At 70.0% G+C, this 112,712-nt stretch carries 102 protein-coding genes and 1 other annotated feature (1 of these 103 running past the window's edge); of the genes, 60 read left to right on the plus strand and 42 right to left on the minus strand.

What is annotated here, in order from left to right:
- Window positions 1-1,253 precede the first annotated feature (1,253 nt).
- A protein-coding gene (locus VPH43_RS23620; protein ID WP_328580230.1) for an IS3 family transposase occupies window positions 1,254-2,479 on the plus strand; the annotation gives its coding sequence in 2 pieces (ribosomal slippage) (window positions 1,254-1,542 and window positions 1,542-2,479; 1,227 coding nt in all).
- Window positions 1,532-1,648, plus strand: a sequence feature (AL1L pseudoknot). Its footprint overlaps the gene before it by 117 nt.
- A gap of 136 nt (window positions 2,480-2,615) precedes the next feature.
- Here the strand turns inward: VPH43_RS23620 and VPH43_RS23625 are convergent.
- Entirely contained in the window at window positions 2,616-2,894 is a 279-nt protein-coding gene (locus tag VPH43_RS23625) for a WYL domain-containing protein (protein WP_328580231.1), read from the minus strand.
- A 336-nt stretch (window positions 2,895-3,230) separates the two neighbouring features.
- On the opposite strand from VPH43_RS23625, the gene VPH43_RS23630 reads away from it, so the two are divergent.
- Window positions 3,231-3,635 (plus strand): VOC family protein, encoded by a 405-nt coding sequence (locus VPH43_RS23630; protein ID WP_328580232.1) that lies wholly within the window; start codon window positions 3,231-3,233, stop codon window positions 3,633-3,635.
- Window positions 3,636-3,705: 70 nt separating this feature from the next.
- Here VPH43_RS23630 and VPH43_RS23635 read toward each other — a convergent pair whose 3' ends face one another.
- From VPH43_RS23635 to sctQ, 3 genes are all read right to left on the minus strand, one after another.
- On the minus strand, window positions 3,706-4,965 hold the full coding sequence (locus VPH43_RS23635) for a D-amino acid dehydrogenase (RefSeq protein ID WP_328580233.1): 1,260 nt from the start codon (window positions 4,963-4,965) through the stop codon (window positions 3,706-3,708).
- Window positions 4,966-5,049: 84 nt separating this feature from the next.
- Window positions 5,050-5,709, minus strand: a complete 660-nt coding sequence (gene sctR, locus VPH43_RS23640) for a type III secretion system export apparatus subunit SctR (RefSeq protein WP_328580234.1) — start codon at window positions 5,707-5,709, stop codon at window positions 5,050-5,052.
- 21 nt (window positions 5,710-5,730) lie between these two features.
- Complete coding sequence (sctQ, locus tag VPH43_RS23645) at window positions 5,731-6,780, minus strand: type III secretion system cytoplasmic ring protein SctQ (protein ID WP_328580235.1); 1,050 nt, start codon at window positions 6,778-6,780, stop codon at window positions 5,731-5,733.
- Window positions 6,781-6,992: 212 nt separating this feature from the next.
- Between sctQ and VPH43_RS23650 the strand changes: the two genes are divergently transcribed.
- From VPH43_RS23650 to VPH43_RS23720, 15 genes are all read left to right on the plus strand, one after another.
- Window positions 6,993-8,912 carry an FHIPEP family type III secretion protein gene (locus tag VPH43_RS23650; protein WP_442909336.1) on the plus strand — a complete coding sequence of 640 codons (1,920 nt, stop codon included), beginning with the start codon at window positions 6,993-6,995 and terminating at the stop codon, window positions 8,910-8,912.
- Window positions 8,912-9,178 (plus strand): type III secretion system export apparatus subunit SctS, encoded by a 267-nt coding sequence (gene sctS / locus VPH43_RS23655; protein ID WP_328580237.1) that lies wholly within the window; start codon window positions 8,912-8,914, stop codon window positions 9,176-9,178. Before VPH43_RS23650 ends, sctS begins: the two co-directional genes overlap by 1 nt.
- Window positions 9,175-10,899 (plus strand): type III secretion system outer membrane ring subunit SctC, encoded by a 1,725-nt coding sequence (sctC, locus tag VPH43_RS23660; RefSeq protein WP_328580238.1) that lies wholly within the window; start codon window positions 9,175-9,177, stop codon window positions 10,897-10,899. The genes sctS and sctC overlap by 4 nt, the downstream gene beginning before the upstream one ends.
- Window positions 10,900-10,901: 2 nt before the next feature.
- A complete protein-coding gene (locus tag VPH43_RS23665; protein WP_328580239.1) occupies window positions 10,902-12,011 on the plus strand; it encodes an FHA domain-containing protein in 1,110 nt (369 codons plus the stop codon).
- 134 nt (window positions 12,012-12,145) lie between these two features.
- Window positions 12,146-12,352 carry a hypothetical protein gene (locus VPH43_RS23670; RefSeq protein ID WP_328580240.1) on the plus strand — a complete coding sequence of 69 codons (207 nt, stop codon included), beginning with the start codon at window positions 12,146-12,148 and terminating at the stop codon, window positions 12,350-12,352.
- Window positions 12,353-12,436: 84 nt separating this feature from the next.
- Window positions 12,437-12,853, plus strand: a complete 417-nt coding sequence (locus VPH43_RS23675; RefSeq protein WP_328580241.1) for a hypothetical protein — start codon at window positions 12,437-12,439, stop codon at window positions 12,851-12,853.
- Window positions 12,854-12,863: 10 nt separating this feature from the next.
- Window positions 12,864-13,649, plus strand: a complete 786-nt coding sequence (gene sctJ, locus VPH43_RS23680; RefSeq protein ID WP_328580242.1) for a type III secretion system inner membrane ring lipoprotein SctJ — start codon at window positions 12,864-12,866, stop codon at window positions 13,647-13,649.
- Between the two features lie 13 nt (window positions 13,650-13,662).
- The gene (locus VPH43_RS23685; RefSeq protein WP_328580243.1) at window positions 13,663-14,310 is read left to right on the plus strand and encodes a SctK family type III secretion system sorting platform protein; all 648 of its coding nucleotides are present in this window, start codon (window positions 13,663-13,665) and stop codon (window positions 14,308-14,310) included.
- Window positions 14,292-14,906, plus strand: coding sequence for a type III secretion system stator protein SctL (sctL, locus tag VPH43_RS23690; RefSeq protein WP_328580244.1), 615 nt, complete (start codon window positions 14,292-14,294; stop codon window positions 14,904-14,906). The genes VPH43_RS23685 and sctL overlap by 19 nt, the downstream gene beginning before the upstream one ends.
- The gene (locus VPH43_RS23695) at window positions 14,906-16,228 is read left to right on the plus strand and encodes a FliI/YscN family ATPase (protein WP_328580245.1); all 1,323 of its coding nucleotides are present in this window, start codon (window positions 14,906-14,908) and stop codon (window positions 16,226-16,228) included. The genes sctL and VPH43_RS23695 overlap by 1 nt, the downstream gene beginning before the upstream one ends.
- A gap of 8 nt (window positions 16,229-16,236) precedes the next feature.
- The gene (locus VPH43_RS23700; protein WP_328580246.1) at window positions 16,237-16,722 is read left to right on the plus strand and encodes a serine kinase; all 486 of its coding nucleotides are present in this window, start codon (window positions 16,237-16,239) and stop codon (window positions 16,720-16,722) included.
- A gap of 6 nt (window positions 16,723-16,728) precedes the next feature.
- Window positions 16,729-17,508 carry a type III secretion system export apparatus subunit SctT gene (sctT, locus tag VPH43_RS23705; protein WP_328580247.1) on the plus strand — a complete coding sequence of 260 codons (780 nt, stop codon included), beginning with the start codon at window positions 16,729-16,731 and terminating at the stop codon, window positions 17,506-17,508.
- Between the two features lie 3 nt (window positions 17,509-17,511).
- The gene (locus VPH43_RS23710) at window positions 17,512-18,543 is read left to right on the plus strand and encodes an EscU/YscU/HrcU family type III secretion system export apparatus switch protein (protein ID WP_328580248.1); all 1,032 of its coding nucleotides are present in this window, start codon (window positions 17,512-17,514) and stop codon (window positions 18,541-18,543) included.
- A 155-nt stretch (window positions 18,544-18,698) separates the two neighbouring features.
- Window positions 18,699-25,637, plus strand: a complete 6,939-nt coding sequence (locus VPH43_RS23715; RefSeq protein WP_328580249.1) for an LWXIA domain-containing protein — start codon at window positions 18,699-18,701, stop codon at window positions 25,635-25,637.
- Window positions 25,638-25,757: 120 nt separating this feature from the next.
- Entirely contained in the window at window positions 25,758-26,651 is an 894-nt protein-coding gene (locus tag VPH43_RS23720; RefSeq protein WP_328580250.1) for a helix-turn-helix transcriptional regulator, read from the plus strand.
- Window positions 26,652-26,675: 24 nt separating this feature from the next.
- On the opposite strand, the gene VPH43_RS23725 is transcribed toward VPH43_RS23720, so the two are convergent.
- The 4 genes from VPH43_RS23725 to VPH43_RS23740 form a co-directional block, all read right to left on the minus strand.
- On the minus strand, window positions 26,676-27,569 hold the full coding sequence (locus VPH43_RS23725) for a helix-turn-helix transcriptional regulator (RefSeq protein WP_328580251.1): 894 nt from the start codon (window positions 27,567-27,569) through the stop codon (window positions 26,676-26,678).
- Window positions 27,570-27,660: 91 nt separating this feature from the next.
- On the minus strand, window positions 27,661-30,279 hold the full coding sequence (locus tag VPH43_RS23730; RefSeq protein WP_328580252.1) for a serine/threonine-protein kinase: 2,619 nt from the start codon (window positions 30,277-30,279) through the stop codon (window positions 27,661-27,663).
- Window positions 30,276-32,837 (minus strand): serine/threonine protein kinase, encoded by a 2,562-nt coding sequence (locus VPH43_RS23735; RefSeq protein ID WP_328580253.1) that lies wholly within the window; start codon window positions 32,835-32,837, stop codon window positions 30,276-30,278. The genes VPH43_RS23730 and VPH43_RS23735 overlap by 4 nt, the downstream gene beginning before the upstream one ends.
- A complete protein-coding gene (locus tag VPH43_RS23740; RefSeq protein ID WP_328580254.1) occupies window positions 32,834-33,496 on the minus strand; it encodes an ECF-type sigma factor in 663 nt (220 codons plus the stop codon). The genes VPH43_RS23735 and VPH43_RS23740 overlap by 4 nt, the downstream gene beginning before the upstream one ends.
- Window positions 33,497-33,750: 254 nt before the next feature.
- Here VPH43_RS23740 and VPH43_RS23745 point away from each other — a divergent pair, with 254 nt between their 5' ends.
- The 3 genes from VPH43_RS23745 to VPH43_RS23755 all read left to right on the plus strand — a co-directional run bounded on the left by VPH43_RS23745 (window position 33,751) and on the right by VPH43_RS23755 (window position 35,279).
- On the plus strand, window positions 33,751-34,011 hold the full coding sequence (locus tag VPH43_RS23745) for a hypothetical protein (RefSeq protein ID WP_328580255.1): 261 nt from the start codon (window positions 33,751-33,753) through the stop codon (window positions 34,009-34,011).
- A 127-nt stretch (window positions 34,012-34,138) separates the two neighbouring features.
- On the plus strand, window positions 34,139-34,846 hold the full coding sequence (locus VPH43_RS23750) for a DUF3108 domain-containing protein (RefSeq protein ID WP_328580256.1): 708 nt from the start codon (window positions 34,139-34,141) through the stop codon (window positions 34,844-34,846).
- A 67-nt stretch (window positions 34,847-34,913) separates the two neighbouring features.
- On the plus strand, window positions 34,914-35,279 hold the full coding sequence (locus tag VPH43_RS23755; protein ID WP_328580257.1) for a hypothetical protein: 366 nt from the start codon (window positions 34,914-34,916) through the stop codon (window positions 35,277-35,279).
- Between the two features lie 73 nt (window positions 35,280-35,352).
- Here the strand turns inward: VPH43_RS23755 and VPH43_RS23760 are convergent, their stop codons facing one another.
- Window positions 35,353-36,015 (minus strand): hypothetical protein, encoded by a 663-nt coding sequence (locus tag VPH43_RS23760; protein WP_328580258.1) that lies wholly within the window; start codon window positions 36,013-36,015, stop codon window positions 35,353-35,355.
- A 149-nt stretch (window positions 36,016-36,164) separates the two neighbouring features.
- Window positions 36,165-38,282, minus strand: coding sequence for a M14 family metallopeptidase (locus tag VPH43_RS23765; protein ID WP_328580259.1), 2,118 nt, complete (start codon window positions 38,280-38,282; stop codon window positions 36,165-36,167).
- Between VPH43_RS23765 and VPH43_RS23770 the strand changes: the two genes are divergently transcribed.
- Entirely contained in the window at window positions 38,227-38,862 is a 636-nt protein-coding gene (locus VPH43_RS23770; protein WP_328580260.1) for a hypothetical protein, read from the plus strand. The genes VPH43_RS23765 and VPH43_RS23770 overlap by 56 nt on opposite strands.
- A 7-nt stretch (window positions 38,863-38,869) precedes the next feature.
- Here VPH43_RS23770 and VPH43_RS23775 read toward each other — a convergent pair whose 3' ends face one another.
- The 11 genes from VPH43_RS23775 to VPH43_RS23825 form a co-directional block, all read right to left on the minus strand.
- Window positions 38,870-39,184 (minus strand): cytochrome C oxidase subunit IV family protein, encoded by a 315-nt coding sequence (locus VPH43_RS23775; RefSeq protein ID WP_328580261.1) that lies wholly within the window; start codon window positions 39,182-39,184, stop codon window positions 38,870-38,872.
- Between the two features lie 7 nt (window positions 39,185-39,191).
- Window positions 39,192-39,872 (minus strand): heme-copper oxidase subunit III family protein, encoded by a 681-nt coding sequence (locus tag VPH43_RS23780; protein ID WP_328580262.1) that lies wholly within the window; start codon window positions 39,870-39,872, stop codon window positions 39,192-39,194.
- Window positions 39,873-39,885: 13 nt separating this feature from the next.
- The gene (locus VPH43_RS23785) at window positions 39,886-40,545 is read right to left on the minus strand and encodes a cytochrome c oxidase subunit 3 (RefSeq protein WP_328580263.1); all 660 of its coding nucleotides are present in this window, start codon (window positions 40,543-40,545) and stop codon (window positions 39,886-39,888) included.
- A 58-nt stretch (window positions 40,546-40,603) separates the two neighbouring features.
- Window positions 40,604-42,400: a cbb3-type cytochrome c oxidase subunit I gene (locus VPH43_RS23790; RefSeq protein WP_328580264.1), complete on the minus strand. Its 1,797-nt coding sequence runs from the start codon at window positions 42,398-42,400 to the stop codon at window positions 40,604-40,606.
- Window positions 42,401-43,498 carry a cytochrome c oxidase subunit II gene (locus VPH43_RS23795; RefSeq protein ID WP_328580265.1) on the minus strand — a complete coding sequence of 366 codons (1,098 nt, stop codon included), beginning with the start codon at window positions 43,496-43,498 and terminating at the stop codon, window positions 42,401-42,403.
- A 27-nt stretch (window positions 43,499-43,525) separates the two neighbouring features.
- Complete coding sequence (locus VPH43_RS23800) at window positions 43,526-44,041, minus strand: hypothetical protein (RefSeq protein ID WP_328580266.1); 516 nt, start codon at window positions 44,039-44,041, stop codon at window positions 43,526-43,528.
- Window positions 44,042-44,137: 96 nt separating this feature from the next.
- Window positions 44,138-44,650, minus strand: coding sequence for a DUF1269 domain-containing protein (locus VPH43_RS23805; protein WP_328580267.1), 513 nt, complete (start codon window positions 44,648-44,650; stop codon window positions 44,138-44,140).
- 98 nt (window positions 44,651-44,748) lie between these two features.
- The gene (locus VPH43_RS23810; protein ID WP_328580268.1) at window positions 44,749-47,094 is read right to left on the minus strand and encodes a xanthine dehydrogenase family protein molybdopterin-binding subunit; all 2,346 of its coding nucleotides are present in this window, start codon (window positions 47,092-47,094) and stop codon (window positions 44,749-44,751) included.
- Complete coding sequence (locus VPH43_RS23815; RefSeq protein WP_328580269.1) at window positions 47,091-47,573, minus strand: (2Fe-2S)-binding protein; 483 nt, start codon at window positions 47,571-47,573, stop codon at window positions 47,091-47,093. The genes VPH43_RS23810 and VPH43_RS23815 overlap by 4 nt, the downstream gene beginning before the upstream one ends.
- 75 nt (window positions 47,574-47,648) lie before the next feature.
- On the minus strand, window positions 47,649-48,089 hold the full coding sequence (locus VPH43_RS23820; RefSeq protein WP_328580270.1) for a DoxX family protein: 441 nt from the start codon (window positions 48,087-48,089) through the stop codon (window positions 47,649-47,651).
- Between the two features lie 89 nt (window positions 48,090-48,178).
- Window positions 48,179-48,556: a hypothetical protein gene (locus VPH43_RS23825; protein WP_328580271.1), complete on the minus strand. Its 378-nt coding sequence runs from the start codon at window positions 48,554-48,556 to the stop codon at window positions 48,179-48,181.
- Between the two features lie 41 nt (window positions 48,557-48,597).
- On the opposite strand from VPH43_RS23825, the gene xth reads away from it, so the two are divergent.
- Complete coding sequence (gene xth, locus VPH43_RS23830) at window positions 48,598-49,377, plus strand: exodeoxyribonuclease III (RefSeq protein ID WP_328580272.1); 780 nt, start codon at window positions 48,598-48,600, stop codon at window positions 49,375-49,377.
- 6 nt (window positions 49,378-49,383) lie between these two features.
- The gene (locus VPH43_RS23835) at window positions 49,384-50,499 is read left to right on the plus strand and encodes a winged helix DNA-binding domain-containing protein (protein WP_328580273.1); all 1,116 of its coding nucleotides are present in this window, start codon (window positions 49,384-49,386) and stop codon (window positions 50,497-50,499) included.
- Window positions 50,500-50,543: 44 nt separating this feature from the next.
- Here VPH43_RS23835 and VPH43_RS23840 read toward each other — a convergent pair whose 3' ends face one another.
- The 8 genes from VPH43_RS23840 to VPH43_RS23875 form a co-directional block, all read right to left on the minus strand.
- Window positions 50,544-51,197, minus strand: a complete 654-nt coding sequence (locus VPH43_RS23840) for an ankyrin repeat domain-containing protein (RefSeq protein ID WP_328580274.1) — start codon at window positions 51,195-51,197, stop codon at window positions 50,544-50,546.
- An 80-nt stretch (window positions 51,198-51,277) separates the two neighbouring features.
- Complete coding sequence (locus VPH43_RS23845) at window positions 51,278-52,156, minus strand: hypothetical protein (RefSeq protein ID WP_328580275.1); 879 nt, start codon at window positions 52,154-52,156, stop codon at window positions 51,278-51,280.
- 94 nt (window positions 52,157-52,250) lie between these two features.
- Window positions 52,251-52,961, minus strand: a complete 711-nt coding sequence (locus tag VPH43_RS23850; protein WP_328580276.1) for an ABC transporter ATP-binding protein — start codon at window positions 52,959-52,961, stop codon at window positions 52,251-52,253.
- Entirely contained in the window at window positions 52,954-53,730 is a 777-nt protein-coding gene (locus VPH43_RS23855) for an ABC transporter ATP-binding protein (RefSeq protein ID WP_328580277.1), read from the minus strand. The genes VPH43_RS23850 and VPH43_RS23855 overlap by 8 nt, the downstream gene beginning before the upstream one ends.
- The gene (locus VPH43_RS23860; protein ID WP_328580278.1) at window positions 53,727-54,740 is read right to left on the minus strand and encodes a branched-chain amino acid ABC transporter permease; all 1,014 of its coding nucleotides are present in this window, start codon (window positions 54,738-54,740) and stop codon (window positions 53,727-53,729) included. The genes VPH43_RS23855 and VPH43_RS23860 overlap by 4 nt, the downstream gene beginning before the upstream one ends.
- Window positions 54,740-55,615 (minus strand): branched-chain amino acid ABC transporter permease, encoded by an 876-nt coding sequence (locus VPH43_RS23865; protein WP_328580279.1) that lies wholly within the window; start codon window positions 55,613-55,615, stop codon window positions 54,740-54,742. The genes VPH43_RS23860 and VPH43_RS23865 overlap by 1 nt, the downstream gene beginning before the upstream one ends.
- Before the next feature lie 22 nt (window positions 55,616-55,637).
- Complete coding sequence (locus tag VPH43_RS23870; protein ID WP_328580280.1) at window positions 55,638-56,435, minus strand: alpha/beta fold hydrolase; 798 nt, start codon at window positions 56,433-56,435, stop codon at window positions 55,638-55,640.
- A gap of 43 nt (window positions 56,436-56,478) precedes the next feature.
- Window positions 56,479-58,113, minus strand: coding sequence for a benzoate-CoA ligase family protein (locus VPH43_RS23875; protein WP_328580281.1), 1,635 nt, complete (start codon window positions 58,111-58,113; stop codon window positions 56,479-56,481).
- Window positions 58,114-58,236: 123 nt separating this feature from the next.
- Here VPH43_RS23875 and VPH43_RS23880 point away from each other — a divergent pair, with 123 nt between their 5' ends.
- The 4 genes from VPH43_RS23880 (at window position 58,237) to boxA (ending at window position 63,644) form a co-directional block, all read left to right on the plus strand.
- Window positions 58,237-59,154 (plus strand): helix-turn-helix transcriptional regulator, encoded by a 918-nt coding sequence (locus VPH43_RS23880; protein WP_328580282.1) that lies wholly within the window; start codon window positions 58,237-58,239, stop codon window positions 59,152-59,154.
- A 102-nt stretch (window positions 59,155-59,256) separates the two neighbouring features.
- The gene (gene boxC / locus VPH43_RS23885) at window positions 59,257-60,915 is read left to right on the plus strand and encodes a 2,3-epoxybenzoyl-CoA dihydrolase (protein ID WP_328580283.1); all 1,659 of its coding nucleotides are present in this window, start codon (window positions 59,257-59,259) and stop codon (window positions 60,913-60,915) included.
- 16 nt (window positions 60,916-60,931) lie between these two features.
- Complete coding sequence (gene boxB, locus VPH43_RS23890; RefSeq protein WP_328580284.1) at window positions 60,932-62,359, plus strand: benzoyl-CoA 2,3-epoxidase subunit BoxB; 1,428 nt, start codon at window positions 60,932-60,934, stop codon at window positions 62,357-62,359.
- Window positions 62,360-62,399: 40 nt separating this feature from the next.
- Window positions 62,400-63,644, plus strand: a complete 1,245-nt coding sequence (gene boxA / locus VPH43_RS23895) for a benzoyl-CoA 2,3-epoxidase subunit BoxA (RefSeq protein ID WP_328580285.1) — start codon at window positions 62,400-62,402, stop codon at window positions 63,642-63,644.
- Between the two features lie 20 nt (window positions 63,645-63,664).
- Here boxA and VPH43_RS23900 read toward each other — a convergent pair whose 3' ends face one another.
- On the minus strand, window positions 63,665-64,576 hold the full coding sequence (locus VPH43_RS23900; RefSeq protein ID WP_328580286.1) for a LysR family transcriptional regulator: 912 nt from the start codon (window positions 64,574-64,576) through the stop codon (window positions 63,665-63,667).
- A 98-nt stretch (window positions 64,577-64,674) separates the two neighbouring features.
- On the opposite strand from VPH43_RS23900, the gene gstA reads away from it, so the two are divergent.
- From gstA to VPH43_RS23915, 3 genes are read left to right on the plus strand one after another with little or no spacing between them, the layout of a single operon-like run.
- Complete coding sequence (gene gstA, locus VPH43_RS23905; protein ID WP_328580287.1) at window positions 64,675-65,289, plus strand: glutathione transferase GstA; 615 nt, start codon at window positions 64,675-64,677, stop codon at window positions 65,287-65,289.
- Between the two features lie 9 nt (window positions 65,290-65,298).
- On the plus strand, window positions 65,299-65,514 hold the full coding sequence (locus VPH43_RS23910) for a tautomerase family protein (protein WP_328580288.1): 216 nt from the start codon (window positions 65,299-65,301) through the stop codon (window positions 65,512-65,514).
- Window positions 65,511-65,885, plus strand: a complete 375-nt coding sequence (locus VPH43_RS23915; RefSeq protein WP_328580289.1) for a nuclear transport factor 2 family protein — start codon at window positions 65,511-65,513, stop codon at window positions 65,883-65,885. Before VPH43_RS23910 ends, VPH43_RS23915 begins: the two co-directional genes overlap by 4 nt.
- A 25-nt stretch (window positions 65,886-65,910) precedes the next feature.
- Here the strand turns inward: VPH43_RS23915 and VPH43_RS23920 are convergent, their stop codons facing one another.
- The 5 genes from VPH43_RS23920 to VPH43_RS23940 form a co-directional block, all read right to left on the minus strand.
- Complete coding sequence (locus VPH43_RS23920) at window positions 65,911-67,062, minus strand: YihY/virulence factor BrkB family protein (RefSeq protein ID WP_328580290.1); 1,152 nt, start codon at window positions 67,060-67,062, stop codon at window positions 65,911-65,913.
- A 75-nt stretch (window positions 67,063-67,137) separates the two neighbouring features.
- The gene (locus VPH43_RS23925) at window positions 67,138-71,379 is read right to left on the minus strand and encodes a translocation/assembly module TamB domain-containing protein (protein WP_328580291.1); all 4,242 of its coding nucleotides are present in this window, start codon (window positions 71,377-71,379) and stop codon (window positions 67,138-67,140) included.
- 5 nt (window positions 71,380-71,384) lie between these two features.
- The gene (locus tag VPH43_RS23930) at window positions 71,385-73,202 is read right to left on the minus strand and encodes an autotransporter assembly complex protein TamA (RefSeq protein WP_328580292.1); all 1,818 of its coding nucleotides are present in this window, start codon (window positions 73,200-73,202) and stop codon (window positions 71,385-71,387) included.
- A gap of 46 nt (window positions 73,203-73,248) precedes the next feature.
- On the minus strand, window positions 73,249-74,181 hold the full coding sequence (locus tag VPH43_RS23935; RefSeq protein ID WP_328580293.1) for an SMP-30/gluconolactonase/LRE family protein: 933 nt from the start codon (window positions 74,179-74,181) through the stop codon (window positions 73,249-73,251).
- A gap of 15 nt (window positions 74,182-74,196) precedes the next feature.
- Window positions 74,197-74,994: a phytanoyl-CoA dioxygenase family protein gene (locus tag VPH43_RS23940; RefSeq protein ID WP_328580294.1), complete on the minus strand. Its 798-nt coding sequence runs from the start codon at window positions 74,992-74,994 to the stop codon at window positions 74,197-74,199.
- 110 nt (window positions 74,995-75,104) lie between these two features.
- Between VPH43_RS23940 and VPH43_RS23945 the strand changes: the two genes are divergently transcribed.
- The 5 genes from VPH43_RS23945 to VPH43_RS23965 all read left to right on the plus strand — a co-directional run bounded on the left by VPH43_RS23945 (window position 75,105) and on the right by VPH43_RS23965 (window position 80,886).
- Window positions 75,105-76,286: a LacI family DNA-binding transcriptional regulator gene (locus tag VPH43_RS23945; RefSeq protein WP_328580295.1), complete on the plus strand. Its 1,182-nt coding sequence runs from the start codon at window positions 75,105-75,107 to the stop codon at window positions 76,284-76,286.
- A gap of 116 nt (window positions 76,287-76,402) precedes the next feature.
- Window positions 76,403-77,374: an ABC transporter substrate-binding protein gene (locus VPH43_RS23950; protein WP_328580296.1), complete on the plus strand. Its 972-nt coding sequence runs from the start codon at window positions 76,403-76,405 to the stop codon at window positions 77,372-77,374.
- A 41-nt stretch (window positions 77,375-77,415) separates the two neighbouring features.
- Window positions 77,416-78,966, plus strand: coding sequence for a sugar ABC transporter ATP-binding protein (locus VPH43_RS23955; RefSeq protein WP_328580297.1), 1,551 nt, complete (start codon window positions 77,416-77,418; stop codon window positions 78,964-78,966).
- A gap of 31 nt (window positions 78,967-78,997) precedes the next feature.
- Window positions 78,998-79,927 carry an ABC transporter permease gene (locus VPH43_RS23960; RefSeq protein WP_328580378.1) on the plus strand — a complete coding sequence of 310 codons (930 nt, stop codon included), beginning with the start codon at window positions 78,998-79,000 and terminating at the stop codon, window positions 79,925-79,927.
- A 2-nt stretch (window positions 79,928-79,929) separates the two neighbouring features.
- Window positions 79,930-80,886, plus strand: a complete 957-nt coding sequence (locus tag VPH43_RS23965) for an ABC transporter permease (RefSeq protein ID WP_328580379.1) — start codon at window positions 79,930-79,932, stop codon at window positions 80,884-80,886.
- A gap of 36 nt (window positions 80,887-80,922) precedes the next feature.
- Here VPH43_RS23965 and VPH43_RS23970 read toward each other — a convergent pair whose 3' ends face one another.
- Window positions 80,923-81,345 carry a universal stress protein gene (locus VPH43_RS23970; protein WP_328580298.1) on the minus strand — a complete coding sequence of 141 codons (423 nt, stop codon included), beginning with the start codon at window positions 81,343-81,345 and terminating at the stop codon, window positions 80,923-80,925.
- A 106-nt stretch (window positions 81,346-81,451) separates the two neighbouring features.
- Between VPH43_RS23970 and VPH43_RS23975 the strand changes: the two genes are divergently transcribed.
- Entirely contained in the window at window positions 81,452-82,525 is a 1,074-nt protein-coding gene (locus VPH43_RS23975) for an NAD(P)-dependent alcohol dehydrogenase (protein ID WP_328580299.1), read from the plus strand.
- 43 nt (window positions 82,526-82,568) lie between these two features.
- Here VPH43_RS23975 and VPH43_RS23980 read toward each other — a convergent pair whose 3' ends face one another.
- Window positions 82,569-83,384 (minus strand): class I SAM-dependent methyltransferase, encoded by an 816-nt coding sequence (locus VPH43_RS23980; RefSeq protein WP_328580300.1) that lies wholly within the window; start codon window positions 83,382-83,384, stop codon window positions 82,569-82,571.
- A gap of 208 nt (window positions 83,385-83,592) precedes the next feature.
- Between VPH43_RS23980 and VPH43_RS23985 the strand changes: the two genes are divergently transcribed.
- The 6 genes from VPH43_RS23985 (at window position 83,593) to VPH43_RS24010 (ending at window position 89,851) form a co-directional block, all read left to right on the plus strand.
- Window positions 83,593-84,126, plus strand: coding sequence for an OsmC family protein (locus tag VPH43_RS23985; RefSeq protein ID WP_328580301.1), 534 nt, complete (start codon window positions 83,593-83,595; stop codon window positions 84,124-84,126).
- Window positions 84,126-85,100, plus strand: a complete 975-nt coding sequence (locus tag VPH43_RS23990) for an AraC family transcriptional regulator (protein ID WP_328580302.1) — start codon at window positions 84,126-84,128, stop codon at window positions 85,098-85,100. Before VPH43_RS23985 ends, VPH43_RS23990 begins: the two co-directional genes overlap by 1 nt.
- A 68-nt stretch (window positions 85,101-85,168) precedes the next feature.
- Window positions 85,169-85,681 carry a hypothetical protein gene (locus VPH43_RS23995; RefSeq protein ID WP_328580303.1) on the plus strand — a complete coding sequence of 171 codons (513 nt, stop codon included), beginning with the start codon at window positions 85,169-85,171 and terminating at the stop codon, window positions 85,679-85,681.
- Between the two features lie 78 nt (window positions 85,682-85,759).
- The gene (locus tag VPH43_RS24000) at window positions 85,760-86,464 is read left to right on the plus strand and encodes an alpha/beta hydrolase family protein (RefSeq protein ID WP_328580304.1); all 705 of its coding nucleotides are present in this window, start codon (window positions 85,760-85,762) and stop codon (window positions 86,462-86,464) included.
- A gap of 127 nt (window positions 86,465-86,591) precedes the next feature.
- Window positions 86,592-89,063 (plus strand): sensor domain-containing protein, encoded by a 2,472-nt coding sequence (locus VPH43_RS24005; RefSeq protein WP_328580305.1) that lies wholly within the window; start codon window positions 86,592-86,594, stop codon window positions 89,061-89,063.
- A 44-nt stretch (window positions 89,064-89,107) separates the two neighbouring features.
- On the plus strand, window positions 89,108-89,851 hold the full coding sequence (locus tag VPH43_RS24010) for a DUF72 domain-containing protein (protein ID WP_328580306.1): 744 nt from the start codon (window positions 89,108-89,110) through the stop codon (window positions 89,849-89,851).
- Window positions 89,852-89,867: 16 nt separating this feature from the next.
- Here VPH43_RS24010 and VPH43_RS24015 read toward each other — a convergent pair whose 3' ends face one another.
- On the minus strand, window positions 89,868-90,452 hold the full coding sequence (locus tag VPH43_RS24015; protein ID WP_328580307.1) for a TetR/AcrR family transcriptional regulator: 585 nt from the start codon (window positions 90,450-90,452) through the stop codon (window positions 89,868-89,870).
- 96 nt (window positions 90,453-90,548) lie between these two features.
- On the opposite strand from VPH43_RS24015, the gene VPH43_RS24020 reads away from it, so the two are divergent.
- From VPH43_RS24020 to VPH43_RS24040, 5 genes are all read left to right on the plus strand, one after another.
- Complete coding sequence (locus VPH43_RS24020) at window positions 90,549-91,016, plus strand: nuclear transport factor 2 family protein (RefSeq protein ID WP_328580308.1); 468 nt, start codon at window positions 90,549-90,551, stop codon at window positions 91,014-91,016.
- A gap of 22 nt (window positions 91,017-91,038) precedes the next feature.
- Window positions 91,039-92,493: a dihydrolipoyl dehydrogenase gene (locus VPH43_RS24025; RefSeq protein WP_328580309.1), complete on the plus strand. Its 1,455-nt coding sequence runs from the start codon at window positions 91,039-91,041 to the stop codon at window positions 92,491-92,493.
- A gap of 104 nt (window positions 92,494-92,597) precedes the next feature.
- Window positions 92,598-93,704: a sensor histidine kinase gene (locus tag VPH43_RS24030; RefSeq protein ID WP_328580310.1), complete on the plus strand. Its 1,107-nt coding sequence runs from the start codon at window positions 92,598-92,600 to the stop codon at window positions 93,702-93,704.
- A complete protein-coding gene (locus tag VPH43_RS24035; RefSeq protein WP_328580311.1) occupies window positions 93,701-94,444 on the plus strand; it encodes a LytR/AlgR family response regulator transcription factor in 744 nt (247 codons plus the stop codon). Before VPH43_RS24030 ends, VPH43_RS24035 begins: the two co-directional genes overlap by 4 nt.
- Window positions 94,441-95,148, plus strand: a complete 708-nt coding sequence (locus VPH43_RS24040) for a head GIN domain-containing protein (protein ID WP_328580312.1) — start codon at window positions 94,441-94,443, stop codon at window positions 95,146-95,148. The genes VPH43_RS24035 and VPH43_RS24040 overlap by 4 nt, the downstream gene beginning before the upstream one ends.
- Window positions 95,149-95,154: 6 nt before the next feature.
- Here VPH43_RS24040 and VPH43_RS24045 read toward each other — a convergent pair whose 3' ends face one another.
- From VPH43_RS24045 to VPH43_RS24055, 3 genes are all read right to left on the minus strand, one after another.
- Window positions 95,155-95,544 carry a response regulator gene (locus VPH43_RS24045; protein WP_328580313.1) on the minus strand — a complete coding sequence of 130 codons (390 nt, stop codon included), beginning with the start codon at window positions 95,542-95,544 and terminating at the stop codon, window positions 95,155-95,157.
- A gap of 166 nt (window positions 95,545-95,710) precedes the next feature.
- Entirely contained in the window at window positions 95,711-96,313 is a 603-nt protein-coding gene (locus tag VPH43_RS24050; protein WP_328580314.1) for an NUDIX domain-containing protein, read from the minus strand.
- Window positions 96,314-96,323: 10 nt separating this feature from the next.
- The gene (locus tag VPH43_RS24055) at window positions 96,324-97,553 is read right to left on the minus strand and encodes an MFS transporter (RefSeq protein WP_328580315.1); all 1,230 of its coding nucleotides are present in this window, start codon (window positions 97,551-97,553) and stop codon (window positions 96,324-96,326) included.
- A gap of 102 nt (window positions 97,554-97,655) precedes the next feature.
- On the opposite strand from VPH43_RS24055, the gene VPH43_RS24060 reads away from it, so the two are divergent.
- From VPH43_RS24060 to VPH43_RS24115, 12 genes are all read left to right on the plus strand, one after another.
- A complete protein-coding gene (locus VPH43_RS24060) occupies window positions 97,656-98,465 on the plus strand; it encodes a DeoR/GlpR family DNA-binding transcription regulator (protein ID WP_328580316.1) in 810 nt (269 codons plus the stop codon).
- Window positions 98,466-98,521: 56 nt separating this feature from the next.
- A complete protein-coding gene (locus tag VPH43_RS24065) occupies window positions 98,522-99,190 on the plus strand; it encodes a hypothetical protein (RefSeq protein ID WP_328580317.1) in 669 nt (222 codons plus the stop codon).
- 99 nt (window positions 99,191-99,289) lie between these two features.
- Complete coding sequence (locus VPH43_RS24070) at window positions 99,290-99,688, plus strand: hypothetical protein (RefSeq protein ID WP_328580318.1); 399 nt, start codon at window positions 99,290-99,292, stop codon at window positions 99,686-99,688.
- Between the two features lie 114 nt (window positions 99,689-99,802).
- Window positions 99,803-100,135 (plus strand): hypothetical protein, encoded by a 333-nt coding sequence (locus tag VPH43_RS24075; RefSeq protein WP_328580319.1) that lies wholly within the window; start codon window positions 99,803-99,805, stop codon window positions 100,133-100,135.
- A complete protein-coding gene (locus VPH43_RS24080) occupies window positions 100,132-101,571 on the plus strand; it encodes a TolC family protein (RefSeq protein ID WP_328580320.1) in 1,440 nt (479 codons plus the stop codon). The genes VPH43_RS24075 and VPH43_RS24080 overlap by 4 nt, the downstream gene beginning before the upstream one ends.
- Before the next feature lie 11 nt (window positions 101,572-101,582).
- On the plus strand, window positions 101,583-102,992 hold the full coding sequence (locus VPH43_RS24085) for a multicopper oxidase family protein (protein ID WP_328580321.1): 1,410 nt from the start codon (window positions 101,583-101,585) through the stop codon (window positions 102,990-102,992).
- Window positions 102,993-103,009: 17 nt separating this feature from the next.
- Window positions 103,010-103,540, plus strand: a complete 531-nt coding sequence (locus tag VPH43_RS24090) for a cupredoxin domain-containing protein (protein WP_328580322.1) — start codon at window positions 103,010-103,012, stop codon at window positions 103,538-103,540.
- A 24-nt stretch (window positions 103,541-103,564) separates the two neighbouring features.
- Entirely contained in the window at window positions 103,565-103,960 is a 396-nt protein-coding gene (locus tag VPH43_RS24095) for a hypothetical protein (protein ID WP_328580323.1), read from the plus strand.
- A gap of 76 nt (window positions 103,961-104,036) precedes the next feature.
- Entirely contained in the window at window positions 104,037-104,420 is a 384-nt protein-coding gene (locus VPH43_RS24100; RefSeq protein ID WP_328580324.1) for a hypothetical protein, read from the plus strand.
- Between the two features lie 101 nt (window positions 104,421-104,521).
- Window positions 104,522-105,796 carry a TolC family protein gene (locus VPH43_RS24105; protein WP_328580325.1) on the plus strand — a complete coding sequence of 425 codons (1,275 nt, stop codon included), beginning with the start codon at window positions 104,522-104,524 and terminating at the stop codon, window positions 105,794-105,796.
- Window positions 105,793-107,136 (plus strand): efflux RND transporter periplasmic adaptor subunit, encoded by a 1,344-nt coding sequence (locus VPH43_RS24110; protein WP_442909335.1) that lies wholly within the window; start codon window positions 105,793-105,795, stop codon window positions 107,134-107,136. The genes VPH43_RS24105 and VPH43_RS24110 overlap by 4 nt, the downstream gene beginning before the upstream one ends.
- The gene (locus VPH43_RS24115; RefSeq protein WP_328580326.1) at window positions 107,133-110,288 is read left to right on the plus strand and encodes an efflux RND transporter permease subunit; all 3,156 of its coding nucleotides are present in this window, start codon (window positions 107,133-107,135) and stop codon (window positions 110,286-110,288) included. The genes VPH43_RS24110 and VPH43_RS24115 overlap by 4 nt, the downstream gene beginning before the upstream one ends.
- On the opposite strand, the gene VPH43_RS24120 is transcribed toward VPH43_RS24115, so the two are convergent.
- Entirely contained in the window at window positions 110,264-110,467 is a 204-nt protein-coding gene (locus VPH43_RS24120) for a heavy-metal-associated domain-containing protein (protein ID WP_328580327.1), read from the minus strand. The genes VPH43_RS24115 and VPH43_RS24120 overlap by 25 nt on opposite strands.
- Before the next feature lie 172 nt (window positions 110,468-110,639).
- Between VPH43_RS24120 and VPH43_RS24125 the strand changes: the two genes are divergently transcribed.
- Window positions 110,640-112,712, plus strand: the 5' portion of a protein-coding gene (locus VPH43_RS24125; protein WP_328580328.1) for a heavy metal translocating P-type ATPase. It continues 195 nt past the right edge of the window; 2,073 of the gene's 2,268 nt are visible here — the first part of the coding sequence; its start codon is at window positions 110,640-110,642; the stop codon falls past the right edge of the window.

Here is a 112,712-nt window from a genome sequence, read left to right on the forward strand (position 1 = left end):
GAGGACCACAAAGGGCGCTTCAAACCCACTTCGGAGGGCGACCGCATCATGAGTTTGTCCGACTACCTTGTTCGAAGCGCCCATCGCGGGCGCGCGAAAACGAGTTGTTCAGACCTTCCCTAGAAGTCGTATGAGCCGATCAACCAGGTGCCTAACCCCTCCATCGAGCGGACAGCCTCAAGCTACGCTTGAGGCTGCCGCTCATGTCGAACGTTAGGACCCTTGCGCAATGCTCGCTTCCATTCGGAGATCCATAGTTGCCAAAGCGGAAGTTCTGTTTGAGCTTGTAGGTCTTGTGCTCGCGGGCTCCGGTGCAACGGTCGCTGCAGTGTTTGGTCGGCTCATGCTCGCGCTCGTCTTGGGCGTGGTGGTGCTTGGCTTTTTCTTTCGTCTTACTGGCCGTCGTCGAACTGCCCGAAGAGTGCAAAGTCCTGAGCCGGCCTGGATCTACCTTGCTGCCTCCTTAGCCGCTCTCGTTGAAGTTGCGGTCCTCGTAGAGGCAACAAATCTTCCGGTCCGCTTCTACCAGGAAGGGTTTGCTCTCCTACACTGGGTAATCGTGCTGTCAGCAATCGGCATAGCGTTCTGGCTTCAGCTGTGGGTGCTTAGGCTGTTTGCCGTTCGCCGGAATGGACATCAGGTGTCCTAACCCCTCCATCGAGCGGACATGCCCCGGCAAGCCGGGTCATGCCGCTCATGTCGAACGTTAGGCGCCAGGCCGCATGAATACCGAAGGCAGGATCTCAGCGCTTGTTCACCGCTCTGGCAAAAGGGCAGGAGCGCATGTTCAACGCTCTGGCAGCCCGACGGTGAGGCGCGTTGAATCGAGCGCACGGGATGCGCCGCATTCTTTGTCTGGCAGGGCCGCTGTGGTGCGCGCTTGGCGGCCAAACGCGAGAGCAAGGTGCACTGCGCCGCGTTGTTCATGGTTGGCCACGGGCCGAGCGCTCTCTCGTATGCTGCCTTCTTTGTCCTGCCAAGTTGCTGAGCTATGCGTTTGACGGTCCTGTTCTCTCAGCTTGGCAGTTGCCCTCTGGTGGGCCGAGGCTCCGTTTCACGCTTTGACCTAACCAGTCCATCGAGCGGACAGCCTTCGGCTGCCGCTCATGTCCGACGTTAGCCGCCATGCGCCACGGTTCTCTGCTCGTCCGTCGCCTAGTTGCCTCGTTGCTCCTCTTACTACTCGGCTGCGTCGCGTTGGTCTGAACCGCCCCGGGTTTCGAGGAGGCTCAATACTCTGAGAGGATTGAGCCATGAGCAAGTCGAACAAGTTCTCGCCCGAGGTGCGTGAGCGGGCGGTGAGGATGGTGCAGGAGCATCGTGGGGAGTACCCGTCGCTGTGGGCGGCCATCGAGTCCATTGCGCCCAAGATTGGCTGCGTGCCGCAAACGCTGAACGAATGGGTCAAGCGCGCAGAGGTTGATGCCGGTGTGCGAGACGGCGTCACGAGCAGCGAGGCGCAGCGCGTGAAGGAACTCGAACGCGAGGTGCGCGAGCTGCGCAAGGCCAACGAGATCCTGAAGCTGGCCAGCGCGTTTTTCGCCCAGGCGGAGCTCGACCGCCGCATCAAGTCGTGAAGGCCTTCGTCGACGAGCATCGCCAACGGTTCGGGGTCGAGCCGATCTGTCGCGTCTTGCAGATCGCCCCGTCGGCGTACTGGCGCCACGCGGCTCGCCAGCGCAATCCGGCGTTGTGCTCGCGTCGCGCGCAGCGCGATGCGAGCCTTGTGCCTCAGGTCCAACGCGTGTGGCAGGCCAACATGCAGGTCTACGGAGCTGACAAGGTGTGGCGCCAGCTCAATCGCGAAGGCGTGGCGGTGGCGCGTTGCACCGTCGAGCGGTTGATGCGTCAGCAGCATCTGCAGGGCGTGCGCCGAGGCAAGGCCGTGCGCACCACCGTTCCTGACCCAAAGGCGGCATGCCCCCTGGACCGAGTCAACCGGCAGTTCCGCGCAGAGCGGCCCAACCAGCTCTGGGTCTCGGACTTCACTTACGTCTCGACTTGGCAGGGCTGGGTCTACGTGGCGTTCGTGGTGGACGTGTTCAGCCGGCGCATTGTGGGCTGGCGCCAGAGCAGTTCGATGCACACCGAGTTCGTGCTCGACGCCCTGGAGCAGGCGCTGTACGACCGAAAGCCGTCCGAGGACGGCGGCCTGATCCATCACTCGGACCGTGGGTCGCAATACCTGTCCATCCGCTATAGCGAGCGCCTGGCCGAGGCCGGCATCGAGCCTTCAGTGGGTTCCAAGGGTGACAGCTACGACAACGCCTTGGCCGAGACCATCAATGGCCTCTACAAGGCCGAGGTAGTCCACCAGCGCGGGCCGTGGAAGACCAAGCAAGCGGTAGAACTGGCGACTCTGGAATGGGTGGCTTGGTTCAATCACCACCGATTGATGGAGCCGCTGCGCTACGTCCCGCCTGCCGAATTCGAGGCGAACTACCATCGCCAACGCGCTGGTCAGGCCGCGCCTGTCTGACTTAACCCAACGAGCCTCCGCAGAACCCGGGGCGGTTCAAATAGCGGCTGAAGTCGGCTTTGAAGTGCCACACCGCTAAGACGAAGCAAAGACTTTGCTCGGCGTGCGCTGCCCCCAGCATCACCAGCACAGCCGGCTACAGCTGCGCGAAGATCCTTGCCATTGCAGAGTCGTTCCTCCTGTAGTTCGGTCCGGGGCGGGGGAACGTCTCTTCCAGCACTTGCAGCTGCGACATTTTCGAGACGTCGAACAGCGGCTCACGCTCCGTGCCACCGGTGAGCTGATGAGCCCGCAGCAGTTCGGTTGCCTTGATGCCTACGCCATAACACTGCGGCTCGACGAGCCGCGTTCTCCCGTTGTAGGTGAAGCGCAGCCTTCGCTTCTGCTCGATCGCTTTCACCAGGTCTTGGTTCATGGTCACCTCCGGCGCTGCTATGTTCGACCGAGCAGCTGCCGTACCAGCCGCCCGCAAGCAGGGGCCAGCGCGCCGGCTTGCCGCACGGGTGGAGCCTCACCTGGGGTCCAGCCCGGGAGCCCCGATGCACCGTTTGCCTCACCCCCGGCGCCTGCCTTCAAACGCGGCAGGATGTCCGCGGGCCGCGCTGGGCCGCGCCCCTGGAGCGGCCACCCACCGGTCATGCACAGGCTTGTCCACCGTCTTTGTGGATAAATCCGCCGGGCGGGGGTGGGCCGGGGAGGCCGCGGAAGGGGGCTTTACATTGCTGCATCGCAATGTCCAGCAGGTGCTGCCGTGTATTCCCATGTGTTCGTGAGCGTTACCGACTTCCAGCGCGCGTTTGGTTTTTACAGCGCCGTGATGGACAGCCTGGGACTGCAGTTGCGCTTTCATCAGCCGGCCAAGCCTTGGGCGGGCTGGCACAGCGCGAGTGGGGCGCGTCCCTTGTTCGTGATCGCCCATCCCTACGACGGCCGGCCGCACGATCCGGGCAATGGCCAGATGGTGGCGTTTGCGGCGGCCGACCGCCGCACCGTGCAGGCAGCCCACCACAGCGCGCTGCAGCATGGCGGCCGGTGTGAAGGCCCGCCGGGGCTGCGGCCTCAGTACCACGCGCACTACTATGGCGCCTACTTCCGCGACCCCGATGGCAACAAGCTCTGCGTGGCCTGCCATGAGCCGGAGGCAGCCAGCGCTTGAAGCGGAATGCGGTGCTCGGTGCCAGCGCCGTCACGGCATGGAAAGACGCTGAGGACACGAGCGCAGCCCCCTATCCGGCATAGGCAAAATGCCGCGCAGGGCGGTCGTCTCCGGCCAGGCAACGCTCGATCAAACGGGCACTGCCCATCGCAAGCGTCAGGCCGAGCGAGCCATGGCCCACGTCGACCAGCAGGTTGTCCACCGGCGTGCGGCCGATCACCGGCAGCGACGTCGGCGTGCACGGCCGCAGGCCAGACCACGGCTGCGGATCGGCGCTGGCATCGCAGGCACCCGGAAACGTGTCGTGCGCGGCCGCCAGCAGCTGGGCGATGCGCTCGGGGTCCACCCGAAGGTCCGGCCCCACCAGCTCCGCCATGCCGGCAATGCGCAGCCGGCCGGGCAGGGGGGCGTACACGGTCTTGCGCCGCAGGTCGGTGACACTCACGCGCGGCGCCAGCCGTTCGTCCACCACCGGCAGGGTGATGCTGTAGCCCTTGACCGGATACAGCGGCAGCTTCACGCCCAGCGGGCGGGCCAGCACGGGGGCGTCGCTGCCGCTGGCCAGCACCACTGCATCGCCGGCCGGCAGTTCTTCGCCGCTCTCCAGGCGCAGGCCGGTGACACGCCGGCCTTGCGTGCGCAAGGCGGCCACACGCGCCTGGTAGCGCACCGTGCCGCCCATGGCGCGCACCCGGTCGACCAGCTCGCGCGTGAGCAGCCAGGCGTCTCCTACCGCTTCGCCGGGTGTCCACACGCCGCCGGCCACATGGGCGCGGTAGGCCGCCAGGGCCGGCTCGCGATCCAGGCAGGCATCGGTGTCCAGCACGTGCTGCTCGCAGCCGAGCGCACGCTGGCAGTCCACCTGGCGGCGCGCGGCAGCCAGCGCAGCGGGCGAGTCCACCACCACCAGCTTGCCGGCCACCGCATGATGAAAGCGCAGGTCGTCCGCCTCGCAGGCCGCAGCCAGTTCGTCCCGGCTGGCGAAGGACAGGCGCAACAGGGCCTCGGTCGCGCGGTGCACCTGCCTCGGGTTGCAGGCCCGCAGGAAGCGCAGGCCCCAGGACAGTTGTGCCCATTCGCCGGTGAGCCTGAGCTTCAAGGGCGACTGCCGGTCCAGCAGCATGGCCGGCAGCTTGCGCAAGGTGGCCGGTGAGGCTAGCGGCTCCACATAGCTGTAGCTCAGCTGGGCACCGTTGGCAAAGCTGGTCAGCTGGCCGGGTGCGTCGCGCGCCTCCAGCAAGGTGACACGGTGGCCGGCGCGGGTGAGCACATAGGCTGCGGCTGCGCCCACGATGCCGGCGCCGACGATGGTGATGGCCAGGGGCTTCATGCCGGTGCAGTCTACGGAGCGCCGGAGCGCCCGCGTATGCCAAACCATGTGTCACCCATGCCTTGTGGCACAGGTCCAGGGGCTTCAGCGGTAGGACAGCACCAGCCCGTGGACCAGCCGCGTCCAGCCGTCCAGCATCACGAACAGCAGCAGCTTGAAGGGCAGGGAGATGGTGGTGGGCGCGATCATCGACATGCCCAGCGCCAGCAGCACGGTGGCCACGATCAGGTCCACCACCACGAACACCAGGTAGATGATGAAGCCGATCTGGAACGCGCGGGTGAGCTCGCTCAAGGTGAAGCTGGGCACCAGCACCATGAAGTCGTCGGCCTGCAGCGCTTCGGCGCGCTGCCTGGGCCAGATGTTGGCGGCGGACTTGAGGAAGAACTGGCGTTCGCGTTCCTGCGTGTGTTTCTGCAGGAACTCCTTCACCGGCGTCTTGGCCGCGTCCACCACCGCCATCACGTCGTTCAGGCCTTCCCCTTTGGCACCGAACTGGCGGTTGCGCAGCGCATCGCTCACGTCCATGCCCACCGGCGCCATGATGTAGATCGACAGCACGATCGCAATGCCGTTGAGCACCATGTTGGGCGGTGTCTGCTGCAGGCCGAGCGCAGTGCGCAGCAGCCCCAGCACGATCACGAGCTTGGTGTAGCTGGTGACCATCAGCGCCACGAAGGGCGCGATGCCGAAGGCCAGGATCAGCGCGACCAGGGTCAGCGGATCGGGCAGCGAGGCCTGCATGGTGTCGGCGTCCGCGCGGCGTCAGAGGGCGCCGGCCGCGAACTCGGCCACGCGCACCCCCAGCCGGTCGCCCACGGCCACCAGGTGGCCTTTGCCCAGCACATTGCCATGCGCGAGGATGCGCACGGTGCTGCGGTTCAGTGGCTCGCCGAGCTCGAACACGTGGCCCGGTTTCAAGGCCTTCAGCTCGCCGAGGGTCAGCGCGAGGCCACCCACTTCGAAGCGCAGGCTGACCTCCAGTGCGTCCAGCCGGTCCAGCGGCAGCTGGCTTGCGGCGTCGGTGTCCGCGGCGGTGGGGGCGGTGTTCATGGCGATGTCTCCCAGTGACTGCAAGGTGATGCGCGAGCCGTCGGCCAGCGCGTCCAGGCGCAACCCGGCCACGCTCGCCTGCAGGTGCAGGGCGGAGCCGGCGGCGCGCCAGCGTTCGATCCCCACGATGTCGCCGGGTGCGATGCGCCGCACCTCCTGCCACTGGATGGGCGTGCTGCCCACCTCGAAGCGCAGCTGCACCTGCAGGCGGTCGAATGCGGCGGGGGTGGGCGCCGGGTGGCGCTTGAAGGCGGGCACCAGCTTGTCGAGCGCGGCCGGATCATCCAGCACCGCCACGCCGCGTGCGACGACGTGGCCGTCGTCGCGGGCGAATGCAAAGCAGATCAGCGTGTTGAGGTCGGGCGCACCGTTCACCTCGTCGGCGGACCACTCGAAGTGCAGCCTCAGGGCGCTTTGCAGCGCTTCGGTGAGCGGGTGCAGCGCATCGGCCAGCAGGATGGTGCGCAGCTCGCGCGGCAGCAGGTCGATGCGCGGCTCACCCGTCAGCGCTGCCAGGCCGATGCTGTCCAATCCGAGGTGGCCTGTGTGCGGGCCCACTTTGAAAGCAAATCGGCCGTGGGGCTCCACGCCGCGCAGCGGAACGGGATCGAACACCAGGCGCAGCTCACCCTGCACACGCTGCAAGGCCAGCGGCAGGGGCGGGGCGCCGTTGTAGAGGCGATTCAACGCGGCGCATGCCGCCGAAGCCAGGCGCGGCAGCGCGCTCGCTTCGCTCAATTCGGTGACCGGAAAGCGGCTCATCAGGCGAGCGAGCGTAGACAAAGCATGCCGTGCGCGAAAGCACGAAAAAACGTAGTCCGCGTTTCCGTAGGGCAGTCCGTAGTGCGGGCGGGCCGCTACGAATACTCGTGGTTGCTGCGCGGGGTGCACGTCCCTAGAGTTGCCCGCAACATGAGACTTACTGCACAGGCCACACGATGAGCAGCCGCAGCACCTTGCAAGCCCCCGGTGGCATGCGCTCGCTGTTCGGCGCGCTCGGGCGGCAGAACGATCTGGCGCTGGCCGCGCTGCTGATGGCCATCGTGGCGCTGTTCGTGCTGCCGCTTCCCACGCCGCTGCTGGACCTGCTGATCGCCACCAACCTCTCGGTCAGCCTGGTGCTGCTGATCGTGGCGATGTACGTGCCGTCGGCGCTGTCGCTGTCGACCTTTCCGTCGCTGCTGCTGTTCACCACCCTGTTTCGCCTGGCGCTGAACATCGCATCCACCAAGCTGATCCTGCTGCACGCGAACGCCGGCCACATCATCGACGCCTTCGGCAAGCTGATCGTGGGCAACAACGTCGTCGTGGGCGGCGTGGTGTTCCTCATCATCGCGATCGTGCAGTTCATCGTGATCGCCAAGGGCTCCGAGCGGGTGGCCGAGGTGGCCGCGCGGTTTGCGCTGGACGCCATGCCCGGCAAGCAGATGAGCATCGACGCCGACGTGCGCGCCGGCGTGCTGTCGTCCACCCAGGCGCAGCAGCGCCGCGCCCAGCTGGAGCAGGAATGCCACCTGCACGGCGCAATGGACGGTGCGATGAAGTTCGTCAAGGGTGATGCGATCGCGGGCATCGTGATCGCGCTGGTCAACATCCTGGCGGGGTTGGCCATCGGCACCTTGATGCACGACATGAGCGTGTCCACTGCGCTGCAGCGTTACGCCATCCTCACGGTGGGTGACGGCATGGTGTCGCAGATCCCGTCACTGCTGGTGTCCATTGCCGCCGGTGTAGTGATCACCCGGGTGGGCAGCGGCGAGGCGCGCGATGCGCAGCTGGCCGGCCAGATCGCGCGCCAGCTGGTGGCCCATCCGCGCGCGCTGCTGATCGCCGGCCTGGCGGTGGCTACCTTCCTGATCGTGCCCGGTTTCCCGAAATGGGTGTTCGGCCTGCTCGCCCTGGCCATCGTGGCGCTGGCGATGCTGTCCCGAGTGCTGCGCGAGCGCGGCCGCCGGCCAGGATGGATTTCGCACGACGAGTCGCAAGACGAGGGCGGTGTGGCCCAGGCGCTCGCTGCGCCATTGGCGGTGCGGCTTTCCAAAGGGCTGCGCGAGCAGGTCGACCTGCATGCGCTGGACCTGCGGCTGGCCGAGGTGAAAGCTGCGGTCGAGGCCGACCTCGGCCCGGTGTTCCCGCGGCTGCAGGTGGGCACCAGCGCGATGCCCGAAGCCGATGCCTACCAGGTGCTGGTGCACGACGTGGTGGTGGCGCAGGCCCGCCTGTCCACGGCGCCGGCCGACGGCAGCCAGCCGCCGGAGGCCACCATCGCGCGCCTGGTGGACGACACCGTGCGCCGCCATGGCGCGCAGCTGATCGGCCTGCAGGAGGTGCACCGCCTGCTGCACGCGGTGCAACGTGAGGCGCCCGAGCTGGCAGCCGAAGTGTCCCGTGTGATCCCGGCCCAGCGCATGGCCGAGGTGCTGCGGCGCCTGCTGCAGGAGGGCATCCCGATCCGCAACCTGCAGCCCATCTGCGAAAGCCTGGCGATCTGGGCGCCCAAGGAGCCGGACACCATCGCGCTGACCGAGCTGGTGCGCATCGACCTGGGCCGCTACATCACCAGCCGCCATGTGGGCAGCAACCGCCAGATGAATGCCATCCTGTTCGAGTCCAGCCTGCTGGAGCGGGTGCAGAGCGCGGTGGAGCGCTCGCCGCGCGGCAACCTGCTGCTGCTGAGCCCCGCGGTCGCGCAGGACATCCGTGACCAGGTGCATCGCATCGTGTCTGCCAGCAAAGCTGGTGTGGTGGCCATCGCCTCCAGCGACGTGCGTCGCTACGTCAAGACGCTGATCGAGCCGGTGGCGCCGGACCTCCCTGTGTTGTCGTACCAGGAAGTCGACGAGGACGTGCAGCTGCACCCGGTCGGCTGGATCACCAACCCGCAGGCCGCCTGATGACTCCGAACAACGTATTGGACTTCACCCGCGAGGGGCTGATGATCGTGCTGTGGGTCTCCCTGCCCATCGTGGTGGTGGCCATCGTCACCTCGCTGGTGGTGGCGGTGCTGCAGGCCGTGACCCAGGTGCAGGACCAGAGCATCGGGCAGTCGGTGCGCCTGATCGCGGTGATGGGTGCCATCGTGGTCAGCGCCGGATGGCTGGGGCGCGAAGTGCTGGCGTTTGCCGAGCGCGCGCTCAAGACACTGACGGAGCTGGCATGAGCAACGCCAACCTGCAACGTTGCGTCAGCGCGCTCATCGGCTGGTTGCTCGCCGCATTGCTGGCGATGGCGGTGACCGAGGGCCATTCGGCCGAGCTGCGCTGGAACGGCCGGCCGTTCCAGATCGTGGCCGCCGACAAGCCCTTGCCTGATTTCCTGCGCGAACTCGCGTCCTCGCAGGGCACCACTGCGGTGGTGGATCCCAAGGTCGCCGGCGCCATCAGCGGCAAGTTCAACGGCAGCGCGCTGAAGATCCTGGACAGCGTGTGCACCACCAACGGCCTGACCTGGTTCTACGACGGCGCGTTCCTGTTCATCGAGCCGGCCAGCGAGGCGCGCAGCGAGGTGCTGCCGGTGAGCAATGCCACGCGGGTGGCCGATGCGCTCAAGCGCCTGGGCATTGCCGACAGCCGCTATCCGGTGACCCTGCTGGACCGCGACGGCCAGGGCAGCCTGCATGCGTCCGGCCCCAAGCGCTACATCGAGATGGTCAAGCAGACCGTCAAGCTGATGGACGCACGTGGGGCCTCGGCCGACAACGCCGAGATCCGGCTGTTCCCGCTGCGCTACGCCTGGGCCGCCGACTTCAAGATCATGCGCGCCGGCCGCGAGACCAGCATCCCCGGCGTGGCCAACGTGCTGCGCAGCCTCTACAGCAAGGGCGGTGCAGCGGGCGGCATGGGGCGTGCACCCAGTGCGCCCTTCTACATGGGCGCCACGCGGCAACTCAAGCTGCGCACCGGCGACACCATCGAGGCACCGAAGGTCGAGTTGCCGGGCCTGCAGTCGGACGACGCGCCGCTGTCCGGTGGCGTGAACGTCGGCAGCAACGAACTGCCGCAGTTCCAGGCCGACACCCGCATGAACGCGGTGATCGTGCGCGACCTGCCCGAGCGCATGGACCAGTACGCCCGGCTGATCCAGAGCATGGACGTGCGGCCGCGGCTGATCGAGATCGAAGTCACGATCATGGACATCAGCACCGACACGCTGGACAGCCTGGGCGTCGACTGGCGCCTGCACGGCGGCCATGGCGACCTGCAGTTCGGCCGCGGCAACGCGCCGGCGCAGAGCTGGAACAACAGCAACACCGAAGCCGGGCAGACCGGGCCTGCATCGCCGGTGGGCATGGTGCTCAATGCCGCGCTGGGCCACGACGCGCGCCGCTACCTGCTGGCGCGGGTGAGTGCGCTGGCCGAGCGCGGGCGTGCCAACTTCGTGGCCCGGCCCAAGGTGCTGACGCTGGACAACAACGAGGCGGTGCTGGAGAACCTGTCGCAGTTCTACGTGCGCGTCAACGGCTTCCAGGACGCCAGCCTGTTCAACGTGACCACCGGCACCGCGGTGCGGGTCACCCCGCTGATCGTGGATGAAAGCGCGGCACGCGGCGTGATGATGTCCATCAACATCGAGGACGGCGACCTGAGCAGCGCCTCGGTCGACCAGATCCCGATCGTGCGCCGCCGCACCGTGAACACGCAGGCCCTGGTGGACGAAGGGCAGAGTGTGCTGATCGCCGGCTACACCTCCGAGGAGAAGACCAGCGCCACCACCGGTGTGCCGCTGCTGTCGGACATCCCGGTGGTCGGGCGCCTGTTCCGCTACGACGAGAAGAAGCAGACCAACATGGAACGCTTCTATCTGCTGACACCGCGGCTGGTCACCACGCGGGGCACGCCGCCGGGCACGCTGCCGGTTCCCACGCCGGCGCCAGGAGGTTGACGATGACCGATGCCACTACGGCTGTGTGGTGCCTGCGCTTCCTGAGCGGGCCGGTGAAGGGCCGCACCTTGTCGCTCAAGCGCGGCGCCAACGTCATTGGATCGGCTGGCGATTGCGACGTGATGCTGCCGGGCAGCGAAGTGCAGCCGCGGCATCTGGTGGTGCACGTGGGCGAGCTTGCGGTGACAGTGCAGCGCGTGGCCGCGGCCGACGCGCGCCTGAACGGCGAGCCGGTGGAGGCCCAGCGGCGCAGCGTGGTGGCGGGTGATGTGGTGACGGTGGGGCCGATCGACTTCCAGCTCGAGCGCAGCTATCCGGCGCCGGCGCATGACGATTCGATGTTCGCCGAAAGCATCATGCCCGGCGATGCGCCGGCGCCTGCAGCGGCGCCACCGGCCGCCCCGCGCGCCACCGGCCGCTGGGCCGGCGCGGCCTTGCTCGTGGGTGCGGCGCTGGGCCTGCTCGGCATGACGGCCTGGGACGGCGTGGCCGCACCTTCGCCCGCGGCCAGCGGCGTGAACCTGGCGGCGGTGGAAAAGGCGCTGCAGGGATTCAGCGAGGTGGAGGTGATCGCCCAGCCGGGCGGCCAGTTCGGTGTGCGCGGCTATGTGGAATCACGCGCACGGCGGCAGGCGCTGCAGGCGGCGGTGGAGCCCTTCGGACGCCGCGTGACCGTGAACGTGCAGGCCGCCGACGAAATCATCGAGCAGGCACGCCGCTATGTGGGTGACGCCAGCGTGGCCATCGGCTACGAAGGCCGCGGCCGGCTGGTGGTGAGCGGGGTCGCGGACGACGAGTCGCTGCGGCAGAAGATCCGCCGCCTGGGCGAGGACCTGCATCCCACGGTCCTGGTGAGCGACCGCGTGCAGTACCGCAGCAAGCCTCAGGGCGAGCGCGACGCCGCGCTGCGCGACCAGTGGGCCGCCTGGCAGAACCTGCTGCCGGCCCGCCTGGTGAGCATCACCGAGGACAGCAACGGCACCCGCCACATCCAGCTCGCCAACGGCAGCCGCTACTACGAAGGCGCGGTGCTGCGGTCCGGGGCCGAGCTCAAGCACATCGACGCCGACGGCCTGGAGCTGTCGGGCGGCGCACCGGAGAAGCGGCGATGAGCCGATCACGAATTTCGCCTCGCGGGTGCAGCTTGCACCGGCGATGCGGGATGCCTTGGCCGATGAGCGGCCGGGGCCTTTGCCAGCGGGCTTGTTAGAGGCCCTTGTTTTTCAACATGACAGGAGAGAGTCACATGCCAAGCTCAGTCGATACCTCGATCGCCCAGATGAACCAGGCCGCTGCCGACAACGCACGCCTGATGTCGGCCAGCATGGCCGCCTCCACCAGCATCCAGGGCGCGGCCTCCACGGCGCACACCGTCAACGGCGCCAGCGCCGCGGGTGGTGAAGTGGCCAAGGCGGCCGGCAACGACATCCGGCAATCCGCCAAGTCGTCGTAATGGCGGTTCGCGCGGTGCCCTCGGTGGGGGCACCGCGCCCTTCGCGCCGCACGGTGTGCGGCACTGATCCACAAGGGGGCAGACATGACTGCAGCGATCACGCCCGTTGCCACTGCGGCGGAGGCAGCGGCCAGCACGGGTGCCACATCTTCGGCCCAGGCGGCGCCGGCCATCGATCCGGGCCAGGCGCGCATGTTCGCGCGCCTCATGGGCCCGGGCGGCCTGGCGGCAGCCGGCTTTTCCCCCGCGGCGGCGCCTGACACGCTGCAAGGCGCAGCACAGGCCCTGGCCGCGCAGCTCGGCGGCAACGTGCGCTCGTTCGAGGAGATGCGCGCCAGCATGCTGCAGTCCATCGACCTCAGCGATCCCATCCGCACGATGTTCGCGCTGACCGACCATGCGATGGAAGCGCAGATGACCTTCGCCAAGCTGCACATCTCCACCGGCCTGGCCAGCGCGGCCACCAGCCTGTTCGGCACGCTGCTGAAGAACCAGCAGTGAAGGAGCGGTCATGACACTGCGAATCACCCTGCGCCGCGGCCTGCTGGGCTGCGCACTTGTCAGCCTGCTGGCGCTGGCCGGCTGCAAGGTGGAGCTCTATTCCGGCCTCAACGAACCGGAGGCCAACGAGATGCTGGCCGTGCTGCATGCCGAAGGCATCGCCGCCAGCAAGGAGCGGGTGGAAAACGCCGACTGGCAGATCCAGGTGGAAGAAAGCCGCCTGGGTGCCGCGCTCAGCGTGCTGCGCGCCCATGGCCTGCCGCAGGACCGCTACGCCACCATGGGCGAGGTGTTCCAGAAGCAGGGCCTGGTGTCCACGCCCTCCGAGGAGCGCATGCGCTACATCTTCGCGGTGTCGCAGGAGCTCTCCCAGACCCTGCGCAACATCGACGGCGTGGTGTCGGCCCGGGTGCATGTGGTGATCCCCGCCAACGACCCGCTGAGCGACAAGATCCGGCCGTCGTCGGCCGCCGTGTTCATCAAGCACCGGCCCGACACCGACCTGCGCCTGCTGGTGCCGGCGGTGAAGGACATGGTGGCCCACAGCATCGAGGGCCTGGGGCATGAGCAGGTATCGCTCACCCTGTTCGAGGCGCGCCGCTCGCCGGCCGGCACCGCGGCGGCGCTGGAGCCGGCGCGGCCGGTGGCCGGGCTGGGCGGCCTGCCGCTGCAGACCACCGCCATCATCACCGTGCTGTTGCTCGCTGGCGCGGCCGCGCTGCTGGTGTTGCCCGGCCTGCTGCGCAAGCGCGGCCGCGACTGGCCGTGGCTGATGCGCCAGGTGTTCAAGCGCTGAAGCCTGCTGCGCCATGAACGCCACCATGGACCTGCTGCGCCTGGCCAGCCGCCTGCGGCTGCAGCCCGAAGCGGAGCTGCACCCCAGCTGGCTGCCCACCGAGTGGCCGCTGCGCCACCGGCACATTGAGCGCCTGGGCCCTGGCGGCCGCGCTGCCCTGGCCGACTGGCTGCGTACGCAGACGCCGGATGTGGGATTCAACTTCGACACACCGGCCAGGCGGCTGGTGCTGCTGGACGGCCGCTCGCTGCGGCGGATGGCGTTGTACTGCGCGCTGGTGGCGCATGCACCGTTGATGCGGCAGCGCGGTGAGCTCGGATCGCAGCTGCGCCGCCAGGCCCGCCGCATCGACCGCGATGCGCAGCGCGTGGTGCTGGAGCGGCTGCCCGCGGTGCCGTCGCTCAAGGTGGACACCAGCCGGCTGGAGCAGCGGCCCATCGCTGCCGGCCGGGTGCTGGTGAACCGCGGCTACCGGCTGCTGCAGGGCGCGGTCGCGCCCCAGGGCGACGCCGTGCTGCAGCGACTGCAGCGCAAGCTGCCGCGGCGCGCCGCGCTGCTGCGCCTGCCGCCACTGCAGCCGCGCCAACTCGATCAACTGCAGGAACTGATGCTGATGGCCATCGTTCCGGAAAGGCTGGCGCAGTGGGACTGGCTTTTCTGATCACCACCGAGCGCCTGCAGCTGCTCAGCGAACGCAAGGTGCTGAAGGAGTCGGAATACGCGGCCCTGCTCGACGCGGCCGGGGTGCTGGACACCGCGCGCCAGGAAGCCCGCCGCATCGTGCAGCAGGCCACCCACCAGGCGCAGGAGAGCCGGCGCCAGGGTTACGAGGCCGGTGTGGCGCAGGCACGCACCGAGTATGCGCAGCGCCTGCTTGCGGTGGCGGCGCAGTCGCACGCGGAGCTGCAGGGCCTGCGCGAGGTGATGGCGCGGCTGGTGGTCAAGGCGGTGAGCCAGCTGGTGGCCGAGGCCGACCCGGCCCAGCTGTTCGAAGCGGCCCTGCTGCGCGTGGACAACCTGATCCGGCACGAACCGCATGTCACCGTGCGGGTGTCGCCGAACCAGGAAGCGGCGCTGCGCAGCGTGCTGCAGCGCATGCGCGATGCGGCGCAGTGGACCATGACGGTGGCCGTGCAGGCCGACCCAGCGCTGCCCGACGGTGCCTGCGTGATGCAGACACCGTCCGGCACGCTGGAGATCGGCGTGGACGCCCAGATCGAAGCCTTCCGCCGCGCGGTGGCACGAGGGGGCGCCTGATGGACCGCGCCAGCGAGCTTGCACGCAGCCTGGCGGCCGGGCTGGAGCAGGCCATCGCACGCGCCACGCCGGTGGGCATGCGCGGCCGTGTCAGCCAGGCGGTGGGCATGCTGGTGCACGCCACCGGCATCCAGGCCCATGTGGGGGAGCTGTGCGAGCTGGCCACGCCGGGGGAGCCGCCCCTGCTGGCCGAGGTGGTGGGCTTCCAGCAGAACACCGCCATCCTCACGCCGCTGGGGCCGACCACCGGCATCTCGGCGCTGACCGAGGTGCTGCCGTCCGGCCGGGGCCATGTGTGCCCTGTGGGCCCCGGCCTGCGCGGCCGGGTGCTCAACGCGATGGGCGAGCCGATCGACGGCCGTGGCGAGCTGCAGGTGCAAGCCTGGCTGCCCGCGCAGCGCGAGCCGGTGGATCCGCTGGCTCGCCGCCTGATCGAGCGGCCGCTGGCCACCGGCATCCGGGCCATCGACGGCCTGCTCACGCTCGGCGAAGGCCAGCGCATCGGCGTGTTCTCGCCGCCGGGCATCGGCAAGAGCACCTTGCTGGGCATGCTGGCGCGCGGATCGTCGGCCGACGTGAATGTGATCGCGCTGATCGGCGAACGTGGGCGCGAGGTGCGCGAGTTCATCGAACACAGCCTGGGCCCGGAAGGCCTGGCCAAGACGGTGATGGTGGTCTCCACCTCGGATCGTGCGCCGATGGAGCGCATCAAGTCGGCCTACGTGGCCACCGCCATTGCCGAACACTTCCGCGAGCAGGGCCAGTCGGTGCTGCTGCTGGTGGACTCGCTCACCCGCTTTGCGCGCGCCCAGCGCGAGATCGGCCTGGCCAGCGGCGAGCCGCCCACGCGGCGCAGCTATCCGCCGTCCATCTTCTCGATGCTGCCGCAGCTGCTGGAGCGCGCCGGCCAGGGCGAGCGCGGTGCGATCACGGCCATCTATTCGGTGCTGACCGAGGGCGACGAGGACAACGACCCGATCTCGGAGGAGGTGCGCTCCATCCTGGACGGCCACATCGTGCTGTCGCGCAAGCTCGCGTCGGCCGGCCACTTCCCGGCCATCGACGTGCTGGCCAGCGTCAGCCGGGTGATGCCGCAGGTGGTGTCCGCGGAGCACCAGGCGGCCGCAATGCGCGTGAGGGCGCTGCTGGCGAAGTACCAGGAGATGGAGCTGCTGGTGCAGATCGGTGAATACGAATCCGGCCGCGACGAGCTGGCCGACCGCGCCATCGCGGCGCGTTCGGCGCTGCAGTTCTTCCTGGCGCAGGCGCCGCATGCGCTGCAAGGCTTCGACCAGACCGTGGCCGCGGTCTGCCGCTATTGAGGGCTGCCATGAACGACGACTGGGCCCGGCTCACCCGCGTGCGCGAAGCCCAGCTGGCGGCCGCACGCGAGGCGGTCGAGCAGGAGCGTGTGCGTGTGCAGGCCAGCCTGGCGCAGGCCCAGCGTGCCCAGGCGCAGCTGCAGCAGCAGGCTCATGCCAAGTCGGCGCTGTGGCAGGACACCACCCAGGCCCTGGCGCAGGGTGGCTGCGGCGCGGGCACGCTGCGGCAGGCCCAGGTCTGGAGCGGCGCGCTGGACAGGCGCATTGCCGACGCGGGCCAGGGTGTGCAGGCCGCCGAGCAGGCGGTGGCTGAACGCATGGCCGAGCTGCAACAACGGCGCAGCCAGCTTCGGCACGCGAGCAGCGAAGTCGAGAAGGTCAGGCAGGTGCACCAGCGGCTGCAGGCGGCCGAGCGCCGCGGTGCCGAAGTGCGCGCCGAGGACCGGCTGGACGAACTGGCGGCGCAGCGCTGGCTGCGTGTGCGCGGGAGTTGAGCGGCCATGGAAAGCCTGGAACTCGCCACCCTCGAGCGCCTGTTCACGCCGGTGGCGCTGACGATGCCGCGCCTGCTGGCGATCTTCCTGGTGGTGCCCTTCCTCTCGGGCAGCATGCTGAGCGGCCTGGTTCGCAACGGCCTGCTGCTGATGCTGGCGTTTTTCATGTCACCGCTGGCGGCCGACATGCCGCCCGCCTCGCTCGGGATGTGGCTGCTCATCGCGGCCAAGGAGGCGCTGATCGGCCTGATGCTGGGCCTGGGCTTCGGCATCTTCATCTGGGCGCTGCAGAGCGTGGGCGACCTGATCGACTTCCAGACCGGCTCGGGCAATGCCTCCTTCTTCGACCCGGTGGCCGGCCATGAGAACGGGCCGACCGGCGAGTTCCTGGGCTGGCTGGTGATCACGCTGTTCGTGTCGTCCGGCGGCCTGCTGGCCATGCTGGGGGTGATCGCCGATTCCTACCGGCTGTGGCCGGTGGGCTCGTTCTTCCCGAACGTGGGTGCGGTGTTGGAGCAGTTTGTCGTCCGCCAGGGCGACACCTTGTTCCAGTGGATCGTGAAGCTCGCGTCGCCGGTGCTGATGGTGCTGCTGCTGGTGGAGCTGGGTGCTGGCCTCATCAGCCGCGCGGCGCCGCAGCTGAACGTGTTCGTGTTCGCGCAGCCGCTCAAGAGCCTGCTGGCCACCTTGATGATGCTGCTGTTCCTGCACTTCGTGTACGACTCGCTGCGCGTGTTCCTGCAGCCCGAAAACGGCGTGCTGGAGTTCCTGCGCCTCGCGCTGTAGGCCATGGCTGAAAAAGACCAGAAGCCCACGCCGAAGCGCCTGCGCGACGCGCGCAAGCGCGGCGAGGTGGTGTTCAGCCAGGACGTGTCCTCGGCGGTCAGCTTTGCGGTGGTGGTGGCGGCGCTGTGGGCGCTGGGGCGCTCGGCGCTGGGCCTGCTGCAGGCGCTGTGGCAGCACGCCAGCGACGGCCGGCTGCTGGCGCGCCCGGGCGAGCACGCCGGTGAACTGATGCTCCTGGCCGGTGAAACCCTGTTGTGGTGTGCCGCGGGCATCACGGTGATCGCACTGCTGGGTGCCTTTGCGGGCTCGTTCTTCCAGGTGGGCGGGTTGGCGGCCTGGGAGCGCATCAAGCCGGATGTGAACCGCCTGAACCCGGCCGAAGGCTTCAAGCGCATCTTCTCCACCCGCAACCTGGTGAACCTGCTGAAGATGGTGCTGAAGACGCTGCTGCTGGCGCTGCTGCTCTTCACCGTGATCCGTGCCTACATCGACCCCGCGCTGAAGACCGGCTATGCCACCCCGGCCTCGGTGATGGCCTTCGGCGGGCATGCGCTGCTGGTGGTGTTTGCCTGGGCGGGGGTGATCTATGCCGCGATGGCGGGCGTGGACTACGTGCACCAGCACCACGAGTTCATGAAGCAGCAGCGCATGTCGATCGACGACATCCGGCGCGAGCACAAGGAAACCGAGGGCGACCCGATCAACCAGTCGCGCCGCCGCTCGGCCCATTTCGAGGCGGTGTACGCCAGCCTGGTGGACCGGGTGCGTGCATCGTCGGCGGTGATCCATTCGGCCCGCGTGGCGGTGGCGCTGCAGTACCTGGGCGAACACGACCTGCCGCGCGTGATCGCGCGCGGCGAGGGCGACGTGGCCGCCACCATCCGCCGCTTTGCGTCCGAGGCGCTGATTCCCACCGAATTCGAGGCCAGCCTGGCCGAACGGCTGTACGACGAGATCCCGATCGACCAGCCGATCACCCGCGCGCTGTACGAACCCGTGGCCCAGCTGTTGCGCTGGGCCCGGGGCGGCGAGTAGCTCTCTGTCACTTTCAGGAGGTAGTCACCATGTTCCCACCTGGCGAAGGTCCTTCCCGCCGCGTCACACCGGTCTCCGTGCCGACCCCCACGCCGACACCGTCGTCGACCGCACGCCCGGGCGGCTCCTCCGGTACCTCCTCGTCGCCATCACCGATGAACGACATGGACGAGATCCGTGCGATGCGCCGCGCGGCCGAGATCCAGCGCCAGATCCAGGCGCAGATCGCCCGCCAGCAGGCCGAACTGGCCGAGCAGCGGCGGCAGGCCGAGGCCGCCAAGAAGCGCGCCGAAGAGGCCGCGCGTGCCGCCTGGGAGGCGGAGGAGCAGGCCCGCCGCGCAAAGTCCGCCCAGGACAAGGCGCGCACTCAGACCGAGCTGGAGATGAAGAACGCGGAGCTCGACTCCGCCGCGGCCGACTGGCAGCACAAGGAAAAGCAGGTCAAGCTCACCGAGGCGGAGCTGGCCGATGCCAAGGAGCGGCAGAAGGACCCCACGTCCACGAAGACGCGGCCCACGCAGGCGGCGGTCACCCAGGCCGAAGGCGAGCTCAAGGACGCTGGCGAGGTGAAGGACCTGCTCGACTCGCGTGTCACCGCGATGAAGAAGGAGGCGCAGGCCACCAAGGCCGAGGCCGACGCGGTGCCCGACAACTGGCAGGGCCCCGTGGCGCCCGGGCAGAAGGCGCCGATGGTGCAGGGCCGGGAGAAAGCCGTTCGGCTGCGTGCAGAGGCCAACGACGCATGGGGCGACTTCAACAAGAAGCTGGTCGCGTGGGACGTCAAGCAGAAGAAGACGGCCGTGGACACGGCCGAGGCCAAGCTGCCGAGCCTGCGCAAGCAGTACCACAACATTCCGCAGGACGACCTCGAATCGGCAGCCGGTCTGCCCCAGGCGCGCGCCGACTACACCGACGCCCTGGCGCGGCAGAAGGTGGTGAACGCATCGGCCGATGCCACCCACAAGCAGGTGCTGGCGCTGCAGGCTGACGACAAGGTGACCGCGGCACGCGCCGGGCTGATGAAGGAACAGAAGGAGCTGGGCATGTGCGTGGCCGATTCGCCGGCCACCCGCGAACTCACCAAAGCGACTGACGAGGCCAAGCAGGCCCACGCCGCCGCCGACACCGCGCTGGCGAGCGCAGCGAAGTCGCTGCAGGACTACGAACTGGCCAGCAAGAAGCAGGACCTGGACGCCGCCAAGGCCGACCTCCAGGCCATCACCGGCGGGCAGTACGGCCCTTATGTGCCCGGCACAGCCGCTGGGGACGCGAGCGCCAAGGTCACCCAGCTGCAAAAGGAATACGACGCGATCGCCAGCGGCAAGGAGAGCACCCAGACCAACCTGGCCAACGCCAAGTCGCAGGAGCTGCTGGCCTCGCTGGGCACGGCCAAGCAGGACGATCCCGGCTCCTTGTGGGCGCTGTTCAGCAAGGACGACAACGCCACGACGCTGGCGCAGCCCATGATGAACCAGTACCACCTGCAGTACGGGGACACGGCGCACGCCATGAGCGGCACCTACCTGGACAACATAGTGGGCATGACCCTGGGCATGAAGCCGTCGGTGGACCTGGCATCGCTGAGCCCCCAGGAGCGCGAGCGCGTGCTGCATGAGCAGGCGCTGTTCGGCGGGGAGGACATGGAGCGCATCGGCAAGGTGAGCGACAAGCTCGGTGAGGCGAGCGACGAAGTGGGCGGCGACAAGGGCTCGCCCCACGTGGCGCTGCTGCCGGTGGTGTGGGGCTCCAAGGATGTCGGCATGACCACCACCACGCTGTACCGCGTGGACGGTGCAAAGGGCGAGAAGTTCGTCGACGACCAGGGCAACATCTACGACGACTGGCACGAGTACCGCTACGAAAACGGCCTGCCGCCCACCGACTCCAAGATCGTGCTGCCCAAGGACGGCCACCTCAAGGTGGACGACAGCGGCAACGTGATCACCGAGACGGGCAAGGCCTCGCTCGAGACCGGCTGGGACAAGTTCAAGCGCGAATGGCACATGGACTACGTGGTGGCCGGCGTCACCATCGTGGGCGGCGTGCTGGTGGATGCGGCGGGCATCCTCACCATGCCCATCGGCGTGGGCGTGGGGCTGGAGGTGCTGGGCACCTCGATGATCGTGGCCGGCATCGGCTATGGCGCCTACGAGGCGGGCCACGACCTCGTCAAGCTGGCCGACCATGGCCAGTCGCTCAATCCGATCACCAACTCGCAGGCCCGCATGGACATGATCATGCTGGGCTCCTCGGTGCTGGCCGGTGGCGCGGTGAAGGCGGGTTTCCAGGCCAGCATGGCCTCGCGCACGGCGCTGTCGGCCGAGCGGGCCGGCATGACGGACGCGTCGCTGGCTGCGCGCGGCGCGGCGCAGGGCTACCGCAGCACCGCGATGAAGCTGGGCATCCCGGCCGCGGTGGCCGGGGTGGAGCCCATGGCCGAGCAGAGCGTGATGGCGGCGGCCAACTGGGACAAGATGACCGACACCGAGAAGTCCCAGTACTGGCAGCAGATGGCCCTGGGGGCGTCGCAGATCTTCGTCAACCCGGCCTTGCGCAGCGGCATGAAGTCCGTGGCCGCCCGCCATGGTTGGATCTCGCCCCAGGCGGCCGGCCCGGGCAGCGTGCAGGTCGGCGAACGGCCTGCGGGCGCGGTGCCCGACGCGCTGGCGGAGGTGACCGGCAAGGCGGGCGATCTCGCCGTGGGCGCCGCGCATGAACGCGGCCAGATGCTGGATGTGAAGCTGCCGGGTGTGGCCGACCCCGCATCAGCCGGCCCCGTCACCGTGCCCACCGCCAGCCATCCGGCACAAGGCGCGCCGCAGGCTGGGCAGCCCGCCGCTGCGCCACCCGGTGCGAAAGCGGGGCCTCAACCCGGCGCCGCAGCGCCGCGCACACGTGCGGCCGGGCCGGCCGACATGCCCACCGTGTTCCATGCCGACCCGGGCGCGGGCGACACCACCTTGGTGAACCTGCGCCTGCAGCAGCCGGGTGCTGCTGATCCGGCGTCCGGCACCAGCACCGCGGCGGCGGCTGCACGACCGGATGCCAAGCGGGCCGGCCAGGCCCAGGATCCGTCCGCCGTGGAAAGCGGCACCACCCAGAAACAGGCCCGCGACCCGCGCCGGCAGACGCAGGAGCGCGCGCGCGACCCACGCACCCAGGCGCTGGGCCAGTTGCGTGACACCCACCCGCGCGCGGTGATCGGCGAGCAGGGCCGCGTGGTCGAGTTGCGCGGCGCTGATGGCCGGCCACTGGGTGGGCGCCCGCCGGCCGAGGCCTTGCGCTACACCAGCGCCAAGACGGGCGCCGACTCACCGGTGCCGCAAGCCGACACGGGCGGCACTGCAGCGCCAGCCGTGCAAACCGGGCACGCTGCCCCTGCGCCGGTGGAAGCGCCCGCCACGGCGGACCCGGCGGCCGCGCTGGCGCCCACCCTGGCCTCGCAGCCGGCGCAGATCGTGCGCACGGTGGAGGAAGCGGGGGCGCAGGCCACCAGCACGCCCACGAGCGCTGAGTACGAAGGCACCGCCGCCGCCCGGCGCGGCACGGACGCCTTGCCCCAGCGGGTGGGCGGCAAGCGCCAGCAGGTGAGGGCGTTGCCGCAGCGCGCGCAGGCGTACGACGCCATCCGCAAGGGCGAAGCGCCTGGCAGCCTGTTCAAGCCCAGCCAGGAGCAGAAGGCCTACCTGGACTACGTGACGGGCGACAAGGCCGCACGCAACGGTGACGCCGTGCGCTTCCTCGTGTCCGACCGTGCACCGCACGAGGTGTTCGTCAACGAAGGCGGTGAAGGCCTGCCGATCGAGCTGGACACCGTTGTGCATGGCACGTTCGACGACGCACGCGCCGCCGCGGCCGGAAAGAACGGGGCCTGGGTCTATCGTGTCAGCGGCCCGGAGCGCCTGGTGGACGAGTCCCTGGCCGGCCCGCGCCTGGACCCCAAGCGTGTTGAAGGCGCGGTGCGCGTGTTTGACGATGGCGAGCTCTTTCCCGCTGCGGCGCCCAACCTGAAGCACGAGGTTCCCTACACCAACCCCATGCTCGGGCGCCTGGACACGAGGAGCATCCGCCCGTCGGCCGGCGGGCGCTACTGGCAGGAGAAGTACGTCGATGCCGGGCTGAAGTTCATGCAGGTCAAGGACCAGGTGCTGCAGAAGTTCGGCCGCGGCACGGGTCCCACACGGGCCGAGCCGGGCGAGCGGCCGCCGGTGTCGGCCTGGGCGCGCGAGGTGGTGGGCCAGCCGCGTCGCGAGAACCGGGTGGCCGACGTGCACTTCCACCGGCTGCCCTATGACCGGCGGCTGGCGCTGACCATCGGCAGCATGCTCAACACGGCGGGCGACACCGTGCGCATTGCCTTCGGCGCCATTCCGCAAGGCTGCGGCAAGGGCTACTACTCGGCCAAGGATTCGCCGGAGCTCACCTTCAAGAACGCCTGGCGCCTGGACGGGCGCTTCGCGCGCGACTTCATGGGCATGACGCCGGAGCAGCAGGCTCGCGCCGACGTGATGATCACCGGCAAGAACCCGGCGGAGCCCGGCTTCAAGGAGTACGTGCGCACCCTGATGCAGGAGCACCCCGGGGTGTTCAAGGGGATCGGCGAGCTCACGGTGCACAAGGAGTACGTGACCGCGATGCTCGGCAAGGAGCAGGTGCGGCTGGACGCACGCAGCCTGAAGGAGGTGTTCGAGGCGGCCGACGAGTTCGGCCTGGTGCTGCTGGTGCACAACGACTGGGGCCATGCGCCGGTGGGCCCCGACGGCCTGCACACCGCCGGCCATGAGGGCTACCAGTACTTCGACAAGCTGATCGACCTGGCCTCGGAGCACCAGAACGTGCGCCTGGTGCTGGCCCACACCGGCATCGGCCGCTACTTCCGCCCCAATGCCGAGCCTGGCACCTTTCGGGTGAACGGCGAGGACCGCGTGGTGCCCGAGCATGTGGCGCGCCTGTACACCGCGCTCGAGCGTGCGCCCAACACCCACTTCGACATCTCCTGGAACGACGTGGGCGAGGCGTACGTGTTCGATCCGCGCATGGGTGACGCGCTGGTCAACTTCATCGTCGAACACCCGGACCGCGTGCTCTACGGCAGCGACTCGGTGAAGCCGCCCAACCAGGCCTTCTACGAGCACAACCGCACCACGCTGGAGCCGCTGCTGAACCGGCTGGAGCAACGCAGCCCCTTGGCGGCGTGGCTGCTGGAGCGTGGCAACTACGAGCGCCTGTTCGGCGAGGCGGATGTGGACTCGGTGAACCGCACGTCCACGCTGCTGCGGGGCAAGGGCCGGGAGGCGGACGCGCTCGAGATGGAGCAGCGCACCGCCGCCGTGCGCGAACTGCAGCGCCAGACGCGCGAAAAGATGGTTCGTGACGACCCCCGCCTGGTGGACCAGGTCCGCACGATGCGCACGGAGGATCCCTCCAATCCGCTGCTGCGCATGTTCGACGACCTCGACCTCGACACCCCCTTGCCCGGAGAAGGCCGCACCCAGGTGGCCGGCGCACGGGCCGCGGGCGAGCCGCCCCACGGCGTGGGAGCGGAGGGGAAGGAAGGGCTGCGGTCGCTGGACCACCTGCGGCAGCCGCCCGACAAGCGGGCGGTGAACCGCGAATATGACCAGACCCTGGCGCGCAACCAGCGCGAGGACCTGAACGTCACGCCCTCCAGCCGCGAAGCCCAGCGCGAGAGCAAGGGTGCGATCCGCGCCGTGGCCGCAGCGCTGGGGCTGACGGCCACCGGCGCGGCGGCGGCGGAGCTGTCGCACATGGGGCCGGCGGCGCAGAACAACGCCGACATGGGCGCCTTCTTCCTGCGCAGCGTGGCCGGCCTGGGCCGATCGCTCTACAAGGAGTGGGTGCGTTTTGCGACCGAGTCCTTGTTCGAGGAAGGACACATCAGCCAGGACAAGATCGACTGGTACATCAACCGGGTGCAGAAACTGGGCCGCAGCTACGGTGTGGACGAGGCGCGCATGAAGGATGCGATCGATGTGACCGAGCAGTTCCGCGTCGACATCGACCACATCCAGAACACGCCGCTGCGCCCCGGCGAATCGCACGCGGACCGCTTCAAGGTGGTGTCGGCCGCCGCCGGCCTGTGGGCCGTGCGGCTGGACCGCGCACTGGGCAACCAGTCGTCGTCGCTGGACATCACCAACCCGCGCCACAAGGTGGGCCAGTTCTTCCGCCTGGTGGTGCTGACCACGTTTGCGCACAACGCGGTGAAGAACGGCATCTACTTCACCGGCGGCGAGCACTCGTTCCTCGAATCGGCGCAGCATGGCATGTACCTGCTGGCCGATGCGGCGCTGGCCACCCATGCGGCCTTCGGCCTGGCCAGCGGCCGCAACGGCCTGCGCAAGACCGACGGCACCTGGACCGGCTCGAACTGGGAGGAGCGTGTGCCGGCGATCCGCAAGTTGCAGGCGTACTCGATGCCGTTGTTCTCGGCGGCAAGCGCTGCGTTGACGGCGGTGGACCTGTCCCATGGCCGGCTGGGTTATGCCGCCATGGACGCCGCCTTCACCGTGGGTACCGGCTGGACCGCGCGCAACGAGATCATGGCGGACCAGCGCCTGGGCCAGCCGAAGACGGCCTGGCGTGCCGCCGCGCCTGCGGTTCTGACCTCGCTGGCCATCGCGGCGCGGGTGCTGTATGGCGTGAACGATGTGCAGGACCCGCAGCCGCAGAAGGCGGCCGATCCGCAGTCCAACCTGCTGCCCCCGATGCCCACGCAAGACCCGGTGCCGCCGCTGTCCTGGCCCACCGGCGACCCGGCGCTGCCGCATCCCGAGGCGCCGCCCATCCGCCACACGGTGGCGGTGGACGATGGCGACCGTGCGAGCGGCTCGCTGTGGGGCATCGCCGAAAGCCACGTGGACACCTTGCTGACACCGGCCGAGCAGGCCCGTGCGCAGCAGCGTGGGGGCCACGATGCGGTGGTGGCGCAGGCCTTGTCGCAGCTGATCCAGCTGAACCCCGAGCGGGGCTTTCGCACCGACCTGATGGACGGTGTGGTGAGCCAGGCCGCGGGCGACCCGGACCGGGTGGTCGATGGATGGAACCTCGAGGTCAAGCGCGCGGGTGCGTGAGGCGTACAGGTGTGGCCATGCTCAGCGGAAAAAGCGATGACCTGACCAAAAAACTTCGCGTTTGCCGGGGTCGCAGGCCTGCGGTTGAATCACTTCAAGGACGTTTGTTCGAACCGAACCTTGAAGGACGACACCGCCGTGCATGTGATGAGTTGTGCCACCGACCGCGCCGGCGCCTGGAACGCCGCTCCGGCGCCCGAGGCGGCTCGCCGCACAGGCCCCACGTTCTACACCGAGGAGCAGCTGGAGCCGGTGCCGCGCAGCCGGCGCCCGCTGCATGCACCCAGCGTGGTGAACGACCTGCTGGACGCCACCTCGGCCGCCGAACGCCAGCGCATCGTGCAGGCCATGCTGCATGCCATCGGCTTCCAGTGGCTGGGCTACGGCGCGGTGGCGCTGGAGCGCGGCGTGCCGATGCCGCTGAGCTTTCTGACCAGCTACGCGCATCCGCAGTGGACCGAGTGCTACTTCCGCGAGCGCTACTACGAGGTCGACCTGCGCCACCACGAGGCGGCGCCCTCGAGCCTGCCGCTGGTGTGGGACATCGAGGAAGTGAGCCTGCGCGCGTCCACGCCGCAGCGCACCCGGCGCCACCGCCAGTTCGCCGAGCAACTGCGCGACAGCGGCCTGCGCAGCGGCGTGTTCCTCAATCTGGCGTCATGGTCCCGGCCGCAGGAGCGAACGGTGATCAGCTTTGCCTCGGGTGCGCCCCGGCGCGACTGGATCGTCGACGGCGTGCTGGGCCAGACGCTGGTGCTGGCGCTGTGCCTGCACGAGTTCCTGTCGCTGCATGTGCAGCTCGCCGATGGCGCCGACAGTGCGATCGGCGTGTCCTCGGTGCAGCAGGAGATCCTGCGCGCGCTGGTGCAGGGCCTGAGCGACAAGGAGATCGCCAACCAGCTGCACATGTCGGCCCACACGGTGGACTACCACATGCGCCAGCTGCGGCGCCACTTCGGCGCGCGCAACCGCGTGCAGCTGGTGAACGCGGCGATGCAGCGCAGCGCGAGCTAGCGCGGGCGCTGCGGCATCGCCGCTTCAGGCCGCTGCGCCGGGCAGGCTTTCGTGGCGCATCGCCGCCTGCGTCAGCTGCACCCGGTTGTGCACGCCAAAGCGCTTGCGCAGCCGGCGCAGGTGGTAGTCCACGTTGTGCAGCGTGAGGTTGAGCTGCGAGGCGATCAGCTTGTCCGGCATGCCGCGCGCCACGCGGGCCAGGATCTCGCACTGCAGCGCGGTCAGCTCGCCCTGCGGCGCGGCCGGGCCGGCCTGCGGCGCCACGGCATAGCGGGTGTAGAACTCATGCAGGCACAGCGCCAGCGTGAGCACCCGGCCGAGCAGGGCGTCGTCGATCCAGGCGCTGCCGGCGGTGCGCGAGAGCAGGCTGATGAAATGGCGCTGGTGCACCGGTGTGCCGGGCAGCGCCAGCATCACGCCGCTGCGCGCGCCGCTGCGGCGCAGGCCGTCCAGGAAGCGGCGCAGCAGCGGCCACTCGGCCTCCGGCGCGTCGCGCTGCGCCAGCTCCTCCAGGGTCCACACCGTCGGCAGGCTGGACTCCAGGGCGTCCTGCAGCCGCGGATCCACGCTGTGATAACGCTCGCCGAAGTACTGCCTGGCCCAGGTGGCCTCGGCATAGGTGAGGCAAAAGGACACCGGCACCACGCGCGGGCCGATGCGCACCAGCCGGCCGTAGCCCAGCCAGTCGAAACCCAGGCCGTGCAGGGCGGCCCTCATCTCGTGCTGGCGCTCCTCGGCGCTGGGCGCGGCCAGCAGCCGGCTCAGCAGGCTGGGGCGGTTGCCCGCGCCGGCGCTGTCCGCTCCGGGCAGCACGATCGGCTCTCCGTGCAGCAGCACGCTGGCACGCGGCGCATGGCCGGGCGCCCAGGACAACTCGGGCCCGGTGTTGGCGGGCTTCAGCGGCATCACGATTCCCACGGCGTACCCCTTCAGTGAGCTTCTGAAGGGACAAAGCGGCAAAGCGCCGCGCCGCGGCTCACGGCGTTTCAGCCGGATACGACTGCTACCTTCATCTGGGGGGGCCGGCGCAGCGCTTGGCCGCCTGTTCCACCCGTTTCAGCGCGCCCACGAACATCGGGCTGGCCGGCCGCCGGCCGGCGTTGCGGTGCATCAGCGCCAGCGCCTCGCGGCGGTGCTCGCAGGCCGTGGCCTCGTCGGCCGCGCGGGCGGCCGCGGGCACGGTGCTGGCGCGCAGCTCGAGCAACTCGGCCACTTCATCGTGCGCGATGGCGCGGTTGTACTCGACCACCACCTCCTCGCGAGTGGCCTGCGGCAGGCCGTCGAACAACGCCAGCGCCTGGATGGCCGCCGCCACCGCGCCGTCGATGTCCTTCATGTCGCGCAGCGTCAGGCCCAGCCGCCCGTGCGCTTCGGCCTGCTCCACGCGGGCGCGCACGTCGCCCGGGTCGCGCGCGGCGAGCGCGGCGCTGATCGCGATCGCCTGCCGGTGGTGCACCAACGCCTCCTGCGGCTGGTGCACATGGGTGAGCAGCAGGCCGAGGTAGCCGTTCACCTTGCCATAGCTGCTGGCCAGGCCCTGGTGCGGGATGCCGCGGTCGTAGGCCGGTTTCATGATCGCCAGGGCCTGCCGGTACTCGCCCAGCGCTTCGGTCACCGCCGCGTCCGTAGCCACGTTCTGCGCCAGGTGCACGGCGCGCACGCTGTGCACCATGCCGAGGTCGGTGAGGCTGTCCAGGTCGTCCGGCTGCATGGCCACCAGGCGCTGCAGCTGCGCCACCGCCTGGGGAAACACGGCGTCGAAGGCGGGCTTGTTGTCGGAGCGCTGGTACAGGCTGACCAGGAAGCGATAGAGCACGCCGAGCTGACGCTGGTAGGCATGGCGTCCCGAGTCGGCCGCCACCAGTTGCTGGGCCGTTGCCACGCCCTGGGTGCCCAGTTGCTGCGCTTCCTTCCAGCGGCCCTGGGCCATCAGCAGCGAACCCTTGCGCGCGGCGAGGGTGGCAAATTCCGCCTGGGCCTGGCGCTGCAGCGGGCCCGGGCCCAGCAGCGGCGTCACCAGGGCCAGCGCACTGTCGTAGCTGGCCATGGCCGCTTTCGAGTCGCCCAGGCTGGAGGTGGTGACCGCGCCGCCCTGGATGTCGGCGATGTTGCGGTAGCCGGCGGCCAGCTCGAGTTGCAGCGACGCATCGCCGGCGGCTTCGGCACTCAGCTGGCGCTGGTAGTTCAGCGCGGTGGCGATCAGCGTCTTGCGCGCGTCCAGCGAGCCTGGCAGGCGCTCCAGCGCCTTGTGCACGTCGAACACGAACACGTTGGCGAGCTTGCGCACGCTGGCAAAGTGGCGCTCGGCACGCTCCTTCTGGTGGTTGGCCTCGATCGCCTCGTAGACCGCCAGGCTCAGGCCGGCCACCAGCGCCAGGTTGGCCACCAGCGCCGCGCCCACGGCCGCACGATGGCGCAGCACGAAACGCCCGGCGCGATAGCTCCACGCCCCGCGGCGCGCCTGCACCGGCAGGCCTTCGAGGTGGCGGAACACATCATCGGACAGCTGCTCCGCGCTGGCATAACGGTGCACCGGGTCCTTGCGCAGTGCCATCAGCACCACGGCATCGAGATCGCCCTTCAGGCGCCGGCGCAGGCCGCGGTCGGCACGCACGCTGGCGCTGGGCGGCAGCGGCTCGGTGTCGCAGATGGCCTGGCTGAGCGCGTAATCGCTGCTGGTGGTGTCGCCCGGGTAAGGGCTGGCATCGGTGAGCAGGCGGTACAGCACCACGCCGAGCGAGAACACGTCGCTGGCCGGCGTGATCTCCTGGCCGCGCACCTGCTCGGGGCTGGCGTATTCCAGCGTCATCACACGCTGCCGGGTCGCGGTGGCCGGCTGCTGCTGCACTACCGATACGGCCTGCTGCCGCGTGGCGATGCGCTTGGCGATGCCGAAGTCCACCAGCTTGACCTCGCCCTCGGCGGTGACCAGGATGTTGGCGGGCTTGAGGTCGCGGTGCACCACGCCCTTGCTGTGCGCGTAGTGCACCACCTGGCACACGGTGCGAAACAGCGCCAGGCGCTGCTCCACGCGCAAGGCCCGGTGCTGCGCATAGGCGTCGATCGGCTCGCCGACCACACGCTCCATCACGAAGTAGGGCACGCCGTCTTCGCTGATGCCGCCGTCCAGCACCTTGGCGAGGTGGGGGTGGTCCAGGCTGGCAAGGATCTGGCGTTCGGCCTTGAAGCGCGACACCTGCAGATCGTCCAGCAGGCCCTGGCGCATGAGCTTGATCGCCACCTGCTGCTCGTACTGCCCGTCGGCACGTTCGGCCAGCCACACCTGGCCCATGCCGCCCTGGCCGATCAACGCCACCAGCCGGTAGGCGCCCAGGCGCCGGCCGGCCCAGCTGCGGCTGGCATGGGCGTTGAGTGCGTCCAGGGCCAGCTCGGCCGGCACGCTGTCCAGCAGGCTGCGGCTGGCATCCGCCGCCTGCAGCAAGCCCATCACCTCGGCCTGCAGCGCGGCATCGCCGGCGGCCTCGCGTGCCACGAAGGCCGGGCGCTCGGAGGTGGGCTGCTCCAGTGCGTCGGCCAGCAGCCGCTTCACCCGCTGCCAGCGCGCGACGTCTTCCGGCGGCGGCGTGGTGGGGCCGGCAGTGGGGGTGGGCGCGTGCGGGTCGTTCATCGGGCTGCCGGTGCCGCGGGCGAGGCGCTGGCCTGCGCATGGCCGTCGGGCGCGCAGCGGGCCAGCGCGGCTTGCACAGTGGCCGGCTGCAGGTTGCCGGGCGGGATGCCGGGGTCGCGCTGCAGCGGCTGCAGGATCTGAAGGGCCCGGCGATGGCTGTCGCAGCCCTGGGGGCGCGTGGCTGCGTCGGCGCCTTGCGCCAACCCCAGCGTGTAGTGCCCCAGCGCCAGGTAGCTCTTGGCATAGGGCTCGGCCAGCGCGGTGTCGGGCAGCGCCTGCAGCGCGCCGAGTGCGCCGGCGATCGTCTGGCGCGCCGGGGCGGCCTGGCCCTGCGCCAGCTGCGCACGCCCCAGGTTGATGGCGCTGATGGCCTGGTAGACCTTGAGCTGCACATCCGCCGGATCCTTGCGCGCCAGGGTCTCCGTGAGCTGCATCGCCGTGCGCAGCTCGGTGATCGCCTGCGCGGGCTGGCCGGCCATGATGAGGGCCTCGCCGATGTTGTTGCGTCCGCTGGCCACGTTGCGCTCGAAGAAGGCATTTTCAGGATGCCCCCGCTGCAGCTGCTCCCACAGCGCCACGCTGCGGCGAAGCACCTCGATCGCGCGCTGGCCGGTGTCGCGGTCGTCGCTGCGCTGCATCAGCGAGAGCCCGCGCTCGTTGAGGATGCTCGCCATCGCCCACACCACGTCGGTGTCCTGGGGCAGGGCCTGGCGCGCGGTGGTGAGCAGGGCCAGGGCCTGGTCGGACGCGGCCACGTAGCCCGCAAAGTCCTGGGCCGACAGCAGCAGCGCAGCCTGGTTGGCGTACTGCAGCGCCTGCCGGTAGCCGTTGTACGGATCGGCCGGCCGCAGCGCGGCGAGCTCGGTGCTGCGGGCCTGCGCTGCCTGCACACGTTGCCTGGCCTCCTCCAGCCGCCCCAGCGACACCAGCAGCGCCGCTTCGAACTCATCCACGCGGATCAGCTCCAGCAGGCTGGCGTGGTACAGCGGGTCGGTGCGGGGCACCTGGCCCAGCACGGGGGCCAGCGCGTCGCGGGCGCGCTGGTAGCTGGCGCGCGCGCCGGCGGCGTCCCCCAGGTTGGCCACATGGGCGCGGCCCTGGATCTCGCCGACCTTGCGATAGCCGGTGCCGATCTCCAGCGCCAGCGCCGGGTCGCGTGCCGCGTCGGCGGACAGGTCCTGCAGGTATTCCAGTGCGCGCTCGACCGCCAGCTTGCGGGCCCCGGTGGCACCGGCCAGGTCCTTGATCGCGTCGTGCACCTCGAAGATCAGCACGTTGGCGAGCTTGCGCACACTGGCGAAATGGCGCTCGGCACGCTCTTTTTGCCGCCGCGCCTCCACCCCTTCATAGGCCGCGATGCTCAAGCCGGCGACCAGCGCCAGGTTGGCGAGCAGCACCGCGCCGAACACTGCGCGATGGCGCAGCACCAGGCGGCCGGCGCGGTAGCTCAGGGCATGGCGCCGCGCGTGCACCGGCAGTCCTTCGAGGTGGCGGAAGATGTCGTCGGACAGCGCTTCGGCCGAGGCATAACGGTGCTGCGGTTCCTTGCGCAGCGCCTTGAGCACCACCGCGTCCAGGTCCCCCTTGAGCTGGCGCCGCAGGCGGTGGCCGGTGCTGTCGCTGGGGCGCACCGGCTCGGTGTCGCAGATCGCCCGGCCGAGCTCATAGTCGCTGTGCGTGGCCTCGGCCGGATAGGGCAGGGCGTTGGTGAGCAGGCGGTACAGCACCACGCCGAGAGAGAACACGTCGCTGGCCGGGGTGACCGGGTCGCCGCGCACCTGCTCGGGGCTGGCGTATTCCAGCGTCATCACCCGCTGCCGTGTCGCGGTACCGGGCCCTGCGCTGGCAATGCGCTTGGCGATGCCGAAGTCCACCAGCTTCACCACGCCCTCGGCGGTGACCAGGATGTTGGCAGGCTTGAGATCGCGGTGGACAACGCCCTTGCTGTGCGCGTAGTGCACCACCTGGCACACGGTGCGAAAGAGCTTCAGCCGCTCGGGCAGCGGCAGTGCGTTGGCATGGCAGTGCAGGTCCAGCGGCTCGCCGTCCACCGCCTCCATCACGAAGTACGGCACGCCTTCTTCGCTGACACCACCATCCAGCACCTTGGCGAGATGGGGGTGGTCCAGGCTGGCAAGGATCTGCCGCTCCGCGGTGAAGCGGGCCACCGCCTGCGGCTGCACCACGCCTTCGCGCAGCAGCTTCACCGCCACCCGCTGCTGGTAGTGCCCGTCCGCGCGTTCGGCCAGGTACACCTGCCCCATGCCGCCGGAGCCCAGCAGGGACAGCAGGCGATACGCGCCCAGCCGCCGGCCGATCCACGACTGCTCCGAGCGTGCACGCAGCGCCTGCAAGGCCAGGCCGCCGGCCGGCCGGTCGAGCAGGCTGCCAGTGCACTCGGCCGCGGCCAGCAGGGTGTGCAGCTCGGCCTGCAGCGCGGTGTCCTGCGCGCTGGCGGTGTCCACGAATTGCGCGCGCTCGTCGGGCGGGCGCTCCAGCGCGTCGGCCAGCAATGCCTTCACCCGCTTCCAGCGCGCCGGGTCCATCGGCTGGGTCATGAACGGGCGGCGGGCTCTTGCTGGTGGAGCTCGCGCAGCAGCCAGGCGCGCGCGGTGGCCCATTCGCGCTTGACCGTGGCAGGTGACACCTGCAGCGCCTCGGCGGTCTCTTCCACGCTGAGCCCGCCGAAGAAGCGCAGCTCCACCACGCGGCCCTGGCGCTCGTCGAGCTGCGTCAGGCGCTGCAGCGCCTCATCGACCTGCAGGATGTGCTGCAGCTCGTCGCTGGCCTGGCCGGGCAGCTCGCCGTATTCGTCCTGCAGTGCGTCCAGGCTCTGCACCGGCGCGCCGGCGCCGCGCTTGGCGGCGTTGCGGCTGCGTGCATGGTCCACCAGGATGCGGCGCATCAGGGTGGACATCCAGCCGAAGAACTGGGCGCGCGAAGTCCATTGCACCGAGCGCCGCTCGGCGAGCCGCATGAAGGCCTCGTGCACCAGGCCGGTACCTTCCAGCGTGTGGCCGTCGCGTTCCTGGCGCAGGTGGCGCCGCGCGAGGCGGCGCAGGTCGTCGTAGACCAGCGGTACCAGCCGGTCGAGCGCCCGGTCGTCGCCCTCGGACCAGCTGTGCAGCAGCGCGGTCACGGCCGAACGGCTGGCCGCAGGGGCGGTGGCGGGGGGCGAACACGCTGGCGCGTCCAGCCCGGAGGGCGAGGCACTCATGGGGCGGTGGTGATGGGCGAGCGTGATTCACGCACACTCGCCGGCCCGCTGCAAGACGCCGGGCCGCGAAAACGCGTGCTTCTACGAGTTTCCGTAGTGTGCGGGCCGGCGTGGCGCGGCTGGCACACCGGCGCGGCGAATGCGCGGCTTTTGTCGCACAAGCGCGCGGCTCGCAGGGCTGGCGGCGTGCGCTGGCTCAAGGCGCGGCGAACATGGGCCGACATCCAAGGACGAACGGATGCCCGGAGACCGGAATGAAACTTTCAGCCACCCCTGCCCAGGCCGACGCCTTGCGCGCCCAGTTGATGGCGCCGGACCCGATGCAGCGGTTCATGGCCTTGCATGCGCTGGAGCAGCATGCGGAGCAGGGCTGCGGCGCCAAGCTGGCGGTGCAGGTCGAGGCTTTTGCCGCCCGCGGCGTGCCGTACTACGCACCGCACGACCCCCACTACCGTGCCTGGGTCGACCGGGCACTGGCGTACTGGGAGCGGCTGCACACCGTGCAGGCCAGCTGAAAGCCCGCGCCTGGCGCCGCCTGGTGCCCGGCCTTTAACATCGACGTCTTCCAAGCCGGGCGGAACCGGCGCGCCGCGTGCGCCGTGGACCGGTCCGCGCGCGGCCGCTGCGCCGCGTTGTACCTTGATGACGTCTTCCCGAACTGCCTTGTTGTGCGGCCTCGCGCTCTGCTGCCTGGCCGGCAGCGCCGTATCTGCCGAACTGCCGGCCGATGCGCGCATCGTCTACGACCTGCTCTACGGCGACGGCCAAATGCGGGTGGGGCGGGCGGAACAGCAATGGCGCGTGCAAGGCGGCCGCTATGAGCTGCGTACCGACATCGTTCCGGTGCTGGGGCCGCGCATCCGCTACCTGAGCAAGGGCCGCCTCACCGACGCCGGCCTGGTGCCCGAGAGCTTTGCCGAGTACCGCGGCAGCGACAAGGCCCCGCGCGTCAGCGCCGATTTCGACTGGAGCGCGCTGGAAGTGCGCTATGGCGCGCAGGACGACCGCCACACCGCAGCGCTGGAGCGTGGCGCCCAGGATGTGAACGCCTTCGCCTTCCAGCTGGCGTGGCTGGGCGACAAGGCGGCGGGCAGCCTGCAGGTGGCCACCGGCAAGAAGGTGGCGCAGCACCGCTTTGCCGGCGGCCCGGCCAGCACGATCACGCTCAACGGCCAGCCCACCGACGCACAGCCCTGGCGCAGCGGCGACAGCCATGAGCGCACCGAGGTGTGGGTGGCGCCGAAGTTCGCCAACCTGCCGGTGCGCGTGGTGCGCATCGACGATGGCAAGGAGCTGCGCCTGGTGGCGCGCGAGCTGCGTTTCACGCCCGCCGCCCGGCCGGCGCGGTGATGCCGGAACGGGGCTTGCTGCCTCAACACCGCTACCATCCCCGGTCCATCAATGAGAGGTGAACGCCGTGAATCTGAAAGTGCCGATTGCGATCTTCGACGAACTGGATGACGTGGTCATCAAGTCGACCGGCTCGCTCGACCTGGCCAGCGGCGAGATCCAGGGTGTGACGTACGAGGACTACGACGTCAAGAAGGACGGCCTGCCCGCCGAACGTGAGGACTACGAGTTCACCAGCGGCATCCTGTCCAACGACGGCAAGGATGTGGAGTTCCGCGTCGAGGTGGACCTGTTCAGCGGCAAGTATTCGGTGAGCGCGAACGAGCTGCTGGAGATCAAGGTGCGGGCGGCCAAGCTGTTTGCCGGCATCGAAGGCAAGGCCCTGCTGGCCGGGGCGCCCGGGCCCGACGGCGCGCGCAAGAAGCTGCACTGACGGATGACAGCGCCATGAAAAAGCCACCGGCCCGGGAGGGCGCGGTGGCTTTGCCCTGTTGAAGGGGCTGGCGTCAGTTGCGGTCGGCGCGGGCGCTGCGGCGCGAGCTGCTGCCGCTGGACGTGCTGGTGTCGCTGGAGCGCGAGCTGGTGCTCGACATCGTGCTGTTGTCGGTGGTCGAGCCGCTGGTCACCGTGGTTGTCCCCGCCACCGGCGCCGTGCTGGACGTGGAGGCAGTGCCGGAGGAGCTGGTGCTGCTCGGCATGCTGGACGAGCTGGTGCTGGTGCTGCTCGGCATGCTGGAGCTGCCGGTGCTGGTGCCGCTGGGCGTGCTGGAGGTGCTGCTCATGGTGCCCGTGCTGCCGCTGGTGCCGGTCGAGCTGCCGCTGGTGCTGGCGCTCGGGCTCGTGCCCGAGCTGCTGGTGGTGCCCGAGCTGCTGGTGGTGTCGGTGCTGCTCATGCTGCCCGACGTAGCGCTGCTGCCCATGGTGCTGCTGGTGCCGGTACCGGTGCCCGCGCTGCCCATGGTGCTGCTCGTGCCGCTGGTGCTCGTGCCGGACGTGCTCTGGTCCGCGCTGGTGCTGGCCGTCGTGCTGCTCGGCAGGGTGCTGGCGCTGGCCGTGCTGCTGCTGGTGTCGCTGGCGGCGGTGCTGCTGTCGCGGTGCGCGCAACCTGCGGCGGCGAGGCTGGCAACGGCAATTGCGACAAGACTCAAGCGTCGTGACAGTTGGTTCATGGTGGGTCTCCTTTGGCGATTGGCAACGGTTGGAATGCGCATGACCGAGCTGCCACTGGGGCGAAGGGCCGTCGTGGCAGGCTCGATCTCGGCGCAATTACCCGGCAACCAACGTGCCACCGGGCGAGGGGCGCCATGGGCGCCCGTGTTCACCAGCCCAGTTGCAGCGTGTAGCTGCCGCTCGCCCCGGTGCCGCCGCTGTAGTAGCGCACCTGCACATAACGCCTGGCCGTGGCGCCGGTGTTGTTGGTCACCGTCACCTGGTCCAGCGCACCGGTGCTCGCTTCGCTCTTGCCGATCTGCGTGCCGGCGGCGTCGTACACATACAGGTCGTAGTCGCTGGAGGCGTTGGGCTGCAGGCGCGACGTGAGCGACGCACCGTTGGGCAGGTCCACGGCATACCAGTCCTGGTCGGTGGACGAGGCCATGCTGCCGTTCACCGTGGCCGGTGAGCCCACCACCTGCGGTGCCGTGCGGGTGTTGTTGGGCTCGGTCTCCGGAATCGTCTGCGAGCCGGTGGTCACCTTGAGGAAGGCCGCGGTCACTGGCCCGAACTGGCCGGACGCATCCTTGCCGCGCACGTACACGATGTGCTTGCCCAGTGCCAGCCCGCTGGTGGCCAGCGTGCCGGTCGCGTTCTCGGTCGGTGCGTTGAAGCTGCCGTCGCTGGCGCGCAATGCGATCGGCGTGGCGCCTGGCGCCCAGGGCGGCACGTCGATGTAGGCCTCGGCCGCGCTGATGTTCTGCGTGGGCTCGGTGCCGTTGCTGTTGTTGAAGCGGGTGTCGGTGATGGCGGCGGACACCGTCACCGCCGTGCCGGCCGGCACGCCACCGCCGCTGGCGTCATTGCTCAGCGTCAGGGTGGTCACGTCCGGGCCTGCGGGCAGCTGGTAGGGTGCGCGCACCACCTTGGCGGCGTAGATGAGCGCTGGCAGGTTCTTCGGCTTGGTGGAGCTGTTGTAGCTGCTGCAGCTCTCGAAGAAGCTGGTGCCCAGCTCGATGGTGAACGCCGCCACGCCGAGCTCGCCGTAGCTCGGGCCATCGCTGGTGCCGTCGGTGGGGTACAGGCCGATCGACTGCTCCGGCGTGTAGCCGTTGAACCAGGCCAGGCGCCGGCCCAAGGTCTGCAGCGCGGTGCCGTTGCCGCTGGGCGTGGAGGTGGTGCCCCAGGGCCACAACACCAGCTGGCTGTAGCTGTGGATGTCCAGGTGGATGCCGCTGGTGTCCGCCGGCGCCGGGTCGCTCGGGTTGGTGCCGCGGCGGTCGGGCCAGAGGCTTCGGACGTAGTTCTGGATCGCCTGGGTTTCCGGCTCGGAGCCGGCACTCGGGCCGCGATAGGTCTCGCTGCACTGGCTGCCGCTGGAGCCCTGGCCATTGGTGGAATTCCAGCCGAAACTGAAGTTGCGGTTCAGGTCCGCGCCCCGGCTGTTGCTGGTGGCGCCGCAGTAGGCGGTGTTGGTGTTCTTGCGCCATGACAGGCCACCCTCGGCCTTCTTGCGGCCGTCCGGGTTGGCCTGCAGCAGCAGGTGCACCTCATGGTGATCCAGGATCCAGGTGGCATCCGCATTGGTGCCATAGCCATTGACCAGCCAGCGCGCGAATTCCAGCACCAGCGGCGCAGTGGTGTACTCACGCGCATGGATGGCGCTGTTGACGAAGAGCTTGGGCTTGGTGCCGCCGATCGCGCTGTTGGTGAGCTTGAGCACGCGCATGTCGTAGCCGCCCAGGCCCTTGGTCTTCTGCCAGGAATCACCGACGTCGATCCACTGGGCCAGGTTGGGGTAGCTGGTGGCAAAACCCTGCGCCGCCGCGAAGGTCTCTTCCACCGTCTCGTAGCAAGCATAGTTCGGGATGGACTCGATGCCCACCTCGCCGCCGGCGCTGGCCACGCCCATGCGCTGGCGCGCATCGTTCGCCTGCTGGATCTGGTTCAGGATGCTGTCGCGCAGCGCCACGTACTCGGGCGCGGGCTCGATGCGAAAGCCGAAGCGGCGCAGCGTGGCGATCTCGCCGGGATCGAGCTCGAACACCAGGAAGCCCTTGTCGTAGTCCGCTTCCATCAGGTTGTTGTGGAAGGTGACAGCCGCCTTGCGGGCGGTGGGCAGGTCCGGAAAATAGGCCTTGTAGAGGTTGGTGCGCTGTTGTTCCTGCTGGCGCAGCTGGCGCATCTCGTTGGCGTGGTCGGGGGCAGAAGCGGCGGGGCCGGTGCCCATGGACAAGAGCAAGGCGGCAACGGCCGCGCACAAGGGCGAACGGGTGAGGTTCATGGATGCACTCCCTGGGGGTAGCGGGTTTCCAGCGCGGTGGCCTGGCTGGTGCGGCGCGCTGCAACGGGGGATCGCCCTCGCCAAGCGCGGGGCGATTCTCTGCCTGGGTTTTGCGGCGCTGCATAGGGGTCGCCACCAGCTCGCAGGCATGCTGCTGATGGTTTTGGTATCGATCGGTATCGGCGTCAAAGCACATGCCTGTGAGGCCGACCTGGCAGGCCAATCCAGTGACTATCGAGCGCTGCGCCAGACGCCCGGGCACTTCAGCGGCGGCCCCTGGAACACGGCGGTGGACGCATGGCGCGGCCGCAAGCACCGGCTCATGCAGCAGCTGGCCGATTGCGCGCTGCAGCGGCAAGTGTCCGAAGCGCAGCTGCGCCAGTGGATGGGCCCGCCCGATGCGGTGATGGACTGCGCCTCAGGGGCATGTGCGGGTGTGACAGGCCGCGTCCAGGCCTTGCAGGCCGCGGCCCCCACCCATCTGTGGCTGTACGACTGGCGCGGCCACCATGACCGCCTGGCGTTCGCGTTGTCCGGTGGCGCGGTCCGGGCCCGCGGCTGGCTGCTGGACGGCGAGTAGCGCCGCGTCAGCGGAAGAACAGCAGCCGCGTGACGAAGGTGGTGTCCGCCTCCACCGCCATCAGCCCCACCAGCACCAGCACCGCCAGCGGCGGCAGCAGGATGGCATACACCAGCGCCAGCCGCTCCCAGGCCATGTGCATGAACACCGCAACGATCAGCCCGGCCTTGAGCGCCATGAAGATCAGGATCAGGCCCCAGCGCAGCAGGCCCTGGAAGTGGAAGTAGTCCACCAGGTACGACAGCGTGCTCAGCACGAAGAGCAGGCCCCAGATCTTGAGGTAGAGCCCGATCGGATGCTGTTGGCCAGTGGAACTGCTCATGGCGACCTCACCACAGGTAGAAGAAGGCAAAGATGAACACCCACACCAGGTCCACGAAGTGCCAGTACAGGCCGGTGATCTCCACGATCTGGTAGTTGGTGTGGTCGTAGCGGCCGCGCAGCAGGCGCACCGCCACGACCACCAGGTACACCACGCCGGCCGATACATGCAGGCCGTGGAAGCCGGTGATCATGAAGAACGCCGAGCCGAACTGGGCCGCACCCATCGGGTTGCCCCAGGGCCGCACGCCCTCGTGCAGGATGAGCTTGCTCCATTCGAAGGCCTGCATCAGCACGAACATCTCGCCGAAGGCTGCGGTCACCAGCATCAGCGCCGCGGCGTTGATGCGGTCGCGCCGGTAGGCGCAGTTCACCGCCATCGCCATAGTGCCGCTGCTGCTGATCAGCACGAAGGTCATGATCGCGATCAGCAGCAGGGGCACGTCGGTGCCCGCGATGTTGAGCGAGAACACCTGGCTCGGGTTGGGCCAGGCCACCGTGGTGGAGCCCCGCACCGTCATGTAGCTGGTGAGGAAGCAGCTGAAGACGAAGGTGTCGCTCAGCAGGAAGAACCACATCATGGCCTTGCCCCACGACACGTGGAAGGCCTCGCGGTCCGACGACCAGTCGGACACCAGCCCGCGCAGCCCGGCAGGCGGCTCGTGGGTGGGGATGGGGATGGCGCTCATGAGAGTCCTCGGTTCAGCGCACGCCGCACAGCGCGCGGGCCAGGTCCGGTGTGAGCAGGCCCATGGCGGCGAACAGCACGCCCCACAGCAGCAGCAGGAAGTGCCAGTAGCGCGCGCACAGGCGGATGCGATTGGCCAGCACCGCCGCGTCCGCCTGTTGGCGCAGGCTCCAGGCGAGCCAGCCCCAGGCCAGCAGGCCACCCAGCACGTGCAGGCCGTGCATGGCGGTGAGCAGGTAGAAGAAGCTGGCGGCCGGGTTGCCCGCTGGCGTGACACGCGCGCCCATGAGCGTGGCCCAGGCCCACAGCTGCACACCGATGAAGAGCAGGGCGCAGACACCACCGCCCAGCACCAGGGCGTTGGCCTGCGCGCCGTGTCGGCGCCGTGCCGCCACGGCGGCCGCGTGCAGCAGGCCGCTGCCCGCCGCCAGCACCGCCGTGCTCAGCCACAGCTGCCACGGCATGCCGATCGGCGACCAGTCGTTGCTCACCGCGCGCATCACGTAGGCGATGAGGAACAGCGTGAACAGGGTGCTCGCAAAACCGATGAACACCCACAGGCCGATGTCGGCGGCCGCTCCGGGCCGCTGGCGCCGGGAGCCGGCGGCGCGCGGGCCGGCCGGCAAATCGTCGCCTCGACCGGCGGCGCGCAAGGCGGCAGTGCTCGCGGTCATTGGGCAACCTCCGCGCTTCGCACTGCCGTGCGAGCGCCTTCGGGCGGCCGGGCGGCGCTCATGCAGGCACCTCCTGCACGTTCGCCGGCTCGTGCGAAGGCTCGTCCCCGCCTTCCTCGGGCGGAGCGGTCTGGGCGATGAAGTCCTCCGCTGCCCCCGGCACGCTGTAGGCATAGGCCCAGCGGTACACCACAGGCAACGCGCGGCCCCAGTTGCCATGCGCGGGCGGCGTGTCGGGCGTGGCCCATTCCAGCGAGGCGGCGCGCCAGGGGTTGGGCTCGGCGCGCCGGCCGCGGAAGGCGCTGTGAATCAGGTTGTAGACGAACACCAGCTGGAAGGCGGCCACCACCAGCGCTGCCACGGTGATCCACACGTTCAGCAGGTGGGCCGAGGGCGGGATGAAGTCGTAGCCCTTGTACTCGTAGTAACGCCGCGGCATGCCGAGGATGCCGAGGTAGTGCATGGGGAAGAAGATGGCGTAGGTGCCGAGGAAGGTGACCCAGAAGTGCCAGTGGCCCAGCCGGTCGTCCAGCATGCGGCCCGCGATCTTGGGGTACCAGTGGTAAATGCCGCCGAACACCACCAGCAGGGGCGCCACGCCCATCACCATGTGGAAGTGCGCCACCACGAACATGGTGCCCGACAGCGGGATGTCCACGCTCACGTTGCCTAGGAACAGGCCCGTGAGCCCGCCGATCAGGAAGGTGCTCACGAAGGCGAGCGCAAACAGCATCGGCACGGTGAGGTGGATGTCGCCGCGCCACAGCGTGAGCATCCAGTTGTAGACCTTGATCGCCGTGGGCACCGCGATGATCAGCGTGGTGGTGGCGAAGAAGAACCCGAAGTACGGGTTCATGCCGCTCACGAACATGTGGTGTGCCCACACCACGAAGCTCAGCACCCCGATCGCCAGGATGGCCCACACCATCATGCGGTAGCCGAAGATGCTGCGCCGCGCGTGCACGCTGATCAGGTCGCTCACGATGCCGAAGGCCGGCAGCGCCACGATGTACACCTCCGGATGCCCGAAGAACCAGAACAGGTGCTGGAACAGCAGCGGGCTGCCGCCGCGGTAGGCGGTCTCCTGGCCCATGGACACCATGGCCGGCATGAAGAAGCTGGTCTGCAGCGTCTTGTCGAGCAGCATCATCACGCCGCTGACGAACAGCGCCGGAAACGCCAGCAGCGCCAGGATGGTGGCCACGAAGATGCCCCACACCGTGAGCGGCATGCGCAGCAGCGTCATGCCTTCGCAGCGGGCCTGCAGCACGGTGGTCACGTAGTTCAGGCCGCCCATGGTGGTGGCCACGATGAAGATCACCAGCGACACGAGCATCAAGATGATCCCCCAGTCGTGCCCCGGTGTGCCGGGCAGGATGGCCGCCGGCGGATACAGCGTCCAGCCCGCCCCGGTGGGGCCACCGGGCACGAAGAAGCTCGCCAGCAGCACCAGCACCGACAGCAGGTAGACCCAGAAGCTCAGCATGTTCATGAACGGGAACACCATGTCCCGCGAGCCCACCATCAGCGGGATCATGTAGTTGCCGAAGCCGCCGAGGAACAACGCCGTCAGCAGGTAGATCACCATGATCATCCCGTGCATGGTGACGAACTGGTAGTAGCGCTCGGCGTTGATGAACTCGAACTGGCCGGGAAAGCCCAGCTGCAGCCGCATCAGGTTGGACAGCGCCAGCCCGACCAGCCCCACGATGATGGCCGTGCTGGCGTACTGCACCGCGATCACCTTGTGGTCCTGGCTCCAGACGTAGCGTGTCCAGAAGCTCTGCGGGCCATGGTCGCCGCCGTGCTCGCCGTCCAGGTGCTGCGCCGCAGGCAAGGTTGCTCCGTAGGCCATTCAGCCTCCCAGTGACTTGATGTAGGCCACGATCTGCGCCACTTCCTCGTCGCTCAGCGGGGTGGGCGGCATGATGTTCGCAAAGCCCTTGACCACCTGGGCCTGGGGTTCGCGGATGGCGTGGCGCAGGTAGGTGTCGTCCACCTTCACGCTGCTGCCGTCGGCCAGCGCCTCGTTGCGGCCGAACAGGCCCTTCCAGGTGGGCCCCGCGCTGGCGTTGCCATCCACCGAGTGGCAGCCCAGGCAGGCCTTGGCCTGCGCCAGCGCGCGGCCGCGTGCGGCCGGCGTGTCGGCGTTGGCCCGCGCCAGCGCCTGGCTGCGGGCGAAGGTGGGCTGGCGCTGCAGCCAGGCAAGGAAGGCAGCCTCGTCCTCCACCACCACCACGCCGCGCATGTTGGGATGCCCCACGCCGCACAGCTGTGCGCACAACGCCTCGAAGCGGCCGGCCTGCGTGGGCGTGAACCAGAAGCTGCTCACCTGGCCCGGCACGATGTTCATGCGCGCCCGGAACGGCGGCACGTAGAAGTCATGCAGCGCGTCGTGCGAGCGCGCCACGACCTTGACCGGCCGGTTCAGCGGCAGGTGCACCTCGGTGGCGTCGACCAGCACGTCGTCCTGGCCGTTGGCGTCGCTCGGGTCCAGGCCGAAGGGGTTGTCGGCCTTCACGAAGCGGGTGTCGGTGCCGCCGAGCTTGCCGCCGCCGCCGGGGAAACGGAAGCGCCATTGCCACTGCTGCGCCACCACCTCCATCACCAGCGCATCGGCAGGCGGATCGACATAGCGTGCATAGACGAACAGGCCCGGCGTGAGCAGGGCCGCCACCCCCACCGACGTGCCGATGATCAGCCAGCGCTCCAGCTTCTTGTTGTCATGCGCGTAGGCCGCCTTGTGCCCGCTGCGATGGCGGAAGCGCCACACGGTGTAGACCAGCAGGAGGTTGATGACCACGAAGAACAGGCCGGTGATCACGAAGGTGATCGTCAGCGTGTCGTCCATCGACTGCCAGTTGGAGGCCAGCGGCGTGGCCTGCCAGGGGTTGAGGAAGTGGAACAGCAGCGAGCCGACCACGATCACGACGAGGGCGACGGCGATGGCCATGGGCGGCTCCGGCAGCCTGAGCGGAACCTATCGTTTGGCCACGGGGCGTTCCAGCTGCCGATACGCGGCCGCGGCCACCATGCCGAACACCAGGTGGGCGCAGAAGGTGCCGGCCCCGCGCATCTCGGCAAACCAGCCGAACACCTGGCTCATGCCGTAGAAGTTGATGCCGTAGAGCACCGCGCCGAACAAGGCACCCGCGCTCAACACCGCATGCCAGCTGGAGTCGAGGTGGAAGGGCGCGATGATCGCCGCCAGCAGCAGGCCGAAGGTGATGCCCAGCAGGTAGTGGATGGCCAGCGCGGTGGCCACAATGCCCCAGCTGAAGGCGTTGGATTGCAGCGCGTCGCGCCCCAGGGCGATGGCGGCCACCTGGTGCGAGCCGTACCAGACGCTGGTGTCGGGAGACAACGCCGCCCAGGCGAGCTCCAGCGTCATCAGCACGGCCCCGGCCACGAAGCCGGCCACGCCGGCGGCCAGCCAGTCGGGCGCACGCCGCGCCCAGTGGTGCGATTGAAGTCTTGCGCTCAGTTGCAGGTCCATCACGGCCTCCCATGGCAGCGGATGCAAGGGCTGCGCACGCGGCGTGCGGCCACGCGGCGGGCTGCGGTGCCGCCGCGTGCGCGCCGCCACGCAGGATCAGGGAAACGCGGGGATCGCGGGTTCCACGCCTTCGAAGTGGCCTTCGGGGTGCCGCATCTGCAGCAGCTCCTCCACTTCTTCCAGGCGCGAACGCGGCACGTCGACCATCAACAGGATCTGCCCTCGCTCGATGGCCAGTTCGAAGCGTTTCAGCCGACGGTTGGGTGCCGAGCTGCCCAGCATGCTGGAGGACCAGGCGCCGAAGAGCCCGCCCACCACCGCCAGCACCCCGACCACGCCCCACTGCGGCGTGTCGCCCACGATGGGGTACAGGGCCGCCGCCACGCCGGCGAGCACGCCGACTGCGCCGCCGATCACCAGGCCCGACTGGGCCGCGGGGATCAGGTCCGAGGTCTGCAGCACGTTGGCGGCGTGCAAACCGGACAGGTCGGTGCTGTCGCTGCCGACGAAGTGCATGTGCTTTTCGTCGATGCGTGCCAGCAGCAGGTCATCCATCGTCCGCCTGGCGCTGGCCAGGTCAGGCAACAGCCAATAGATGCGTCTGCGCATGGTGCCCTCCTTTCATCGGTGATGACAGGGCATGCGGTGACACTCGTTCTACACCTGTTTGCGCCGCAGCGGAAGGGGCCTGGCCCCAGCCCGGGGGGTCAGCCGAAGGGCGGCGGGCCGAAATCCCCGTTCAGCGCTCGCCACACCCGCTCGGCGGTCAGTGGCATCTGGAGTCGTTCGGCTTCGCGGCCCAGACCCTGGTGCGCCAGCGCGTCGACCACGGCGGTGACCACCGCCGGCGTGGCGCCGATGGTGCCCAGCTCGCCCACCCCTTTGACGCCCAGCGGGTTGGTCTGGCAGGGAACGGAGATGTCGAACTCGGTGCGGAAGCTCCGGAACGTGTCCGCATGCGGCAAGGCGTAGTCCAGGAAGCTGGCGGTGAGCAGCTGGCCGCTGTCGTTGTCGTAGACCACCTGTTCGCTCAGCGCCTGGCCGATCCCTTGCACGGCGCCGCCTTCGAGCTGGCCGCGCACGATCACCGGGCTGACGATGCGGCCCACGTCGTTGACCGACGCATAGGACACGATCTCCACCGCGCCGGTGGCCGGGTCGACCTCCACCTCGCACACATGGCAGCCGTTGGGCCAGCTCGGGCCGTTGACGGTGTGGCTGGCCTGCACGCTGATGCGGGCCCCGGGCTGGCGCCCGGCCAGCTCGAACAGGCCAATGCCGAGGTCGGTGCCGGCCACGACGAAGCGGCCGTTGCGGTATTCGATGTCCGCCGGCGGGGCCTCCAGCGCCTGGCCGGCCAGCTCGCGGGCGTCATCCACCGTCTTCTGCGAGGCCACCTGCACGGCCGAGCCGCCGGTGAACAGCGAGCGCGAGCCGGCGCTGCCGAAGCCGTTGGCGCGGTCGGTGTCGCCTTGCAGGATGCGGATGCGTTCGATCGGCACGCCGAACACGTCCACCGCCAGCTGCGCATAGCTGGTCTGGATGCCCTGTCCCATCGCCTGGGTGGCCGAGCCGATCTCGATGAAACCGTCGGCGCTGACGCTCACGCTCACATGCTCCTCGAAGGCGTTGCCGCCGGTCCATTCGAGGAAGGTGGCGATGCCGCGGCCGCGCAGCTTGCCGCGCCGCGTGGCGTCGCTCCGGCGGGCGGCAAAGCCCTGCCAGTCGGCCAGCGCCAGGCCCTGGTCGAGGATCTTCTCGAAATGCCCGCTGTCGTAGGTCTGGCCCAGCGCGTTCTGGTAGGGCATCTGCTCGGGGCGGATCAGGTTGCGCCGGCGCAGCTCGGCCGGGTCCAACTGCAGCTGGCGCGCGGCCGCGTCCATCAGCCGCTCGGTGATGTAGATCGCCTCTGGCCGGCCGGCGCCGCGGTAGGGCCCGGTGGGGGCGCGGTCGGTGAGCACCGCGGTGAAGGTGAGATCGACGTTGCGGATGTCGTACACGCTGGTGGATACCCAGGGGCCGATCAGCACCTGGATGGCCACGCCGGCCGCGGTGGCGTAGGCGCCCACGTTGCAGATGGACTGCACGCGCAGCGCCAGCACCTTGCCTTGGGCGTCCAGCGCCATCTCGGCGCGGCTGAGCACATCGCGCCCATGCACGGCCGAGAGAAAGTCCTCGATGCGCTCGGCCTGCCAGCGCACCGGGCGCTTGAGCGTGCGGGCCGCATGGGCCACCACGATGTCCTCGGGGTACAGGCCGGTCTTCATGCCGAAGCCACCGCCCACGTCGCCCACCAGCACCCGCACCTGCTCCGTGGCGAGATCGGGCAGGGTGTTGCACAGGCCGCCGCGCACCCCGGTGGGCATCTGGCTGGACAGGCGCACGGTCAGCCGGCCGGTGGCCGGGTCCAGTTCCGCCAACACGCTGCGCGGCTCCATCGGGCTGGGCGCCAGGCGCTGGTTCACCAACTGCAGCGACACCGTGTGGGCGGCCTGGGCAAACGCCTGTTCGGTGGCGGCGGCGTCGCCGTGGCGCATCTGCGCACTCACGTTGTCCGGTGCGCCGGGGCACAGGGCGGGTGCGCCGGGCTGCATGGCCTGCAGCGGGTCGGTGACGTGGGGCAGCTCTTCATAGTCCACCCACACCGCGTCGGCGGCGGCGCGGGCGGCGTCGCGGCTGTCGGCCACCACGGCCACCACCGGCTCGCCCACGTAGCGCACCACCTCGTGCGCCAGCGCCCGGCGCACGGGGGTGGCCATGTCGCTGCCGTCGGGCCGCTTGAAACCGCCCACCGCCAGGGGCTTCACACCGGCGTCCACCAGCTGCGCGCCGGTGAACACCGCATGCACACCGGGCAGGGCGCTCGCGTCTTCGGTGTTGATCGAGAGGATGCGGGCATGTGCGTAGGGCGAGCGCAGGAACACCAGGTGCGTCTGGCCCGCTGCGACCACGTCGTCGGTGTACTGGCCTTTGCCGGCCACGAGTGCCGGGTCCTCGATGCGCTTGACGGCCTGGCCGCTGCCGAAGCGGCCGGCTTCGAACACGGTGCTCATTCCGGGCGCTCCCCGGCCATGGCGCGGGCGGCCGTCTGCACCGCGGCCACGATGTTGACGTAGCCGGTGCAGCGGCACAGGTTGCCTTCCAGCGCGTGCACCACCTCCGCCTCGGTGGGGCGCGGGTTGTGCTCCAGCAGGCAGGTGGCGCTCATCATCATCCCCGGGGTGCAGAAGCCGCATTGCAGGCCATGGCAGTCGATGAAGGCCTGCTGCACCGGATGCAGCGAGCCATCGGCCCGAGCCAGGCCTTCAACGGTGCGCACCTGCGCGCCTTCGGCCTGCACGGCCAGCATGGTGCAGCTCTTGACCGAGGCACCGTCCACCAGCACGGTGCAGCAGCCGCATTGGCTGGTGTCGCAGCCCACGTGGGTGCCGGTCAGGCCCAGCGGCCCGCGCAACAGCTCCACCAGCAGGGTGTGCGGCTCCACCTCGGCTTCCACCGGGCGGCCGTTGACCACCAGACGCAATCGTTTCATGAATGTGCTTCCCTCAAGTGTGGCGGCCGATCGTAGCGGCTTCGTCCGCGCGCTGCTGCTGCTGCGCACGGGCCCCTAGTTCCAGCGCGCCGACGTGCCGCCCAGGCTGTAGCGCCCGGCGCCCAGCAGCGCCACCACGATGGAGGCCATGAAGTACAGGCCCTGCAGCTCCAGCGCCCAACCGCCGGTCTGCGACAGGGTGAACAGCTGCGGCATGTGCACCAGCCACACGGCGGACAGCATGTTGATCGCCACCACGACGGCCGCTGCGCGGGTGAGGTAGCCCACGATCAACAGCACCGGCGCGAGCACCTCGCCCACATAGACCAGGTAGCCGAACTGCGCCGGCAGGCCCATCTTGGTGACGGCGCCCAGCACGAAGTCCGGGCCGCCCTTGAGCTTGGCGATGCCGTGCAGCAGGATCAGCACACCGAGCGTCACGCGCAGCAGCAGCTTGGCGAGGTCGGCCTGGTCGGTGTTGCCGGTGTCGGGCCGGCGTTGCGGGGCAGCGGGCATAAGAACCTCCTTGGCATGCGCCGGCCGGCGGCCGGGGCGTCGAGCATGCCAGCAAACGCCACGCCGGGCGAGGGCGTGGCCTGGGCTGGTCAGTGGCCTGCCAGCAACAGGCGGCGCAGCAGGGCATCGGCCCAGTCTGGCAACGTGTCGCCAAACGGCTCGGCCTTGGCGTACTCGTCGCCTTCGATCACGGCGCTGTGCGTGAGCTGGCTGCTGCCGTCCACCCGCAGCTGCAGCCAGCCGCGCGCGCCGGCGTCCCACTCCAGCACCAGGCTGCCGTCGGCGTCCGCCTGCACGGTGGGTGGCCGCCAGCCGGCCGCCAGCACCAACGCCAGCAGGCGCTGGGCCTGCGCCAGCGTGGCGTCGCCGGGCACGGCCCAGCCGCGCGCCTGCAAGGCGCGGGCTTCTTCCAGAGCCCCGGCCAGCGCGGGGTGAAGCGGTGCGGATGGTGGGTGGGATGAGGCCATGGCGGTTAGGATGCGGCGCAACCCTGCATCTTGCACCGCCCATGAAGATCGCCACCTTCAACGTCAATGGCATCAACAGCCGCCTGCCCCGCCTGCTGGAATGGCTGAACGAGGCGCAGCCCGACGTGGTGTGCCTGCAGGAGATCAAGACTTCGGATGCCACCTTCCCGGAAGCTGCGGTGCGCGAGGCGGGCTACGGCGCCATCTGGCACGGCCAGAAAGGCTTCAACGGCGTGGCCATCCTGGCACGCGGCAGCGCGCCGAAGGAGCGCCGCCGCGGCCTGCCCGGCGACCCCGACGACACCCACAGCCGCTACATAGAAGCGGAGGTCAACGGGGTGGTGATCGCTTCCATCTACCTGCCCAACGGCAACCCGCAGCCCGGCCCGAAGTTCGACTACAAGCTGGCCTGGATGGCGCGCCTGATCGAGCATGCGGCGCCGCTGTTCGAACATGACGGCCCGGTGGTGCTGGCCGGCGACTACAACGTGGTGCCCACCGATGGCGTGGGCGACATCTATTCGGCCGCCTCGTGGAAGAACGACGCACTGCTGCAGCCCGAGACCCGGGCCGCCTGGCAGCGGCTGCTGGCGCAGGGCTGGACCGATGCCATTGGCAGCCTGCATGCGGGCAAGCCGGTCTACACCTTCTGGGACTTCTTTCGCCAGCGCTGGGAGCGCAACGCCGGCCTGCGCATCGACCACCTGCTGCTCAATCCGGCGGCTGCCAAGCGCCTGGATGCGGCGGGTGTCGACAAGGACGTGCGCGGCCGGGAAAAGCCCAGCGACCATGCGCCGGCCTGGGTGACGCTACGCGGCTGATCCGGCGTGGCAGCCCGCACGCTGTCCACCCGCGCGCTCAACCGCGCGCTGCTCGCGCGCCAGCTGCTGCTGCAGCGCAAGCGCCTGTCAGTGCCACAGGCGGTGCATGCGCTGGCGGGCCTGCAGTCGCAGGAGCCGCGCGATCCGCATGTGGCCTTGTGGTCACGCCTGTCCGGTTTCACCTCGTTGAGGCTGCACACGGCGGCGGCGAAGCGGGAAGTGGTGCGAGGCACCTTGCTGCGCGGCACCATCCACACGGTGAGCGCCGAGGACTACCTGGCGTTTCGCCGCCTGCTGCAGCCGGTGCTGGACCGCGAGCTGAAGGCGCATGCGCACCTGGCCGGTGGCTTCGAGATGCCGGCGCTGGAGGCGGCCGCGCGCGAGCTGCTCGCACGCGGCCCGCTGAACGCCCAGCAGATCGGCGAGGCGCTCGGCGCCACCTTTCCCAAGGCCGGCAAGGAGGGCCTGGCGCGGTGGGTGCGCACCTGCATTCCCCTGGCGATGGTGCCCGGCGATGAACGCTGGGGCTATTCCCGCCCGCCGCGCTTCCTGCCCGCCGATGACTGGCTGGGCGAAGCGCTGTCGCAGGCGACGCCGCTGTCGGCGCTGCTGCTGCGCGGGCTGGCGGCGATGGGCCCTGCGAGCGCGGCCGACCTGCGGTGCTGGTGCGGCCTGGGCGGCACGGCCAAGGCGCTGGAGGACCTGCGGCCGCAACTGCGAACCTTTCAGGACGAGCAGGGCCGCGAGCTCTTCGACCTGCCCCAGGCACCCCGCCCCCGGGCGGACACGCCGGCACCGGCGCGCCTGCTGCCCGAGTACGACAACTGCCTGCTCTCGCACGAAGACCGCACGCGCATCGTGCCGGCCGAGCACGCCGCCCGGTTCGCCATGGGGCCGAACGGCCGGCGCCCGCGTGCGGTGCTGGTGGATGGCTTCGTGCGGGCGGGCTGGCAGATGCAAGTGGAAAAAGGCCTTGCCACGCTGAGCATCGAGCCTTTCGAGCGCCTGTCCGCCGACGCGGTGCAGCAGGTGGAGGAGGTGGCCGATGCGCTGGTGCGCTTCATGGAGCCGGACGCCGACCGGTACGCGGTGACCTGGCTGACAGTGCCCCGCGCACGCTGACCGAGTGCGGCATCGGGCTTGCGGGCCGGCGATGGAGCGGTGATTCAGTGCGCCTGCAGCGCCACGCCATGCGCGCGCAACCAGTCAAACACCGCCTGCCGGCGCAGCTTTTCCTCCGCGCTCAACACGTTGTCCGGCGTCATCACCAGGTAGCGCTGGAAGGTGGCCTGCTGCGCGTTGCGCGCATGCGGGTCGGCACCGGCCTTCAGCAGGTCCAGCACGCGGGCGGCATCGTTGATCTTGGCCGCCACATGCAGCGCGGTGTTGCCCTGGGCATCGGGCCGGTTGGTGTCGGCATGCGCCTGCAGCAGTAGCCGGAACTGCGCTTCGCGCTCGCCCATCAGCGCCGCCATCAATGGCGTGGCGCCGCTGCGGCCGTGCGGCAGGTTGACATTCACCCGCCGCGCGAGCAAGGCCTGCAGGTAGGCGGGGTCGTCCGCCATGGCTGCCAGGTGCACCACGGTGGCGCCGCCGGTGCCCGGGCGCACAGGGTCGGCGCCCGCATCCAGCAAGGCGTTCAGGCCCGCCACGTTCTTGTTCAGTACGGCCCACTGCAGCAGGGTCACGCCTTGATCGCCGCTGGCATTGGGGTCCGCGCCGGCAGCGGCCAGCTGGCGCACCCGGGCGGCGTCGCCAGCGGCCGCGGCCTCGGCCAGCTGCGCTGCTGCGGGCGTTGCAAAAACCTGTCGAGCGTCCAAGCGCGGGGCTCCTTGCACCGTGGCGGCCCACAAGGCCAGCATCACGAGCAGCCAGTGTCGCATCGACCGTCGTTGCGGGCTCAGTGCAGCCAGGGGCGGTCGGTGTTGAGCGACTGCAGCACCGCGTCCATCAGGTGCAAGGTCACCGGGCGGGCGGCCAGCTTCAGGCCCAGCTCCACCTGGTGCTTGAGCGCCACGCCGTCCAGCCAGTCGTACCAATGGTTCACCGGCTTTTCCAGCGGGGGCGCGCTCAGCTCGATCTTGTGGCCGGGGGCGTCCGGCATGGCGGCCTTGAGCAGCGGCACACCTTCCTGCGCGCCGGTGAGGATCTCGCCGTGCACCGCATAGCGCCGGATCTGGCCCTGGTCGGCCACGGCCTTGGCGGCGGCCGGATCCAGCCCGACGCGGCGCAAGGTGTTGTCGTTCACACCCGCGGCGTTGAAAGTGACCGCGGGGCTGCCGGTGGCCAGCGCGGCCGCGGCGGCGAGCCCGCCGCCCAGCGAATGGCCGGTGATCGCGAGTTCATCGCCGAAGGCGAGCTTGGCATCCTTGGCCAGTGCGATCGCCTGGTTGTATTGCGCCGCATCCAGCCCCAGGCCCTGGCCCAGGTTGTTGAGCCAGTCGGGGATGTCGTTGGAGCCGGCGAAGGCCAGCGTGTAGTGGCCATCGCCGTCGGTGTACATCGCGGCACGGAAGCCGGTGGTCTTGTCCTCCAGCTGGTCGGGCGAGATGCCGGCGGCCGAGAGCGCGGTGTCGTCGAGCCGGCTCCAGCCCTGCACACCGGTGCTGCCGGTGAGGTACACGTCCTGCGCCATGTGGGCGAAGTCCAGGTCGATCGCTTGCGATTGCGTACCGCGCACCTGGCTGTCGAAGGACACGGAGGCCGCGGCGGGCTCGTCGTGCCAGTTGGCGGCAGCCCAGGGTTGCGTCGACGCGGAGGACAGAACTTGAAGGCTCATGCACGAACTCCCGGTGTGCGATGGCCCTCAATCTAGGCAGCAGCGGCGGTGCCCACAAGCTGGGATCGTTCCCAGCGGTGCGGGCACGGCGCGCCTACACGCCCAGGCAGGCCGCCAGCGCGGGATCGGCCTGCACCTGCGCGCGTTCGCCCGCCAGCACCGCCACGCCCTTCTGCAGCACGATGGCACGGTCGCTCTGCGACAGCACGCGCCGGTAGTCGCGGTCCACCACGATGGTGGCGATGCCGCTGTCGCGGATGCTGCGGATCACGCGCCAGATCTCTTCCACGATCAGCGGCGCCAGGCCTTCGGTGGCTTCGTCGAGGATGAGCACGCGCGGGTTGGTGAGCAGCGCGCGGCCGATGGACAACATCTGCTGTTCGCCGCCGGAGAGTTGCCCGCCCAGGTGCTGCAGGCGTTCGGCCAGGCGGGGGAAGGTGGCCATCACGCGGTCGAAGCGCCAATCGCTGGTGCCGCCAGTGCCCGGGCGGGCGGCCATCACCAGGTTCTCCCGCACCGAGAGGTTCGGGAACACGCCACGGCCCTCGGGGACGTAGGCCACCCCCAGCCGCGCCACCTCGTGTGGTGCCGCCCGGCTCATGTCGCGGCCCATCACCTGGATGCGGCCCTGGCGCTCGCGCACATGGCCGAGCAGGGTGCGGATCAGGGTGGACTTGCCCATGCCGTTGCGGCCCAGCAGCCCCAGCGTTTCACCGGGCGCCAGCTGCACATCCACCCCGCGCAGCACATGGGCGCTGCCGTACCAGGCCTGCAGGCCGGTGGCGTCGATCAGCCAGTCAGCCATGCCCGGCCTCCGCATCTGCCATCTCCGCATGGCCGCCCAGGTAAGCCTGCTGCACCTGCGCGTTGGCGCGCACGGCCTCGGGTGTGCCGGTGGCCAGCACGCTGCCGTTGACCATCACCGTGATGGTGTCGGCCACCGCGAACACCGCATCCATGTCGTGTTCGATCAGCAGGATGGCGTGGTCGTCGCGCAATGAACGCAGCAGCGCCAGCATGCGCTGGGATTCCTCCGGGCCCATGCCGGCCAGCGGCTCGTCCAGCAGCAGCACGCGGGGCTGGGTGGCCAGGCACATCGCCACTTCGAGCTGCCGTTTCTGGCCGTGTGAGAGGTTGGCGGCCGGCTGCTCGGCCAGCGCCGACAGCCCGCAGCGTGTCATCGCTTCGTCGGCGCAGCCCTGGCTGAAGCTGCAGCGGCTGGCGGCCTGCCACAGCTTCCAGGGTTGCGGCTGGCGCGCCTGGGCCGCGAGGCGGCAGTTCTCCCGCACCGTGAGCGGCAGGAAGACATTGGTGCGCTGGTAGCTGCGGTTCAGGCCCGCTGCGGCGCGCCGCGGTTGCGACCATGCGGAGATGTCGCGGCCGTCGAGCAGCACTTGGCCGCTGCTGGCGCTCAGCTCGCCGGACAGCAGGTTCACCAGCGTTGACTTGCCGGCGCCGTTGGTCCCGATCACCGCATGGATGCGGGCCGGCTCCAGGGCGAGCGAGACCTGGTCCACCGCGGCCAGCGCGCCGAAGCGGCGGCTGAGCTGGCGTGCTTCCAGCACCGGCGTCATGGCGTTTCCCCTGCGGTGCCGGCCGGGGCGAGCGTGCTGTCCAGCGGGCGGCTGCGCCGGCGCAACCAGCGCGTGCCACCCACCAGGCCTTGCGGCAGCAGCACCACGGCGGCAATGACAAAACCACCCAGCAGCAGCTGCCAATGTTTGGTGAGCGACTGGAACCATTCCGACAGCAGCACGAAGGAGGCAGCCCCGATCACCGCCCCGGCCAGGCTGCCCAGCCCGCCCAGGATGATCATCAGCAACGCATTGCCTGACTGGTGCCAGGACAGGATCTCCGGGTTCACATAGCCGTTGCGCACCGCGTACAGAAAGCCGGCCAGGCCGGCGAAGGCCGCGCCGATCACGAAGCTCGCCAGCTTGTACGCCAGGGTGGGGAAGCCGGCCGCGCGCATACGCTGCTCGTTGTGGCGGATGCCGATGAAGGCATGGCCCAGGCGCGAGCGCAGCAGCAGCCCGAGCGCGGCCACGGTGAAGGCGCACAGCGCCAGCGCAAACCAGTAGAAGTGATGCGGCTGCTGCAGGTCCACCAGCTGGAGCCCGCCGATCTTGAACTCCGGCCGGAAGTAGATGTAGGCGCCGTCGCTGCCGCCAAACCAGGCGGTGTCGTGCACCACGAAGTACACCAGCTGCGCGAAGGCCAGCGTGACCATGATGAAGTACACGCCCTTGGTGCGCATCACCAGGGCGCCGATCAGCAGCGCCAGCAGCGCCGCACCGCCCACCGCCGCTGCCATGAGCCACCAGCCATTGCCCGCTTCCGACTGCGGCGCGAGCACCGACACCACATAGGCCGCGCAGCCGAAGTAGGCCGCATGGCCCAGGCTCACCAGCCCCGTGGTGCCGACCAGCAGCTGCAGGCTGAGCGCAAAGATCGCCATCGTGAGCACCTGGGCGCCCAGCTCCAGGTGGAATGGCGTGCCGATCGGCGGCGGCAGCCAGGGCAGGGTGGCCAGCAGGCCGAAGGCCAGCCACCAGCCGATGCGTGCGGGCGTGAGGCGGGCCATCATCCGGCCTGCCCCGGCTTGAACAGGCCTTCCGGCTTCCACAGCAGGATGGCGGCCATCAGCACATACACCAGCGCGCCGGCCGCCTGCTGCCAGAACACCTTGCCAAAGGTGTCCACCACGCCGATGAGCAGGGCCGCCACCAGCGCGCCCTTGATCGAGCCGATGCCGCCGATCACCACCACCACGAAGCACACGATCAGCACCTGCGCGCCCATGCCGGGATACACCGAGGACACCGGCGCGGCGATCATGCCGGCCAGCACCGCAAACGCCACGCCGGCTGCGAACACCAGCCGGTACAGCAGGCTGATGTTGATGCCCAGCGACTGCACCATCTCGCGGTTCACCGAGCCGGCGCGCACCATCATGCCGATGCGGGTGCGCGAGATCACCACGTACATCAGCAGCGCCACCGCCAGGCACACGCCTGAGATGAAGAGGCGATAGATGGGGTAGCTCATGCCGTTGCCGATGGCGACGCTGCCTGAAAGCCAGGCCGGCACGTTCACGCCATGCACGTCGTCGCCCACGATCAGGCTGCGCAGCTCCTCGAACACCAGGATCAGGCCGTAGGTGAGCAGCACCTGCTGCAGGTGGTCGCGCTCATACAGGAAGCTGAAGAACACCCACTCCAGCAAATAGCCGAACAGCACCGCCAGCACGATGCCCAGCACCAAGGCGAGCATGAAGTTGCCGGTGAGCGCGGACAGGCTGAACGCCATGTACGCACCGATCATGTAGAAGCTGCCGTGCGCGAGGTTGATCACGCCCATGATCCCGAAGATCAGCGTCAGCCCGCTGGCCACCAGGAACAGCAGCAGCCCGTACTGCAGGCTGTTCAGGCACTGGATGAGGAAGGTGGTCAGGTCCATGGTGCAAGCAAGGGCAGGGCGCTCATTGTGGCGGCAGGCTGGTGAGGAATTGGCGGGTGGCCTGGATCACTGCCTCCGGCTGGTCGCGGTGGGGGGAGTGGCCGCAGCCGGCCAGCTTGAGCAAGCGGGTGCCCGGCACAGCGGCGGCAATGCCGTCGATCTGCGCCATGGTGCCGTAGGGATCGTCCTCGCCCTGCATGGCCAGCAGCGGGCAGCCGATGTCATGCAGCAAGCCGGTGATGTCCCAGGCTTCGAACTCGGGCGCCAGCCAGATGTCGTTCCAGCCATGGAAGGCCGAGTCCACGTCGTCGTGGTAGCGCGCCAGGCGCTCGCGCAGGTCGCCATCCAGATAGGCCTGCCGTGCCTGCCGGATGCTCGCCAGGCCGAAGGCCTCCACCAGGATGTGCGGCGCCAGCACCACTGCGGCGCTCACCCGTCGAGGGAAACGCGCCGCATGGATCAGCGCGATGGAGCCGCCGTCGCTGTGGCCGAACAGGGCATAGCGCTGCTGCACGCCCAGCGCGTCCAGCAAGGCGGGCAGCAGTTGCTCGGCCTGCCGGTGCATGAAGTCGACCGGCCAGCGGTCGGCCTGTCCACGGGGGGTGGACCGGCCATAGCCCGGACGCGAATACACCAGGCCGCGGTATCCCAGCGCGTCGCACAGCTGCTGCGGAAAGTGTTTCCACATGGCGAGCGAGCCCAGGCCCTCATGCAGGAACACCAGCAGCGGGGCGGCGGGCGCGGTGGTGCCCACCCAGGCGTGCTCGATCACCACATGGCGGCCCTCGAAGGGCACGGTCGCGAACTGCTCGTGCGTCACGAGCCGGCCTCGTCGCCCACGCTGCAGCTTGAGGGTGTTGGCTTCATGCGCCGGCCTGCTCGCGCTCACGCAAGCGGAAGCGCTGGATCTTGCCGGTGGCCGTCTTGGGCAGCTCGTCCACGAAGTCCAGCAAGCGGGGGTACTTGTGCGGTGCCAGTCGCTGCTTGACGAAATCCTTCAGCTCCTGGGCCAGCGCTTCGCTCGGCGCCGCAGCGGGCTTGGGCACCACGAAGGCCTTGACCTTGGTGAGCCCTTGCGCGTCCGGCACGCCGATCACCGCCGCCTCCAGCACCGCCGGGTGCTGCATCAGCGTGGATTCCACCTCGAAGGGCGACACGTACTGGCCGCTCACCTTCAGCATGTCGTCGCCGCGGCCGGCGTACACGTAGTAGCCGTCTTCGTCGCGCGAGTATTTGTCGCCGCTGCGGGTCCATTCGCCGCAGAAGGTGTTGCACGACTTCTCCCGGTTGGCCCAGTACATCAGCGCAGCCGACGGCCCCTTGATGAAGAGGTCGCCCACCTCGTGCGCGCCATGCAGCACGCGGCCCTGTTCGTCGCGCAGCTCCACCTCGTAGCCGGGCACCGGCTTGCCGGTGCTGCCGTAGCGCACGTCGCCCGGCCGGTTGGACAAAAAGATGTGCAGCATCTCGGTGGAGCCGATGCCGTCGATGATCTCGGCGCCAAAGCGGGCGGTGAAGCGCTCGCCGATCTCGCGTGGCAGCGCTTCGCCGGCCGACGAACACAGCCGCAGCGCCACCTGCTCGCGCGCCGGCAGCTGGGGCGACGCCAGCATGCCGGCATAACCGGTGGGTGCGCCGAAGAACACGGTGGGCCGGCAGGGCGGCTGGCCATCCAATCCGGCGGCGGCGCGCTGCGGTGGCGTGTCGCCCAGCCAGCGCCGGAACACCGCATCCGGCGTGGGGCGTTCGGCCATCAGCACCGTGGTGGCACCCACCGACAAGGGAAAGCTCAGGGCATTGCCCAGGCCATAGGCAAAGAACAGCTTGGCCGCAGAGAAGCACACATCGTGTTCGTTCAGCCCCAGCACCGGCTGCGCGTACAGCTCGGCCGTCCAGTAGAGGTTGGCGTGGCTGTGCACCGTGCCCTTGGGCCGGCCGGTGGAGCCGGAGGAGTAAAGCCAGAAGCCGATGTCGTCACGCTGGGTGGTGGCGGGTGTGGCGGTGGCCGGCTGCGCGGCCAGCCAGGTGTCGAAGTCGTGCGCGCCGGCAGGCAAGTCGCCACCGCCGCGCGACACCACCAGCTGCTGCAGCTCATGGTCGCCCTGTTCCATCGCGGCTTGCAGCCCGGGCAGCAGCGCGCCCGACACCAGCGCCGCTTGCGCCCGGCTATGCGCCAGGATGTAGGCATGGTCGGCCGGCGTCAGCAGGGTGTTCACCGCCACCGGCACCACGCCCGCGTGCAGGCAACCCAGGAAGGCTTGCGGCCAGTGGTTGCAGTCGTGCATCAGCAGCAGCACGCGCTCTTCGCGCCGCAGGCCCAGCGCCCGCAAGCCGTTTGCCACCCGTTCGATGCCTTCGGCGAGCTCGCCATAACTCAGTGTGCCGGCGTCGTCGATGTAGGCACACTTGGCCGCACGCGCGGCATTGCGTGCCATCAGGTGCTGCGCGAAGTTGAAGCGCTCCGGCGGGGGGGCCGGCAGGCATGGGGCGGGCGACATGAGCGACTCCTGTTGCGCCGGGTTGCCGTGGGTAACACCACCGTGCGCCGGGGCAAGTTAACCTTGCCTTGAGGTCGCGTCAAGCACTATAGTGCATCACCTCGGGTAAATCAGAAGAAAACCATGGACCGCATTGCCCCCGACCCCTTGCCCGATGAAGCCCCGGCCGCAGACCGCGCCGAACCCGAACGGGACCCGTTTCTGGTGGCCCTGGGCGAGCGTGTGCGCGCCCTGCGCGCCCGCAAGGGCATGACGCGCCGCGCGCTGTCGCTGGCCTCCGAAGTGTCGGAGCGCCATCTGGCGAACCTGGAGCTGGGGGTGGGCAATGCCTCTGTGCTGGTGCTGCGCCAGGTGGCCCTGGCGCTGGGCTGCCAGCTGGCCGAACTGCTGGGCGACGAGACCACCGCATCCCCCGAGTGGCTGCTGATCCGCGACCTGCTGCGCGACCGCGATGAAGAGGCCTTGCGCCGCGGCCGACTGGCGCTGGCCGAGCTGTATGGCGAAAGCGCCCAGCCGCAGGCCCGGCGCTCGCGCATTGCGTTGATCGGCCTGCGCGGCGCCGGCAAGTCCACGCTCGGCCGAATGCTGGCCGAGGCGCGTGGCGTGCCCTTCGTGGAGCTCAACCAGGAGATCGAGCGGGTGGCCGGCTGCGGGCTGGGGGAGATCCACAACCTGCTGGGGCCGGCGGCCTATCGCCGCTATGAACGCCGCGCGCTGGAAGAGACCATACAGCTGTATCCCGACGCGGTGATCGCCACGCCGGGTGGCATCGTGTCCGACCCGGCCACTTTCAACCTGCTGCTGGCGCACTGCTACACCGTGTGGCTGAAGGCGACACCGGAGGAGCACATGCAGCGGGTGGTGGCCCAGGGCGACCTGCGCCCCATGGCCGGCAACCGCGAGGCGATGGACGACCTGAAGCGCATCCTCGCGGGGCGGGCGGCTTTCTATGGCAAGGCGGACGCGAGCGTGGACACCAGCGGCCGCCCGCTGGCCCAGGCCCTGTCGGCCTTGGAATCGGCGGTACCGCAGGCCGCCTGAAATCGCGCTTGGCATTCCGGCGAACGTGCACTATGATGCATTGACACGAAACAAGCATCATCGTGCATGCTTGTGGAGATTCCCCGTTTTCCAGGAGCCGCCATGAGTGCACCCGACCGTGTGGACTACCGAACCGAACCGCAGCGCTACCGCCACTGGTCGCTGAAGTTCGAAGGCGAGGTGGCCACGCTCGCGATGAACGTGGACGAAAACGCCGGCCTCAGGCCCGGCTACAAGCTCAAGCTGAACAGCTACGACCTGGGCGTGGACATCGAGCTGCACGACGCGCTCAACCGCATCCGCTTCGAGCACCCCGAGGTGCGCAGCGTGGTGCTCACCAGCGCCCGCGACCGGGTGTTCTGCTCCGGCGCCAACATCTTCATGCTGGGCGTGTCCAGCCATGCGTGGAAGGTGAACTTCTGCAAGTTCACCAATGAAACCCGCAATGGCATGGAGGATGCCTCTGCGCATTCCGGCCTGAAGTTCATCGCGGCCGTGAACGGCGCCTGCGCCGGCGGCGGCTACGAGCTGGCGCTGGCCTGCGACGAGATCCTGTTGATCGACGACCGTTCGTCCGCGGTCAGCCTGCCCGAGGTGCCGCTGCTCGGCGTGCTGCCCGGCACCGGCGGGCTCACGCGCCTGACCGACAAGCGGCGTGTGCGCCATGACCTGGCCGACGTGTTCTGCACCACCACCGAAGGCGTGCGCGGCCAGCGCGCCAAAGAGTGGCGGCTGGTGGACGAGGCAGTGAAACCCGCGCAGTTCGCCCAGCGCGTGCAAGAGCGTGCGCGCGAGCTGGCGGCCGCCAGTGATCGGCCCGCGGATGCCGCCGGCATCGCGCTGCCGCCGCTGGAGGCCGACTACGGCGCGGACGCCCTGCACTACGCCCATGTGGACGTGCAGATCGACCGCAGCCGGCGCACGGCCACCTTCACCGTGCACGGCCCGCGCACCGCGCCACCGCAGGCGCTCGACGGCATCCTGGCTGCCGGCGCCGCCTGGTGGCCGCTGGCGATGGCGCGGGAGCTGGACGACGCCATCCTGCAGATGCGCACCAACGAGCCGGAGATCGGCACTTGGCTGCTCAAGACCGAAGGCGACGCGGCCCAGGTGCTGGCGGTGGACGCCACGCTGCTGCAGCACCGCGATCACTGGCTGGTGCGCGAAACGATCGGCCTGCTGCGCCGCACGTTCTCGCGGCTGGACGTGTCCTCGCGCAGCCTGTTCGCGCTGGTGGAGCCAGGCGCCTGCTTCGCCGGCAGCCTGCTGGAGCTGGCGCTGGCCGCCGACCGCATCTATCACCTGGCCTTGCCCGACGATGAGGCCCGTGCGCCCCGGGTCACCGTGGGCGAGGCCAACTTCGGCCTGTACCCCATGGCCACCGGCCAGGCGCGCCTGGCGCGCCGCTTCTACGACGAAGCACCGGCCATCGCCGCGGTGCGCGAGCGCATCGGCCAGCCGCTGGATGCCGATGCGGCGCTGGCGCTGGGCCTGGTCACCTTTGCGCCGGACGACATCGACTGGGACGACGAGGTGCGCATCGCGATCGAGGAACGTTCGGCGATGTCGCCCGACGCGCTCACCGGCCTGGAGGCGAACCTGCGCTTCAACGGCCCGGAGACCATGTTCACCCGCATCTTCGGCCGCCTCACCGCCTGGCAGAACTGGATCTTCCAGCGCCCGAACGCCGTGGGCGAAAAGGGCGCGCTCAAGGTCTACGGCACCGGCGAGAAGGCCGGCTTCGATTTCAAGCGAGTTTGAGTCTCTGGAGCCCCGCATGTCCACCATCGACTACAGCGAGAAGATCCCCAACAACGTCAACCTGGCCGAGGACCGCACCTTGCAGCGCGCCCTCGAGCAGTGGCAGCCCAACTTCATCAACTGGTGGGACGACGTGGGCCCGGAAGGCTCCACCGACTTCGACGTGTACCTGCGCACCGCGGTGAGCGTGGACCCGCAGGGCTGGGCGCAGTTCGACTACGTGAAGATGCGCGACTACCGCTGGGGCATCTTCCTCAACCCAGCGCTGCCAGACCGCAAGATCCACTTCGGCGACCACTTGGGCGAGGCCGTGTGGACCGACGTGCCCGGCGAGCACCGCGCCAACCTGCGCCGCATCATCGTCACTCAGGGTGACACCGAGCCGGCCTCGGTGGAGCAGCAACGCCACCTGGGCCTGACCGCGCCCTCGATGTACGACCTGCGCAACCTGTTCCAGGTGAACGTGGAGGAGGGCCGCCACCTCTGGGCCATGGTGTACCTGCTGCAGCGTCACTTCGGGCGTGACGGCCGCGAAGAAGCAGCAGCGCTGCTGGAGCGCCGCTCGGGCGACGAGAACAACCCGCGCATCCTGGGCGCCTTCAACGAGCAGACGCCCGACTGGCTGAGCTTCTTCATGTTTACCTACTTCACCGACCGCGACGGGAAGTTCCAGCTCGCCGCGCTGTCGGAAAGTGCCTTCGATCCGCTGGCCCGCACCACCAAGTTCATGCTCACCGAAGAAGCCCACCACATGTTCGTGGGCGAAAGCGGTGTCAGCCGCGTGATCCAGCGCACCGCGCAGGTGATGAACGAGTTGAAGACCGACGACCCGGCCAAGGTGCGTGCGGCCGGTGCCATCGACCTGGGCACCCTGCAGCGCTACCTGAACTTCCACTACAGCGTGACCATCGACCTGTTCGGCGCCGACCAGTCCAGCAACGCCGCCACCTTCTACAGCACCGGCCTGAAGGGCCGCTACGAAGAAGGCAAGCGCACCGACGACCATGTGCTCAAGGGCCAGACCTACAAGGTGCTCGAAGTGCAAGGCGGCCAGCTGGTGGAGAAGGAAGTCCCGATGCTCAACGCGCTGAACGAAGTGCTGCGCGACGATTTCATCAAGGATTCGGTGGCCGGCGTGGAGCGCTGGAACAAGGTGCTGGACAAGGCGGGCCTGCCGCACCGGCTGAAGGTGCCGCACAAGGCGTTCCACCGCAACATCGGCGCGCTGGCCGGCATCAAGATGTCGCCCGACGGCCGCGTGGTGAACGAGGCCGAATGGGCGGCGAAGAAGGATGAGTGGCTGCCCAGCGCCGAGGACCGCGCCTTCGTGGCCTCGCTGATGGGCCGGGTGGTGGAGCCGGGCAAGTTCGCCAACTGGATCGCGCCGCCGGTGATGGGCATCAACCGCCAGCCGGTGGACTTCGAGTACGTGCGCTTCAACTAGAGAAGCTGTGAACGAATCCTTCACAGCTTCTGAGCCCGCCATGGACCAAGCCGCGAACGTCGCGCTGATCAGGCAGCACCTGATCGACCCCGAGATCTGCATTCGCTGCAACACCTGCGAAGCCACCTGCCCGGTGGGCGCGATCACGCACGACGACCGCAACTACGTGGTGAGGGCCGACGTGTGCAACGGCTGCATGGCCTGCATCTCGCCATGCCCCACCGGCTCTATCGACAACTGGCGCACCGTGCCGCGCGAGCGCGCCTATTCGATCGAGGAGCAGCTCGGCTGGGATGTGCTGCCGCCCGAGCTCGCGCCCAAGGACGTTCCCGCCCAAGCGCTGGCACCGAGCACGGTCGCCGCGCCGGTCGACCCGCTGCCGGTGTTCGAACCGACCCGCTGGGCGTCCACCCTGCCGCCGTGGTCGGCGGCCCACGCGTACACCAACCTCTACGGCCCGAAGAGCCCGGTCACCGCCACGGTCACAGGCAACATCAACTGCACCGAATCCGGCTTCGCCAACGAGACGCACCACATCGTGCTGGACTTCGGCGCCATGCCGTTCCCGGTGCTGGAAGGCCAGTCCATCGGCATCGTGCCGCCGGGGCTGGACGCCACCGGCCGGCCGCATGTGGCACGCCAGTATTCGGTGGCCAGCCCGCGCAACGGCGAGCGCGCGGGCTACAACAACCTAGCGCTCACGGTGAAGCGCGTCACCGCGGACCATGAGTGCCGGCCGGTGCGCGGCGTGGCGTCCAACCACTTGTGCGACCTGCAGGTCGGCGACACGGTGCAGGTGATCGGCCCCTTCGGCAGCAGCTTCCTGATGCCGAACCACCCGCGCTCCAACATCGTGATGATCTGCACCGGCACCGGCAGCGCGCCGATGCGGGCGATGACCGAATGGCGCCGGCGCCTGCGCAAGACCGGCAAGTTCGAAGGCGGCAAGCTGATGCTGTTCTTCGGCGCGCGCACGCCGCAGGAGCTGCCGTACTTCGGGCCGCTGCAAAGCCTGCCCAAGGACTTCATCGATATCAACCTCGCGTTCTCGCGCCTGCCGGACCAGCCCAAGCGCTACGTGCAGGACCTGATGCGCGAACGGGCCGCTGACCTGGCGGCCCTGCTGAAGGATCCCAGCACCTGCTTCTACGTGTGCGGGCTCAAGAGCATGGAGCAGGGCGTGATGCTGGCGCTGCAGGACGTGGCCTCCTCGGCCGGCCTGGCCTGGGATACGCTGGGTGCGGCCCTGCAGCGGGAAGGGCGGCTGCACCTGGAGACGTACTGACCAGGCGAGCCAGGCCTGCGTCATGCCGCCAACCGGCGCACCAGGAAATCCACCAGCACCCTCACCCGTTGAGGCAGGAACCGATTTGCGGGATAGAGCAGCGAAAACGGCCGGGATGCTCCTTCGAACCGACGCAGCACCGGCTTGAGCCGGCCCGCCCGGATGTCGCTGTCCACGATGAACTGGTAGGTCTGCACCAGGCCGGCCCCGCCGAGAGCCAGCGACCCCAGTGCAAGGATGTCCTCCTGGCACAGCATGGACCCTGGGAAGGTGCGCTCCACCGTGTCGCTCCCCACCTTGAACAGCCAGGGCACGGTTTGGCCGGTGCTGGGCAGCGCGAAGTGGATGCAGTCATGGCCTTGCAGGTCGTCGATGGACCGGGGCGTGCCTTTTCTGCGCAGGTAGGAAGGCGATGCGACCACAACCAGCGGCGCATCCTCGAGCTTGCGGGCGACGAGGCCGGAATCCGGCGGTGCGCGCCCTCGGATCGCGAGGTCGAAGCCCTCGCTCGCAAAGTCCACGTTTCGGTTGGTGACCTGCAGTTCCAGGGCCACACGCGGATAGCGCTGGCGGAACTCGGCAAGCACCGGGAACACCCGGTGATGTCCATAGGAGGTGGGCAAGCTCATGCGCACGGTTCCTGAGGGATCCGAGGCATCGCCGTGCAGCGCCCGCTCGGCCTCCGCGAGCTGGCCCAGCGCCTGGCGGCAGCTGTCGTAGTAATGGCGCCCCTCTTCGCTGAGCCGCACCGCCCGCGTGGTGCGCACCAGCAGCCGCGCACCCAGCTTCTTCTCAAGCCGCGCGACGGTGCGGCTCACCGCAGCCGGCGTGACGCCGGCTGCCACGGCGGCGCCCGAAAAGCTCTTGAGTTCGGCGGTGAGGCAGAACAACTCCAGGCTTCCCAGGCTGGTGTCGTCAAAGATCCGCGTCATACGGTCATATAACGTAAATAGATTTGTTCATCGTGCCACATTTATTTATCTGGGCGGCATGAATACCGTGGAGGCCTCACTCACTGACAAAGGTCGACATGAAGCTCTACTACGCTCCCGGCGCCTGCTCCCTCGCACCGCACATCGTGGCCCGCGAGGCCGGCCTGCCGCTGACGCTCATCAAGGTGGACACCCAGCGGCACACGGTCGGCGGCACGGACTATTTCTCCATCAACCCGAAAGGGCAGGTGCCGGTGCTCGAGCTCGACGATGGCGGGCGCCTCACCGAAGGGCCGGTCGTGGCGCAGTACATCGCCGACAAGGCGCAGGCACAGAGCTTGGTGCCCGCCGCCGGCACGCTGGCGCGGTATCGGGTCATGGAATGGCAGAACTACGTCACCTCCGAGCTGCACAAGTCCTTCACGCCGCTGTTCATGGGCCTGGTGGAGGGGCCCTCGAAGGACACCGCGATCAAGGTCCTCGAGAAGAAGCTGGACTGGCTGGACGGGCAGCTGGAAGGCCGCAAGCACCTCACCGGCGAGGACTTCACCGCAGCCGACGCCTACCTGTTCACGGTGCTGCGCTGGGCGCAGTTCGTCTCGATCGACATCTCGAGCCGCAGGCATCTTGCCCGGTTCATGGCGACCGTCGGGCAGCGGCCGGCAGTGCAGGCCGCACTGCACGCCGAGGGCCTGCCCGCTTTGGGCCAGTGAGGCAGGCGCATGCCGTACGTGCTCATCCAGGTCACCCGCGAGGGCGTGACCGCGCAGCAGAAGGAGGCGCTCATCGAGGGCACCACGGAGCTCCTTGTCCGGGTGCTGAACAAGAACCCGGCGACCACCTTCGTGGTGATCGACGAAGTTCCCACCGACAACTGGGGCGTGGCGGGACGTTCCGTGACCCGGCGGCTCGAGGATCGCCAAGGGCAGGCCTCATGAGCGAGCGACTGGCGATCACCCAACTGCTGCAGGACTATTTCGATGGCCTGTACCACTGCGATGTGGAACGCCTGGCCCAGGTGTTCCACCCGGCGGCGGTCTACGCCTGTGCGACGGAAGGCCCCCTGCGGCTTCTGGCGATGACGGAGTACTTCGCAATCGTGCGCCAACGCACCTCGCCTGCGAGCTTGGCGCAGCGCAGGACCGACCGGATCGTCTCGATTGATGTGGCCGGCCCCGTGACGGCCATGGCGAAGGTCGAGTGCTCCATCGAGCCGAAGCACTTCACCGACTTCCTGAGCCTGGTGAAGCTTGGCGGGCGCTGGCAGATCCTCGCCAAGGTGTTTCACTTCGAGGTGCTGCCGCCGTGAGCCTCCTGGCGAGGGGCCGGTGGGCTCAGCGGCGGATGCGCACGCGCAGCAACTGGGCCAGCAGGTCGGCAGCAAGCGTCGCGGCCGCGGCGATGGCTGCCGAGCCGGCAAAGCCGGCCAGCGGGTGGCGGTGGATCGCGCCGAAGAAGCGGCCCTCGGGTTTGCGCGGGCGCGCCGGCGCCTTCTGCGCGGACCTCGCAAGTGCGGGCGTGGGCATGAAACCCGGGTTGGCCTGTGGCTGAGGCTGGGGCTTGGCATCCGCCGGCAGCGGCTTGCCATCCTGCTGCGCGGCCGGCGTGCCCGGCACGCCTTGGCCCGTCGCCGCCTTGCCCTGGCGCGAGCCATAAGCATGGGCATAAACGGCGGTGAACTCCGCACCCAGCAGGAACACCTGCGCCGAGTAGTACACCCACACCAGCAGCACCGCCAGCGAGCCGGCCGCACCGAACCCGGAGGCCACCGCGCTCTTGCCGATGTACAGCCCGATCAGGTACTTGCCGATGGTGAACAGTGCGGCAGTGACCGCCGCGCCTATCCACACGTCGTGCCAGCGGATGTGCACCTGGGGCATGAAGCGGTAGATCAGGGCGAACAGTGCCGTCACCATCCCATAGCTGAAGATGAAGTTCACCGCGCTCATCAGCCACTCCCAGTCGCTCAGCCAGGAGGTGGACCAGTCGCCCAGCGCGGCGATGGCGGCACTGGCCGCCAGCGACACCAGCATCAAGAAGCCGATGGCGAGGATCATGCCGATGGACAACACCCGCGCCCGCAGCCAGCCCCAGATGCCGGACGGGATCTCGCGCGGCTCGGCCTTCCAGATGCGGTTCAGGTCGTCCTGCAGTTCGGCGAACACGGTGGTCGCACCCACCAGCAGCAGCACCAGGCCCACCACCGTGCCGATCACGCCCTCCTTGGGCTCGGACACGCTCTTGAGCACCTCCTGGATGGTCTTGGCGGCCGCGTCGCCCACCAGGCCGCCGATCTGCTGCACCACCGCGCCCTGCACCGCGTCGCGGCCGAACACCAGGCCGGCCACCGAGATCAGGATGAGCAGCAGCGGCGCCACGGAGAATACCGTGTAGTACGACAGCGCCGCGCCCATGCTGGCGGCCCGGTCGTCCATCCAGCCGTTGCCGGCCTGCTTTACCACCCCGAGGTACCGACGCCAGTCCATGTGTTGTCTCCATCTGCGCGCAGGGCTTGCGCGTCCAGAGCTGGAGTGCAACCGCTGTGCCCGTGATGAGGCCCGCTATTCCCAGCGCCAGGTCCAGATCGCGTCCACCGCGTTGTCGTCGCCGGTGCGCGCGCGCACGGTGATGCGCCCGGCCACGCGGTAGATCAGCTGCCAGGTGCCGCCGGCGGCCGCAATGGCGCGCTCGTAGCCGACGAACAGGCGCTTGGAGACCTGCTTGCCCAGGGTGACGATGGTGCCGCTCAGGTCCCCGCCGGATTCGGGACGCTTGACCGAGAGTTCGTCCAGGCCCAGCTTCTTGACGAAGCCGCCGCCCGAGCCCTTATCGCCGGCCAGCAGGGCCAGCGCCGCGCGTTGCAGCAGGGCGGTGTCGTCGCGGCCCAGGCCTTCGGGCGCACGCCCCAGCACCAGCCAGGTGAGGGTGTCGAACTCCGGCAGCTCCGGCTCGCTGTACAGGCGCACCCGCGGGTTGGCCACCAGGCCGGTGACGACCACGCCGACGCGGGTGTCCACGTCGGCCCGGATCGCCAGGATGTCCAGGCGGGGATTGGCCGCGTCGCCGGTGAAGGTGAGGTTGCCGCGGTCGATGGACAGGTTCTGGCCATAGGCGGTGTAGGTGCCTTCCTCGACCCGCACCACGCCGTTGACGGCCAGTTCGCCCTGGGGCGTGGTCACCGCCAGTTGCCCGCGCAACAGGGCGTCCAGCCCGCGGCCACGCACCCGCAGCGCACGCCCCAGGTCCACCTGCAGGTTCACGTCGGCCTGGGCGACGGTGCTGTTGGGCGCAGGCTTTGGCGCCGGCACTGCGCCCTGGGTGCCGGATTGCAAGGTGGTGGCCGCGGCGCCGTTGCGCCCGCCCTTGCGCGCCTGGGCCGTACGCAGCGGCCCGCCGGGGCGGTTGACCACGATCACGTCCTCGCCATGCTGAGGCGCGTCCGCCTGGGAGGCATCGATCAGGCCGCTGTCGACCACGAAGCGGCCGTCCAGCGCGATGCGTTTTTCCTGCATGCCGAGGTTGGCGGTGCCGCTCACGGCGACCCGCCGGTCCACCCGGTCCAGTGCGCGGAAGCGCTCGGCCACCGCACGCAGCTGCGCGCGTGGCGCATCGCCGAAGCTGGCGCTGCCGGTCACCCGCAGCAGGCCTTCGCCGCTGCCGTCGCGGAACTCGAAGCGTTCCACCGTGGCGTCGGTGCCGTTCAGCGCCACGGCCAGCACACCCTGGCGCAGGTTCACACCTTCGAACAGGTTGCGCACGGTGAGCTGGCTGCCGCTGATGCGCCCGCGGTACTGCGGCGCGCCGGCGCGGCCGGAGAGGTTGGCTTCGGTGCGCAGCTCGCCGCCCAGGCGCCAGCCTGGTGGCAGCCACGGGGCCCACACCGACAGGTCGGGCACCTGCAAGGCGATCTGGCCGGCCAGCGCCGAGTCGGGCGTGGGGGTGAGGGCGGTGGCACTGGTGCGCAGGGTCTGGCTGCCGTGGAGCACGCCCACGTTGCGGCCGGCCATCAGCTGGGTGAGGTTCCATTGGCCGCCGTGCGCGGCCACGGCCACCCGCAGGTCGCTCAGGCCCAGCGACCGGGTGGCTCCCTCCACGGTGAGGCTCAGGTCGCCCGGGCCGGCGCGTTCGACCACCACGTCCGCGTCCACCCGCTCACCGGTGTGCAGCTGCACCCGCCCACCGAGCGCCAGGTCACCCCGCCAGCCGAACTGCGGCTGCAGGCGCGCGAGCCAGGGCGCCACCTGCAGCGGCTCGATGCGGGCATCCAGCGCAATGCGGGGCAGGCCCTGTGCGCGGGCCGGTGCCTGCCATTGCGCCTGCTGCCAGCGCACCGCCCCACCAAACAGCGCAATGCGGCCGGGTGCCAGGCTGGCCTGGTCGGGCTGCCCGCTGGCGGCCAGGCGCACCGAGGCCTGGATGTCGCTGGCCGCCAGCCAGGGCTGGCCCGGTGCGGTGCGGGGTGCGGCCTGCAGCCGGGCCACCGTGCCGCGCCAGGTGCCGCCGCCCGGGGCGGCCGGCTGCCATTGGCCACCGCCATCCAGCTGCAGCTGGCTGCCGCCGGGTGCGCTGCGGCCGGCCAGCGCCTCGGTCCATTCCGGCGGGCGCAGCGGGCTGGCCGCCTGCACCGTGAAGCTGTGGGAGCGCAGCGTTCCCGCCAGCCGGACCTGCAGCCGCTCAAGCCGGCGCTGGGCCTGGGCGATGCCGGTGGCGCTGGCGTCCAGCGACAAGGGGGCGTCGGGCTGGGTGCCGGAGAAGGTCCAGCGGGCCTGGGCCTGGGCCACCTGCAGCGCGGGGCTGCGCAGTTGCGCCACTTGCAGCGTGCCTTCGGTCTGCAGTGCGGGCCAGCGGCCGCGGGCGGTGGCGTTGGCCTGCAGCGTGCCGCCTTGCGGCATCCAGCCGGCCGCACCGGGCACCAGGGCCTGCAGCGGCGCAAGGGCGCCTAGCGCGGGCGCTTGCACGTCCAGGCGCCAGTCGTGGGTGCCGTTGTGCGTGCCACCGTCCAGCTGCAGCCGGTTGCTCGCCGCGCGCAGCTGGGCCGCCAGCTTCAGCGTCTCTGGCCGGGCCTGCAAGCTGGCTTCGCCTTGCAGCGGCAGGCCGGCGAACTGGCTGTCACGCAGGGTGAGGCCGGCGTCCCCGCGCAGCGCGGCCAGCAGGTCGTCGGCCGGCACGGCGGGCAGCATGAGGTCGGCGCGCCAGCTGCCGTTGAGTGCATTGGCCCGCGTGGCACGCGGCATCGGCAGCCAGAGTGCGGGATCGAAGCGCACCAGCTCGCCCTGGGTGCGCAGGTGCCAGGCGCCGTCGGTGCCCTTGTCGGCATTGGCCGAGGCCACCGCACGTGCATCGCCGGCGCGGGCGGTGGCCTCGCGCAGGGCGAGCTGCAGGCTGCCGTCGCCGGGCAGGGTGAAGCTGCCCACCGCGACCAGGCCGAGAGGGGGTGCGTCCCGCGCCGGCAAGCGGCCGGTGAGCTCGGTGCGCACTTCGCCGCGCAGCGGGGTGGGAGCCGCGCGCTTGCCGGCCGCGGCCGGGGTGCCTGCAGGGGCGGACGCGGCCGCGGCCGGCGCGGCCGGCGACGGCAGGCCCTGCAGCGCCAGCTGGACCGGGCCCTCCAGCGTCATGGGCGCGGCGGCGGTGTGCAGCAGCTGCGGCTGCACCCCCACCAGCCGCAGCTGCACCGACAGCTCGCTGCCCTGCCAGCGGCCGCCGCCTTGCAGCTGGCCGGCGGGCCGCTCGCCGCCCAGCTCGGCCTGCAGGGCGTCGAAGTGCAGGCTGCCCAGGTCCTGCGGCCGGCCCTTGAGCACCACATGCAGCTGGCGCACCGGCAGGCGGTGGGCATCCCAGGGGCCGGGCACCGCATTGGCCAGGGCCAGCTCCAGGCTCATGGCCTGCGCGTTGCCACCGTCGCCCATCACCGCATTGCCGGACAGCCGGGTTTCGGGCAGGCCCGCGCCGAAGGCCGAGAGGTCCAGGTCGTCGGTGGTGGCGCGCAGGGCGGCCAGGGGCCAGTCGGCGAACGGTGTCAGGCTGGCCTGCACGGTGGCACCCGGGCCCTTGGCGGTCTTGAGCGTGGCACTGGCGTTGAGCTGGCGCAGCGGCCCCTCCAGGCGCAGCGCCGCCTGCCAGGGCTGCGCGGCGTCCGGCGCAGTGGCCAGGCGCAATCTTGCGTCCACCGGCAGGGACCCATCGGCGCCGATGCGGGCCTGGCCGCTCAGCGCCAGCGGGCCGCGCATGAGCACCAGGCCGTCGACGCGGTGGCTGGCGCCTTGGTCGGCACCGGCATGCAGGCTCAGGCGCAGCCCGGTGATCGGCGCTTGTTCGTCCACCTGCAGCGCATCCACCTGGAGGTTCTGCGCCAGCAGCTCCAACGGCAGGCGCAGGTGCTCGGGCGCCTGCAGCGGCTCGCTGGGTTGTGTCTTGGGCGCGGTGACCACCCGCACGCTGTGGGCGCGCGGCTGCACCAGCGTCAGGCCCACCCAGGCGCCGGGGTGGGGCCGGAAGCGCCACTGCGCGTCGGCCCAGGACAGGCCGTCGACCACCACGCGCAGGCCGCTGGCCGCACGCCACTCCAGCCGGTCCGCGCGAAAGCCGCCCCCGGTGAGCCGGCCGTGCTGGCCGCTCAGCTGCAAGCCCGGCACCTGCTGCAGCAGCCGCACGGCCGCATCCTCGCTGTGCCACAGCCAGGCACCGGCACCGATCAGCACGGCGGCCAGCGCCAGCAGCAGCCCGAGCAGTACCACCAGCAGGCGGCGCAGGCGGTGGGGCGCGCGGACGGCCGGTGCGGCGGGGGCAGGTGTGGTGTCGTTCATGGTGTTCAGAACGAGGTGCCGACGGTGAGGTGCAGGCGAAAACGCCGCACCTCCTCGCCATAGGCCAGGTCCAGCTTCACCGGGCCCACCGGGCTGCGGTAGCGCACGCCCACGCCCACGCCGACGGCGGGCTTGAGCTCACCCCAGGTGCGCGCGGCGCGCCCAGCGTCAACGAAAGCGGCGCCCCACAGCTGCGGCATGCGGGCCATGAGCGGATGGGCGATCTCGGCGCTGGCGGTGAACAGCACCCGACCGCTCACCGCCACGCCGTTCTGCTGCGGCGTGAGCGAGCGGTAGGCATAACCCCGTACCGACTCATCGCCGCCGGCCCGGAAACGCAAGGTCTCGGGCACCACCACGTCGTCGCGCGCGAACACCTGGCCCAGCTCGAGCCGGCCCTGCGTGTACCAGCTGCCCAGCGGCCGGTAGGCGTCCAGCCGGGCGTACAGGCGGGTGAAAGGGCCGTGCGTGCCGGGGTCGGAGCGGGCCACGCCGGCGCCCACCTGGCCATTCCAGACCTTGCCGCGGGTGGGCAGCAGCGGGTCGTCCACATCGCGCCAGATGCCCTGGTAGTGCAGGGCGAGCGAGTCGGACGTGGAGCGGCCGAGCGCGCTGCGTGTCACCGAGCGCTCGGCCTCGGCGAACGCCAGCCGGCTCATGGTCTTGGTTTCCTGCGCACGGCCCACGCGCACGCGGCCGGAGGTCACCGTGTCGGTGTCGGACGTGACCCGGCTGGCCGAGCCGCCCACCAGGTTGCGGTACAGGCCGGGCAGGGTGTGGGTGCTGATCTCGCCGTCCCAGCGCTGCTCCACCTGGGCCACCTCCACCTTGTTGCGCGCGATCAGCGCCCGGCCGAAGGGGCGGCGGTGCACATGGTCCGCGGTGGCCCGCGCGCCCACGTTGGCGCCGACGCCCACGCCGAAGGTGGCTTCCTGCAGCTTGCGTTCGGTCAGGCGCACCGACACCGGCGTGTCCAGCGGACGGGCAGGATCGGGCTCGTAGGTGACGGTGGTGCGGTCGAACAGGCCCGACTTCTGCAGCCGCTCCTGGAAGTCCAGCAGCAGGGTTTCCGTGGCCGGCGTACGGGGCCCGAAGTTGGCGATGTTGTGCACCGTCTGCGCATCGTGGTGGTTCAGGCCCTCGATGTTCAGCGGCCCGGTGAGGAACAGCGGGCCGCTGTCCACCGTGCCGGACAGGTCGGCCCAGTGGGTGGCTGCATCGATGCGCGCCTCCGTGGCGCCCCAGTCGGCCGCCAGGTAGGCCTGGGCGCGCAGCTGCGCGATGGCGGCGTTCTTGGCATGCACCCAGTCGGCATCGCGGTAGGGGGAGCCGGGTGGCAGCAGCCAGTCGTTGCGCAGCGCCTGCTGGGCATCGCGCGCGGTGGCTTCGTTGCGCGCGGTGTCGGCGGCCAGCGGCCCGTGCACCTGCAGGTTGACGTCGCGCACCAGGGTGCGCGGGCCGGGCTGCACGGTCACGCGCACCTGCGGCGGGTCGCCGCCCAGGCGCTGCACCTGGATCTCGGCGTTGAAGTAGCCCTCGGTTTCGAGCAGCTCGCGCGCCTGGGCGGGCGCCGCGGCCACCAGGCGGTCGAGCTCGCCTTGCTGCAGCGGCTCGCCGGCGGCCAGCTTGTTCACCCGGGCCAGGTCCAGGTGCTGGCGCAGCAGGTTGGCGAGCGGGCGCGGTGCTTCAACGTCCAGCTGCAGCACGGGCGGCGCCTTGGGCGCCTTGTCGGCCGGATCGGTGGAGGGGGCTGCGCAACCGGCGCACAGCATGGCGCAGGCCAGCAGGTCTGGCCAGGGGCGAAAACGGGCGCTGGGGTTCACGTCGGGCCAGGAGGCAACCAGCGTGCCGCCTGCACCCCCTAAAGCGTCAGTTCAGGCCTCGCACGAGCAGGTCCACCGCGTAGAGCGAACGCGAGGCGGTGATGAACAGCCGCCGCCTGTCCGCGCCGCCAAAACACAGGTTGGCGGCCGGCTCCGGCAGCTTCAGCCGGCCCAGCAGGCTGCCGTCCGCGGCAAAACACTGCACGCCGTTGCCGGCAGAGGCCCACACATGGCCGAAGGCGTCCAGCGCCAGGCCGTCTGGGAAGCCGCCGTCGATCTGCGCAAACACCCGGCTGTGCTGCACTTGGCCCTGGTCATCCAGCCTCAGAACGCGGATATGGCGCGGCCCGCCAGGCACATGGGTGCCGCCGGTGTCCACCACGTAAAGCGTGCGTTCGTCGGCCGAAAATGCCAGGCCGTTGGGCTGAACGAAGTCGTCGGCCACCACCTGCAGCTGGCCGCCGCCCGCGGGCAGCCGGAACACATGGCAGCCGCCGTACTCACGCTGCCCGGGCAGGCCTTCGCGCGGGTTGTCGATGCCGTAGCTCGGGTCGGTGAACCAGATGCTGCCATCGGCGCTCACCACCACGTCATTGGGCGAATTGAGCCGGTGCCCGCCGAAGCGGTCGGCCAGCACGGTGCGGCGGCCATCGGGCTCGGTGCGTGTGACGCTGCGCGTGCCGTGTTCGCAGCTCACCAGCCGGCCGCTGCGGTCGCGGGTGTGGCCGTTGGCAAAGTCCGACGGGGCGCGGAACACCTTGACGCCGTCGGCTTCATGCCACTGCAGGATGCGGTTGTTCGGTATGTCGCTCCACAACAGGGTGGCCGTCTCGGCGAACCACACCGGCCCCTCCGCCCATTCGCAGCCGCCGTGCAGGCGCTGCACCGTGGCGTCCAGCCGCACCAGCTCGGCGAAGCGGCGGTCGCAGGCGTCGATGGTGTCGGCAAGGTGTGCTAGCGGTAGCGGGGCAGGCGGCATCGGCGGGCCAGTGTCTCAGTACGCAAAAGCCTGGTAGCGCTCGGTGCGCTGCACGTCCTGCAGGCTGTCGACGATCGGGTTGTGGCGCAGCAGGCGGCGTGCGCGTTCTGACAGTGTCTCCCAGGTCGCGCGCGGCACGTCGATGCGCACCTCCGGCCGCAGGTACCAGTGGCGGCTGTAGCCGATGACTACCATGGGGCGCGGCACATCGGTGTGGTTGGGCGTGCCGCGGTGCATCAGGCGCACGTCGCGGATCATCACGTCGCCCAGCCGCATGGTGATGGGCTCCAGCACCGCTTCACCCGCAGCCATGGCGCGCTGGGCCTGCTCGCGCGTCATGCGATGGGTGCCGCGTGTGGTTTCCAGCGGGCCGTTGTCCAGCGTCACATCGCACAGAGGAAAGTTCACCGCCAGCTGGTAGCTCGGCGGCTCCAGGTCCATCTCGGGGAAGAGCGCCGGCGTGTCGCGGTGGATGCCCTGGTGCTCGCTGCCCTTGAGCGGCGTGTCGGTGGCCAGCTGGCACATCACCGGGTCGGCACCGGCCACGCGCTGCACGATGGCCAGCACATCGTCGTCCTCGAAGAAATGCGGGTCGGCGAACACGCCCTCGAAGGGCAGGGTGACGTAGAAGCGCTGCTTGCCGCGTTCACCGGCCAGGGTGGGGTCGCTGAGCGCGGTGTCCAGCAGCGGCCGGAAGGCACGCGCCCAGGCGGCCAGGCGCTCGGGGTCGTAGTGCTGCTCCAGCACGACGAAGCCGTCGCGGTTGAAGTCGGCCGCAAGGCGGTCGTGCGTGGTGGCGTCGTAGCGGGCCATGGCGTCCTTTCGCAGGTGGCGGCGAGCGGGCCGGCGCTTATGATCTTTGCGCCGGAGCAGGTTGCAAATATTATTAGCGATCGGGTTCCAGCCCCTTCCGGGAAAACCGCATGCCAAAAGACAACAACGAGGGAACCGGCCGACGCGCCACCATGACCGACGTGGCCAAGCGCGCCGGCGTGTCGCAGTCCACCGTGTCGCTGGTGCTCAACGGCACGCCGGGCATGCGCCTGTCCGAGCCCACGCGGCAGCGTGTGCTGAAGGCGGCCGAGGCGCTGGGCTACCAGCTCCCCGGTGGGCGGCCGCACCTGGCCTTGGCGCGCCGGGGTGCAGCGTCGGCGCAGGCGCAGGTGGCACCGCTCATCGTGTACCTGGCCGACGAGATCTCCACCAGCCCGCACCCGGTGGTGTCCATCGACGGCGCAAAGGACGAGGCGTGGACACACGGCGCGGTGGTGGCGGTGTTCGCGGCGCGCTCCAACGCCGAGATCGAGAGCGCGGTGCTGGCCACCATGCTGGCCAGCCCCAACCTGGTGGGGGTGATCTATTCGACGGTGTTCACCCGCCAGGCCCGGGTGCCACAGCTGCTGCACCAGGTGCCCACGGTGCTGCTCAACTGCTACGAGGAGCCCGCGGGCGAGGCCGCCGCCGGCAGCGCGCCGCAACGCCAGCGCGCCAGCGCCACCATCGCGCCGCCACGCCTGAGCAGCATCGTGCCGGCGGAGGTGGCGGGTGGCCATGCCGCCACCGAACGGCTGATCGAACAGGGCCACCGGCGCATCGCCCTCATCAACGGCGAGCCCTGGATGGACGCCGCGCAGGACCGGCTCAAGGGCTACCGCCGCGCGCTGGCCAGCCACGACATCGCCTTCGAGCCGCGCCTGGTGCGCACCGGCGACTGGCAGGTGGCCACCGGCTACGAGCACACGCTGTCGCTGATGGCCGAGCCGCTGCCGCCCACGGCCATCTTCTGCGCCAACGACCTGATGGCCGTGGGCTGCCTGGAGGCGTTGCGCTCGCTCGGGCTGGCGGTGCCGGGCGATGTGTCGGTGATCGGCTACGACGACCAGGAGATCGCGCAGCACACCCATCCGCCGCTCACCACCCTGGTGCTGCCCAACTACGAGATGGGCCGCCTGGCGGTGGAGGTGCTGCTGGCCGAGCGTGCATCGCCCGACGCGCGCCGCCGGCGCCTGAAGGTGGAAGGCCGGATCGTGGAGCGCAGCACCGTGGGTGCACCGGCGGTCACTGCGAAGGTCCGCAAGGCAAGACCTGAGAAATCAAGGGCCTAGGCTGACCCATTAGTAATATTACCGGTATCGCAACCGCGCCCATCGCCTAAGAATCGGCCCGTTCCCGGCCACCACACCGGCCGAGGCGCCTGGTTCCACTCCACGAAAGAGGCCCTATGCGATTCCAACGTTCACTGCTGTCCCTGGCACTCGCGGCGTGCGCGCTGCCCGTCTGGGCTGCCGACACCGGCGCCCCCAAGCTGCCCCAGAAGGCCAGCTACAAGGTGGGCTTTGCGCAGGCGGAGAACAACAACCCCTGGCGCATCGCCGAAACGAAAAGCATGCAGGACATCGCCCAGTCCTGTGGCTGGCAGCTGGTGGTCACCGATGCGGGCGGCTCGGCCGCCAAGCAGGTGGCTGACGTCGATTCGATGATCGCGCAGAAGGTCGACCTGATCGTGCTGCCGCCGCGGGAAGAAAAGCCGCTGATCCCGGCGGTGATGAAGGCCAAGAAGGCCGGCATCCCGGTGATCCTGGTGGACCGCAACGTGGACCAGAAGGTGGCCAAGGCCGGGCGCGACTACGTCACCTTCATCGGCTCCGATTTCGTGGACCAGGGCCGGCGCGCCGCCGAATGGCTGGTGAAGGCCACCAACGGCAAGGCCACCATCATCGAGCTCGAAGGCACCACCGGCTCGTCGCCCGCCAACGACCGCAAGAAGGGCTTCGACCAGGTGATCGCCAAGAACCCCGGCATGAAGATCGTGGCCTCGCAGTCGGGTGACTTCGCGCGCGACAAGGGCCGCCAGGTGGCGCAGTCGCTGCTGCAGGCGCATCCCAACACCACCGCGATCTACGCCCACAACGACGAGATGGCGGTGGGCGCCATCACCGCACTGGAAGCCGCCGGCAAGAAACCGGGCAAGGACGTGCTGGTGGTGTCCATCGACGGCACCAAGGACGCGCTCACCGCCATCGCCGCCGGCAAGATGGGCGCCACGGTGCAGTCCTCGCCGTTCTTCGGCCCCATCGCCTGCAAGACCGCGCAGCGGTATGCCAAGGGCGAGGCGATCGAACCCTGGGTGAAGGTGGAGGACAAGTTCTACGACGCCTCCAACGCACAGGCCAGCATGGCCGACGGGTATTGAGCCCGGCATGGCCGACGGGTATTGAGCCAGCGCCTGCCTCCGTGACCACGCCTGCGCCGCCGTTGCTCGACCTGCACGATGTGCACAAGAGCTTCGGCGGCGTGCCTGCACTGCGTGGCGCCTCGCTGCAGGTGGAGCGCGGCGAGGTCCATGGCCTGATCGGCCAGAACGGTGCCGGCAAGTCCACGCTCATCAAGATCCTCACCGGCGCCTATGCGCTGGACGGCCCGGGCGACCAGGGCAGCATCCATTTCGACGGCGGGCCGGTGCGCTTCGGCTCGCCGCAGGCCGCGCGCGCCGCAGGGATCAGCCCGATCTACCAGGAGGTGAACCTGGTGGGCTTGCGCTCGGTGGCGGAAAACCTGTTTCTCGGCCGCGAGCCGCGCCGTTATGGCCTGATCGACTGGCGCCGGGTGCGGCAGGAGGCGCTTGCGCTGATGCAGCGCCTGGGCCTGCAAATCGACATCGAGCGCCCGGTGGGCACGCTGTCCACCGCCGAGCAGCAGATGGTGGCGATCGCGCGCGCGGTGTCGGTGGACGCCAAGCTGGTGATCATGGACGAGTCCACCTCCTCGCTGGACGATCGCGAGGTGGAACTGCTGTTCTCCATCGTGCGCCGCATGCGCGCCGACGGTCGCGCGGTGGTGTTCGTCAGCCATCGGCTCGACGAGCTGTATGCCATCTGCGACCGGGTGACGGTGATGCGCGACGGCCGCACGGTGCGCGTGGCCCGCATGGGCGACATCTCCAAACTGGAGCTGGTGACCACCATGCTGGGCAAGGAGCTGGCCGGCGTGCACCGCGGCGTCGCGGCTGACCGCAAACCCGCAGCCGATGCGCAGCCCTTGTTGGCAGCGCGTGACATCGCCAACCCGCCTCGTGTGCGCCGTGCCTCGCTGCAGCTGCACGCCGGGCAGACGGTGGGCCTGGCCGGGCTGCTGGGCGCAGGCCGCACCGAGCTCATGCGCGCGCTCTACGGCGCCGACCGGCCCACCGCCGGCGAGCTGCGGCTGGATGGGCAGGCGCTGCAGCTGCAATCGCCCGCCCAGGCGCTGGCGCGCGGCATCGCCTACCTCTCCGAGGACCGCAAGGCCGAAGGCATCTTCCCCAACCTGTCGGTGCGCGAGAACCTCAGCATCGCGCTGCTGCCGCGGCTGGCGCGTGCCGGTCTGGTGGACCGCGCCGCGCAAGCCAAGGTGGTGGACGAGTTCATCGCGCGCCTGGGCATCAAGACCGCCGACCCCGGCCAGCCGGTGAGCCAGCTCTCCGGCGGCAACCAGCAGAAGGTGCTGCTGGCGCGCTGGCTGGCGCTCAAGCCGCGCGTGCTGCTGCTGGACGAGCCCACGCGCGGCATCGACGTGGGCGCCAAGGCGGACATTGCGGCGCTGGTACACCAACTGGCCGCCGAGGGCATGGGCATCGTGCTCACCACGTCCGAGCTCGAAGAGCTGGTGGCGATGAGCGACGTGGCGGTGGTGCTGCGCGACGGCACCAGCGTGGCCGAGATTCCGGCCGAGTCGCTCACCGAAGAAGCCGTGATGGCGGCCATGGCCGATGCCGCGCCCGCCGGCGATGAGATGCCCCATGGCTGAGGCCGCCATGCCGCAGCCGCCACAGGCGCAGATGGCAGCCCGCTGGCTCGCCCGCGCCGGCGCCGGCACCGCGCTGGCCCTGCTGCTGCTGTTCAACCTGGTGTTCACCGAGCACTTCGTGTCGCTGCAGACGCTGAATGTCAACCTGGCGCAGGTGACCACCATCGTGATCGTCGGCGTGGGCATGACGCTGGTCATCGCCACCGGCGGCATCGACCTCTCGGTGGGTGCAGTGATGGCCATTGCCGGCACGCTGGCGCCGCTGCTGTTCGGCAAGGTGCCCGGCCTGGGTGGCATTGCGCTGGCGATCGTGTTGCCGCTGGCCGTGGCCTGGGCCTGCGGGTATTTCAACGGCTGGCTGGTCACGCGCTTCGGCATCCAGCCGATCGTGGCCACGCTGGTGCTCTTTACCGCCGGCCGCGGCATCGCGCAGGTGATCACCAACGGCAACCTGCAGACCTTCACCAACCCATCCTTCGCCTGGCTGGGCACCGGCAAGCTGGTTGGCATTCCGGTGCAGGTGTGGCTGATGTTAATCGTGGTGGGCAGCGCCGCCTGGGTGCTGGCGCGCACCGTGTTCGGCCGCTATGTGGTGGCCACCGGCAGCAGCCACCGCGCGGCGTACCTCACCGGCATACCGGCCGCGCGCATCAAGCGCCATGTGTATGCGCTGTGCAGCCTGCTGGCCGGGCTGGCGGGGCTGATCACGGTGGCGGTGAATTCCTCGTCGGACGCCAACCTCAACGGCCTGGGCATGGAGCTGGACGCGATCGCCGCGGTGGCCGTGGGCGGCACCTTGCTCAGCGGCGGGTATGCCAGCGTCACCGGCACCTTGCTGGGCGCGCTGCTGATCCAGCTGCTGCGCTACACCTTGCTGGCGCACGGCGTGCCCGATGCGGCCGGCCTGATGGTGGAGGCCGGCATCATCGTGCTGGCCGTGTGGCTGCAGAAGCGGACTTGAAGATGAAGGAACGCCAGGTCATCGGTGTGGCGATCGCGGTGCTGGCGCTGGTGCTGTTCGGCAGCCTGCGCTACGAGCACTTCGCCAGCGGCTACAACCTGCTGGAATTCACCCGCTACAACGCGATGTTCACGCTCATCTCCATCGGCATGGCGTTCGTCATCCTGTCCGGTGGCATCGACCTGTCGGTGGGCAGCGTCGCGGCGCTGGCCTCGGTGGTGTCGGCCCTGCTGTCGGGGCACAGTGCAGCGGCCGCGGTGGCCGGCGGGGTGGGCGCGGGCCTGGTGTGCGGGCTGCTCAACGGCCTGGTGATCGCGCGCCTGCACATCCAGCCTTTCATCACCACGCTGGCGATGACGCTGGCGGCGCACGGGGCCGCACTGCTGCTGGCGGACAACCAGCCGGTGTCCGTGTCCTACGACACCGGCTTCACGGAAGTGGGGCAGGGCGATTGGCATGGCCTGCCGGTGCCCTTGTGGGTGGCCGCCGCGGTGTTCGTGGCGGCGCTGCTGCTGCACCGCTATTCACGCTTCGGCCGCCACTCGCTGGCCATCGGCGGCAATGCCGAAGCCGCGCGCCTGATGGGCCTGAACGTGGAGCGCAACCTGTTGGCGGTGTATGCGCTGTCGGGCGCGCTGGCCGGCCTGGCCGGCGTGTTGCTGGCCGCCCAGGGCTCCGGCCAGCCCAACGAGGGCCTGGGCTGGGATCTCTTCGCGATTTCCGCCGTGGTGGTGGGCGGCACCTTGCTCACCGGCGGCATGGGCTCGGTGGGCGCCACCTTGCTGGGCGTGCTGCTGCTGGGCCTGGTGTTCAACCTGCTCAACTTCGAGAACGGCCTGGGCCAGGTGACGCTGTCGTCCTACTGGCAGTCGGTGGTGCGCGGCGTGTTCCTGCTGGCGGTGGTGCTGCTGCAGGTGCGGCTGGCGCGCAAGGTGGCGCCGCGCCAGCCAGCGGCCTGAGGGCCGCACCTGAACCGGCCACGGCCGCCTTGCGCCTTAACGTATGAGAAGCACGGGCGTCGCGCAGCGGGCCAGGACACCGCGCGACACCGAACCGAGGACGACGCTTCGGAGGGCCGAGTGGCCGTGGGTGCCCATCACGATCAACGCGCACTTCTCAGCCTCGGCGAACGCAGTGATCGCTTCGGCGGCATGGCCCACCGTGTGGGCGGTCCGCACCCTCCAGCCGCGCCGATCGGAAAAAGCGCTTGCCGGCAACAGCGCTTGCTGAGCCTGCTCGAGGTAGTAGCCGTCCAGCGTCGCGCGATCGAGAAACCGGGTCGCATGTGCCGGGATGGGGGCGACCGCAGTGAATGCGATGTATTCGTGCCGGTCCCCAAGCAGGTCGTCGTGCGCAACCACATAGTCCAGCATCCGCTTGGTGTAGTCGCTTCCGTCCACGGGCAACAAGATCTTCATGGGGTTCTCCAGTCTGCAATGGCACCAGGACATGGTACGCCGCGCAGTGAAGCAACGGACCGCGTACCAGGCGTAAGCTCCCCTGCTGAACCCACCGGGAGCGTGCATGGCCAGGATGAAAGCGGCGATCTTCGTGGAGCCCGGGCGCATCGTCCTGGACGACAAGCCGATACCCGACGTGGGCCCCCTCGACGCGCTGATGCGCGTGACGACCACCACGATCTGCGGCACCGATGTGCACATCCTGAAAGGGGAATACCCGGTCGCCAAGGGCCTGACGGTCGGCCATGAACCGGTGGGCGTGATCGACAAGCTGGGCTCGGCGGTCAAGGGCTACACCGAGGGCCAGCGCGTGATTGCCGGCGCGATCACGCCCAGCGGCTGGAGCAACGCATGCCTGTGCGGCGCTGGCTCCCAGGATGGTGCCTGCACGGCCCATGGCTGGAAGCCGCTGGGGGGCTGGAAGTTCGGCAACACGATCGATGGCTGCCAGGCCGAATACGTGCTGGTGCCCGATGCCATGGCCAACCTCGCACCGGTGCCGGATGGTCTGACCGATGAACAGGTGCTGATGTGCCCCGACATCATGTCCACCGGATTCAGCGGGGCCGAACGCGCGGGCATCCGCATCGGCGACACGGTGGCGGTTTTTGCGCAAGGACCCATCGGCCTGTGTGCCACCGTGGGCGCCAGGCTCTGCGGGGCCAGCGTGGTGATCGGCGTGGACCGACTGCCCGACCGGTTGAGCATGGCCCGCACGATGGGTGCCGACCACACCATCGACAGCAGCAAGCTCGATCCAGTCGAGGAGATCCTGCGCCTGACGGCCGGGCGGGGCGTGGACGTGGCGATCGAGGCGCTGGGCACGCAGCAGACCTTCGAAGCCTGCCTGCAGGTGCTGCGCCCCGGTGGCACGCTGTCCAGCCTGGGTGTGTACTCCACCGATCTGAGGATCCCGCTGGGCGCCTTTGCCGCCGGCCTCGGCGATCACCGCATCATCACCACGCTGTGCCCCGGTGGCAAGGAGCGCATGCGCCGATTGATGTCGGTGATCGAGGCCCGGCGCGTGGACCTGGGCGCGATGGTCACGCATCGCTTCAAGCTCGAGGAGATCGAGGCTGCGTACGAACTGTTCGGCCACCAGCGCGATGGTGTTCTCAAGGTGGCGATCACACCGTGAGGGCCCGGGCGCGCCCGACCGGGTCCTCACATTGGTGCGGGATCTAACGCCGCGTGATCACCACCTCCAGGTACTCGCTGGGCACCACCAGCGAATTCGGGCCCGCGCGGTTCAGGCTTTCCAGCAGCTCGGTGAGGTCGCGATCCAGGTCGGCGGCCTTGTCCGGCGGCAGGGCGGCAAAGGCCTTGTGGATGGGGCCGTACCACAGCCGGAAGACCTCGATGAAGTGGGCGGCCGAGCGGTAGCGGAAGTTGAAGGTGCGCGGCACGGCGGCGATGGCCGAGGCCTGGTCGCCGAACAGCGTTTCCAGGTGCGACTGCACGCCCCACAGCGAGGGCGGCTGCACGCCGGGCGGCGGAGGCACATGGCGGCCCAGCACCTTGAACAGCCGGCCGATGAAGCCCTCCGGCGTCCAGTTGGCCAGGCCGATGCGCCCACCCGGGCGGCACACCCGCGCCATGTTGGCGGCTGCCTTGGCATGGTCGGGTGCGAACATCACGCCGAAGGTGGACAGCACCACATCGAAGCTCGCGTCCTCGAAGGGCAGGGCTTCCACATCGGCCGTCTGGAACTTCACATCCAGCCGGTCGGCCCGGGCCCGCTCGGCAGCACGCTCCAGCAAGGCGGGCACGTAGTCGGTGGACGTGACCTGGCAGCCGCGGCGGGCGGCGGCCAGCGTGGCGTTGCCGTTGCCGGCGGCCACGTCCAGCACGCGTTCGTCGCAGCGCAGGTCGCAGGCTTCGGCCAGCTGCTCGCCGACGATCTGCAAGGTGGTGCCGATCACGGCGTAGTCGCCGCTCGCCCAGGCGGTCTGCTGGCGCGCCTTGAGGGCGGCCAGGTCGGTGGTGGGTGCATTCATGGGGGTGGTCTCCTTGACCGGCGTGGTCGCCGTGGGTTGGGGTGGCCGTAGCGTCGCCGCCCGGCGCCTTGCCGTCCTGCCCGGGCGTCGCTGATTCCTGCCCTTGCGTCCGCGTGGCCGCCGGCCCCCTTGTTCATCGCTTCTCGCGCGCAAGGGGCGCGCTCACAATCGCCGCACGGCGACCCTGCGCACGCCGGTGGAGAGCGCCATGACGACACACGACACGGCTGCCGCGCTGCGGCGGGTGGAAGCGGTGCTGGAGCGCCGCCCGGACACCGGGTTGCATGAGGACGCGCCCGCCGCCGCCCGCTGGCTGGGCGGCACCCAGGTGCTGGCCAGCCATGCCAACGGCATGCAGCTGCGCACCGACATGCCGGCCGAGCTGGGCGGGCAGGGTGAACACGTGACACCGGGCTGGCTCTTCCGCGCCGGCATGGCGTCCTGCGCCACCACCTGCATCGTGCTGCACGCCAGCCTGCAGGGCATCGAATTGCAGGCGCTGGAGGTCACCGCGCGCAGCCGGTCCGACACCCGCGGCCTGCTCGGCATGGCCGGGGCGGATGGCGAGCCGGTGTCGGCAGCAGCGCAGGACGTGGCGTTGCAGGTGCGCATCAGCGCCCGCGGTGTGGCGCCGGAGCGGCTGCGCGCGCTGGTGGAAACCGCCTGCCGCTGCTCGCCGGTGCCGCAGGTGGTGTGCAACGCGGTCGAACTGGGCCTGCAGATCGACGTGGACGAGGCGTGATGGACGCGCTTTCCGAAACCCTGCGGGTGGTGCGCCTGGTGGGCGCCATCTTCATCCACGGCCGCTTCACCGCGCCCTGGTGCTACCAGTCGCCGCCGGCCGACGCGGCGGCGCCGCTGCTGGAGCCCGGCGCGGAGCGGGTGATCATCTTCCACCTCATCACCGAGGGCGAGTGTTTCGTGGAGATGGGCGGCGCCGCGCCGGTGCAGCTGGCGGCGGGCGACGTGGTGGTGTTCCCCACCGGCGATGCCCACCGCATGTCGTCGGCGCCCGGCGTGCCGCCGGCCACCGGTGGCGCGCGGCTCGACGAAGTGCTGGCGCGCCGGCCGCGCCTGCTGGCTTATGGCGGCGGCGGCGCCACCACGCGCCTGGTATGCGGCTACCTTGCCTGCGATGCGCGGCTGGCGCGCATGCTGCTCGCCGGCCTGCCACCGCTGGTGCGGGTCAGCCTGCGCGGGTCGGCCGCCGGTGTGTGGCTGGAGAGCTCGGTGCACTATGCGCTGGCCGAAGCGCGCTCGCCGCGGCCTGGCGGCGCCGGTGTGCTGGCCAAGCTGGCGGAGCTGCTGTTCATCGAGGTGCTGCGCCTGCACATGAACGACCATGCCGAGGGGCAGACCGGCTGGCTGGCGGGCGTGCGCGACCGCATCGTGGGCTCGGCCCTGAACGAGCTGCACAAGCGGCCCGCGCATGCGTGGACGCTGGAAGAGCTGGCGCGCGCGGCCGGCACGTCGCGCTCGGTGCTGGCCGAACGCTTCCAGCACCTGGTCGGCACCTCGCCGATGCAGTACCTGACGCAATGGCGGATGCTGCTGGCGGCCAACCTGCTGTGCCGCAGCAGCGCGCCGCTGACGCAGATCGCCGAGGACGTGGGCTACCAGACCGACACCGCGTTCAGCCGCGCCTTCCGGCGCGAATACGGTGCGCCGCCAGCCACCTGGCGCAAGAGCCGGGCGGGCCAGGCGTTCGCCGCTTGAGCGGCACGGCCCAGACGGCGTAGGGGGGCGACTTGCGAACCTGTGGCCGCGCCGCGGGTCGAATCCCGATGCGCCACCTCCTGATTGCCGCACTGGTCCTGGCCAGCCCCGTGTGGGCTGCCGAAACGCCGCCGCCCGCCGACCCCTTGCACACGGTGGAATGCCGCGACGCGCTGAACGCCTTGCAGGTGGAGGAGGAGCGGGCGACTGCCTCGGCGGCCAGCGCACCGCGGCAGCCGCCACGGCCCGGCAGTGCGGTCGACAAGGCCCGCCATCGCGCCGCACGCGCCTGCCTGCGAAGCCAGGCCGACCCTCCACCGGCGGGGCGCATGGCCCAGCCGGCGGTGAGCGTGCCGTCCACGTCCCTGCCGTCCGCCGCGTTGCCGCCCATGCCCCGGCCTGCGGTGCCGGCCACACCGGCACCGCCGGTGGCCATGCCGCCGCCACCGACGGTGGTGACCCACTGCGACGCCGGTGGTTGCTGGGCCAGCGACGGATCCCGGGTGAACCGCATCGGCAGCACGGTGGTCGGGCCCCGTGGTGCATGCACGCCGATGGGCGCGACGCTGGTGTGCCCCTGATCGGCGCCCGGGTGACGGACCTGCGCTTGCCAGCGGTCGCAAGGGCCGCCAAAGTCGGCCGTTCCACAAGGAGTGCCCATGCCCACCCCGCGCGTGCCTGAGGCGCAGCCTCTTCGGCTTGCCGTCCCTGACACCGGCGACGTGTCCGCGGCACTGCTGTTGCCGCAGGACCCGACCGCCTGCTTCGTGTTCGCGCATGGCGCCGGCGCCGGCATGGACCATGCCTTGATGCGGGCGCTGGCTACGGCGCTGTGCCAGCGCGGCGTGGCAACCCTGCGCTTCCAGTTCCCCGCCATGGAGCGCGGCAGCAAGCGGCCCGACTCGCCCGCCGTGGCCCACGCCGCCGTGCGCGCTGCCGTGGCGCTGGCCCGCAGCCGGCTGCCCGGCCTGCCGTTGCTCGCAGGTGGCAAGTCCTTCGGCGGCCGGATGACGTCGCAGGCGCAGGCCGCGGCGCCGCTGGAGGGCGTGCGCGGCCTGGTCTTCGTCGGCTTTCCGCTGCACCCCGCGGGCAAGCCGGGGCGGGAACGCGCCGAGCACCTGAGCCAGGTCGCGTGCCCCATGCTGTTCCTGCAGGGCACCCGCGATGCGCTGGCCGACGTCGCGCTGCTGCACCGGGCCTTGGCGCCGCTGGCCGACCGGGCCCACCTGGTGCTGGTGGACGATGCAGACCATGCGTTCCATGTGCGCGCCAGCAGCGGCCGCAACGATGCCCAGGTAATGGAGATGCTGGGCGACGAGGTCGCCGGCTGGACCGCCCGGCTGTTGGCGGCGCCGCCTTGGTAGCCCGTGCAGCCCCGGCCCGTGCAAAAAGGCCGTGGCGGGCGGGCCGGTGGCGCATCGCCGGTTGAACACCTGGGCCCGAGCCCAGGCAATGTGCTTACCATCCCACGCAACGGCGGAGACACCACGAGTGACGACAACGAGCACTGCGGACGACACGATCGTCGACCTGACGGCCATCTTCGATCATGCGTTCGTGGGCATCTGCTTCGTCCGCAAGCACCTGATCGACCGTAGCAACCAGCGCGCGGCCGACATCTTCGGCTGGGGTTCGCCCGCGCAGCTGGTGGGCCAGCCCATTCTTTCGCTCTACCCGGATGCGGACAGCTTCGAGCGCATGGACCGGGAGGCGCTGCCGCTGCTGGCCGCAGGCGGCTCCTACAGCGCCGACTGGCTGCTGCGCCGGCGCGACGGCAGCCCGGTGTGGTGCCGCATCTTCGGCAAGGCGCTCAACCCCAGTGCGCTCAACCAGGGCACCGTGTGGGTGCTGGAGGACATCACCGACCGCAAGCAGGCCGAGGAGGCCTTGCACACCAGCAAGGCCTTGCTCGACGATGCGCTGGAGTACATGGACCAGGGCATGAGCCTGATGGACAGCAACCTGGTGATGCGCGCGGCCAACCGGCGCTTCGCCGAGATCCTCGGGTTTCCGCCGCACCTGGTGCGCCCGGGCACGCGCTTTGCGGACATCATCCGCTTCAATGCCGAGCGCGGCGACTACGGCCCGGGCGACGTGGACGAGCAGGTGCGCAGCCGGGTCGCGCTGGCGCAGCGCTTCGAGGCGCACCAGTTCGAGCGCGAGCGGCCCGACGGCACGGTGATCGAGATCCGCGGCATCCCCATCCCCGGGCGCGGCATGGTGAGCATCTACACCGACATCACGCAGCGCGCCCACGCCGAGCGCGCCTTGCGCGAGAGCGAAGCGCGCTTTCGCAGCCTGACCGCCTTGTCGTCGGACTGGTTCTGGGAGCAGGACGCGTCGCTGCGCTTCAGCCGCCTGGAAGGCCGGCATCCCGCCGCCAGCGGCCCCGGGCCGGGCGCCGGCCTGGACAAGACCTTCGAGGAGCTGGGCTTCGAGGTGGCCGGCGGCGGGGCCGTGCACGAGGTGCTGGCCCTGCACCAGCCGTTCCGCGATGTGGTGATGCACCGGGTGACGGCGCATGGCGAGCCGCAGTACCAGCGCGTGAGCGGTGAGCCCATCCTCGACGCAGCCGGTGCCTTCCACGGCTACCGCGGCGTGGGGCGCGATGTCACCGCTGAAAAGTTGAGCGAGGAGCGCATCCAGTACCTGGCCACGCACGACGGCCTCACCGGCCTGCCCAACCGCGTGATGTTCACCCAGCTGCTGAACAACAAGATCCAGAACGCCCTGCGCTACCAGGCGATGTTCGCGGTGCTGTTCATCGACCTGGACCGCTTCAAGCTGGTCAACGACACCCTGGGCCATGACGCCGGCGACGCGTTGCTCAAGGAGATGGCGCAACGCTTTCGCGCCTGCCTGCGCGCCAGCGACGTGGTGGCCCGCCTGGGCGGCGACGAGTTCGTGGTGCTGCTGCAGGAGGTGGGTGACGCCGAGCAGGCGGGCGCCGCGGCGCGCAAGCTGCTGTCTGCGGCGATCGAACCCTTCACCCTGCAAGGCCAGGACTGCCGCGTGAGCGCCAGCGTGGGCGTGTGCCTGTACCCGCAGGACGCGACCAGCGAAGCCCAGCTGATGAAAAACGCCGACGCGGCCATGTACCGGGCCAAGTCGCAGGGCAAGAACAACGTCCAGTTCTATTCGCAGCAGATCGAGTCGCAGTCGCTGGAGCGGCGCACCTTCGAGGCCGCCTTGCGCCATGCGCTGGAGCGGGGCCAGTTCTCGCTCGACTACCAGGCCAAGCTGGACCTGAAATCCGGCGCAATCTCCGGCGTGGAGGCCTTGCTGCGCTGGCAGCACCCCGACCTGGGCCTGGTGTCGCCCATGCAGTTCCTGCCACTGGCCGAGGAGCTGGGCCTGATCGTGCCGATCGGGCGCTGGGTGTTGCACACCGCCTGCGCCCAGAACGTGGCGTGGCAGCGCCAGGGCCTGCCGCCGGTGTGTGTGGCGGTCAACATCTCGGCGCGCCAGTTCACCGAGGAGTTGCCGGGTGACATCGCGGCCGCCTTGCAGGCCAGCGGCCTGGCGCCGGGGCTGCTGGAGCTGGAGCTCACCGAGGCCACGGTGATGAGCAATGCCGAGCGTGCGGTCAAGCTGCTGGGCGCGATCAAGCAGCTGGGCGTGCGCCTGGCGATCGACGATTTCGGCACCGGCTATTCGTCGCTGGCGCAGATCAAGCGCTTTCCGATCGACACCCTCAAGGTCGACCGCTCCTTCGTGCGCGAGATCGGCGGCAGCGCCAGCGATGTGTCGCTCACCCAGGCCGTGATCGCCATGGGCAAGACGCTCAGCCTCACGGTGGTGGCCGGCGGCGTGGAAACCGCGGAGCAGCTGCAGTTCCTGAGCGACCAGGCCTGCGATGAGATCCAGGGTTATCACTTCAGCAAGCCGGTCTCGCCCACCGCCTTTGCCGAGCTGCTGCGCCACCAGGTGCCGGGCCACCCCCGCATGCACGACCCCGACTGAGCCGCGCATTGCACGCTGGTGCGCTGCTTGCTCTGGCTTGGAGCATGCGCATCGGCACTGCTGGCTGGACCTTGTCTCGTGATGTGGCGGACGCCTTTCCCGGCGAAGGCAAGCACCTGGAGCGTTATGCCCGGGTGCTGCGCTGCGCCGAGATCAACTCCAGCTTCCATCGCAGCCACAAGCCGCAGGTGTACGAACGCTGGGCCGCGCAGACGCCGCCCGGTTTTGCGTTCTCCGCCAAGCTGCCGCGCACCATCACCCACGACGCGCGGTTGCGCCGGGCGCGCGAACCGCTGACGCAGTTCCTGGCGGAGGCGGCCAGCCTGGGAGACCGGCTCGCCGTGCTGCTGGTGCAGCTGCCGCCGTCGTTCGCCTTCGAAGCACGGCCGGTGCGCAATTTCTTCCAGCTGCTGGCCGGCATGTTCAACGGCGCGGTGGTGTGCGAGCCGCGCCATGCAAGCTGGTTCACGCCGTCGGCGGACCGGGTGCTGGCGAGCTTGAAGGTGTCGCGCGCGGCGGCCGACCCGGCACGCTGGCCGGAGGCCGCCGTGCCGGGCGGCTGGCTGGGGGAGGGTGGTGACGGCCGCGGTGCGGTCGTGTACTACCGCTGGCACGGCGCGCCACGCATGTACTGGTCGCGCTATGAACCGGCCTGGATCGAAGCCCGCGCGCAGGCGCTGAAGCGCTGGCCGCCGGAGGCCGACGTGTGGTGCATCTTCGACAACACCGCCGGTGGCGGCGCGATCGGCAATGCGATGGAGTTGCGCGCGCTGCTGGGCCTGGGGTGACGCAGCCGCGGGCGGGTCAGGTCGCGGCCGCCGCCTGCTGCAGCTTCACCAGCCGTGCCAGGCTGGCCAGCGCAGCCTCGGGTGTGGCTTCGATCTGCGCGTGCACGATCGCGCCGTCCACCGCCATCGCGATGAGCGCTGCATCGCGCGGGCGTTGCCGCGAGGGTGACAGCAGTTGCTCGATGGCTGCCGCCATGTCGGCCTTGTGGCGCTGCGCCACGGCCACCACGTCGGGCAGGGCGCCACCCAGTTCCCCCACGGCGTTGATGAAGGCACAGCCGCGATAGTGGCCGTCGCTCAACCATTCCGTGAGCGTGGGCACCAATGCAGCCAGCCCTTTGCGCGCCGCGCCGTGCCGCTGCAACGCATCGGTGAACCAGGCCATCCAGCGCTGGTGCCGGTGCTCCAGGTAGGCCAGCACCAGCTCGTTCTTGCTCGGGAAATGCCGGTAGAAGGTGACCTTGGTGACACCTGACGCGGCGATCACGCGGTCGATGCCGGTGGCGCGTATGCCCTCGCGGTAGAACAGGTCGTGCGCGGTGAGCAGGATGCGATCGCGCGCCGGCAGGACGGAGAGGTCGGGGGTGGCTGCGGTCAGCATGGCGGCATTGTAGACAAGGCTGTCTACCGCCGCTACAGTCCGACGATGCCATGTGGACAGACCTGTCTACATCCTTCAACGATCGGAAGACCCGCCATGGACACACGCCCACCCCTGCCGCCCTTCACCCGCGACACCGCCATCCAGAAGATCCGCCTGGCGGAGGACGCCTGGAACAGCCGGGACCCCGCCCGCATCGTGCTGGCCTACAGCGAAGACACGCGCTGGCGCAACCGCGCGGAGTTCCCGGTGGGCCGGGCGGCGGCCCAGGCCTTCCTGCAGCGCAAGTGGGTGCGCGAGCTGGACTACCGGCTCATCAAGGAGCTCTGGGCCGTCGAAGGCCGGCGCATCGCGGTGCGCTTCGCCTATGAGTGGCATGATGACTCCGGCCACTGGTTCCGCAGCTACGGCAACGAGAACTGGGAGTTCGACGATGCCGGGTTGATGACCCACCGCCACGCGAGCATCAACGATCTGCCGATCGCCGAGAGCGAGCGCAAGTTCCACTGGCCATCGGGCCGCCGCCCGGACGATCATCCCGGACTCACCGACCTCGGGCTCTAGACCGGCCCTGAAAGCACAACCGATGCCATCCACCCCGAGCACCCTGCAGACCGACGTTGCCATCATCGGCGCCGGCACCGCCGGCATGTCGGCCTACCGCGCCGCGCTGGAGCACACGCCCAAGGTGCTGCTGATCGAAGGCGACCGCTACGGCACCACCTGCGCCCGCGTGGGCTGCATGCCGAGCAAGCTGCTGATCGCTGCGGCCGACGCCGCCCACGGCGTGCAGCATGCGGCCCGCTTCGGCGTGCATGCGGGTGAGCTGAGGGTGGACGGCCGCGAGGTGATGCAGCGGGTGCGCAGCGAGCGCGACCGTTTTGTCGGCTTCGTGGTCGAGGCCGTGGAGCGCTGGCCGGTCGAGCAGCGTCTCATGGGCGAGGCCCGTTTCATCGCCGATCAGGTGCTGGAGGTGGACGGCCGCACGCGGGTGGAGGCTTCGCGCATCGTCATTGCCACCGGCTCGCGTGCCGACGTGCCGCCGCTGTGGCGCGAGCGCCTGGGCAGCCGGCTGATCGTCAACGACGACGTGTTCGACTGGGAGACCTTGCCGCGCTCGGTGGCGGTGGCCGGCACCGGCGTGATCGGGCTGGAGATTGCCCAGGCGCTGCACCGGCTGGGCGTCCGGGTGCGGGTGTACGGCCGCAGCGAACGCGTGGGCCCGCTCACCGATCCGGCGCTGCAGGCGGTGTGCCGCGAGGTGCTGGGCGGGGAGCTGCCGATGACCTTGTCGGTCACCGCGATGGAGCCCTCGCGCGCGGGCGACGAGGTGCTGATCCGCGCCCAGACGAGCAGCGGCGCGGTGAGCGAGGAGCGTTTCGACTGGCTGCTCGCCGCCACCGGCCGCCAGCCCAATGTGGAGCGGCTGAATCTCGCCGCCACCACCTTGCCGCTGGATGCCTACGGCGTGCCGCAGCACGACCGCCGCACGTGCCAGGTGGGCTCGCGCCCGGTGTTCATCGCCGGCGACGCGTCGGACGACCGGCCGCTGCTGCACGAGGCGGCCGACGAAGGCCGCATCGCGGGCGACAACGCCGGCCGCTTCCCCGACGTGCGGGTGCGGCCGCGCCGCGCGCCGCTGGCCGTTGCTTTCTGCGACCCGCAGATCATGGTGGCGGGCGCCGGCCATGCCGCGCTGCTGGCCGCCGGCACCGCCTTCGACGTGGGCGAGGTGAGCTTCGACGACCAGGGCCGCAGCCGGGTGATGGGGCGCAACCAGGGTGCACTGCGGGTGTATGGCGAGCGCGCCACCGGCCGTTTCCTGGGCGCCGAGATGATCGGCCCGGCGGCCGAGCACCTTGGCCACCTGCTGGCCTGGTCGGTGCAGCGGGGCGACACCGTGCAGCAGATGCTGGACTGCCCGTTCTACCACCCGGTGGTGGAGGAGGGCCTGCGCACCGCGCTGCGCCAGCTGCAGCGTGCCTTGCGCATGGGGCCGGTGCCGGTGGAACGCTGCCTGGACTGCGGGCCTGGCGCCTGAGAAGGCCGCCGACCCGGCGCCTTCCAGGCACCGATCGGCCACGCCGCCCAGCACTTCGTCGCAGCGGGGCGGACGGCGCGGGCGGCCTGCCTAAGATGGGCGCCATGTCGGACAGCATCGTTTCCCCACCACTGGCGCCGCGCGAGCGCAACCCCTGGCTGGCGTACTACGTCGCCGGCTGCGTGCTGGCCTGGCTGCTGTATGTGCTGGCCGGCACGGAGTTCCAGCGCGGCCTGTGGCAGCTGTGGGAAGCGGTGTACCAGGCCACCTTGAGCCTGTGGCCGCCGATGCTGCTGGGCCTGGCCGTGCACCCGTGGGTGAACCGGCTGCAGCGCATGGCGCCTGCACCGGCGGTCGCCTTTCTCCTGCATGCCCTCGCGGCGCTGCTGTTCGGCGCGCTGTGGGAGCTGTGCGAGTTCACCAGCGCCTGGCTGCTGTTCGGGCACGACCATGCGGTGGCGGTGCTGCTGCAGACCCTGCTGTGGCGCGCCATCTGGGGCGTGGTGGCCTATGCCGCCATCGCCACCGGCTTCACCGCGATGCTGCAGTCGCGCCGGGCCCGGGCCGCGGCGCTGGCGGCCGCGCAGGCCGAATCCGCGCTGGCGCGGGCGGAGCTGGCGGCCATCAGCGGCAAGCTCAACCCGCACTTCCTGTTCAACACCCTCAACTCGCTGATCGCGCTCACCCGCAAGGACGCCAGCGCCGCCGAAGCGGGGCTGCTGCGTTTTGCCGGCATGCTGCGCTACGTGCTCGACAGCAAGCGCAGCGCGGCCGACCGGGTGGCGCTGGCCGACGAGGTGGAGTTCGTGCGCGACTACCTGTTTCTCGAAAGCCTGCGCCTGGGCCCGCGCCTGCGCATCGACTGGCAGATCGACCCCGCCACGCTGGCCGACGAGATACCGCCGCTCACCCTGCAGCCGCTGGTGGAAAACAGCGTGCTGCACGGCGTGGCGCCGCGGGTGGAGGGCGGCCGCATCCGCATTCGCAGCGGGCGCGACGAGCACGATGGCCTGGCGCTGTGCGTGGAAGACGACGGCCCCGGCTGCGACCCCGCCACCTTGGAGCAGCCCGATGCCGGCAGCCGCCGCGGCATTGGCCTGGCCGCCTTGCAGCGTCGCTTTGCGCTCGACTATGAAGGCCGTGCCCGCCTGCGCGTGCACACCCAACCCGGCGCGGGCTTTCGCGTCGACCTCTGGATACCCCAGGTATGAACACCCGCGTGCTGATCGCCGAAGACGAACCCCTGGCCGCCGAGGCGCTTGCCGAATGGGTGCAGCAGATGCCCGGCCTCGAGCTGGTGGCCAGCTGCGCCGACGGCGACACGGCGCTGGCGCGCATCCGCGCGCTGCGGCCCGACCTGGTGCTGATGGACATCCACATGCCGGGGCTCAACGGCCTGCAGGTGCTCAAGGCCCTGGCCGACGACGATGCGCCCCAGCCGGCCGTGATCTTCACCACCGCCTACGACGAACATGCACTCACCGCCTTCGAGCTGCATGCAGTGGACTACCTGCTCAAGCCGTTTTCGCGTGAGCGCCTGGCCGACGCGATCGAGCATGCGCTGCCCGCCAACCCGCCCATGCTGGGCGCGGTGGCCGATGCGCTGCAGCAGAAGGCGGGCGAGCCGCTCACCCGGGTGCTGGTGCGCGACCAGGGCAAGATCTTTCCGCTGCAGGCCGACGCGATCGAATACCTGCGCTCGGACCACAAGTACACCGCGCTGGTGAGCAAGGGCCGCAGCTTCCTGGTGCGGGTGCCCATCACCTCCTTCGAGCAGCGGCTGGACCCGCAGCGCTTCCTGCGCCTGCACCGCAGCTGCATCGTCAACCTCGACTTCGTCGAAGCCATGGTCCCTGCGGACAACTCGCAGCTGGTGGTGCAGATGCGCGACGGCACCCGCATCCCGGCCAGCCGCGAGGTGTCCAAAAAACTGCGGGAGCAATCCTTATGAGCACGATCCGGCACGGCATGGTCTGGTTGCTGGCCCTGGCCGCTGGCGCCGCGCTGGCGCAGGCGCCCGAAGGCCGGCTCTACACGCCGGGCGCCTTCGAGCGCCTGGACGTGGATGGCTCCGCCCGCATCACGCTCACCCAGGGCGACAAGGACCAGGTGTTCATCGCCGGCGACGCCGAGGCGCAGCGGTCGGTGCAGGTGCGCATGGCCGGCAACCGGCTGGAAATCCACCCGAGCGGCAGCTGGAAGTTCTGGAACAACGAGCGCCTGCAGATCGACGTGCAGGTGCGCCAGCTCAGCCAGCTCACGCTGTCGGGCAGCAGCGACGTGCTGGCCCTGGGGCCGTTCAAGGGTGACCAGCTGGTGGTGACGATCTCCGGTGCCGGCTCGGTGCGCTTCGACCGGCTGGACATGGACCGCCTGAAGTTCAGCATCTCCGGCGCCGGCGACGGCCAGCTGGCCGGGCAGGTGAGCGACTTGAGCCTGAGCGTGTCGGGCAAGGGCAAGCTGCTGGCCGAGCAGCTGCGCGCCGGCACGGCGTCGGTGTCCATCAGTGGGGTGGGCAACGCCAGGCTATGGGTGACCGAGGCCTTGCGCGTCGGTATCTCCGGCGTCGGCAGTGTGGATTACTGGGGCCAGCCGGAGGTCAAGCGGTCCGTGTCCGGCCTGGGTTCGGTGAACGCGCTGGGCGAGAAGCGCTGAGGCCGCTCAGTTGTCGGAGGGCGCGTGCTCGGCGCCCTTGTGCAGCCGGTACAGCAGCGCCTCGATGTCGCGCCCGTCCATCGGCTTGCCGAAATGGGCGTCGAAGCCCACCTCGCCGGCCTTGACCTGGGTTTCCCAGTCGGGTGCGGCGGTGATCGCGGCCAGCAGCACCCGGTCGCCCTCGGCGCGCCGGATGGTCTTGGCGGCCTCGTAGCCGTCCATCACCGGCATGTTGATGTCCAGGATGACGAGATCCGGCTTGAAGCTCTTGACCAGGTCCACCGCCTGTGCGCCGTCGTAGCAGGCCCGTGCTTCGTAGCCCAGCCAGTCGAGCAGCATGACCAGCGAGTCTGCCGCGTCGCGGTTGTCGTCTGCGACCACTGCCTTCTTTGCCATCTTTACATCCCGAGTTGAACCCAGGGGCGAGCAACTCCCGTGCCGGGGTTCGGGAGGCCGGACATGGATGCCGCATAAGGGGTTTCCCGGGCAAGCTGGGCCTGCACCCGCACCACGCACGCCGGCGGTGCCGGGCTTTGCGGCAAGGTTTGCGCGGTTCGACGGGTCAGCCGCGCAGCTGTGCCAGCCCCACCAGCGCGGCGTGCTGCAGCAGCATGATGGTCTTGCCGTCCTGGATGCCCCCGCTGGCGATGAGCGCCAGGGCCTCGGCCAGCGGCATCTCGATCACCTCGATGTCCTCGCCTTCGCTGTGCTCGCCGCCGCCCTGGCCCACACGCTGGGCCTCGTCGTATTCGGCGACGAAGAAGTGCAGCTTCTCGGTGACGGAGCCGGGGCTCATGTAGGCCTCGAAGACCTTGCGCGGCGTCTGCACCGCATAGCCGGTTTCTTCCTGCGCCTCCTTGCGCACGCAGTCGTGCGGGTCGTCACCGTCCAGCAAGCCGGCGCAGGCCTCCAGCAGCATGCCGTCCGCGCAGCCGTTCACGAACGCCGGGTAGCGGAACTGCCGCGTGAGCACGACGGTGCCGCGCACGGCATTGAACAGCAGCAGCGCGGCGCCATTGCCGCGGTCGTAGGTTTCGCGCTGCAGGCGTTGCCAGGTGCCGTCGCGGCGCAGGTAGTCGAAACGGGTGGTCTTCAGCGTGGACCAGTGATCGCAGAGCAGGCGCTCTTCGACGATGCGGATGCGCGGATGCGGGGTGTCGGTCATGGGGAGCCTTTCAGGGCTGATGGCAGGCGCCACCGGCCGGGGTGTCCGCGGCGCAGGCGGCATGCGGCCGCTGGCGGAGTTGGTGGGAGAGCAGGGCGATGAGCGTGAGCAGCAGCACCAGCAGGCCCAGCGCGGCCTGCAGCCCGATGGCGTGCGCCAGCCAGCCGATGCACGGCGGGCCGAGCAGGAAGCCGCCATAGCCGGCACCAGCCATCAAGGCGATGCCTTCGCCGGCGCTGTGCGGGCTGCGCTGCGCGGCCGCGGCAAACACCAGCGGCGCCACGATGGCCACCGCCAGCCCGACCAGGGCGAGCGCCAGGAAGACCAGCGGCACCTGCCCGGTGAGGAGTGCGGCCGCCAACGCCACCGCGGCCAGTGCATTGCAGGCGCGCAGGGGGCGCGACGGCCCCAGCCGCGCCACCACCGCGTCGCCCGCGAGGCGCATGGCCGTCATGGTGAGCGAAAACGCGGCATAACCCAGGGCCGCCACGCTGGTGGACTGGCCCAGCGTGTGGTGCAGGAAGACGGCGCTCCAGTCGGCAGCCGCGCCTTCGATCAGGAAGGCGCAGAACACGATCACCGCCAGGCCCGCCATCGCGCGCGGTGCATGCACCGGTGCACGCGGCGCGGGCGGCGCTGCGTCCACCACCAGCCGCGGCAGAAACCGGCGCGCCAGCCACACGGTGGCCGCCACGAAGCCCGATGCGGCCAGCAGGTGCCACGCGGGCGGCATGTCCAGCCGGTGAGCCAGCGCGCCCAGCCCGGCGCCGGCCAGGCCACCCGCGCTCCACATGCCGTGCAGCCGCGACATGATGGGCCGGCCGGCGCGCGCCTGCAGGTCGGCGGCCAGCGCATTCATCGCCACATCCATCGCGCCATTGGCAGCGCCCAGGGCAAACAGCGACAGCGCCAGGGACGAAGGCAGGCCCACCCATGCCGGATGCGGCAGCAGGAAAGCCAGTGCCAGTGCGGAGCCCATCGTCACCTCGCGCGCGCCGAGCACGCGGCAGCCGCGGCCGGCCAGCGGAAACGCCAGCAACGCGCCCAGCGCCATGGCGAAGAGGGCGCTGCCGAGTTGCGCTTCGTCGAGCGAGAGCGCGTCCCGCACGTCCGGGATGTTGGACACCCAGGTGGCAAAGGCGGCGCCGTTGGCGAAGAACAGCGCGGCAATCGCGGCCCAGGCCGAGCGGATGGCGCGCGGGCCGGTGGCCCCAGGAGCGCGGTGGAAGAGGTCGGTCATGCAGAATGAATCAATTTCGAGCTTAAAAGAGCATGCCAGCGTGTTTAGAATCCTGCAAGCCCTCGCCCACGCGCGGGGCTTTGCCGGAGACCCTCTAGCACCATGCCCCCCGACACCACTACCGCCTCCACCGAGGATGACGCCATCCAACGCCCACGCTTTGCCGAGGAGCGGCGCGCCCGCATCCTGGGTTGGCTGCGCGACCACGGCCGTGTGGAAGTGCTCGATCTTGCTCGAAACCTCGGAGTCTCCGAACACACCATCCGGCGCGACCTGCTGGAGCTGCAAGCCCAGGGTGCCCTGCAGAAGACCCATGGCGGCGCCGTGATGCTGGACACCGCGCGCCTGGGCGTGCAGGAGCGCTCCACCGTGCTGCCGCAGGCCAAGCAGGAGATCGGCCGCGCGGCGGCGCGGCATGTGCAGCCGGGGCAGACGCTGATCTTGGACGCGGGCACCACCACGCTGGCGATGGCGCGTGCGCTCACCGCACGCCCGCTCACCGTGGTCACCAACGCCCTGGACGTGGCCACGCTGTTCGATCGGGACAAGGACGTGCAGCTGGTGCTGACGGGTGGCACATGGCAGCCGGCGCAGCGCGCGTTCTGGGGCCCGGCCGCGCTGGCGCTGCTGGCCGGCTGCCGGGCCGACTGGGCGGTGCCGGGCGCCTGCGCGCTGGACGCGCGCATGGGCGTGACCGCCGCCGACGAATCGGACAGCGCCGTCAAGCGGGCGATGGTGGCCGCGGCGGCCCGCACGATGATCCTTGCCGACCACTCCAAGCAGGCCAGCGTGGCGCCTTTTTCGGTGGCCCGCTGGCCGGAGGTGCACCTGCTGGTCACCGACCGGGCATGGCCCGAGGTGCAGGCGCTGGGCGTGCAGCTGGAGGCGGTGGGCGGCGGCACCGCGGCCTGAGCAGGCGCGGGGTTTGCCGCAGCGTGGGCCGGACTGTTCAACCACCTGGGGGATTCATGCAAGCACGTCTCGGACTCGGGCTCAGCCTTTCAGTGATCGCCGCCGCGCTGCTGGCCGCCTGCGCCGGCACGCCCGGCGCCAGCAAGGACGGCATGAGCTTCTTCGTCACCAGCTCCGGGCCCGGCAAGGGCGCCGACCTGGGCGGCCTGGAGGGTGCTGACCGGCAGTGCCAGGCGCTGGCCACCGCGGCGGGCGCGGGCAACCGCACCTGGCGCGCCTACCTCAGCGCGCAGCCCGAAGGCGGCAAGCCGGGCGTGAACGCACGCGACCGCATCGGCAAGGGGCCCTGGCGCAATGCCAAGGGCGACGTGATCGCCACCGACGTGGAGAACCTGCACAGCGCCAACAACATCAACAAGCAGACCGCGCTCACCGAGCGGGGCGCCACGATCAACGGCCGCGGCGACACGCCCAACATGCACGACGTCCTGACCGGCTCGCAGCCCAGCGGCGTGTTCATCGCGGGCAACGTGGACAGCACCTGCCGCAACTGGACCTCCAGCACCGACGGCGCCGCGATGGTGGGCCACCATGACCGCACCGGCCTGGACGAGAGCGTGCCGGCCAAGTCCTGGAACTCCTCGCACCAGAGCCGCGGCTGCAGCGCCGATGCGCTGAAGGCCACCGGCGGCGCGGGGCTGTTCTACTGCTTCGCGGCCGACTGAAAACGAGGCCCGCCGCGGCGGGGCGGCCGGCTGCGGTGCGCTGCCGCTTGACATTGCCAGTGTGGCAAGCTTCATCATGGCCGCAGCGGACTCCCTTGCATGCGCACCCTCGCACGACTCCTTGCCCTCTGGCTGATCGCCGTGGCGCTCCCGATCCAGGGAGTGGCCGCCGCCACGATGCTGCATTGCGCCGGCATGCCCAGCCACGAGGCTGCGGTGGCGGGCCCGGGGGACCATCACGAGGGCCATGGCGGCCACCACCACGCAGGCGCCGCAACGGAGCCGGCCGGTGATGCCCATGCCACGCATCACCCTGCCGGCGGCAAGCACAGCTGCAGCGCCTGCGCTTCCTGCTGCAGCGCCACGGCGCTGCCGGCGATGCCGCTGTTGCTCGTCTCGCAGGGCGTCACGGAGCCTCTGACGCCGGACCCTGAGCGGCCCCTGGTCGCCTTCCTCACCGGCGGCCCCGAGCGACCGCCTCGAACGACCTCCCTCTGACGAGCCCGCGGCAGCCGGGCCGGCCGCGCCATCATGTGCGCCGGGCCCCGGTGTGCTGCCGCGTGTCGTACCGCGTGAGCTTCGCGGTCCACCTCCTGCTTCAAGAGGACATCGATGCCTTTGCATGCCCGCATCGTTTCCATGGTGCTGTTGAGCGCCATCCCGCTTCCCGCCGCCGTGGCTCAGCCGGTGGCGCCTGCCGCCACCCATCGGTCGGCCTTCGACGGCTACAACCGCTTCGCCGAACAGCCCGTCGCCCCCTGGCGCACCAGCAACGAGCTGGTGGCCCGCATCGGCGGCTGGAAGGCTTATGCCCGCGAAGCGGCCGCTGCCCACGAGGGCGCGGCCGCGCCGGCCGGGGCACCCTCTGCCCCTGCTGGCGAGCCGGGTGCTGCATCGCCAGCCGCGGCCGGGCACGCCGGCCACCATGGCGGGCCCAAGCCATGATGCGGCGCCCCAACCCCACACGTCTGCGATGGCGCGTTGCGGCCGCGGCAGCAGCGGTCCTGCTCACCGGCTGCGCCGCCCCGGCCATCGAATCGAACTACGCCGAGGTGCAGCGCAGCAGTCGCGAGCGGCTGGGCGCCGACCTGAAATGGCTGACCACCGACGAGGCGCGGCGCCAGGCCCGGTCCGACGTGGACGCTGCGCTGGCCCGGCCGCTGTCGCAAGACGATGCGGTGCGCATTGCGCTGGCCTACAGCCCGGCGTTGCAGTCGGCCTTGGCCGAAGGCGCGGCCTCGTCCGCGGCCGCCACGCAGTCGGCCCGGCTGCCGAATCCGGTCTTCAGCTTCGAGCGCCTGGTGCGGGGCGAGGGCGATGGCCGCGAGCTGGAGATCGGCCGCGCGCTCACCCTGCCGCTGCTGGACCTGCTGCTGCTGCCGGCCCGGGCACGCCAGGCGGACCAGCGCCAGCAGCAGCTGCGTCTGCAAGCGGTGGGCGAGGTGGCGCAGGCGGCCATCGACGCGCGGGCGGCCTGGGTGCGCGCCGTCGCGGCCCAGCAGTCGCTGGCCTACTTCGAGCAGGTGAAGACCGCGGCCGATGCCAGCGCCGAGCTGGCGCGCCGCATGCAGGCGGTGGGTAACTTCAGCAAGCTGCAGCGGGCGCGCCAGCAGGCCTTCTATGCCGAGGCGGTGGCCCAGCTCGCGCGCGCACGACAGGCCGCCCAGTCCACGCGCGAAGCGCTGGTACGCGCGCTGGGCCTGGACGCCGAGCAGGCCACCGGCCTGAAGCTGCCCGAGCGCCTGCCCGATCTGCCGGCACAACCCCAGGAGGAACACGCCTTCGGCCAGCAGGCGCTGGACGGCCGCTTGGACGTCGCGCTCGCGAAGGCGCACCTGGGCGTGGTGGCGCAGGAGCAGGGCCTGACGCGTGTGACCAGCCTGGTCGACGGCCTGCACCTGGGTGTGCAGCGCAACTCGGCCAGCGGCGCGCCGCCACAAAAGGGCTTTGACCTGGAACTGCCGCTGCCGATCTTCGACGCCGGCGATGCGCACCGTGCTCAAGCACAGGCCAGCTACCTGGCGGCGCTGAACAAGGCGGCCGCCGTGGGCGTGCAAGCGGCCTCGCAGCTGCGCGAGGCGTATGGCAGCTACCGCACCGCCTACGACCTCGCACGGCACTACCGCGACGAGATCGTGCCGCTGCGCAGGACCATCCAGGAGGAAAACCTGCTGCGCTACAACGGCATGCTGATCGGCGTGTTCGAGCTGCTGGCCGACGCCCGCGAGCAGATCGGCAGCGTGATCCAGGCGATAGACGCGCAGCGCGACTTCTGGCTCGCCGACGCCGGCCTGCAGGCCGCTGCGCTTGGCAAGCCGACCCCGTTCCCCGGCATGGACGCCCGCCCGGCCAGCGCCGGCGCGCCCGCCTCCGGCCATTGATGCACAAGACCATGAGCAACAACCGACGGCAATTCATGCTGGGCACCGCAGGTGCCGGCGTCGCCATGGCTGCGGCCAGTGTCAGCAAGGTGGCGATGGCCGCCTTGCCCGAACCGGTGGTCCAGGCCAGCCCAGACACCATGGCCCCGCTGGCGCCCCCCACCGGCCGCCCCTACAACCCGGTGGTCACCTTGAACGGCTGGACCTTGCCCTGGCGCATGAACAACGGCATCAAGGAGTTCCACCTCGTGGCCGAACCGGTGGTGCGCGAGATGGCGCCCGGCTTCAAGGCGCACCTGTGGGGCTACAACGGCCAGTCGCCCGGCCCCACGATCGAGGTGGTGGAAGGCGACCGGGTGCGCATCTTCGTGACCAACAAGCTGCCCGAGCGCACGTCCATCCACTGGCACGGCCAGCGCCTGCCCAACGGCATGGACGGCGTGACCGGGCTCACCCAGCCGGCCATCGAGCCGGGCAAGACCTTCGTCTACGAGTTCGTGGCGCGCCGGCCGGGCACCTTCATGTACCACCCGCATGCCGACGAGATGACGCAGATGGCCATGGGCATGATGGGCTTCTGGGTGACGCACCCGAGGGCGAAGCATCCACTGATCGACGAGGTGGACCGCGACTACTGCTTCCTGCTCAACGCCTACGACGTGGAGCCCGGCGCCTACACGCCCAAGACCATGACGATGCTGGACTTCAACCTGTGGACCTTCAACAGCCGCGTGTTCCCGGGCATCTCGCCGATGGTCGCGCGCCAGGGCGACCGGGTGCGCATCCGCGTGGGCAACCTCACGATGACCAACCATCCGATGCACATCCACGGCCATGAGTTCATGGTCACCGGCACCGATGGCGGCCCCATCCCGCGCACCGCGCGGTGGCATGAGGTGACCACCGACATCGGCGTGGGCCAGATGCGGCAGCTGGAGTTCGTGGCGGACGAGGAGGGCGACTGGGCCTTCCATTGCCACAAGAGCCACCACACCATGAACGCGATGGGCCACGACGTGCCCAACATGATCGGTGTGGACCACCGTGATGTCGTCAAGAAGATCACCCAGGTGATCCCCGACTACATGGTGATGGGCGAGCGCGGCATGGCCGACATGGCGGAGATGGAGATGCCCATTCCGGACAACACCGCGCCCATGATGGGTGGTGAAGGCCCGTTCGGCAGCCTGGAGATGGGCGGCATGTTCACCACGGTGAAGGTGCGGCGCGGCCTCAAAGCGGGTGACTACCGCGACCCCGGCTGGTTCCAGCAGCCCAAGGGCACGCAGGCCTACGAATGGACCGGCGCACTGGCGCAGCCCACCCGGGCCGCGCTGCCGAAAGCCGGTGCCACGCCCGCCCGCGAGATCGAGGTCCAGATTCGCAAGCCCAGCGGGCACACCGGCCATTCAGGCCATTGATGCACAGGATGAACACCATGAAGACCCCACTCTGCCTCGCCCTGCTGGGTGCCTCGCTCGCCTGGGCCACCGCGGCCCAGGCCCACGACAAGGCCGCATCGGCGCCGCCAGCGGCCCATGCCCATGCCGACGACCACGGCGCCGCCATCGGCGAAGCCGGCGATCCGGCCAAGGCCACGCGCACCGTCGAGGTGGACATGACGGACAACATGCGCTTCACGCCTGCGAGCGTGCAGGCGCGTCAGGGCGAGACGATCCGCTTCGTGGTCAAGAACTCGGGCCGGCTCAAGCATGAGTTCGTGCTGGGCGACGAAAAGGCGCTGAAGCAGCACGCCGAGCTGATGAAGAAGTTCCCGGAGATGGAACACGAGGATCCCAACCAGGTGACCGTGCAGCCCGGGCAGACCGGCGAGGTCGTCTGGCATTTCACCAAGGCCGGCAAGGTGCCCTTCGCCTGCCTGCAGCCGGGCCACTACGACGCCGGCATGAAGGGCCAGGTGGGGGTCGCCGTGCGAAAGGCCGGTGCACCGGCTGGCCATCAACACTGAGTTTTCCTCGCACAGGAGTTCAGCATGGACAGAGTGATCAAGCGCTTCATCGTCGCGTCGTGTGGGTCGGCCCTGTGGGCGCTGGCCACCGGCGCCCAGGCGGAGCTGGCCGATATCGAATGGGCCGCTGGCGGCGTGGCGGCGCGCGAGTTCCAGGTGGCCCCTGGCAAGTTCGCCGAGTGGTGCGGCAGGCTGGCCCGCGGTGAGAAGGTGCAGTGGAAGTTCGAGGCCGCGGCGCCGCTGAACTTCAACGTGCACTACCACGAGGGCAAGGAGGTTCGCTTTCCCGCCAAGCAGGACGGAGTGACCCAGGCCGATGGCACGCTCGACGTGGCGCTGGACCAGGACTACTGCTGGATGTGGACCAACAAGTCGTCGTCGGCCGTCGCGCTGAAAGCCCGCCTTCAGAAGGGCCGTTGACCTGGCTGAGCCGGAGCACGATCACACGGCACACGCCACCAGTGCTCGTCCTCGCAGCCCTAGAATCCACACCTTCATGACGCTCTCGCGCAAGCTCCGTCGCCTCGTCTGCCAATGCCTGGCCGGCGTGCTGCTGTTTGCGCAGATGGCGGTTGCGGCTTATGCCTGCCCCGGGCTGTCGAGCCCCATGCCGATGGCCACCGCGGCCGCGATGCCCGGCTGCGACGAGATGGACCCGGATGCCGCTGCGTTGTGTGCCGAGCATTGCCGTTTCGGCCAGCAGAGCGTGGACACCGCTGCGCAGCCCGCGGTGCAGGCGGCGGCACCTGCCTTGCTCTACCTGCTGCCGGACGCGCCCGTCCTGCTGGCCAACGGTGCAAGCCCCCAGGCTGCGGTCGACACACCGCCGGCCGCGCCACCACCGCCGCACGCGATCCTGCACTGCGTGCTGCGCATTTGATCCCTGCACGACACCAGCGCTGAGGGCGTCGGCCCAGCGCTGCACGTGGTACCTCGCGCCCCAAGGCGGGGTACCGATCCCTGTGTCGTCTGGGGTTTGCCATGCCAGCTTCCTTCCACCATGCCGTGCGTGGCCTCGCCTTGGCCGTGCTGGCTGCGGCCGCGCCTGCCATCGCCGGCCCGCTCGGTTTCGACGACAGCCTGCGCCTGGCGCAGCAGCGCTCGCTGCAGCTGCCCGCGCAGGCGGCGGCCGCCACCGCGGCGCGCGAGATGGCCGTTGCGGCCGGCCAGCGCCCCGACCCCACGCTGAAGGTCGGCGTCGCCAACCTGCCGGTCAACGGCAGCGACCGCTTCAGCCTGACCAGCGACTTCATGACGATGCGCAGCATCGGCGTGATGCAGGAGCTCACCCGGCCGGGCAAGCTGCAGGCACGCAGCGCACGCTTGGAGCGGGAGGCGGCGGCGGCCGAAACCCAACGGCAGTGGCTGCTGGCGAACCTGCAGCGCGACACGGCCACGGCCTGGCTTGACCGGCACTTCCTGCAGCGCATGCAGGCGCTGCTGGCCGAGCAGCGCACCGAGGCCCGCCTGCAGGTGGACGCCGCGGAAGCGGCCTACCGCGGCCGCACCGGCTCACAGGCCGACGTGTTCGCGGCGCGTTCTGCCGTGGCCTTGGTCGAGGATCGGCTGGCGCAGACCGGGCGCGAACTCGCGACCGCCGGCACGATGCTGGCGCGCTGGGTCGGCCCCGCGGCCGGCGAAGCGCCGGGCCCCGCCCCCGCGCTGGACCGCTTGCGCTGGAGCGATGACGACTTGGATGCCGTGGTTGCCCACCATCCGGAGCTCGCCCTGATGGCGCAGCAGGAGTCGATCGCGCAGGCCGATGCCGACCTGGCGCGCAGCAACCTGCAGCCGGACCCCAGCGTGGAGCTGATGTTCAGCCAGCGCGGCCCCGGCTACAGCAACATGGTGTCGGTCACCGTCTCGGTGCCCTTGCAGTGGGACCGCCCGCACCGGCAGGACCGCGAGCTCGCCGCGCGCCTGGCCACCGTCGCACAGGTGCGTGCCCAGCGTGAGGAAGCGACCCGGGCGCATGCCGCGGACACCCGCGCGCTGCTGCAGGAATGGCGCAGCGCACGCCAGCGGCTGCAGCGCTATGACGATGCCTTGCAGCCGCTCGCGCAGCAGCGATCGCAGGCCGCCTTGGCCGCCTATCGCGGCGGGGCGGGCCCGCTGGCGGCAGTGCTGGAAGCCCGGCGTGCCGAGATCGACACCCGCATGGACCGCCTGCGCCTGGAGATGGAGGCGGCCCGGCTCTGGGTGCGGCTGAACACCCTTGCGCCCTGGACACACGGCGAACCGGAGGCCCAGCGATGAAGACGAATCTTTGGGTGGGCGGCATGCTGGCCGCCGCGGTGCTGGCGAGCGCGGGCTTGGGCCTCTACCGGCTGGGGCAGTGGCATCCCGCGCAAGGGCCTGTGGCCGCGGCGCCCCCGCAGGCCGCCGGCGCCGCCGCGCCCGCCGAGCCGCCGGCCATCGATGGCGAAGAGGCCACCCAGCGCCATATCGCTGCGGGGCTCAAGGCCGGCGACGTCGACCCGGCGAGCGGCCGCAAGATCCTGTACTACATGGACCCGATGGTGCCGTCGAGCAAGTTCGACCGCCCGGGCAAGTCACCCTTCATGGACATGATGCTGGTGCCGGTGCTGGCCGGCGCGGACGGCGACGAGGGCCGGATGACGGTGAGCCCGCGCGTGCAGCAGAACCTGGGCCTGCGCACGGCGGAAGTCGTGGAGGGCCTGCTGCAGCCGCAGCTCTCCGCCGTGGGCAGCATCGCCTACAACGAGCGCGACCTGGTGGTGGTGCAGGCGCGCGCGGCCGGCTACGTGGAGCGCCTGCATGTGCGTGCCACGCTGGATGCGGTGCGCAAGGGCCAGCCGCTGGCCGAGCTGTACGTGCCGGACTGGGTGGCCGCGCAGGAGGAGTACCTTGCGCTGCGCCGCATGCAGGGCGCCAATCTGGCGCCCCTGGTGGAGGGCGCGCGCCAGCGCATGCGCCAGGTGGGAATGAGCGATGAGCAGATCGGCCTGGTGGAACGCACCGGACGCGCCCATCCACGTATCACGCTGGCCGCGCCGATGGGTGGCGTGGTGGTGGAGCTGGCCGCGCGCGAAGGCATGAGCGTGATGCCGGGCAGCACGCTGTTCCGCATCAATGGCCTGGCCACCGTGTGGGCGAATGCCGAGGTGCCCGAAAGCCAGGCCGCCCTGCTGCGTCCGGGCAGCCGGGTGCACGCGAGCAGCCCCGCGGTGCAAGGCCCCGGCTTCGACGGGGAGGTGCAGGCCCTGCTGCCCGAGGTGTCGCCCAGCACCCGCACGCTGAAGGCCCGTGTCGAGCTGGCCAACCCCGGCGGCCGCCTGGTGCCCGGCATGTTCGTGACGCTGCAGTTCATGGGCATGCGGCCGCACAAGGCCTTGCTGGTGCCGACCGAAGCCGTCATCCAGACCGGCCAGCGCGCGGTGGTGATGGTGGCCGAGGAACAGGGGCGCTTCCGGCCGGTGGAGGTGGAGGTCGGCGCGGAGAGCGGCGGCCGCACCGAGGTCCGGCGCGGCTTGCAGGTCGGCCAGCGGGTGGTGGTGTCGGCGCAGTTCCTGATCGACTCCGAAGCCAGCCTGCGCGGGCTGGAGGCCCGGCTGAACGCCCGGAGCGCACCGTGATCGCCCGCCTGATCCGCTGGTCGATCGCCAACCGCCTGCTGGTGCTGCTGGCCACGCTGATGCTCAGCGCCTGGGGCGTGTATTCGGTGATGCGCACCCCGCTGGATGCGCTGCCGGACCTGTCCGACGTGCAGGTGATCATCCGCACCACCTACCCCGGCCAAGCGCCGCGGATCGTGGAGAACCAGGTCACCCATCCGCTCACCACCACCATGCTGTCGGTGCCGGGCGCGAAGACGGTGCGCGGTTATTCCTTCTTCGGCGACTCCTATGTGTACGTGCTGTTCGACGACGGCACCGACCTGTACTGGGCCCGCTCGCGGGTGCTGGAGTACCTGAACCAGGTGCAGTCACGCCTGCCCGCCGCGGCCAAGGCCTCGCTGGGGCCCGACGCCACCGGCGTGGGCTGGATCTACCAGTACGCGCTGGTGGACCGCTCCGGCACGCAGGACCTGTCGCAGCTGCGCGCGCTGCAGGACTGGTTCCTCAAGTACGAGCTGAAGACGGTGCCCAGCGTGGCCGAGGTGGCCACCATTGGCGGCATGGTGCGCCAGTACCAGGTGGTGGTGGACCCGGCCCGGCTGGCGGCCTACAACATCCCGCACACCCGCATCGTGGAGGCGATCCAGCGCGCCAACCAGGAAACCGGCGGCTCCGTGCTGGAGCTGGGCGAGGCCGAATACATGGTGCGCGCCTCCGGCTACCTGCAATCGCTGGACGACTTCCGCGCGATCCCGCTCACCACCAGCGACGGCGGCGTGCCGGTGCGCCTGGGCGACGTGGCGCGCATCCAGCTGGGGCCCGAGATGCGGCGCGGCATCGGCGAGCTCGATGGCGAGGGCGAAGCCGTGGGCGGCGTGATCGTGATGCGCTCGGGCAAGAACGCGCTGCAGACGATTGAAGCGGTGAAGAGCAAGCTGCAGGCGCTGCAGGCCAGCCTGCCGCGCGGCGTGCAGATCGTGCCCACCTACGACCGGTCGAACCTGATCGAGCGTGCGGTGGGCAACCTCACGCACAAGCTGGTGGAGGAGTTCATCGTCGTCGCGGTGGTGTGTTTCCTGTTCCTGTTTCACCTGCGGTCGGCCTTCGTGGCCATCGTGTCCCTGCCGCTGGGCATCCTGGCCGCGTTCAGCGTGATGCAGCTGCAGGGCGTCAACGCCAACATCATGTCGCTGGGCGGCATCGCCATCGCCATCGGCGCGATGGTGGATGCAGCCGTGGTGATGATCGAGAACGCGCACAAGCACCTGGAACATTGGGGCCATGCACATCCCGGCGAAAGCCTTCAGGGCGCCGCGCGCTGGCAGGTGATCGGCGATGCTGCGGCCGAGGTGGGCCCGGCGCTGTTCATCTCCCTGCTGATCATCACCTTGAGCTTCGTGCCGGTCTTCACGCTGGAGGCGCAGGAGGGGCGGCTGTTCTCGCCGCTGGCCTACACCAAGACCTATTCGATGGCTGCGGCCGCCGGCTTGTCGGTGACCTTGATCCCGGTGCTGATGGGCCTGCTGATCCGCGGGCGCATCCCGCACGAGCAGCGCAACCCGCTCAACCGCCTGCTGATCGCGCTGTACCGGCCGGCACTGGACGCGGTGCTGCGTGCGCCCAAGCTCACGCTGGCGATCGCGGCGCTGCTGCTGGCTGTGAGCCTGTGGCCGCTGCAGCACATCGGCGGCGAGTTCATGCCGCAGCTGGACGAAGGCGACCTGCTGTACATGCCCTCGGCCTTGCCCGGCCTGTCGGCGGGCAAGGCGGCCGAGCTGCTGCAGCAGACCGACCGCCTGATCAAGACGGTGCCGGAGGTGGCCAGCGTCTACGGCAAGGCCGGCCGCGCCGAAACCGCCACCGACCCGGCGCCGCTGGAGATGTTCGAGACCACCATCCAGCTGAAAGCCCGCGACCAGTGGCGCCCGGGCATGACCACCGACAAGCTGGTCGAGGAGCTGGACCGCGTCGTCAAGGTGCCGGGACTGGTCAACATCTGGGTGCCGCCGATCCGCAACCGCATCGACATGCTGGCCACCGGCATCAAGAGCCCGGTGGGGGTGAAGGTGGCCGGCACGGACCTCGCGACCATCGACCGCCTCACCGGCGAGATCGAGCGGGCGCTGAAACCCGTGCCCGGCGTGAGCAGCGCGCTGGCCGAGCGGCTCACCGGCGGGCGCTACGTGGACATCACCGTGCGGCGCGACGCCGCTGCGCGCTATGGCCTCAACATCGCCGACGTGCATTCGGTGATCGGCTCGGCCATCGGCGGCGAGAACATCGGCGAAACGGTCGAGGGCCTGCAGCGCTTTCCGATCAACCTGCGCTACCCGCGCGAGCTGCGCGATTCGCTGCCGGCGCTGCGCGCCCTGCCCATCGTCACCGGGCGGGGGCAGCGGCTGGTGCTGGCCGACGTGGCCGACCTTCGCATCAGCGACGGCCCGCCGATGTTGCGCAGCGAAAACGCGCGCCTGGCAGGCTGGGTGTACGTGGACATCCGCGGGCGCGACCTGCGCTCGGCGGTGCGCGACATGCAGCAGGTGGTGGCCGACAAGGTAAAGCTGCCGCCGGGCTATTCCATCTCCTGGGCGGGGCAGTTCGAGTTCCTGGAGCGCGCCACGGCGCGCTTGGGCGTGGTGGTGCCCTTCACGCTGCTGATCATCTTCGTGCTGCTGTACCTCAGCTTCGGCCGCCTGGACGAAGCCCTGCTGATCATGGCGACGCTGCCGTTCGCGCTGGTCGGCGGCGTCTGGCTGCTGTGGGGGCTGGGCTACAACTTCTCGGTGGCTGGCGCGGTGGGCTTCATTGCGCTGGCGGGCGTGGCGGCGGAGTTCGGCGTCATCATGCTGCTGTACCTGAAGCAGGCGTGGCAGGCGCGCCTGGCCGCGGGGCTGGGCTCGCACGCTGACCTGGTGGAGGCGATCCGTGAAGGCGCGGTGCAACGGGTGCGGCCCAAGGCCATGACCGTGGCGGTGATCCTGGCGGGCCTGTTCCCCATCATGTGGGGCGAGGGCACCGGCTCGGAGGTGATGCAGCGCATCGCCGCGCCCATGGTGGGCGGCATGATCACGGCGCCGCTGCTGTCGATGTTCGTCATTCCGGCGGCGTACCTGCTGCTGCGGCGCCGCCGCTCGGAAGGCGCGGTTCAGCCCACGGCCACCGGCGTGTAGCCCGCCTCCTTGATCGCGTCCGCCAGTTCGCCGGCATCGGCCTCGCCCGGCTCGATCTGCACCCGGTGCGTGGGCAGGTCGACGCGGACCTGGGCGGCGCTGTCCGCCTGCTTCACGGCCTTGGTGATGGTGCTCACGCAGTGGCCGCAGGTCATGTCCTTGACTTCGAAGGTGATCATGGTTTCTCCAGGGGTTGGTGACGCTACTTTTGGGCTTGCCATGGTGGCAAGGTCAAGCGCCTTTCATGAGAGACCTTACTGCTGACGTGTAGAACTCCGGCACCTCACTTGACCCTGCCATGGTGGGAATGTTCAAGATCCATGACACTCCATACTCGACACGAGGTACCGCGTGATCACCGCCGTCAAGAACCTGAAAGTCCCTGCCTCGCTCCAGCTGCAGGTCAGCGGCATGAGCTGTGCCTCCTGCGTCATGCGGGTCGAAAAGGCGCTGTTGAAAGTGCCGGGCGTGGTGTCGGCCTCGGTGAACCTGGCGACCGAGAAGGCGACGGTGCAGGCGCTGCCGACGGTGAGCCCGCAGGTGCTGATGGCAGCGGTCGAAAAGGCCGGCTACAGCGCCCGGGCCGAGGCGGACGCGGCGCCGGCCGCCGCCCCCCGCGTGCCTGGATGGTGGCCGGTGGCGCTGAGCGTGGCGCTCACCCTGCCGCTGGTGCTGCCCATGCTGCTGCAGCTCATCGGTGTGGATTGGATGCTGCCGGGCGCCTGGCAACTGGCGCTGGCCACGCCGGTGCAGTTCGGGCTGGGCTGGCGCTTCTACCGGGCCGGCTGGGGCGCGCTGCGGGCCGGCACGGGGAACATGGACCTGCTGGTGGCGCTGGGCACCTCGGCGGCGTATGGCCTGTCGGCCTATCTGCTGTGGCAGCACGCCGGGCACGGCATGCCGCACCTGTATTTCGAGGCCTCGGCCGCGGTCATCACCCTGGTGCTGCTGGGCAAGTGGCTGGAAACGCGGGCCAAGCGCCAGACCGCCGACGCCATCCGTGCCCTCAACGCGCTGCGGCCGGCCTTTGCGCGGGTGCTGCGCGACGGTGCCGAGCTGGAAGTGAGCGTGGAGCAGGTCAGGGTGGGCGACCTGGTGCGTGTGCGCCCCGGCGAGCGGGTGCCGGTGGACGGTGAGGTGCTCGATGGCCGCAGCCATGTGGACGAGTCGCTGATCACCGGCGAGAGCCTGCCGGTGGTCAAGGGCACCGGCAGCCGGGTGACCGGCGGCTCGGTCAACGCCGAAGGCGTGCTCACGGTCAAGACCCTGGCCATCGGCACCGAGACCACGCTGGCTCGCATCATCCGGCTGGTGGAGTCGGCACAGGCGGCCAAGGCGCCCATCCAGCGCGTGGTGGACCGCGTGAGCGCGGTGTTCGTGCCGGTGGTGCTGGTGCTCGCACTGCTGACCTTCCTGGCCTGGGGCGTGACGACGGGGCAGTGGGAAACGGCGCTGATCAACGCGGTGGCGGTGCTCGTGATCGCCTGTCCCTGTGCACTGGGGCTCGCCACGCCCACCGCCATCATGGTGGGCACCGGCGTGGCGGCGCGCCACGGCATCCTGATCAAGGATGCGCAGGCCCTGGAAGTGGCGCATTCGCTCACCGCGGTGGCGTTCGACAAGACGGGCACCTTGACCGCCGGCAAACCCTCTCTGGTGGCGGTGCAGTCCGTGGACGGGCATTCGGCGGCCGAGGTGCTCGCACTGGCCGCGGCACTGCAAGGCAGCAGCGAACATCCGCTCGCGCGTGCCGTGCTGGACAAGGCGCGCGAAAACGGCGTGCAGGTGCCTCAAGCCATGCAGGCGCAGGCGCTGCCCGGTCGCGGCATCGATGCGGTGGTGGGTGGGCAGGCCCTGGTGCTGGGCAGCAGCCGCTTGCTGCGCGAGCTGGGGCTGGATGGCGGTGCGCTCGCCGTGCAGGCCACGCAGCTGGCACAACAGGGCCGCACCATCTCCTGGCTGGCCCGGCGCGAGCCCCAGGGCGCCAGCTTGCTCGGCCTGCTCGCCTTTGGCGACACCATCAAGCCCGAGGCCAAGCGGGCGGTGCAGCACCTGCGCGATCTGAACATCCGCACCGTGATGCTCACCGGCGACAACCCCGGCAGCGCGGCCGCGGTGGCGCGCGAGCTGGGCATCGACGAGGTCAAGGCCGAGGTGCTGCCCGGCGACAAGGCCGCGGCCGTCCAGTCGCTCCGCGCCGCGGGCCACCGGGTGGCGATGGTGGGCGACGGCATCAACGACGCGCCCGCGCTGGCCGCCGCCGATGTGGGCATCGCCATGTCCACCGGCACCGACGTGGCGATGGAAACCGCCGGCATCACGCTGATGCGCGGTGATCCGCGCCTGGTGGCCGATGCGATCGACGTGTCCCGGCGCACCTACGCCAAGATCAAGCAGGGGCTGTTCTGGGCCTTTGCCTACAAC

It is taken from the genome of Ideonella sp. BN130291 (assembly GCF_036231905.1).
Lineage (GTDB): Bacteria > Pseudomonadota > Gammaproteobacteria > Burkholderiales > Burkholderiaceae_C > CAMLIZ01.

Bases quoted from the DNA above. Each gene is read 5' to 3' on its own strand.
- VPH43_RS23625 (WP_328580231.1), bottom strand. From the start codon at position 2,894: ATGAACCAAGACCTGGTGAAAGCGATCGAGCAGAAGCGAAGGCTGCGC.
- VPH43_RS23635 (WP_328580233.1), bottom strand. From the start codon at position 4,965: ATGAAGCCCCTGGCCATCACCATCGTCGGCGCCGGCATCGTGGGCGCA.
- sctR (WP_328580234.1), bottom strand. From the start codon at position 5,709: ATGCAGGCCTCGCTGCCCGATCCGCTGACCCTGGTCGCGCTGATCCTG.
- sctQ (WP_328580235.1), bottom strand. From the start codon at position 6,780: ATGAGCCGCTTTCCGGTCACCGAATTGAGCGAAGCGAGCGCGCTGCCG.
- VPH43_RS23650 (WP_442909336.1), top strand. From the start codon at position 6,993: ATGCGCTCGCTGTTCGGCGCGCTCGGGCGGCAGAACGATCTGGCGCTG.
- sctS (WP_328580237.1), top strand. From the start codon at position 8,912: ATGACTCCGAACAACGTATTGGACTTCACCCGCGAGGGGCTGATGATC.
- sctC (WP_328580238.1), top strand. From the start codon at position 9,175: ATGAGCAACGCCAACCTGCAACGTTGCGTCAGCGCGCTCATCGGCTGG.
- VPH43_RS23665 (WP_328580239.1), top strand. From the start codon at position 10,902: ATGACCGATGCCACTACGGCTGTGTGGTGCCTGCGCTTCCTGAGCGGG.
- VPH43_RS23670 (WP_328580240.1), top strand. From the start codon at position 12,146: ATGCCAAGCTCAGTCGATACCTCGATCGCCCAGATGAACCAGGCCGCT.
- VPH43_RS23675 (WP_328580241.1), top strand. From the start codon at position 12,437: ATGACTGCAGCGATCACGCCCGTTGCCACTGCGGCGGAGGCAGCGGCC.
- sctJ (WP_328580242.1), top strand. From the start codon at position 12,864: ATGACACTGCGAATCACCCTGCGCCGCGGCCTGCTGGGCTGCGCACTT.
- VPH43_RS23685 (WP_328580243.1), top strand. From the start codon at position 13,663: ATGAACGCCACCATGGACCTGCTGCGCCTGGCCAGCCGCCTGCGGCTG.
- VPH43_RS23695 (WP_328580245.1), top strand. From the start codon at position 14,906: ATGGACCGCGCCAGCGAGCTTGCACGCAGCCTGGCGGCCGGGCTGGAG.
- VPH43_RS23700 (WP_328580246.1), top strand. From the start codon at position 16,237: ATGAACGACGACTGGGCCCGGCTCACCCGCGTGCGCGAAGCCCAGCTG.
- sctT (WP_328580247.1), top strand. From the start codon at position 16,729: ATGGAAAGCCTGGAACTCGCCACCCTCGAGCGCCTGTTCACGCCGGTG.
- VPH43_RS23710 (WP_328580248.1), top strand. From the start codon at position 17,512: ATGGCTGAAAAAGACCAGAAGCCCACGCCGAAGCGCCTGCGCGACGCG.
- VPH43_RS23715 (WP_328580249.1), top strand. From the start codon at position 18,699: ATGAACGACATGGACGAGATCCGTGCGATGCGCCGCGCGGCCGAGATC.
- VPH43_RS23730 (WP_328580252.1), bottom strand. From the start codon at position 30,279: ATGAACGACCCGCACGCGCCCACCCCCACTGCCGGCCCCACCACGCCG.
- VPH43_RS23735 (WP_328580253.1), bottom strand. From the start codon at position 32,837: ATGACCCAGCCGATGGACCCGGCGCGCTGGAAGCGGGTGAAGGCATTG.
- VPH43_RS23740 (WP_328580254.1), bottom strand. From the start codon at position 33,496: ATGAGTGCCTCGCCCTCCGGGCTGGACGCGCCAGCGTGTTCGCCCCCC.
- VPH43_RS23745 (WP_328580255.1), top strand. From the start codon at position 33,751: ATGAAACTTTCAGCCACCCCTGCCCAGGCCGACGCCTTGCGCGCCCAG.
- VPH43_RS23750 (WP_328580256.1), top strand. From the start codon at position 34,139: ATGACGTCTTCCCGAACTGCCTTGTTGTGCGGCCTCGCGCTCTGCTGC.
- VPH43_RS23760 (WP_328580258.1), bottom strand. From the start codon at position 36,015: ATGAACCAACTGTCACGACGCTTGAGTCTTGTCGCAATTGCCGTTGCC.
- VPH43_RS23770 (WP_328580260.1), top strand. From the start codon at position 38,227: ATGGACAAGAGCAAGGCGGCAACGGCCGCGCACAAGGGCGAACGGGTG.
- VPH43_RS23765 (WP_328580259.1), bottom strand. From the start codon at position 38,282: ATGAACCTCACCCGTTCGCCCTTGTGCGCGGCCGTTGCCGCCTTGCTC.
- VPH43_RS23775 (WP_328580261.1), bottom strand. From the start codon at position 39,184: ATGAGCAGTTCCACTGGCCAACAGCATCCGATCGGGCTCTACCTCAAG.
- VPH43_RS23780 (WP_328580262.1), bottom strand. From the start codon at position 39,872: ATGAGCGCCATCCCCATCCCCACCCACGAGCCGCCTGCCGGGCTGCGC.
- VPH43_RS23785 (WP_328580263.1), bottom strand. From the start codon at position 40,545: ATGACCGCGAGCACTGCCGCCTTGCGCGCCGCCGGTCGAGGCGACGAT.
- VPH43_RS23790 (WP_328580264.1), bottom strand. From the start codon at position 42,400: ATGGCCTACGGAGCAACCTTGCCTGCGGCGCAGCACCTGGACGGCGAG.
- VPH43_RS23795 (WP_328580265.1), bottom strand. From the start codon at position 43,498: ATGGCCATCGCCGTCGCCCTCGTCGTGATCGTGGTCGGCTCGCTGCTG.
- VPH43_RS23800 (WP_328580266.1), bottom strand. From the start codon at position 44,041: ATGGACCTGCAACTGAGCGCAAGACTTCAATCGCACCACTGGGCGCGG.
- VPH43_RS23805 (WP_328580267.1), bottom strand. From the start codon at position 44,650: ATGCGCAGACGCATCTATTGGCTGTTGCCTGACCTGGCCAGCGCCAGG.
- VPH43_RS23810 (WP_328580268.1), bottom strand. From the start codon at position 47,094: ATGAGCACCGTGTTCGAAGCCGGCCGCTTCGGCAGCGGCCAGGCCGTC.
- VPH43_RS23815 (WP_328580269.1), bottom strand. From the start codon at position 47,573: ATGAAACGATTGCGTCTGGTGGTCAACGGCCGCCCGGTGGAAGCCGAG.
- VPH43_RS23820 (WP_328580270.1), bottom strand. From the start codon at position 48,089: ATGCCCGCTGCCCCGCAACGCCGGCCCGACACCGGCAACACCGACCAG.
- VPH43_RS23825 (WP_328580271.1), bottom strand. From the start codon at position 48,556: ATGGCCTCATCCCACCCACCATCCGCACCGCTTCACCCCGCGCTGGCC.
- xth (WP_328580272.1), top strand. From the start codon at position 48,598: ATGAAGATCGCCACCTTCAACGTCAATGGCATCAACAGCCGCCTGCCC.
- VPH43_RS23845 (WP_328580275.1), bottom strand. From the start codon at position 52,156: ATGAGCCTTCAAGTTCTGTCCTCCGCGTCGACGCAACCCTGGGCTGCC.
- VPH43_RS23850 (WP_328580276.1), bottom strand. From the start codon at position 52,961: ATGGCTGACTGGCTGATCGACGCCACCGGCCTGCAGGCCTGGTACGGC.
- VPH43_RS23855 (WP_328580277.1), bottom strand. From the start codon at position 53,730: ATGACGCCGGTGCTGGAAGCACGCCAGCTCAGCCGCCGCTTCGGCGCG.
- VPH43_RS23860 (WP_328580278.1), bottom strand. From the start codon at position 54,740: ATGGCCCGCCTCACGCCCGCACGCATCGGCTGGTGGCTGGCCTTCGGC.
- VPH43_RS23865 (WP_328580279.1), bottom strand. From the start codon at position 55,615: ATGGACCTGACCACCTTCCTCATCCAGTGCCTGAACAGCCTGCAGTAC.
- VPH43_RS23875 (WP_328580281.1), bottom strand. From the start codon at position 58,113: ATGTCGCCCGCCCCATGCCTGCCGGCCCCCCCGCCGGAGCGCTTCAAC.
- VPH43_RS23880 (WP_328580282.1), top strand. From the start codon at position 58,237: ATGGACCGCATTGCCCCCGACCCCTTGCCCGATGAAGCCCCGGCCGCA.
- boxC (WP_328580283.1), top strand. From the start codon at position 59,257: ATGAGTGCACCCGACCGTGTGGACTACCGAACCGAACCGCAGCGCTAC.
- boxB (WP_328580284.1), top strand. From the start codon at position 60,932: ATGTCCACCATCGACTACAGCGAGAAGATCCCCAACAACGTCAACCTG.
- boxA (WP_328580285.1), top strand. From the start codon at position 62,400: ATGGACCAAGCCGCGAACGTCGCGCTGATCAGGCAGCACCTGATCGAC.
- VPH43_RS23900 (WP_328580286.1), bottom strand. From the start codon at position 64,576: ATGACGCGGATCTTTGACGACACCAGCCTGGGAAGCCTGGAGTTGTTC.
- gstA (WP_328580287.1), top strand. From the start codon at position 64,675: ATGAAGCTCTACTACGCTCCCGGCGCCTGCTCCCTCGCACCGCACATC.
- VPH43_RS23910 (WP_328580288.1), top strand. From the start codon at position 65,299: ATGCCGTACGTGCTCATCCAGGTCACCCGCGAGGGCGTGACCGCGCAG.
- VPH43_RS23915 (WP_328580289.1), top strand. From the start codon at position 65,511: ATGAGCGAGCGACTGGCGATCACCCAACTGCTGCAGGACTATTTCGAT.
- VPH43_RS23920 (WP_328580290.1), bottom strand. From the start codon at position 67,062: ATGGACTGGCGTCGGTACCTCGGGGTGGTAAAGCAGGCCGGCAACGGC.
- VPH43_RS23925 (WP_328580291.1), bottom strand. From the start codon at position 71,379: ATGAACGACACCACACCTGCCCCCGCCGCACCGGCCGTCCGCGCGCCC.
- VPH43_RS23935 (WP_328580293.1), bottom strand. From the start codon at position 74,181: ATGCCGCCTGCCCCGCTACCGCTAGCACACCTTGCCGACACCATCGAC.
- VPH43_RS23940 (WP_328580294.1), bottom strand. From the start codon at position 74,994: ATGGCCCGCTACGACGCCACCACGCACGACCGCCTTGCGGCCGACTTC.
- VPH43_RS23945 (WP_328580295.1), top strand. From the start codon at position 75,105: ATGCCAAAAGACAACAACGAGGGAACCGGCCGACGCGCCACCATGACC.
- VPH43_RS23950 (WP_328580296.1), top strand. From the start codon at position 76,403: ATGCGATTCCAACGTTCACTGCTGTCCCTGGCACTCGCGGCGTGCGCG.
- VPH43_RS23960 (WP_328580378.1), top strand. From the start codon at position 78,998: ATGGCAGCCCGCTGGCTCGCCCGCGCCGGCGCCGGCACCGCGCTGGCC.
- VPH43_RS23965 (WP_328580379.1), top strand. From the start codon at position 79,930: ATGAAGGAACGCCAGGTCATCGGTGTGGCGATCGCGGTGCTGGCGCTG.
- VPH43_RS23970 (WP_328580298.1), bottom strand. From the start codon at position 81,345: ATGAAGATCTTGTTGCCCGTGGACGGAAGCGACTACACCAAGCGGATG.
- VPH43_RS23975 (WP_328580299.1), top strand. From the start codon at position 81,452: ATGGCCAGGATGAAAGCGGCGATCTTCGTGGAGCCCGGGCGCATCGTC.
- VPH43_RS23980 (WP_328580300.1), bottom strand. From the start codon at position 83,384: ATGAATGCACCCACCACCGACCTGGCCGCCCTCAAGGCGCGCCAGCAG.
- VPH43_RS23985 (WP_328580301.1), top strand. From the start codon at position 83,593: ATGACGACACACGACACGGCTGCCGCGCTGCGGCGGGTGGAAGCGGTG.
- VPH43_RS23990 (WP_328580302.1), top strand. From the start codon at position 84,126: ATGGACGCGCTTTCCGAAACCCTGCGGGTGGTGCGCCTGGTGGGCGCC.
- VPH43_RS23995 (WP_328580303.1), top strand. From the start codon at position 85,169: ATGCGCCACCTCCTGATTGCCGCACTGGTCCTGGCCAGCCCCGTGTGG.
- VPH43_RS24000 (WP_328580304.1), top strand. From the start codon at position 85,760: ATGCCCACCCCGCGCGTGCCTGAGGCGCAGCCTCTTCGGCTTGCCGTC.
- VPH43_RS24010 (WP_328580306.1), top strand. From the start codon at position 89,108: ATGCGCATCGGCACTGCTGGCTGGACCTTGTCTCGTGATGTGGCGGAC.
- VPH43_RS24015 (WP_328580307.1), bottom strand. From the start codon at position 90,452: ATGCTGACCGCAGCCACCCCCGACCTCTCCGTCCTGCCGGCGCGCGAT.
- VPH43_RS24020 (WP_328580308.1), top strand. From the start codon at position 90,549: ATGGACACACGCCCACCCCTGCCGCCCTTCACCCGCGACACCGCCATC.
- VPH43_RS24025 (WP_328580309.1), top strand. From the start codon at position 91,039: ATGCCATCCACCCCGAGCACCCTGCAGACCGACGTTGCCATCATCGGC.
- VPH43_RS24030 (WP_328580310.1), top strand. From the start codon at position 92,598: ATGTCGGACAGCATCGTTTCCCCACCACTGGCGCCGCGCGAGCGCAAC.
- VPH43_RS24035 (WP_328580311.1), top strand. From the start codon at position 93,701: ATGAACACCCGCGTGCTGATCGCCGAAGACGAACCCCTGGCCGCCGAG.
- VPH43_RS24040 (WP_328580312.1), top strand. From the start codon at position 94,441: ATGAGCACGATCCGGCACGGCATGGTCTGGTTGCTGGCCCTGGCCGCT.
- VPH43_RS24045 (WP_328580313.1), bottom strand. From the start codon at position 95,544: ATGGCAAAGAAGGCAGTGGTCGCAGACGACAACCGCGACGCGGCAGAC.
- VPH43_RS24050 (WP_328580314.1), bottom strand. From the start codon at position 96,313: ATGACCGACACCCCGCATCCGCGCATCCGCATCGTCGAAGAGCGCCTG.
- VPH43_RS24055 (WP_328580315.1), bottom strand. From the start codon at position 97,553: ATGACCGACCTCTTCCACCGCGCTCCTGGGGCCACCGGCCCGCGCGCC.
- VPH43_RS24060 (WP_328580316.1), top strand. From the start codon at position 97,656: ATGCCCCCCGACACCACTACCGCCTCCACCGAGGATGACGCCATCCAA.
- VPH43_RS24065 (WP_328580317.1), top strand. From the start codon at position 98,522: ATGCAAGCACGTCTCGGACTCGGGCTCAGCCTTTCAGTGATCGCCGCC.
- VPH43_RS24070 (WP_328580318.1), top strand. From the start codon at position 99,290: ATGCGCACCCTCGCACGACTCCTTGCCCTCTGGCTGATCGCCGTGGCG.
- VPH43_RS24075 (WP_328580319.1), top strand. From the start codon at position 99,803: ATGCCTTTGCATGCCCGCATCGTTTCCATGGTGCTGTTGAGCGCCATC.
- VPH43_RS24080 (WP_328580320.1), top strand. From the start codon at position 100,132: ATGATGCGGCGCCCCAACCCCACACGTCTGCGATGGCGCGTTGCGGCC.
- VPH43_RS24085 (WP_328580321.1), top strand. From the start codon at position 101,583: ATGAGCAACAACCGACGGCAATTCATGCTGGGCACCGCAGGTGCCGGC.
- VPH43_RS24090 (WP_328580322.1), top strand. From the start codon at position 103,010: ATGAAGACCCCACTCTGCCTCGCCCTGCTGGGTGCCTCGCTCGCCTGG.
- VPH43_RS24095 (WP_328580323.1), top strand. From the start codon at position 103,565: ATGGACAGAGTGATCAAGCGCTTCATCGTCGCGTCGTGTGGGTCGGCC.
- VPH43_RS24100 (WP_328580324.1), top strand. From the start codon at position 104,037: ATGACGCTCTCGCGCAAGCTCCGTCGCCTCGTCTGCCAATGCCTGGCC.
- VPH43_RS24105 (WP_328580325.1), top strand. From the start codon at position 104,522: ATGCCAGCTTCCTTCCACCATGCCGTGCGTGGCCTCGCCTTGGCCGTG.
- VPH43_RS24110 (WP_442909335.1), top strand. From the start codon at position 105,793: ATGAAGACGAATCTTTGGGTGGGCGGCATGCTGGCCGCCGCGGTGCTG.
- VPH43_RS24120 (WP_328580327.1), bottom strand. From the start codon at position 110,467: ATGATCACCTTCGAAGTCAAGGACATGACCTGCGGCCACTGCGTGAGC.